The following is a 115343-nucleotide window of genomic DNA, read 5'->3' as shown; positions in this document are numbered from 1 at the left end:
GCAGGATCCGGGGCAGGCCGATCCGGTGCGCACCGTGACCGCCACCGGCGACGTGCACTACAGCGACAATCAGATCAAACTGAAGGGCCCGAAAGCCTGGTCGAACCTGAACACCAAAGATACCGATGTCTATGAGGGCGACTACCAGATGGTCGGCCGTCAGGGGCGCGGCGACGCCGATAAAATGAAAATGCGCGGCGCCAATCGTTACACCATTCTGGAAAACGGCACCTTTACCTCCTGCCTGCCGGGTGACGACAGCTGGAGCGTGGTCGGGTCCGAAGTGATCCACGACCGCGAAGAACAGGTGGCGGAAGTGTGGAACGCCCGCTTCCGCATCGGCGGCGTGCCGGTATTCTACAGCCCGTATCTGCAGCTGCCGGTCGGCGACAAGCGTCGCTCCGGCTTCCTGATCCCGAACGCCAAATACGGCAGCAACAATGGCTTTGAGTTCATGTTGCCGTACTACTGGAACATCGCGCCGAACTTCGACGCCACCATCACGCCGCACTATATGTCGAAGCGCGGGCTGCAGTGGCAGAACGAGTTCCGCTACCTGGTGCAGCCGGGCCTTGGCCTGATGGAGTTCGACTGGCTGCCGGACGATAAGGAATACAGCAAGGACAACCCCGACGACAGCACCCGCTGGCTGTTCTACTGGAACCACAACGGGGTGATGGATCAGGTGTGGCGCTTCAACGTCGACTACACCAAGGTCAGCGATTCCAAATACTTTACCGATCTGGATTCCAAATACGGCTCCACCACCGACGGCTACTCGACGCAGAAGTTCAGCCTCGGCTACGCCAACGAAAACTGGGACGCCACCCTCAGTTCCAAGCAGTTCCAGATCTACGACGATACCGACCGCACCCAGTCGGATTCTTACAAGGTACAGCCGCAGCTGGACCTGAACTATTATAAAAACGACCTGGGCCCGTTCGATTTCCGCATTTACGGTCAGGCGGCCAAGTTCACCAGCGTCAACCCATACAGCCCGGACGCCACCCGTCTGCATATGGAGCCGACGCTCAGCCTGCCGCTGACCAACGGCTGGGCCAGCCTGAACACCGAAGCCAAGCTGCTGGCGACCCATTATCAGCAGGATATTCCCGACGGTTTCGCCGCCAACTACCAGAGCCGCAAAGGCAGCGCCGCGCCGGATCTCGATGATTCGGTCAACCGCGTGCTGCCGCAGTTCAAGGTCGACGGCAAGCTGGTGTTCGAACGGCCGATGATCTGGGCCGAAGGCGCCACGCAAACGCTGGAACCGCGCGTGCAGTACCTGTACGTGCCGTACCGCGACCAGAGCAACATCTATACCTACGACACCACGCTGCTGCAGACCGACTACTCCGGCCTGTTCCGCGACCGCACCTACAGCGGCCTGGATCGCATCGCTTCGCAGAACCGCGTGTCCACCGGTTTGACCACCCGAATTTATGATGACGCCCTGGTTGAACGTTTTAACGCTTCCGTGGGTCAAATCTACTACTTCAGCCGTTCACGCACCGGCGACCAGACGACGGGGTACGACAACAACGATGATACCGGCAGCCTGGCCTGGGCTGGCGATACCTATTGGAAGCTCGACGATCGTTGGGGCCTGCGCGGCGGTCTGCAGTATGATACGCGCCTGAACAGCGTTTCATTGGGCAACGGCGTGCTGGAGTACCGTCAGGATTCGGAACGCGTGGTGCAGTTGAACTACCGCTACGCCACGCCGGAATATATCGAGACGGCGCTGAACACCAAGTCGGTGCCGGCCTATCAGGACGGTATTTCTCAGGTGGGCATCACCGGCAGTTGGCCAATCGCCGATCGCTGGGCGGTGGTGGGCGCGTATTACTACGACACCCGCGCCAAGCAGTCCGCCGATCAGCTGCTGGGAGTGAAGTACAACACCTGCTGCTGGGCGGTGACCCTGGGCTATGAGCGCAAGATCACCGACTGGAACGACAGCAACAATAGCAGCGTTTACGACAACAAAGTTTCATTCAACATCGAACTGCGCGGCCTGAGCAGCAACCAGAGCCTCGGCTCTGAGGAAATGCTGCGCTCCGGCATTCTGCCGTACCAGCGTGGGTTCTGATACTTTGTAACACTTTGAAAACGAGAACTTTCACCCGCATTTGCGGATTACATAATGGGAAATGTATGAAAAACTGGAGAACGCTTATTCTCGGATTGGTGGTTTGCGCCAATGCCGCGTTCGCAGCACCCCAAGAAGTGGATAAAGTCGCCGCCGTCGTGGATAACGGCGTGGTACTCGAGAGCGACGTCAACAGTCTGTTGCAGTCGGTGAAACTCAACGCGCAACAGGCCGGCCAGCAACTGCCGGACGACAATACGCTGCGTCACCAGATCCTTGAGCGTCTGATCATGGATAACATCCAGCTGCAGATGGCCAAGAAAATGGGCATCAACGTTTCCGATGCCGATCTGGACAAAGCGATCGGTAACATCGCCGCGCAAAACAAAATGAGCGTCGATCAGCTGCGCAGCCGCCTGTCTTACGACGGCCTGAACTACAACACCTATCGCGCGCAGATCCGCAAAGAAATGCTGATCACCGAAGTGCGCAACAACGAAGTGCGCCGCCGCGTGACCATCCTGCCGCAGGAAGTGGACGCGCTGGCGAAGCAGGTTGGCGCCCAGAACGGCAGCGATACCGAAATGAACATCAGCCACATCCTGATCCCGCTGCCGGAGAACCCGTCGCAGCAGCAGGTTGACGAAGCCGAAACGCTGGCGAAGCGCCTGATGGGCGAGATCAACAGCGGCGCCGACTTCGGCAAGCTGGCGATCACCTATTCGGCCGACTCGCAGGCGCTGAAAGGCGGCAACATGGGCTGGGGCAAGCTGCAGGAGATCCCTACCCTGTTCGCCGAACGCCTGGTCAGCGCCAAAAAAGGCGACGTCGTCGGCCCTATCCGTTCCGGCGTCGGCTTCCACATTCTGAAGGTGAACGACATCCGCGGCGCCAGCCAGTCGGTTTCCGTCACCGAAGTGCACGCCCGCCACATCCTGCTGAAACCTTCGGTGGTGATGACCGACGATCAGGCGCGCGCCAAGCTGGAAAGCGTGGCGCAGGAGATCAAGAGCGGCCGCGCCAAGTTTGCCGATGAAGCCAAACAGCTGTCTCAGGATCCGGGCTCTGCCCTGCAGGGCGGCGATCTGGGCTGGGCTTCGCCAGACATCTATGATCCGGCGTTCCGCGACGCGCTGCTGAAGCTGAGCAAGGGCGAAATCAGCGCACCGGTTCACTCTTCCTTCGGCTGGCATCTGATCCAACTGGTCGATACCCGCCAGGTGGACAAAACCGACGCCGCGCAGAAAGATCGCGCGTACCGCATGCTGTTCAACCGCAAGTTTGCCGAAGAAGCGCAGACCTGGATGCAGGAACAACGCGCCCAGTCCTACGTGAAGATCCTCGATGGCAGCAATGCACAGCAATAAACGCATCGTCATTACCCCCGGCGAACCCGCCGGGGTGGGGCCGGATTTGGTGGCGGCGCTGGCGCAACAGGATTGGCCTGTTGAACTGGTGGTGTGCGCGGATCCGGCCTTGTTGCTTGCCAGGGCCCGCCAACTGGGCCTGCCGCTGACGCTGCGCGACTACCAGCCGCAGCAGCCGGCTCAGCCGCAGCGCGCCGGCACGCTGACGGTGCTGCCGGTGGCCACCGCGCAACCGGTGGTCGCGGGCGAGCTGAACGTCGGCAACAGCGCCTACGTGGTGGAAACCCTGGCGCGCGCCTGCGACGGCTGCCTGAACGGCGAATTCGCCGCGCTGATCACCGGCCCGGTGAACAAGGGCGTGATCAACGACGCCGGCGTGCCTTTTATCGGCCATACCGAATTCTTTGCCGATCGCAGCCATTGCGATCGGGTGGTGATGATGCTGGCGACCGAAGAGCTGCGCGTGGCGCTGGCGACCACCCACCTGCCGCTGCTGGCGGTGCCGGGCGCCATTACCCGCCAAAGCCTGTTCGAAGTCATCCGCATTCTCGATAACGATCTGAAAACCAAATTTGGCATCCCCCAGCCGCAGATTTACGTTTGCGGGCTGAACCCGCATGCCGGGGAAGGCGGCCACATGGGGCGCGAAGAGATAGACACCATCACGCCGGCGCTCGAGGCGCTGCGCACCGAAGGCATCCATCTGATCGGCCCGCTGCCGGCGGACACCCTGTTCCAGCCCAAGTATCTGCAACATGCCGATGCGGTGCTGGCGATGTATCACGATCAGGGTCTGCCGGTGCTAAAATACCAAGGGTTCGGCCGTGCGGTGAATATCACCCTCGGTTTACCTTTTATTCGCACCTCGGTCGACCACGGCACCGCTCTGGAACTGGCCGGCACCGGCACCGCCGATGCCGGCAGTTTCAAAACGGCCTTGAATCTCGCCATTAAAATGATAATTAATTGTAATGAATAACAGAGTCCACCAAGGGCACTTTGCCCGCAAACGCTTTGGACAAAACTTTTTAACCGATCAGTTTGTCATCGATAGCATTGTCTCCGCCATTCACCCGCAGCCGGGCGAAGCGGTCGTGGAGATCGGCCCCGGCCTGGGCGCATTGACCGAGCCGGTCGGCGCGCGCATGGACCGCATGACGGTGATTGAGCTGGACCGCGATCTGGCGGCCCGCCTGGCCAACCACCCGCAGCTGAAGGACAAGCTGACCATTCACCAGCAGGACGCCATGACGGTGAATTTCGCCGAAATGGCCGAGCAGGCTGGCCAACCGCTGCGCGTATTTGGTAACCTGCCGTACAATATTTCGACGCCGCTGATGTTCCACCTTTTCAGCTATACTCAGGCAATCCGCGACATGCACTTCATGTTGCAGAAAGAGGTGGTCAACCGTCTGGTTGCCGGCCCGAACAGCAAGGCCTACGGGCGTTTGACCGTGATGGCGCAGTACTACTGCAACGTCATCCCGGTGCTGGAAGTGCCGCCAACCTCATTCACCCCGGCGCCGAAAGTCGATTCCGCCGTGGTGCGTCTGGTGCCGCACAGCGTGATGCCGAACCCGGTGGGCGACGTGCGCATGCTGAGCCGCATTACGACTCAGGCATTCAACCAGCGTCGGAAAACCATCCGCAACAGCCTGGGCGATCTGTTTACTCCGGAACAGCTGACGGAGTTGGGCATTGATCCTTCGCTCAGAGCAGAGAATATTTCTGTGGCGCAGTACTGCAAGCTGGCGAACTGGCTGTCAGCCAATCCCGCGCCGCAGCAATAAGGAGTTGTTGTCATGATTGATTCGCCCCGTGTATGTATCCAGGTTCAGAGCGTCTATGTGGAATCACAGTCGATACCTGAAGAAGAACGCTATGTCTTCGCCTATACCATCACCATCCGCAACCTGGGGCGTTTCAACGTGCAGCTGCTGGGCCGTTACTGGCTGATCACCAACAGCAACGGTCGCCAGACCGAAGTTCAGGGTGAAGGCGTGGTCGGCGAGCAGCCGCTCATTCCGCCCGGCGGCGAATTCCAATACACCAGCGGCGCCATTCTCGAAACGCCGCTGGGCACCATGGAAGGCCATTACGAAATGGTTGACCACCAGGGTCAGCCGTTCCGCACCGCTATTCCCGTGTTCCGCTTAGCTATTCCAACGCTGATCCATTAATTATGTCGACATACCTTATCGGCGACGTTCACGGCTGTTTCGATGAACTGCAGTCGCTGTTGGCCCAGGTTTCTTTCGATCCCGAGCGCGATCGGCTGTGGCTGACCGGCGATCTGGTGGCCCGCGGCCCCGGTTCGCTGGACGTGCTGCGCTACGTGCGTTCGCTCGGCCCGGCGGTGCGCATGGTGCTGGGCAATCACGATCTGCATCTGCTGGCGGTCTACGCCGGCATCAGCCGCAACAAACCCAAAGATCGCATCACGCCGCTGCTGGAAGCGCCGGACGCCGATGAGCTGATCAACTGGCTGCGCCGCCAACCGGTGCTGCAGGTGGATGATGAGCTGAAGCTGGTGATGGCGCACGCAGGCATTACGCCGCAGTGGGATATCGAGACCGCCAGGATCTGCGCGCGCGAAGTGGAAGCGGTGCTGAGCAGCGACAGCTACCCGCTGTTCCTCGACGCCATGTACGGCGATATGCCGAACAACTGGTCGCCGGAACTGAGCGGCCTGGCCCGCCTGCGCTTCAGCACCAACGCCCTGACCCGCATGCGCTACTGCTTCCCCAACGGCCAGCTGGACATGATCTGCAAAGATGCGCCGGGCACTGCGCCCGCGCCGCTGAAGCCGTGGTTCGAATTGCCGCGCCGGGTGGATGCCGAGTACAGCATCATCTTCGGCCACTGGGCGTCGCTGGAGGGCAAAGGCACGCCTGAAGGCATCATCGGCCTGGATACCGGCTGCTGCTGGGGCGGGGATCTGACCATGCTGCGCTGGGAAGACCGCCGTTACTTTACCCAGCCCGCCAACCGCGGCGAAATGCCCGACAGCACCGCCCGCCTGGTCGCATCCTGACGATTGAGGCGGCCGCCCGGCCGCCTCAATCACGCATTACGCCCCAATCACCCCGCCGTCTTCACGCGTGATCATCAGTACCGATGAACGCGGGCGCGGGCTGTTGTGCGGAAAATGGGAATCCCCCTCCTCGCCCGGATGCTGCACGTTGACGAACATCGTTTTATAGTCCGGCGCAAAGGTGATGCCGGTCAGCTCGCAGGATTTCGGGCCGACCATAAAGCGGCGAATCTCCCCGCTCTGCGGGTCGCCCACCAGCATCTGGTTGTTGCCCTGGCCGGCGTAATCGCCCTGGTTGCTGTACTTGCCGTCGGTCAGGATCCACAGGCGGCCGGCCTGATCGAAGCCCAGCCCGTCCGGGCTGTTGAAGGTGTTTTCCGCGGTGATGTTCGGCGTGCCGCGGTTGACCCCTTCCGGGTGGGCGATCGGGTTGCCGCACAGCGCGTAGATATCCCAGGCGAAGCTCTCCGCCGTGGCGTCGCCGCCTTCGTCCCAGCGGATGATCTGGCCATAAACGTTGTTCGGCCGCGGGTTGGCGGCGTTGAGCGGCATCCCTGCCTCGCCGCGCTTGCTGTTGTTGGTCAGGGTGCAATAGGCGCGCCCGTCATACGGGTTCACCGCGATCCATTCCGGGCGATCCATCTTGGTGGCGCCCACCTGCGCCGCCGCCTTGCGGGCGAAGATCAGCACCTCCGCCGCATCGCGAAAGCCGTTCTCCGGCGTCAGGCCGTTCTTGCCGAACTCCAGCGCAATCCAGCGCCCGGTGCCCTTCAGCGGCGTGCCGCCGGCGTCGCCGTCGAATTGCGCCACGTACAGGGTGCCTTCGTCCAGCAGGCTGCGGTTGTTAGCCGGGTTGGCGGCGTCCACCACGCCTTTGGAAACGTATTTATAGATATGTTCGCCGCGCTCGTCATCGCCCATGTACACCACCAGGCGGCCGTCTTTGGCCAGGGTAACCGCGGCGTTCTCATGCTTGAAACGGCCCAGCGCGGTGTGTTTGATCGGTGTCGACGTCGGGTTCAACGGATCGATTTCCACGATCCAGCCGTGGCGGTTGAATTCGTTCGGGTTCTTCGCCACGTCGAAACGCTCGTCGTAATCCGGCCAGTTGCGCTCCGGCTCGCTGACCTTCAGCGTATAACGCTGCTGCTCCGGCGTGGTCTGGTAATCGGCCTGATGCGTGCCGAAATAGGTGTCGAAGTTCTCTTCGCAGGTCAGATAGGTGCCCCACGGCGTTTTGCCGTTGGCGCAGTTACCGAAGGTGCCCAGTACCTTGCGCCCGCTCGGATCGGCGGCGGTCTGCAGCAGCGGATGGCCGGCGGCCGGGCCGCTGAAGCGCATTTCGCTGTTGGCGGTAATGCGGCGGTTATAGCGTGAAGGGCGCTCCACCTCCCAACGCTGGCCGTCGCCGATGCGCTTCACCGCCACGATGGAAACGCCGTGCGCCGCCTGTGACTTGCGCACGTCCTCCAGGCTGGTGGCCTTGGCGCCGCCGTGGGCGAACAGGTATTGTTCGTTGACGTATTCGTTGTTGATGGCCATCACGCCGTGGTGGTCATCGATCGGGAAGAAGCTCATGCCGTCGTTGTTGTCGCCAAACTGTTTTTCCTGATCGGCGGCGCTGTTGTTGCCCTGCGGATCGAAGGCGGGAGCGCCATCCACCAGCGGCTCTCCCCAGGAGATCAGCACCTCGGCGCGGTAGCCCGGCGCAATCGCCACCTCGTCGGCGGTGGAGGCGGCGATGCCCTTGAAACCGAGCAGCCTGTTGGGCGGCAGATCTTCGGCCAACGCCTCGGCGGATACCGTCCAGATGCCGCCGCCGAGAAAACCGGCCAGGCCAACCGCCCCGGCGCTGCCGAGCAGCAGCTTACGGCGGGCGGGATCCTTCAGGCGGTCGGCGTCTAATTGCTCAATGTGGGTCGTCATGGCTTTGCTTCCTTTTATGAATGGCGCCGCGATCGAAATTCACCAGAGTTGCCGGGGCGCTCAGAGTTGGGCTTCATACTAATCAGGAAGTGTGACGAAAATGTTACGGCAGGCGGGAACGGCAACGACAAAGGGCGCAATCTCTTGCGCCCTCAGGAAGATCAGCTTAACGCCCGAACGTCAGCGGCGTTCCAGGATCTCGAAACAATAGCTGTGAGAATTCAGCTCGTCCGCGTCGTGGAACTCACTGAATGAGGTTTCCCATTCATCCGGCTCATAATCCGGGAAATGCGTGTCGCCGCCGACTTCGGCGTCGATATGCGTCAGGTACATGCGGTTGGCGCGCGCCAGGAACTGGGTGTAAATGCGCCCGCCGCCCATCACCATCACTTCTTCCACCTCGCCGGCCGCGGCCAGCGCTTCGTCCAGCGAAGTGGCCCAGGTCACCCCGGTCCCGCTGCCCGCACGGCTGCTCAGGACGATGTTATGGCGGCCCGGCAGCGGGCGGCCAATAGATTCGAAGGTCTTGCGGCCCATAATGACCGGCTTATTCAACGTGTTACGTTTAAACCACGCCAGGTCCGCCGGCAGGTGCCAGGGCATGGCGTTTTCCATGCCAATAACGCGATCCGCCGCCAAGGCAGCGATCAGGCTGATAATCATTGTTTAACCCTGTGTAGGCAGCAAAATTGCTCACACTATACGTAAAGGCCTATCTGCCGTCGATAGGCTAATCAAGCAAGATGAATATATAAGATAGCTCTTATCAGTATATCTAATAACCAGCAATCGATTGCCGTTGCCGTTACACGCCGGGGCGTTTTCGGTACAGCCACAGCCCCGGCAACGACAGGCCAATCGACAGTGCGCCGACGATAAAACTGGCCTTCAGAAAGTGGGTGATCATGGTCTCCATCAGGGCTTCGCTGTAGCCCAGATGCGAGATTTCCACCACCGTGATCATCGCGGTATAGGCGGAAATGCCGGGGAACATCGGGATCACCGCCGCCACGGTAAACACCTTCGGGTGCGCCAGCAGCCAGCGCGACCAGTAGATGCCGATGATGCCGATCAACATCGCCGCCAGCAGCGACGCCCACTCGATGTTCATGCCGGCGTGCATCATCAGCATGCGCGAACCGCGGCCCACCGCGCCGAGCAGCGCGCAGTAGCGCAGCGCGCGCACCGGCACGTTGAACACCATGGCGAAACCCAGCGCCGGCACCGCCGCCAGCAGCATCTCCTGCAGCAGGGCCCACGGCAGGTTCATGACCACCCCCGCAAGTTCCACAGCGACATCGCCATCACCACGCCGATGCAGGTGGCCAGCGTCAGCAGGCTGGCCATCGCCCAACGGGCCAGCCCGGTATTCACATGGCCTTTGAACATGTCCGCCACCGCGTTGATCAACGGGAAGCCCGGCACCAGCAACAATATGCTGGCGGCCATCGCCACGCTGGAGGTTGCGCCGAAAGCCGGCAGGCGCAGCAGCAATCCCGACAGCGAGGTGGCGACAAACGCCGTCAGGCAAAAGTTGATCAGCGGATTCATATGGCGCGCGGTGAGCATTTGGCGCACCAGCATCGCCGCGCCGCTGGCGATGAAGGTCACCAGAAAGGCGTCGCCGCCGCCGCCGTTGAGCATGCTGAAGCAGCCGCAGGACAAGCCCACCATCAGCACCACCAGCCAGCGCGGGTAGCGCAGCGGGCGGAGCCTATCAAAGCGCCGGGCTACGTCATGCGCATCGGCCAGGCGGTGTTCGGCCAAGATCACGATGTGCTGCACCTCGGTCACCATTTGCATATTGATGCCGCGGTCGACGTTCTTGCGGGTGGTGGTCAGGCAGGCGCCGTGGCTGAGAGTGGTCAGCACCACCGCGTTGGCCGAGATGGAGCTTTCCACGCTGTCCATCCCCAGCGCCAACCCCAGCCGGGTCGACAGTTGCTCCACCACCGTGCTTTCAGCGCCGTGCTGCAGCAACAGCAACGCGCACTGGATGCACAGCCGGGTGATTTCTCTCTGTTGCCGGTGCGGCTCCGGCAGATCTGTCGCCTGAATTTGCTGCATAATGCCCCGTGGTTAGCCCTGAGTGAAGATTCATCATAGTGCCAAAGATTACCTCATTGGGTTGATGCGCATCAGGGGAAGCGGCGTTATTATCACCTCCATCACGCCTTTTTCGCAGAGACGCCAACCATGCTTGAAACTTCGCTGTTCGTCGCCGGCATCGCCACCTTGGGCATGCTGTCACCCGGCCCGGATTTTTTCCTGGTGATCAAGAACGCCGCCCGCTATCCGCGCCTGGCGGCGATGATGACCGCTTTCGGCGTGATCTGCGGCGTCGCCACCCATATGTCCTACTGCGTCGCCGGTCTGGCGGTGGTGATCACCACCACGCCGTGGTTGTTCAACCTGCTGAAATACGCCGGGGCGGTCTACCTGATTTGGGTCGGCATTCAGGCGCTGCTGTCGCGTGGCGGCAGCAAGATGAACGTCGGCAATCTGCCGCGCCAACAGGTCAGCCTGAAGAGCGCCTTTGTGCAGGGTTACCTGTGCAATCTGCTGAACCCGAAGGCCACGCTGTTCTTCCTGGCGGTATTTACCCAGGTGCTGCAGATCGATTCCGGTTTGGGGGAGAAGCTGTGGTACGCGGGGATTATTCTCGGCCTGTCCGCCGTTTGGTGGCCGGTGCTGGTGTTCCTGATCCAGAGCGGGCCGGTGCGCCGCGGGTTGGAGAAGACGCAGAAGATAGTCGACAAGCTGCTGGGCGGCATGTTGATCGCGCTGGGCATCAAGGTCGCGCTAAGTTAAGCAAAAAAATGGGGCGCCATCTCGGCGCCCCTTCCCTTATCCCTTCGCTTCCACCACCTCGTCTTCCGGCGCTTTGCCGTCGATGCTGCCGCGCCAGCCGGTTTGCTGCACCCGCGCCAGCCGATTCTGATCCTGCTCGATGGCCGCGCTGAGCATTTCCTTGGCGCGCTGCAGGCTGGCGATGCGGAACTCGGTATCCTGGTAGTTCTCCAGCGTATCTTCCAGCATCTTCAGGTTGTAGCGGCGGAAGGTGTCCGCCTTTTCCCGCGCCTCGTAGGCATCCAGCCCCAGCAGCTCCAGCGTTTCGCGCCCGATGCGCAGCGAGCTTTCGAAGGTCTCGCGCTCCGGGTTTTCCACTCCCAGCTGACGCAGCTGATACCAGTGATCGACGTCGCGCGCGCGCGCCACCACCTTCAGGTGCGGGAAGTGGCGCTTGGCCAGCTCGGTCAGCTGCAGGTTGGCCTCCACGTCGTCGATGGCGTTGATCAGCACCTTGGCGTGCGCGGCGCCGGCGGCCTCCAGCAGATCGGCGCGGGTGGCGTCGCCATAGAACACCTTGGTGTCGAACTTGCGCAGCGTTTCGATATGGTCCGGATCGTGGTCCAACACCACGGTATGCACGCCGTTGGCCAACAGCAAGCGGCCGGCGATTTGGCCGAAGCGGCCGAAACCGGCGATGATCACGCTGGCGTTCTCGTCGTCGATCACGTCCGCCGGGCGCTCTTCCTTCGGCGCGTTTTTCTCCAGCCGCGCGGCGATCACCAACAGCAGCGGCGTGGCGGCCATCGACAGCGCCACCGCCAGCGTCAGCGACTTGGCCCAGTCCGGCGGCAGCACGCCCGCCAGCTGCGCCGCGCCGAAGATCACGAAGGCGAACTCACTGCCCTGGCCCAGCAAAATGGCGAACATGCCGCGCTGGCGTTTCGGCACCCCGAGCAACGGACCGATCAGCCACAGCAGCGCCGCCTTGATCAGCATAAAGCCCAGCAGCAGCGAGGCGATCAGCAACGGATGGTGGAACAGCGTGCCGAAGTCGATCGACATGCCGACGCCGATAAAAAACAGCCCCAGCAGCAGGCCCTTGAACGGCTGAATATCGCTTTCCAGCGCGTGGCGATACTCCGAGCTGGCCAGCAGCACCCCGGCGAGGAAGGCGCCCATCGCCATCGACAGCCCGGCCATCTCCAGCAGGATGCCGAAACCGAACACCAAAAACAGCGCCACGGCGCTGAACACCTCGCGCATGCCCGAACGGGCCACGAAGTGCAGCAGCGGGCGGGTGACATAGCGGCCGAGCAGCACCACCATCGCCAGCGCGCCCACCACCTTGGCCGCCGACATGCCGAAGGCGCCCAGCGTGGTGGCGGCGCCGCTGCTGGCCAGCAGCGGGATCATCGCCACCAGCGGGATCGCCGCGATATCCTGGAACAGCAGCACGGCAAACGCGCTGCGGCCGATCGGCGACGGCGTCAGGTTGCGCTCGCTCATCGCCTGCATGGCGATGGCGGTGGAAGACAGCGCCAGCGTCAGGCCGATCAGCAGCGCCACCTTCCAGTCGAGCCCGAGGAAGTAGCAGAAGGCGCTCAGCGCCAGCCCGCAGCCGGCCATCTGAATGCTGCCGCCGCCGAATACCGAGGCGCGCAGCGTCCACAGCCGCTTGGGATCCAGCTCCAGACCGATGATAAACAGCATCAGCACCACGCCGATTTCGGCGAAGGTGAGGATAGACTCGGCGTCCGACACCAGCTTCAGCCCCCAGGGGCCGATAATGCAGCCGGCGATCAGGTAGCCCAGCACCGAGCCCAGCCCGAGACGCACCGCGATCGGCACGAACAGCGCGGCGGAGCCGAGATAAATCAGCCCCTCGATCATCAGGTTGTGATTATCCATGGCTGGCTCCCCGTTCCGCCGCTTCGCTGTTTTCCATCAGGTATTCGACCAGCCGCTGGCGGTAGGCCTCGCCGGCGGCAATCAGCGCCGGCTCGTTGCAGGTAAAGGTATTATGCACCGCGAAATAGGGCTGCCAGTTCATGCCGCAATAGAGCGCCGTCGCCTGCAGCGGCTGCGCCAGTGCGGCGAAGTTCGGGAAATCCCCCAGTGCGAAATGGTGTTCGTCACCGCCGCTGGTCACCGCCCACAGGCAGTCCTTGCCCACCAGCGCGTCGCCTTCGTGGCCGTAGGCCCAGCCGTGCTCCAGCACCTTGTCGATCCACAGCTTCAGCAACGGCGGAAAGCTGTACCACTGCATCGGATGTTGCAGCACCAGCATGTCGGCGCGCTCCAGCGCTCGCTGCTCGGCGTTGATATCGATATTGAAGTCGGGATACAGCTCATACAGCGAGCGCACCTCTACCTCGGGAAGATCCCTGACCGCCTGCAGCAGGCGATGATTGGCATGGGAATGCCGGGGGTAAGGATGGGCGTAAATAATCAGAATCATGGGGGTCGTCGTTCCTTCGTTCCTTGCCAATAGATCAAGCATATACCAATCACACAGGGTGACAGTTCGCTGATTGATTGATAGCGGAAATTTTTAATGCGTGGCAACAAATTAGCTGAATAAGATAAAAAAAGGGCGCTGCATTGCAGCGCCCTCTGGCGTCACGGCATGGCGATGTTACTTGCCGATGCGCGCGTGCATTTCCTGCACCGACGTCACCTGCTCGGTCGGGTCGGCCTTCAACGCCATCGCGGTGGCGAAGCCGCCGTTCAGCGTGGTGTCGTAGTGCACCTTGTACTGCAACGCGCTGCGGCGAATCAGCTTGGAGTCTTCAATCGCCTGCCGACCGGCCGTGGTGTTGACGATGTAGGTGTACTCGCCGTTTTTGATGCGGTCCTGAATGTGCGGACGACCTTCATGCACCTTGTTGACCAGGCGCGGGTTGATGCCCGCCTCGCCCAGCACCACCGCGGTGCCGTGGGTCGCATCCAGCTCGAAGCCCTGCTTCAACAGGCTGGCGGCCAGATCCACCACCCGCGCCTTGTCGCCTTCGCGTACCGACAGCAGCGCGCGGCCCTGTTTCTTCATGCCGGACTGGCTGCCGAGCATCGCTTTGGAGAAGGCTTCGGCGAAGGTGCGGCCCACGCCCATCACTTCCCCGGTGGAGCGCATTTCCGGCCCCAGGATCGGGTCGACGCCCGGGAACTTGTTGAACGGCAGCACCACTTCCTTCACCGAGTAGTACGGCGGGATAACCTCTTCTGTCACGCCCTGCTCGGCCAGCGTTTTGCCCGCCATCACCCGGGCGGCGACCTTGGCCAGCGGCACGCCGGTGGCTTTGGAGACGAACGGCACGGTGCGCGCGGCGCGCGGGTTGACTTCAATCAGGTAAACTTCGTTGTTCTTCACCGCGAACTGCACGTTCATCAGACCGCGCACCTGCAGCTCGAACGCCAGTTTCTCAACCTGCTGACGCATCACGTCCTGAATTTCTTTGCTCAGGGTGTAAGCCGGCAGCGAACAGGCGGAGTCGCCGGAGTGCACGCCCGCCTGCTCGATGTGTTCCATGATGCCGCCAATCAGCACGCGCTCGCCGTCGCAGATGGCGTCGACGTCCACTTCCACCGCGTCATCCAGGAAGCGGTCCAGCAACACCGGCGCGTCGTTGGATACGCTGACCGCATTCTGGAAGTAACGGCGCAGGTCGACTTCGTCGTAGACGATTTCCATCGCCCGGCCGCCCAGCACGTAGGAAGGGCGCACCACCAGCGGATAACCGATGCCGGCCGCTTTCTCTACCGCCTGCTCGATGGCGGTGACGGTGGCGTTGGCCGGCTGCTTCAGGCCCAGGCGGTTGACCGCCTGCTGGAAGCGCTCGCGGTCTTCGGCGCGGTCGATGGCGTCCGGGCTGGTGCCGATGATCGGCACGCCTGCGGCTTCCAGCTCGCGCGCCAGCTTCAGCGGGGTCTGGCCGCCGTACTGCACGATCACGCCCTTCGGCTTCTCGATGCGCACGATTTCCAGCACGTCTTCCAGCGTCACCGGCTCGAAGTACAGACGGTCCGAGGTGTCGTAGTCGGTAGAGACGGTTTCCGGGTTGCAGTTGACCATAATGGTCTCGTAACCGTCTTCGCGCAGCGCCAGCGAGGCGTGCACGCAGCAATAGTCGAATTCGATGCCCTGGCCGATGCGGTTCGGACCGCCGCCCAGCACCATCACTTTCGGGCGGTCGTTGGTCGGGTTGGATTCGCACTCTTCTTCATAGGTGGAATACATGTAGGCGGTGTCGGTGGCGAATTCCGCCGCGCAGGTGTCCACGCGCTTGTAAACCGGGTGCAGACCGTAACCGTGGCGCAGCTTGCGGATTTCGCTTTCGGCGACGCCGGCCAGCTTGGCCAGGCGCGCATCGGCGAAGCCCTTGCGCTTCAGGGTGCGCAGGAATTCCGGCGTCAGGCCGTTGATGCCGGCCTCGGCCACCTGCTCTTCCAGGCGCACCAGCTCTTCAATCTGCACCAGGAACCAGCGGTCGACGTTGGTCAGGTTGAACACGCCGTCGACCGACAGGCCGGCGCGGAAGGCGTCGGCGATGTACCAGATGCGGTCGGAGCCGGCGTCTTTCAGTTCGCGGCGAATTTTGGTCAGCGCTTCCGGGTCGTCCAGACTCACTTTCGGGTCGAAGCCGGTGGCGCCCACTTCCAGGCCGCGCAGCGCTTTCTGCAGCGACTCCTGCTGGGTGCGGCCGATGGCCATCACTTCGCCGACCGATTTCATCTGGGTGGTCAGGCGGTCGTTGGCGCCGGCGAATTTCTCGAAGTTGAAGCGAGGGATTTTCGTTACCACGTAGTCGATGGACGGTTCGAACGACGCCGGGGTGCGGCCGCCGGTGATGTCGTTCATCAGTTCGTCGAGGGTGTAGCCCACCGCCAGCTTGGCGGCGATCTTGGCGATCGGGAAGCCGGTGGCTTTCGACGCCAGCGCCGAAGAACGCGACACCCGCGGGTTCATTTCGATGACGATCAGGCGGCCGGTTTTCGGGTTGACCGAGAACTGCACGTTGGAGCCGCCGGTTTCCACGCCGATTTCACGCAGCACCGCCATCGAGGCGTTACGCATGATTTGATATTCTTTGTCGGTCAGGGTCTGAGCCGGCGCCACGGTGATCGAGTCGCCGGTGTGGATGCCCATGGCGTCGAAGTTTTCGATCGAGCAGACGATGATGCAGTTGTCGTTTTTATCGCGCACCACTTCCATCTCGTACTCTTTCCAGCCGATCAGCGATTCGTCGATCAGCAGCTCTTTGGTCGGCGACAGGTCGAGGCCGCGCTCGCAGATTTCTTCGAACTCTTCGCGGTTGTAGGCGATGCCGCCGCCGGTGCCGCCCATGGTAAAGGAAGGGCGGATGATGCACGGGAAGCCGACGTCGGCGGCCACCGCCAGCGCTTCTTCCATGGTATGGGCGATGCCGGAACGCGCGGTATCCAGGCCGATCTTCTTCATCGCCACGTCGAAACGGCGGCGGTCTTCGGCTTTATCGATCGCATCGGCGGTGGCGCCGATCATGGTCACGCCGAACTCGGCCAGCACGCCCTGGCGCTCCAGCTCCAGCGCGCAGTTCAGCGCCGTCTGGCCGCCCATGGTCGGCAGCACCGCGTCCGGGCGCTCTTTCTCGATGATCTTGCGCACCACTTCCCAGTGGATAGGTTCGATGTAGGTGGCATCGGCCATTTCCGGGTCGGTCATGATGGTGGCCGGGTTGGAGTTGACCAGAATGACGCGGTAACCCTCTTCGCGCAGCGCTTTACAGGCCTGGGCACCCGAGTAGTCGAACTCACACGCCTGGCCGATGACGATCGGGCCAGCGCCGAGGATCAGGATGCTTTTTATATCGGTACGTTTTGGCATTTTTTTTGCTCCTGATTATTTGGCGTTAGAACGGTAAGTCTCAATCAGTTCGATAAAGTGATCGAACAACGGCGCGGCGTCGTGCGGGCCGGGGCTGGCTTCCGGGTGGCCCTGGAAGCTGAACGCCGCCTTGTCGGTGCGGTGGATGCCCTGCACCGTATGGTCGAACAGCGATTTGTGCGTCACCCGCAGGTTGGCCGGCAGGTTGTTCTCGTCTACCGCGAAGCCGTGGTTCTGCGCGGTGATCATCACGGTGCTGTTGTCCAGATCTTTGACCGGGTGGTTGCCGCCGTGGTGGCCGAGCTTCATCTTCACGGTTTTCGCCCCGCTGGCCAACGCCAGCAGCTGGTGGCCCAGGCAGATGCCGAACACCGGAATGTCGGTCTCCAGGAACTGCTTGATGGCGGCGATGGCGTAGTCGCACGGCTCCGGGTCGCCCGGGCCGTTGGACAGGAAGATGCCGTCCGGCGCCATCTTCAAGACGTCGTCAGCCGGGGTCTGCGCCGGCACTACCGTCAGGCGGCAGCCGCGATCCACCAGCATGCGCAGGATGTTGCGCTTGGCGCCGTAATCGTAGGCCACCACGTGGAACGGCAGTTCCTCGGCGGTTTTGGCTTCCGGCAGCTCGCCTTCAAGCGTCCAGCTGCCCTGCTGCCAGCTGTAAGACTCCTGGGTGGTCACTTCCTTCGCCAAATCCATGCCTTTCAGGCCAGGGAAGCCCTGCGCCTTGGCCAGCGCCAGCGCGGCGTCCGGCGAGTCGGCGGCGATGATGCAGCCGTTCTGGGCGCCCTTCTCGCGCAGCAGACGGGTCAGCTTGCGGGTATCGATATCGGCGATCGCCACGATGTTATGGCGCTTGAGGTATTCGGACAGGCCTTCTTCGTTGCGGTAGTTGCTGGCAATCAGTGGGAGGTCGCGAATGACAAGGCCTTGGGCGTGAACGGCGGAGGATTCTTCGTCGGAAGCATTGGTGCCGACATTGCCGATATGAGGATAAGTAAGAGTAACGATCTGGCGGGAGTAGGAAGGATCAGTGAGGATTTCTTGATAGCCGGTCATCGACGTATTGAAGACCACTTCCCCCACTGCCGTACCCTCTGCCCCGATGGCCCGACCGTGGAATTGGGTTCCGTCTTCCAGAACCAATAGCGCTGACTTAATCAAAACACCCTCCAAGGAATAATCAATCACAATATTTGCATATTAATTCAGATATCGCGATCTAAATCAATGCAAAAACCGTCCGCGAGGCCAATTTTTGGCAAATTGGGCGCATTTTAATGATGAGTGCCTGCCTTGTCTACCCAAAGCGCCATTTTTTCTCTTATTTTTGCAGTTTTCGCGGTTTAATGGGCTCAGCAGCCATAAAAATACAGCTAAACTTGGGTTGGTAAACGGTTGCGAGACACAATGACAGAAATTTGCGGCCTGACGGGCTAAAACAAGGTTAAAAAATAACTCTCGCGCGAAAAAAGGCGTGCAAAGCCAACTGAAACGCACGAAAACAAGACTTATACTGCGAAAGTAAAATAAGATGGGTGTTTTTGATGTTAAAAAAAAGGACAATAAAATTATTGTCCTATTATCATAGCATTATGATTAATATAACCACATCACGATGGTATTCAGATTAATTATAACCGGTCAAGATTGAGCACGTCTCGCATATCAAACAGACCTTTATCATGGCCATGCAGCCAAGAGGCCGCCTTGACCGCGCCGCTGGCAAAAGTCATGCGGCTGGAGGCTTTATGCGTGATTTCCACCCGCTCGCCGATATCGGCGAACATCGCGGTATGCTCGCCGACGATATCCCCGGCGCGAATGGTGGCGAAGCCGATGCTCTTCGGATCGCGTTCGCCGGTGTGGCCTTCACGCGCATAAACCGCGCAGTCTTTCAGGTTGCGCCCCAGCGCGCCGGCGATCGCTTCGCCCATCGCCAACGCCGTGCCTGACGGGGCATCCACCTTGTGGCGGTGGTGCGCTTCAACAATTTCGATATCGGTGTAGTCGCCCATCACCTGTGCGGCCTTCTCCAGCAGCTTCAACACCAGGTTGACGCCCACGCTGAAGTTGGCGGCGAACACGATACCGATATGCTGCGCCGCATCGCGGATCGCCTGTTTGCCGGCGTCGTCGAAGCCGGTGGTGCCGATCACCATCGCCTTGCGATGCGCCACGCAGAAATCCAGATAGCCCAGGGTGCTTTCCGGCCGGGTGAAGTCGATCAGGATATCGAAGTCATTCGCCACCTGGTCCAGGCCGTCGCTGACGGTAACGCCCACCGCGCCGATGCCCGCCAGTTCACCGGCGTCGACGCCGATCAGGCTGGACCCCGGGCGCGACAGCGCCGCGCCCAGCACTACGCCTTCCGCCTGCTGCACCGCCTGGATCAATTGGCGCCCCATGCGGCCGCCGGCGCCCGCAATCGCAATGCGGATATGTGAATCAGTCATGCTTGCTCTCTTGTTGATTTAACGCCTATCCCTGCAGGCTTATTCCTCAGGGTAACTGCCCCACCTGACCATCGCCAGAGGATTCATTTCATAATTAGAAAATTATGATATTCCCCGATTTTCATCAGCAACGCTGTCAATGGGTTAACATTCAGCCAGCCGAGCTGCCTGAGACGATTGTACATAATCATGCAGTTTCCATGCAGAAAAAAAGCATAAAAAAGGCGCCGCGAACGGCGCCTGGGGCTGCGGCTAACAGCGGTTACGCCGTGATGGCGGCCACTTCGGTGGCGATAGCCGCCAGCGCGTCGTGGCGGGCAAAGTCGTCACGCACCAGCGCCGCACGCTGCCGATAGGCCGGCTGCCGCAAAATGCGGCTTGCCGCCGCCTGCAGCTGGGCGCGGTCCGGGTGGCTGGTGTGCAGGTTGATGCCGCAACCGGCCGCCACCACCCGCATCGCCGCCTCCGGCTTATCCTCGCCGGTGCCGGCGACAATCAGCGGCACGCCGTGGTCCAGCGCGTAGTTGATCGAGCCGTAGCCGCCGTTGGTGATCAACAGCGCCGCCTCCGGCAGCCAGCGTTCGAAAGAGATAAACTCCCGCACTCTGGCGTTGTCGGGCAGCGAGTCCATCAAGCCCTCGGTCGCCCGGCCGCCGGTGGTGGCCAACACCCTCACCGGCAACTGCGCCAGCGCGTTCAGCGCGGGAACGATCAGCTGATGCAGATCCACGTTGGCCAGGGTGCCCTGCGTGACGATCACCAGCGGCCGATCGTCGGCCGGCTCCCAGTCGATATCCTCAACCGCCGGCTGGCCACCGCCGCGCAGCGGACCGACCAGGCGCACCCCGGGCGGCAGATCGTCACGCGGGTACTCCAGCGCGCCGGTCGACAGCTGCAGGAAACGCTCGCAGCCGCCGATCAGCTCATCGGTGAACTGGCGGTGCAACGGTCGCCCCCCCGCCTGCGCCAGCGCGGCATTGAAGCCGTGCTGCACCTGGTCAATCAGCCGCTGGGTCGCTTCGTCCACCAGCTGCTCGCGGCGCAGGTCCTGCGGCAGCAGCGCCGGCGGAATACGCGGCCCGTAGAAGACAGAATCGCGCGATGAATACGACAGCGGCGTGACGCCGATGCCGAACACCGGCGGCCGCTCGCTCGACTGCAGCAGCGGCAGCACGCCGTAGAAGCAGTTCTCCACCATCAGCAGATCGGTCGCCTCGGCGGCGATCGCCGCGCGCAGCTGGCGGTCCAGCAGCGGGATCGGCGCGGCGAAGAAGTCTTTCAACGCCAGCGCCATTTGCGCATTGCCCGGCGGCAGCGCGGCGCGCTCGGGGAAGTGCCGCTCCAGGTGGCGGTAATCGAAATCCACCAGCGCGTCGAAGGGCACAAACTGCGCGCCCGCCGCCTCGGCGCGTTCGCGGAACAGCGCGCCGGTCATGACCCGCACCCGATGCCCTTGCGCAATCAGGTAGCGGGCGATGCTCAGCATCGGGTAAACGTGCCCGGGGGTGGCGACCGCCGCCATCAGTATCCTTGCCATAAGCGTCCTTTAAGCCTCTGCGTTGGCCGGCTTCAGCGCCGGATTGGCGCACACCGGGTTGCTCTGAATATGCACGCGCTGCAGGTGGCGGGCGGAGCGGGCGGTGAAGCCCTCGCGGCCGTGCAGCAGCGAGAAGTTGTCCGCCACCACCACGTCGCCCTGCCGCCATTGATGGGCGTAGTAATGACGCGGATCGTACAGATGTTGCTGCAGGGTATGATGGAACTCCTCCTGCTGCTCCGCCGGCACGCCGTGGTATTCCAGCGCATGCTGATTGAGGAACTTTTTGCCCTCCGTCGGCGGTTCATTGTAGCGCATGATCCGCCCCCTGCCGTTCGGGTGCTCCACCACCAGCGGTGAATGCACCTCGCCGCCGTAGTGCACCACCTGCTTGATGCGGTAGGTGATCGACACCGCCCGCCACAGGGCCAGCAGCGCCTCGTCCGCATTGGCCAGCAGCCGGGTGGTGTCGACGAAGGTGGTGCGCCCGCCTTCGTCCTGCGACGGCGCCGCCACGCAGTGGAACAGCTGAAATTCCGGAACGGTCGGCTTGTACATGCCGTCCCAGTGCAGCGGCACGTAGCTGCTGTCGAAGATATGGTCTTTGGCGTCCGGATGCTCCTTCACGTCCAGCACCGCGCCGAACGGCCACATCATGATTTCGCCCCACAGATCGGCGTAGCGGGTCAATACCTGCGGATCGTCAAACCCCGAACTGAAGCCGCGCAGCACCAGCAGATGGTGCTGTTGCGCCAGCGCGCGCAGCGCCGCCACCGGCAGGGAGGCTATCTGCTGCCCGGGGTGTTGCGGGGTCAGTATGGCGCCAAACGGGGCGTTCAGCTGGATATGGCAATTGAGCGGTGGGTGGTTCATGGTGGTTCTCCTTGCATCGAATGGGCTGCTCACAGGGCAACGGTGCCGTTAAAAACGCGCCCGCCAGGGTTGCGGGAGCAAATCAGGCCGTTTACGGCTGTTCGATCCGGTAATGGCTGGGTTCGCCGCGAATTTCCACCAGTTCGCCGGCCAGCTGCTGCGCGTCTTTGCGCTTCATCAGCACAAACTGGCCGTTGACATTGGCCGCCACGCCGTGCCACGGCGTCAGCCAGTCGTCTTTGGTCGGCATCATGTGGATGCCCATTTTCAGGCTATCGGCGGGCTGCGGGTGGATCGACAGCCGGATCGCCGCCGGGAAATGCTGCGCCAGCAGATTGCCCCAGGCCCAGCTGCGCTGGATCACGCCGCAGGCTCGCCGCTTGGCGTCTTTCTGCAGAGCGGCGTTGGAGCCGCTGTAGCCCGGCAGTTGGCTGTCTTCGTACAGGAAGCGGGTGATGGCGCGGTACAGCATCAGTCCCTGCTCATCCTGCATCAGCCGCTGTTTGATCGTCTCCTCCGGCTCGGCATAGCCGCTCACCAGCAGCTGGCGCAACAGATCGCAGTCATCGGTATGCTCCGCCAGCCCTTCGACGTCCCCCAGGTTGAACAGGCTCAGATGCGTGGCCCCCACCTCGTGCAGCAGGTTTTCTATCGCGCGTTGATAACGGTTGATGGCGTCGTCGCCGACGCGGATCAGATCGCCGAACACATGGCCGTCGGAACAGATCACAATGTGCGCGCCCGGCGGGTAATAAAGCTGAATGCGCTGGCAGAGAGAGTTGAGGAAGATCAACGACAGCCGCTCCGCCATGTCCGGCATCGCGCCGATCACTTTATGGGTGTTGGGCGATTTGGTTGGAAACGCCGGCAGCACAAATTCAATGCGCCGGTCATTCTCAATAAATGCCCGAATACGCGGTAATTGCACCTGGGTGACCTGCCGTTCCTGTTCGGCAATCGGCGTTTCATCGCCGGGAAAACGCCGACGGTATTGCAATAACTCATGCAGGATTTTTGACGCTATTTTATCTATAGGGGTGCTGTCCACAATTAGCTCCTGTTGCGATGCGGCGCGGCTGCATTATGAATAAACGCAATGAGACTTTTCAAAAAGAAGAAATCCGGCGAATAAAAATAATGGCTAACCCGCGGTTTATATGCTTCAGGCAATATAGAAGAGATGGTGCTATATTATTAGCCCATATAATTTACAATCTTGGTTAAGTTGTGCTTAACAAACTATGAGTAATATTCTAAAACGCATGGCCATTTTCTCAAAAGTTGTCGATTGCGGCGCGTTCAGCATGGCGGCAAAAGAATTGGGCATTACCACTTCCGCCGTCAGCCAGCATATCCGCCAGCTGGAGAATCACCTGGGCATTCAATTGTTGTTGCGCTCCACGCGCTCGCTGAGCCTGACCGAGGCCGGACTGTGCTTTTATGAAGACTGTCTGCTGATGATCCACGCCGCCGAACGCGGCCAGCAGCGCATTGCCGCACTGCGCGGTGAACTGGTGGGCGAGCTGCGCGTAGCGACCTCTACCGAGTTCGCCACCCATTACCTGGTGCCGGCGCTGCAAAGCTTCCTCGATGAACACCCGCGCCTCACGCTGCGGCTGGAGATCCACGATGAAAAGATCGACCTGATTGGCCAACGCATCGATCTGGCGATCCGCGGCGGGGTGCTGGCCGATTCCAGCTACGTCTCCACCCGCCTGGCGCGCTTTCGCGAAGTGCTGTGCGCCTCGCCGGCCTATCTGAACAGCCATGGCGTGCCGGATCAGCCGCAGGCGTTGCTGCGCCATCAGTGGGTCACCTTCACCCCGTTGGGCAATCCGCAGTTTGTGCGCCTGCTCCATCAGGACGGCGGTGAACACCGGCTGCGCCTGACCGGCCGCCTGTTTACCAATAACGGCATGGCGATGAAAGAATTGGCCCTGGCCGGCAAAGGCATCATTCGTAATTTCTTCGCCAACGTCGAGCGTGAATTGCGCAATGGCGAGTTGATCGAGGTGTTGCCCGACTGGCGATTGCCGGAAATTAATTGCTACGCGATTATGCCGCGTCGTGAGATCCAGCCATTAAAGGTTCGGCGCCTGTTGGAACACATGAAGGTTTATTTACAAGAAAAAGGATTGAGCGCTTTAGACCATCCCTACGCCAAATAAAATAAGAAACATCTGCAACATCAGGTTTTTGTAATTATTGTTTTTAACGTGCCAACGCCAGCATTTATTTAGATCGCAGACTAATGATATTTATATTAATGACTTTATCTTCGCTCATATAATTAATTTTCCGATTTTAATTCAAATACTCAGAATAAATTTAACTTAAATTAGCAGAAAATTTGAATATCATAATGAATAGGGTTTTTCTCCCGCCTGCCTGCCGCCAAACGTAAAACGGGGAGCCAAGGCTCCCCGTTGCAACAGCGGGTTGATCCGCTCACTCGACCTGCCTGATATCCACACGCAGCTCTTTCGGCACTTCAAACACGATGTTCTCTTCACGGCCGCTGATTTCATGCACGTCTACGCCGCCCAGCGCCTTCAGGCGGCTGATGACGTCCTGCACCAGCACGTCGGGCGCCGACGCCCCGGCGGTAACGCCGATGTTGCGCGCGTTGCTCAGCCAGGCTTCCTGAATGTCCGCCGCGGAGTCGATCAGATAAGCCGGCTTGCCGACACGCTGGGCCAGTTCCGCCAGGCGATTGGAATTCGACGAGTTCTTCGAACCGACCACCAGCACCACATCCGCATCGCCGGCCAGGTTGCGCACCGCTTCCTGACGGTTGGTGGTGGCGTAACAGATGTCGTCCTTGCGCGGCCCGATAATGCTCGGGAAACGCTGACGCAGGGCGTCGATCACGTCGGAAGTGTCATCCACCGACAGCGTGGTTTGGGTCATAAAGCACAGGTTGCTTTCGTCCTTCACCTGCAGCTGCCAGACGTCTTCCGGCGACTCAACCAGGTACATGCCGCCCTTCGGGTTGCTGTACTGGCCCATGGTGCCTTCCACTTCCGGATGGCCGGCATGGCCGATCAGGATGGCTTCTGTGCCGCGCCGGCTGGCGCGCGCCACTTCCATATGCACCTTGGTCACCAGCGGACAGGTGGCGTCGAACAGCATGGTCAGATCGCGCGCCTTGGCTTCGGCGCGCACCGCCTGCGACACCCCGTGCGCCGAGAAGATCAGAATCGACCCGTCCGGCACTTCGGCGATCTCTTCGATAAATACCGCGCCGCGCTCGCGCAGGCTGTCGACCACGTAGCGGTTGTGCACCACCTCATGCCGCACGTAGATAGGCGCGCCGTAAATCTCCAGCGCGCGCTCGACGATACTGATCGCACGATCAACCCCGGCGCAGAAGCCGCGCGGGTTAGCCAGCAATATTTGCATGCGTCTCCTCCTGCTGCGGATCGATCTCCAGCACTTCGATATCGAAGGTGACCGGATGGCCCGCCAGCGGATGGTTGAAATCAACGGTAATCGACTCTTCCGCCACTTCACGCACCACGCCCGGCATTTCGCTGCCGTCGATGGCGGTAAACAGCATGATGGTGCCGACGTCCGGCACGCCGGTTTCGGCGAAGTCGCGGCGCGAAAAGAACTGGATCAGATCCGGGTTCTCCGCGCCGAACGCCGCTTCCGGCTGCAGCGTAAAGGCGCATTTGTCGCCGGCGCGCAGGCCGAGCAGCTGCGCTTCCAGCGGCGCCGACAGGCTGCCGTCGCCCAGCCGGAACAGCGCCGGCTTGCCGCTGCTGCGGGTGGATTCGGCGGTCGAACCGTCTTCCAGTTTCAGCGTAAAGTGAACCAGCACTGCGCTGTCACCGATAACCTGAGCCGTCATATTACTCACCTTTACTCTTTGCGCCTTTGTTCGCCGGCGACAGGAAACCTTCCAACACGATCATCGCCGCCCCGACGCAGATAAAGCTGTCCGCCAGGTTGAAGGTCGGGTAATGCCAGTTGCCGACGTAGAAGTCGATAAAGTCGACCACGAAGCCATGCCACAGACGATCGAACAGATTGCCGAGCGCGCCGCCGATGATGAAAGCATAGGCGATGTTGTTCAGCTTCTGTTGCGCGCTGCTGCGGTACATCATCACCAGCAGCACCGCCACGATGGCGACGGCGATGCCGGCGAAGAACCAGCGCTGCCAGCCGCCGTGATCGGCCAGGAAGCTGAACGCCGCGCCGTAGTTGCGCGCATAAAACAGGTTGAACGACGGGATCAATGGCTGGGACTGGCCCAGCACAAAGTTACCGAGGATCCACTGCTTGCTGGCGAAATCCAGCACCAGCACCACCAGCACCAGCCACAGCCAGCGCAGGCCGGTCGAACAGATTGGTTTACTCATCAGGCAAACTTACGCTTTTCGCCGTCGCCGGCTACGTTGGTCACACAGCGGCCGCAGAGGTCTGCGTGTTCCGCCACCAGGCCGATATCGGTGGTGTAATGCCAGCAGCGCGGGCACTTCTCACCTTCAGCGGTGCCGAAGGCGATTTTCAGGCCTTTCAGCGATTCCGCGGTCTGTGCGTCCGCCGGCGCTTCGGCCAAAGGCGCGACGCGCGCCGCGGAAGTCAGCAGCACGAAGCGCAGCTCGTCCTGCAGGCTGTTCAGACGCGCAGCCAGCTCGCCGTCGGCGTACAGCGTTACCGCCGCTTCCAGCGAACCGCCGAGGCGTTTGTCGGCGCGCGCCTGCTCCAGCACCTTGTTCACTTCGCCGCGCACTTTCAGCAGCTCGGCCCAGTAGGCGTCGTTCATGCTTTCGCCTTCCGCCAGCCCGAACAGGCCGTCGTACCACTCTTCGGTGAACACGTACTGCGCGCGTTTGCCCGGCAGGAAGCCCCAGATTTCATCGGCGGTGAACGACATGATCGGCGCCATCCAGCGCACCAGCGCTTCCGCGATGTGGTACAGCGCGGTCTGGCAGCTGCGGCGCGCGACGCTGTCGCTCTTCGCGGTGTACTGGCGATCCTTGATGATATCCAGGTAGAAGGAACCCATCTCGACCGAGCAGAACTGCATCAGGCGCTGCACCACTTCGTGGAAGTCGTAGCTGGCGTAAGCCTGCTCGATATCCCGCTGCGCCGCCAGCGCGCGGCCGACCGCCCAGCGATCCAACACCACCATGTCTTCCGGCGCCACGCAGTCGGTGCCTGGCTCAAACCCGTTCAGGTTGGCCAGCAGGAAACGCGCGGTGTTGCGGATACGGCGGTAAGAATCTGCGGAGCGCTTGAGGATCTCGTCGGACACCGCGATTTCGCCGGTGTAATCGGTCGACGCCACCCACAGGCGCAGAATGTCGCCGCCCAGCTTGTTCATCACGTCCTGCGGACTGATGGTGTTGCCGATCGACTTCGACATCTTGCGGCCCTGGCCGTCGACGGTGAAGCCGTGGGTCAGCACTTCCTTGTAAGGCGCCTTGCCCTTCATGGCAGTGGAGATCATCAGCGATGACATGAACCAGCCGCGGTGTTGGTCGGAGCCTTCCAGATACATGTCGGCGCCATGACCGTTGAACTCGGGGCGCACGTCGACCACCGAGGCGTGGGTCGAACCGGAGTCGAACCACACGTCGAGGGTGTCGGGCACTTTCACGTAGTCGGCGGCGTCCGCGCCGAGGATATCGGCGGCGTCCAGATCCCACCAGGCCTGAATGCCTTCCTGCTCAACGCGCTTGGCCACTTCTTCCATCAGCTCGACGCTGCGCGGGTGCAGCTGCTCGGTGTCTTTGTGCACGAACAGCGACATCGGCACGCCCCAGGTGCGCTGACGCGAGATGCACCAGTCCGGGCGGTTGGCCACCATCATTTCGATGCGCGCCTGGCCCCAGTCCGGGATCCACTGCACGCCCTTGATCTCTTCCAGCGACTGTTGACGCAGGCCCTTTTGGTCCATGCTGATGAACCATTGCGGCGTGGCGCGGAAGATGATCGGCGTCTTGTGGCGCCAGCAGCATGGGTAGCTGTGCACCATTTTTTCCACGTGCAGCAGCGCGCCTTGCTCGCGCAGCAGCTCCACGATCGAGTCATTGGCCTTGAACACGAACTTGCCGTCCAGCAGCGGATGCGTGCCGGTCAGGTAGCAGCCGTTCGGCCCCACCGGATTGGCGATCTCCAGACCGTATTTCTGGCTGATCACGAAGTCGTCCGGGCCGTGGCCGCCGGCGGTATGCACCGCACCGGTGCCGGCATCCAGCGTCACGTGCTCGCCCATGATGGCCGGCACGTCGAAATCCATGAACGGGTGCCGGAAGCGCAGCAGCTCCAGATCCGCGCCCTTGCAGCTGCCCAGCACCGTCCATTCGGTGATGCCGGCGCGTTTCATCACGCTCTCCACCAGCTCGGCCGCCAGGATCAGGCATTGGCCGTCCACCTGCACCAGCTGATAGCTGAATTCCGGATGCAGCGAGATGGCGCGGTTGGCCGGCAGGGTCCACGGGGTGGTGGTCCAGATCACCAGCGAGATGGCGCCGCTGAAGTGGCTCACGCCAAACTTGGCCGCCACCGCGGCCGCGTCGGCCGCATGGAAGGTGACGTCGATCGACGGCGACGTTTTGTCGTAGTACTCGACTTCCGCTTCGGCCAGCGAAGAGCCGCAGTCGGTACACCAGTGCACCGGCTTGGCGCCTTTCAGCAGGTGGCCGTTGCTGATGATCTTGCCCAGCGCGCGGATGATGTTGGCTTCGGTTTTGAAGTCCATGGTCAGGTACGGGCGATCCCAGTCGCCCAGCACGCCCAGGCGGATGAAGTCTTTCTTCTGGCCTTCAACCTGCTCGGCGGCGTATTCGCGGCATTTCTGGCGGAATTCGGCCGCGCTCAGCTTCTCGCCCGGCTTGCCGTACAGCTGCTCAACCTTCAGTTCGATCGGCAGACCGTGGCAGTCCCAGCCCGGAACGTAAGGCGAGTCGAAGCCGGCCATCCCTTTCGACTTGATGATAACGTCTTTGAGAATCTTGTTAACCGAGTGACCGATGTGGATGCTGCCGTTCGCATACGGAGGGCCGTCATGCAGAATGAAGGATTTTTTGCCCTTTTTGGCAGTACGAATCATCCCGTACAGATCCTGTTCATACCAACGTTGCAGCATGCCAGGTTCGCGCTTGGCCAGATCGCCGCGCATCGGGAACCCTGTTTCCGGCAAGTTCAGGGTATTCTTGTAGTCACTCATGAGATTCTCGTTTCCGTTTTCGGCTATTTACCCGTCGCACGGCTCAGCGTGCTCGGGGTAAACGATTAAACCAGTGTTTTTAACCCGAAGAACTTCCGGGCCGTCACCACATCATTGGCGATTTGCTGCTTCAGGGCATCGAGCGAAGCAAAACGCTGTTCATTGCGCAATTTCGCGCGGAGCACCACGTCAATATGGCGCCCGTAAAGATCCATCGTGACATCCAGCAGATGCACTTCCAGCTGCTGGCGCACGCCGGCAACGGTCGGGCGCGTGCCGATATTGGCCACGCCCGGGAGCGGATCGGCCCCCAGGCCGTACACCTCCACCGCATACACCCCCTTCACCGGCGCAACCAGGCGCTTCAGCGGCAGGTTGGCGGTAGGAAAGCCGATGGTGCGGCCCAGTTCGTCGCCGTGCACGACCCGGCCAGAGATGCTGTACGGATGGCCCAGCAGATTTTCCGCCAGCGGCAGATCGTCGTCGCGCAGCGCATTGCGGATCGCGGTGCTGCTGATGCGCCGATCGCCTTCGCGGAAGGTCGGCGTGCTGACCACCTCGAAGCCGTACTCTTTTCCGGCCTGCTGCAATAGCGGAAAATCGCCCTGGCGGCCTGCGCCAAAGCGAAAATCATCCCCGACCATCAGGAATTTCACGCCGAGTTTTTCCACCAGCAGCTCGGCGACGAACGCCTGTGCGGTGTTGGCGGCGAAACGCGGATCAAACTTGACGCACAGCAGGTAGTCTACCCCCGCCTGCGCCAGGTATTTGGCCTTGTCACGCAAGCGCGTGAGACGGGCCGGCGCCTTGTCCGCTGCGAACATTTCCAGCGGTTGCGGCTCAAAGATCATGACCATCACCGGCAGCCCGAGGCGTTGCCCCTCTTGCTTCAGCTGCTCCAGCAACGCCTGATGACCGCGGTGTACGCCGTCAAAGTTGCCGATGGTGAGCACGCAACCATGGTGGCGCGCCCGGATATTATGGATGCCGCGAATTAGCTGCATAGCTGGCTCAAAACAGTGGAAATCGGCGGATTATACCTTGTACAGCCGGTAAGGTTAACCCGCGATTGGTGCCTTTATGTAATAGACATACCATACCGGAGATAATCTGCGGGTGAAACGGCTTCGCCGCAGTTTATCCCGCGTCCCGCCGCCGATAATCGACCGCCGCCAACGGCTTGCGCTCATCGCGGCAAATCATTGGTGAATTTTCTCGCGAAACACTGTATTCCCATGACCGAAGCTGGTAAAATCCTGCGCCATCACAACGTAGCAAGTGCCGCCCGTACAAACGGCGCTTATTTGCACAAATCCATTGACAAACGAAGGCTAAAAGGGCATATTCCTCGGCCTTTGAATTGTCCTCAATAGAATATATTTGGGAGTTGGACCTTGGCTAATATCAAATCAGCTAAGAAACGCGCCGTACAGTCTGAGAAACGCCGCAAGCATAACGCTAGCCGTCGCTCAATGGTGCGTACCTTCATCAAGAAGGTAGACACAGCTATCGCAGCTGGCGACAAAGAAGCAGCACAAACCGCATTCCTGGTAATGCAACCACTTGTGGACCGTCAGGCAGCTAAAGGTCTGATCCACAAAAACAAAGCAGCGCGTCATAAGTCAAACCTGACTGCACGCATCAACGCAATGCAATAAGCATTTCGTTATCTGCTTGGTAAAAAAACCGGCCTAGGCCGGTTTTTTTATATCCTGCGTTTGCCGCCAGGCTAGCAGGAAAACAGCGCCGAAAAGTCCTTGTTGCACACCCGCTGCACCGCCGGATGCTGGATCATGCGCTCGGCAAAGATGATGTAGTACTCTTCCTGCACGCTATCAATCCGCCCGATCTCCACCACGTTGTCATCGTTATAGGTATCCTGCGCATACAGCGTCGGCGCCACGAAGATCGCATTGTGGTACATGCCGAAGGCCTTCATCAGCGCCGCATCGTCGAACTCGCCCAGGATCTCCACCTGGATGCCCTGGGTGTTGAACCAGTTGAGCAGCTTGCGCCCCAGCATCGAGCGGCGGCCGGGGATCAGCAGCTTGCGCTGCTCTAGGCAGGCGGGGAACGGCAAATCCGGCGCCGGCTGGCGACAGAAGAAGCTGATGCCGCACTCCCCCAGCTTCAACGAGAACAGCCCCTCTTGCTGGCTGGAATCCACCGGGCAATCCGACAGGATCATATCCAGCTTATGCTGGCTGAGCTGCTCCAGCAGCATCTCGTGGGTCGATTCGAAGCAGCGCAGGTGAATTTGCTCGTTGTCCACCACCACCGCGGTTTCCAGCACCTGGCTGACCAGCCGTTTGGACAACGCATCCGCCACCCCGACGTCGAACAGCAGGTTGGACTCCTTGCGATAATTGACGATATCCAACATTTCCTGGCTGAGCATGAACATTTTATCGGCGTAACGGAAAACCAGCTGCCCCAGCTCTGACGGCACCAGCCCGCGCCCCTGCCGTTTGAACAGCTTGCCGTCCAAACGCTCCTCCAGCGCCTTGATCTGGCCGGTGATGGTCTGCGGCGTCAGGAACAGCGCTTCGGCGGCGCCCACCACCGAGCCTTCCTTGCAAACCTGCCAGAAGTAGTAAAGGTGATTAAAGTTGATATGCGACATCCTCACGAGCGGCTCTCCTTAACGTTTCGCATCGACAGACGTTCTGCCGTGACGAGCGACAAACTTCCTTTCCCTGTTTCAGACAACGTGCAGCCCCATTAGTCCCCACACGGAACGGCCGGCGCTGCACATATTTTACACTGCACAGCTCCGACCAGCCATTGTATTGTTTTTTCCTTCGTCGGGGATAGCCCGAAAAGCGTTATCTGACCCGCGGCAACGACATGCGCAGCAAGCCATAGCCGACCACCGCCGCCGCGGTGGAGCCCAGCAGGATCCCCAGACGGGAATAGGTGCCGAGCGCGGCATCCGCATCGCCGAACGCCAGCGAAGCGATGAAAATCGACATGGTGAAACCAATACCACAGAGCACGGAAACGGCAAACACCTGTTTGAAGCCGATGCCTTCCGGCAGCCGGGCAATGCCTATCTTCACCGCCAGCAGGCTGAAGATGAAGATGCCCAGCGGCTTGCCGATAAACAAACCGGCCGCGATGCCCATCGGCAACAGCGAGGTCAGCCCGTCCAGCGACACGCCCTGCAGGGAAACGCCGGCGTTGGCGAAGGCGAACAGCGGCAGGATCATGAACGCCACCCAGGGGTGCAGCTCATGCTCCAGCGTCTCGGACGGCGAAGGGCCTTTCTTCACCTTCAGCGGGATCATAAAGCCGACGATCACCCCGGCCAGCGTCGCGTGCACCCCGGATTTGAGGATCGCCACCCACAGCACCAGCCCGACCATCATATACAGCGAGGTTTTGCCCACCCCGCGCCAGTTCATCAGCCCCAGCAGCGCAATGGCCGCCGCCGCCACGCCCAGCGCCGCCAGCGACACCTCATGGGTATAGAACAGCGCGATAATCACAATCACGCCCAGGTCGTCGATAATCGCCAGCGCCAGCAGAAACACTTTCAGGCTGGTCGGCACCCGGTTGCCCAGCAGCGCCATCACGCCCAGCGCAAAGGCGATGTCGGTTGCGGCCGGGATCGCCCAGCCCTGGCGGGTAACCTCGTCCGCGCCGTTGAACAGCAGGTAGATCAACGCCGGCGCCAGCATGCCGCCCAGCGCGGCGATCGCCGGGAATACCGCCTTGTCGCGCCCGGCCAGCGAGCCCTGCATCAGCTCACGCTTGACCTCCAGCCCCACCACCAGGAAGAAGACTGCCATCAGGCCATCGTTGATCCACAGCAGCATCGGCTTGGCGATTTCCAGCGAGGAGATTTTCACCATCACCGGCAGGTTCAGGAAGGCGTGGTAAATTCCCTGCACCGGCGTATTGGCCATGATCAGGGCGACGATCGCCGCCAGGATCAGAATGACGCCGCCGGCGGCTTCCTGACGTAAAAATTGACGAATAATGTTGGTCACAATACGTCTCTCCAGATTTGAACGGGGGTTTCTCGGCCCCCGCATGCAAAACAATGGATTGAGTATAGACGGCGTTTCACTTCGATAAAATACGTTTATAAATGCTAAATTACTCGTCAAAACCGATCTGTTTGCTGTATAAGTCACATTATCGCCTTGGCGAAAATCCTGACCGCAACCCAATAAAAACCCCGGGTCAAAAGCCCGGGGTTGCCAGAGTGCGCCAACAGAAACAGCAGCTTAGCGCGTCAGGTCGTCAAAGAATTTTTTCACCCCGTCGAAGAAGCTCTTCGAGCGCGGGCTGTTCTTGTCACCGGACGGGCCGCCGAGGCTTTCTTCCAGCTCTTTCAACAACTGCTTCTGCTTGTCGTTCAGATTAACCGGGGTTTCCACCACCACGCGGCACAGCAAGTCGCCCTGGCTGCCGCCGCGCACCGATTTAACGCCCTTGCCGCGCATGCGGAACAGCTTGCCGGTCTGGGTTTCCGCAGGCACTTTCAGCTTCACCCGGCCGTCCAGCGTCGGCACTTCAATCTCGCCGCCCAACGCCGCCATGGCGAAGTTGATCGGCACTTCGCAGTACAGGTTGTTGCCTTCACGCTCGAAGATCGGGTGAGCCTTCACCTGGACCTGTACGTACAGATCGCCAGCCGGCGCGCCGTGCTCGCCCGCTTCGCCCTCACCCGCCAGGCGGATGCGGTCGCCGGTATCCACGCCGGCCGGGATTTTCACCGACAGCGTTTTGGCTTTTTCTACCCGGCCGTGGCCGTGGCATTTGTTGCACGGGTCTTTGATTATCTGGCCGCGACCGTGACAGTGCGGACAAGCCTGCTGTACGGTAAAGAAGCCCTGGCGCATCTGCACCTGGCCCTGACCGTGGCAGGTCGGACAGGTCACCGGCGAACTGCCGGGCTTGGCGCCGCTGCCGTGGCAGACGTCGCACTCTTCCAGCGTCGGGATGCGGATCTCTTTGGTGACGCCACGCACCGCTTCCTCGAGGGACAGCTCCATGTTATAGCGCAGATCGGAACCGCGGCTGGCGCGCTGACGGCGACCCCCGCCGAAGATGTCGCCAAACACGTCGCCAAAGATATCGCTGAAGTCAGCGCCGCCGCCGCCGAAGCCGCCGCCGCCCATGCCGCCTTGCTCAAAGGCCGCGTGCCCGTATTGATCGTAGGCCGCGCGCTTCTGATCGTCGGTCAGGACTTCATACGCTTCCTTGATCTCTTTAAATTGACTCTCGGCGTCTTTTTCCTGGTTACGGTCAGGATGGTATTTCATCGCCAGGCGTTTATACGCCTTTTTTATCTCGCGTTCATCCGCCGTTTTGCTGACGCCGAGAATCTCGTAATAGTCTTTCTTGGCCATTCTTTTGCTTACCCTTAACATGCGTGCACGGGCGTAGAGTTGCCTCGACGCCCGTGCTGGTTTCCGGTGGCGGCCTCGCGGCCGCCCCGTGCCCGCTTAAGGGCGATTATTTTTTGTCTTTAACTTCTTCGAACTCGGCGTCAACCACGTCGTCGTCTTTCTGCGCCGCGTTGTCGGCACCGGCGTCAGCGCCTTGCTGAGCCTGCTGCGCCTGAGCCATTTCCAGCAGCTTGCCGGACACCTGCACCAGCGCCTGGGTCTTCGCTTCGATCTCGGCTTTATCTTCGCCTTTCACCGCGGTTTCCAGATCTTTCAGCGCCGCTTCGATAGCCGTTTTGTCTTCCGCCGGCAGTTTGTCGCCTGCTTCTTCCAGCTGCTTACGAGTGCCGTGGATCAGGTGATCCGCCTGGTTGCGGGTCTGCACCAGCTCTTCGAACTTGCGGTCAGACTCGGCGTTCAGCTCGGCGTCGCGCACCATTTTCTGGATTTCTTCTTCATTCAGGCCGGAAGACGCCTTGATGGTGATCTTCTGCTCGCGGCCGGTGTTCTTGTCTTTGGCGGACACGTGCAGGATGCCGTCGGCATCGATATCGAAGGTCACTTCGATCTGCGCCATGCCGCGCGGTGCAGCCTGGATGCCGTCCAGGTTGAACTGGCCCAGAGACTTGTTGTCGTTGGCGCGCTTGCGCTCACCCTGCAGCACGTGGATGGTTACCGCAGACTGGTTGTCTTCAGCGGTAGAGAACACCTGGCTGTGCTTGGTCGGGATGGTGGTGTTTTTGGTGATCAGCGGCGTCATCACGCTGCCCATGGTTTCGATACCCAGCGACAGCGGGGTAACGTCCAGCAGCAGAACGTCCTTCACATCACCGGCCAACACGCCGCCCTGCACCGCAGCGCCTACGGCAACCGCTTCGTCCGGGTTAACGTCTTTACGCGGTTCTTTGCCGAAGAAGTCAGCGACTTTCTTCTGTACCATTGGCATACGGGTCTGGCCGCCGACCAGGATCACGTCCTGAATGTCGGAAACCGACAGGCCTGCGTCTTTCAGCGCCACTTTCAGCGGCTCGATGGAGCGCGCAACCAGATCTTCAACCAGCGACTCGAGTTTCGCACGGGTCACTTTGATGTTCATGTGTTTTGGACCGGTCGCGTCTGCAGTGATGTACGGCAGGTTAACGTCGGTCTGCTGAGCGGAAGACAGTTCGATCTTCGCTTTCTCGGCGGCTTCTTTCAGACGCTGCATCGCCAGCGGATCGTTGCGCAGATCGATGCCTTGCTCTTTCTTGAACTCTTCCACCAGATAGTTGATCAGGCGGCTGTCGAAGTCTTCGCCACCCAGGTGGGTATCACCGTTGGTCGCCAGCACTTCGAAGGTTTTTTCGCCGTCAACGTCGTCGATTTCGATGATGGAGATATCGAAAGTACCGCCGCCCAGGTCATAAACCGCGATGGTGCGGTTGCCGACTTCTTTGTCCAGGCCGTAAGCCAGGGCCGCAGCGGTCGGTTCGTTGATGATGCGTTTTACTTCCAGACCTGCGATACGGCCGGCGTCTTTGGTCGCCTGACGCTGTGCGTCGTTGAAGTAAGCAGGTACGGTGATAACCGCTTCGGTTACCGGTTCGCCCAGGTAATCTTCAGCCGTTTTCTTCATTTTCTTCAGCACTTCGGCAGAGATCTGCGGCGGTGCCATTTTCTGGCCTTTCACTTCCAGCCAGGCGTCGCCGTTGTCGGCTTCGATAATTTTGTACGGCATGATGCCTTTATCGCGCTGCGCTTCTTCATCCTGGAAGCGACGGCCAATCAGGCGTTTGATCGCGAACAGCGTGTTCTGCGGGTTAGTCACAGCCTGACGCTTAGCCGGCTGGCCAACCAGAATCTCACCGTCTTGGGTATAGGCGATAATAGAAGGAGTGGTGCGGTCGCCCTCGGCGTTTTCCAGCACGCGTGCCTTGGCACCATCCATAATTGCTACGCAAGAGTTGGTAGTACCCAGGTCGATACCAATAATTTTGCCCATCTAAACGTCTCCACTAATAAATTCATAATCGGTCAGGTTGCTAACCTATATGCGGGCGATTTTTTGCTTTTCAACTGCCCGATATTTCAGTCTTACCCGCGGTTAGCAACTGCGGTTGCAAATAAGATGGGGCCATCCGACTCAGCATCAAGGGGCAAGGCGAAAAAAATTTCTTTTTTATCGTCATCCAGATCATTGTTTCCTGTTCCGGGGATCATTATGATGCCGCGCGCTCTGATGGAAATCCTGGACTTTTCGGCCATTCAGACCATTTATGATTTTAATTAGCTGTTTCCGTTAATTTTCTGTTATCGCAGAGGACTTATGCACACCAACAAGTTGGCGAATCCCGGCCCTCTCGGCCTGATGGGCTTCGGGATGACCACCGTCTTGCTGAACCTGCACAACGCGGGCTTTTTCCCACTGAACTCCGCCATCATCAGCATGGGGATCTTCTTCGGCGGGCTGGCCCAGATCATGGCCGGCCTGCTGGAATACCGGAAGGGCAACACCTTCGGCATGACCGCCTTCATCTCTTACGGCAGCTTCTGGCTGAGCCTGGTGGGCCTGCTGCTGCTGCCGCGCCTGGGGCTGGCCGACGCCACCGAAGCCCGCGTGCTGGGCATCTATCTGGCGCTGTGGGGCGTCTTCACCCTGTTCATGTTCTTCGGCACCCTGCGCGCCAATCGCGTGCTGCAGTTCGTGTTCGCCAGCCTGACGCTGCTGTTCGCCCTGTTGGCCGTCGGCAACATCACCGGCAATCACGCGCTGCTGAACTTCGCCGGCTATGAAGGCATTGTCTGCGGCGCCAGCGCCATTTATCTGGCGATGGCCGAGGTGCTCAACGAACAGCTGGGCCGCAAGGTGCTGCCGATCGGCGAAGTGAATGCCCCACCGAGCGTCGCCGTGCCGGCCATGGCGTAATCGCCTGTCGCCCAACATAAAACAGCCCTGCGTCGCAGGGCTTTTTTTTAGCCGCAGGAGCCGGCTGGCCGCTCCCTCGCCTCGCTGTTCAAATCGCGGTGCAGGTAGATGCCCAGCAGCAGCCCGATGACCGACAACGCCAGCACGTAGTAAGCGGGCGCTAACGGGGTTAATTTCATGATCAAGGTCACAAATATCGGGGTTAAACCGCCAAAAATAGCGTACGAAACGTTATATGAGAACGAAATGCCGGTAAATCGCACTTCCGCCGGAAACGCCCGCACCATCACGTACGGTACCGCCCCCACCACGCCCACGCTGAAGCCCACCAGCGCATAGCAGGCGAACAGCATTTCCGGGTGAACGCCCACCGTCCGATAGAACAGCCAGCTGCAGCCGGCCAACAGCAGGCTGCCGACCACCAGCGTTTTGCTGGCGCCGAAGCGATCGGCCGCCAGCCCGGCGGCGATGCAGCCGGCGATCAGCATGACGGTGGCGATGCTGTTGGCCTGCAGCGTCAGCGCCGGCGCTATGCCGAACTGTTTCTGCAGGTAGGTCGGGGTCATCAGGATCACCACCACGATGCCGGCGGACAGCAGCCAGGTCAGCAGCATCGACACCGCCACCTCTTTCTTGTGGTTGAGCACCACCGACTTCAGCGGCAGCTCTTCCGCCAAGGCTTTGCGCGCCTGCATTTCGATGAAGATCGGCGTCTCCTGCAGCCAACGGCGCAGGTACATCGCCACCAGCCCGAACATGCCGCCCAGCAGGAAAGGAATGCGCCAGCCGCCGTCGATGATGGTCTGCTGGCTGAGCGTGGTGTTGATCACCGTCGCCACCACCGAGCCGAGCAGGATGCCGACGGTCAGGCCGGCGGTCAGCGTGCCGCAGGCAAAGCCGATGCGGCGGCGCGGCACGTGCTCGGCGACGAACACCCAGGCGCCCGGCACCTCGCCGCCGATCGCCGCCCCCTGCAATACGCGCATCAGCAGCAGCAACAGCGGCGCGGCGATGCCGATGCTGGCGTAGGTCGGCAGCAGGCCCATCGCCAGCGTCGGCAACGCCATCAGCAGAATGCTCAGGGTAAACATCTTTTTGCGGCCGACCAGATCGCCGAAGTGCGCCATCACGATGCCGCCCAGCGGGCGGGCCAGATAGCCGGCGGCGAAGATGCCGAAGGTTTGCACCAGCCGCAGCCATTCCGGCATGTCCGCCGGGAAGAACAGCTCGCCGACCACGGCGGCGAAGAAGACGAAAATGATGAAGTCGTAGAACTCCAGCGCGCCGCCCAGCGCGGCCAGCGTCAACGTTTTATAGTCTTGCCGGTTTAACCGGCGATTATTGTCGTGAGGCATAGGGTACCGTCGGAGAAGGCTGTAAAAATAAAAGCCGCAGGCTTTCTGTAAAAGAATCCTTACTATAGCGGCAAATTATTTTCACACCAGACGGCCTGAAGCTAATCGCTCAGATCGCTGAAATTTAGAGGTTTATCTCGCGGCGCGCGTTCTTCGGACGAAATGCTGCTACCACCGCGCTCTGCGTTTCCACATAAGGCCCTTCCAGCAGTTGAATGCAATAAGGCACGCTGGCGAAAATGCCGTGCACCCGCGTATTGCCCTGCTCGTCCTTCACCCCTTCCAGCGTTTCCTTGATCGACTTCGGCTGCCCGGGCAGGTTGATGATCAGCGCCTGCTTGCGGATCGCCCCCACCTGGCGTGAAAGAATCGCCGTTGGCACATAGTGTAGGCTGATTTGGCGCATTTGCTCGCCGAAGCCGGGCATCACGCGATCGGCTACCGCCAGGGTCGCGTCGGGGGTCACGTCGCGGCGCGCCGGGCCGGTGCCGCCGGTGGTCAGCACCAGATGGCAGCCCATTTCGTCCACCAGCTCGCAGAGCGTCTGCTCGATCAGCGTTTGCTCATCGGGGATCAGCCGGGTTTCGAGCTTGAACGGCGTCGCCAACGCGCCGGTCAGCCACTCCTCCAGCGCCGGAATGCCCTTGTCCTGGTAAACGCCGCCGGAAGCGCGGTCAGAAACGGAAACCAAACCAATACGTAATATGTCCATGCGTAACCTCTACAGCCTGATGGGTCCGGGCGGGTTCGCTCCCGCCCTGTCATTGATCCTGAGAGTATAAGGCGTCAACCGGCCGCAGGGATCTGCAGGCATAAAAAAAGGCGGCCTGAGCCACCTTTTTATTGCGCTGTCTGCCGGAATTACAGCAGATCGGCGATCATTTTTTCCAGCTTGCCCTGGTCTACGGCGAACTTGCGGATGCCGTCGGTCAGTTTCTCGACCGCCATCGGATCCTGGTTGTGCTGCCAGTAGAACTCAGGCTCGGTCAGCGCAGCGGGGCGCGCCTTCACTTCGCCGGTGTAAGACAGTTTGCGTTCCAGCGCGCCTTCGCTTTCCGCCAGCTCTTTGAGCAGCGCCGGGGCGATGGTCAGACGGTCGCAGCCGGCCAGCTCGATGATCTCGCCGACGTTACGGAAGCTGGCGCCCATCACCACGGTGTTGTAACCGTGTTCTTTGTAGTACTGATAGATCTCGGTAACTGAAACCACGCCCGGATCTTCGTGCGGAGCGAACTCTTTCTTGTCGCCGTTGGCTTTGTACCAGTCGAGGATACGGCCAACGAACGGGGAGATCAGGTAAACGCCGGCTTCGGCGCAGGCGCGCGCCTGGGCGAAGGAGAACAGCAGCGTCAGGTTACAGTTGATGCCTTCTTTCTCCAGCTGCTCCGCCGCGCGGATGCCCTGCCAGGTAGAGGCCAGTTTGATCAGGATGCGCTCGTTGCTGATGCCGGCTTCGTTGTACAGCTTGATCAGGCGCTTGGCCTTGGCCACGCTGGCGACGGTGTCGTAAGACAGGCGAGCGTCCACTTCGGTGGAGATGCGGCCCGGAACCAGTTTGAGGATCTCCAGACCGATATTTACCGCCAGCTTGTCGGCGGCGTCGGCGATCTGCTGCTCGCGATCGCCGCTCTGCTCACGCGCCCAGGCGATGGCTTCGTCAATCAGTTTGCGGTATTCAGGAATTTGGGCTGCATTGAGGATCAGCGAAGGGTTGGTGGTGGCGTCTTGCGGTTGATACAGCTTCATTGCCGCGATATCGCCGGTGTCCGCAACCACCGTGGTGAGCTGGCGCAGGGAAGTTAATTTGTCGGTCATGTTGGCATTATCTCATCGTTTGTGCATGAACTTTTGGCATTGTTCAACCATGCCCTTCCCTGATAATAACATGCGCAAGGCCCGGCGCAAGGCTGGAAAATCCCGCCCCGGCGGCGCCTGTTTTATCCTTGGGCGAGCAACCGTTTACGCCGATATCTTTCGTCATTCCCGAGGCGATGAAAAGGCAATAACGTGCTATCGGTAGAAGAAATTATGTTAAATTCGCAAAAAATGATGCAATTCGTTTGGCGATCTGCGAAAAATCTCAATTCTCTGGCGCCGATCTGATTTCGGCTAAGCTCTTGTAAAAACTGGCCCAATGCTTTTCACCCGCGGTGGATGTTGCCGGGTGTGCGTGACATGTCGACGAAGGAGGGATCCCGTGACGGACCTGATGAATTTTATAAACAATATTTTGTGGGGTTCGGTACTGATCTATCTGCTGCTCGGCACCGGCATTTATTTCACCCTGCGCACCCGCTTTATCCAGCTTCGCCACTTCAGCCATATGTTCTCGGTGCTGAAACACAGCAACAAAAGCGACAGCGCCGGCATCTCCTCTTTTCAGGCATTGTGCACCACCCTGGCGGCGCGCGTCGGCACCGGCAACCTGACCGGCGTGGCCATCGCCCTCACCGCCGGCGGCCCCGGCGCCATCTTCTGGATGTGGGTAGTGGCCTTTATCGGCATGGCCACCTCCTTTATCGAAAGCACCTTGGCGCAGCTGTACAAAACCAAAGACGACAACGGCAACTATCGCGGCGGCCCGGCCTACTATATGGAAAGGGGGCTGGGGATGCGCTGGATGGGGGTGATGTTTTCCGTCTTCCTGATCCTCGCCTTCGGCCTGGTGTTCAATGCGGTGCAGGCCAACTCCATCGCGCAGGCTTCCGCCGTCGCGTTCAATTTGCAACCGCTGCACGTCGGCATCGGGCTGGTCTTGCTCAGCGGCGTGGTGATCTTCGGCGGCATTCGCTCCATCGCCCGGGTGGCCGAGCTGGTGGTGCCGCTGATGGCCGGCGCCTATCTGCTGCTGGCGCTTTGGGTGATTGGCCACAACATTGAGCATATGCCGGCGATCCTGGCGCTGGTGTTCAAAAGCGCCTTCGGCCTGCAGGAAGCGGCGGCCGGCGCGGTCGGCTACGGCATTTCTCAGGCGATGACCCAGGGGGTGCAGCGCGGGCTGTTCTCCAACGAGGCCGGCATGGGCTCGGCGCCCAATGCGGCGGCCTCCGCTTCCCCTTATCCGCCGCATCCCGCCTCGCAGGGCTACGTGCAAATGCTCGGGGTGTTTATCGACACCATCGTCATCTGCAGCGCCACGGCGGCGATCATTCTGTCCTCCGGCATTCTGGACCAGCCGAGCGCCACCGTCAGCGGCATCGATCTGACCCAGCGAGCGCTGTCCGCCGCCGTCGGCAGCTGGGGCACGCCGTTTGTCGCCATCGCCATTTTCTTCTTCGCCTTTACCTCGATCATCGCCAACTACGCCTATGCGGAGAACAACCTGGTATTCCTCGAACATAACCACCCTGGCGGGCTGCTGCTTTTCCGCTGCGTAGCGCTGGGCATGGTGATGTTCGGCGCGCTGGCCGAGCTGCCTGTGGTGTGGAAAATGGCGGATACCTCGATGGCGCTGATGGCGATCACCAACCTGACGGCGATCCTGCTGCTGTCGCGGGTGGCGCTGAAGCTGGCCGATGACTATCACCGCCAGCGCCGGCTGGGCAAGCTGCCGACCTTTGACGTCAACCGCTATCCGGAGCTGAAGCCGCAGCTGGAGCCGGGCGTTTGGGACACCCCCAAGCCGCCGCGCTGATGCGGCAGGGGCGTCAACCGCACGCCCCGCCTATCAGACCTATTGCCCCTTTTTGCCGCGCTTTTTGTTACAGTATCAGCACTTGGAAAAACAGGATCTGGCCATGCTCGTTATTATTTCACCTGCTAAAACTCTTGATTATGAAAGCCCGCTGGCGACAGAACGCTTCACCCAGCCTGAGCTGCTGGACAAGTCTCAGCGGCTTATCAAAATTTGCCGCGAGCTGACGCCGGCGCAAATCTCCAGCCTGATGGGCATCAGCGACAAGCTGGCCGGGCTGAACGCCGCGCGCTTCAGCGACTGGCGGCCAAAATTCACCCCGGACAACGCGCGCCAGGCGCTGCTGGCGTTTAAGGGCGACGTCTATACCGGCCTGCAGGCGCAGGACTTCAGCGAAGCGGATTTCGATTTCGCCCAGCAGCATCTGCGCATGCTTTCCGGCCTGTACGGCGTGCTGCGCCCGCTCGATCTGATGATGCCTTACCGCCTGGAGATGGGTATCCGGCTGGAAAACCCCAAGGGCAAAGACCTGTACAGCTTCTGGGGCGACCAAATCACCCAAAAGCTGAACGAAGCGCTGGCGCAACAGGGTGATGACGTGGTGGTGAATCTGGCTTCCGACGAGTATTTCAAATCGGTGAAGCCGGCCAAGCTGCACGGCACGCTGCTCAAGCCGGTGTTCCTCGACGAGAAGAACGGCAAGTACAAGGTGATCAGCTTCTACGCCAAGAAGGCGCGCGGATTGATGAGCCGCTTCATCATCAAGAACCGCCTGACCCGCAGCGATCAGCTGGCGGACTTCAATCTGGAAGGTTACGCCTTCGACGAAGCCGGCTCGCAGGGCAACGAACTGGTGTTCAAACGCCCCGAGCAATCATAAAAAAAGCCGTCGCAAGACGGCTTTTTCATTATGGGCGGGGAGACTCAGGCCGGCAGCGCCATCAGGAACTTGCGCAACTCGCCGAAGCCGGCCGGCAGGCTGTGGGACAGCAGCGGCAAATCGGCCCGCAGCGCCAGCGCCTTGGGCAGCGGCAGCTCCTGGCCGAGGATCGCTTCCACGCTCTCTTTGAATTTGGCCGGATGCGCGGTGCCGAGGAACAGGCCGAACTCCCCTTCCTGCAGCCGATCGCGCAGCGCGCGGTAGGCGATAGCCGCATGCGGTTCTGAGACATAGCCCAACTCGGCCAGCTCGCGCATCGTATCTTTGGTGGTTTCGTCGCTCACCGCCGCGTGGCCCAGCTCTTTCAACTGCCAGATCTTGCGGCGGAACAGCTCTTCCACCCGCGGCCAGTTGTTCGGCTGGCTGACGTCCATGGCGTTGGACAGCGTCGCCACGGTGGCATGCGGCTGCCATTGGCCGTTGGTCAGGAAGCGCGGCACGGTGTCGTTGGCGTTGGTGGCGGCGATGAAACGCTTCACCGGCAGGCCCAGCGACTTCGCCAGCAGGCCGGCGGTCAGGTCGCCGAAGTTGCCGCTCGGCACCGAGATCACCAGCTGATTGCGCGCTTCCTGCGGCAGCTGCGCCACCGCTTCGAAGTAGTAGCAAATCTGCGCCAGCAGGCGGCTGATGTTGATCGAGTTGGCCGAGTTCAGGTGCAGCGCCTCTTTCAGCTCCGCATCGTCAAACGCCTGCTTCACCAGCGCCTGGCAGGCGTCGAAGTCGCCGTCGATCGCCACGGTGTGGATGTTGCCGCCCAGGGTGCAGAACAGCTTTTCCTGCAGCGGGCTGATCTTGCCCTGCGGATAGAGGATCACCACCCGCACGTTCTTCAGGCCGTAGAACGCGTGCGCCACGGCGGCGCCGGTGTCGCCCGAAGTGGCGGTCAGAATGGTCACCGGCTGATCGCCGGCCACTTCCGCCAGCATCTGCGCCATGAAACGGCCGCCGAAGTCCTTGAACGCCAGCGTCGGGCCGTGGAACAGCTCCAGGCAGGCCACGTCATCCTCCACCTGCGCCACCGGCGCCGGGAATTCAAACGCCGCCGCCACGCGTTTGTGCAGCGCCGCTTCCGACACTTCGTCGCCGATAAACGCCGACAGAATGCGGCTGCTGCGGGTGACAAAGTCCTGCTCCAGCAACTGGTCGATTTCGGTCAGTTCGAACTCCGGCAGATCCAGCGGGAAAAACAGCCCCTGCTGTTTGCCCAGGCCCTGTTTGATCGCCTGTGCGAAGCTGACCTGCTCGTTGTGATCCTTAAGGTTGTACAGTTTCATGCGTTATCCCAGTAGTCGAGCGCCTGCGGTATCCAGACGGCAAATATGAACAAAACCTTCGTCGTTTTGCAGATAGTGATTTTTCAGCCAGTCGGCCATGCGTTGCGCGGTGGCGCCGTCGTTGCACACGGCGAACAGCGTCGGGCCGGAGCCGGAGATGCCGCAGGCCAGCGCGCCGATGTCCTGCGCGGCCTTGCGCGCTTCGGCAAAGCCCGGCAGCAGGCGGGTGCGATACGGCTCGGCGATCACATCCTGCATCAGCTTGGCGGCCAGCTGCGGTTGCTGGGTGTGGCAGGCATGGATAAAGCCCGCCAGATAGCGGCCATGGCTGATGCAGTCCTGACGACGGTACTGCGCGGGTAAAATCGCGCGCGCCTCGGCGGTGGAGACCTTGATGCCCGGATAGGCCATCACCCACAGCCAGTCGTTAAAGCATGGCACTTCCTGGCTGATGAAGCCTTCTTCTTCCAGCATCAGCTGCAGCCCGCCGAGATAGCAGGGGGCGACGTTGTCGTAATGCACGCTGCCGGAAATGCGCCCTTCCAGCTCGCCCATCAGGCCGAGCAGCGTCATCTTGTCCAGCGGGCGGTCGCAGAATTCGTTCATCGCCATCAGGCCGGCGACCACCGAACAGGCGCTGGAGCCCAGGCCGGAACCGATAGGCATGTTTTTCTCCAGCCGCATCGCCACCGGAATTTCGCGGCCAATCTCCTGGCAGAAACGCTCCCAGCACTGATACACGATATTTTCTTTCGGATCGTCCGGCAGCTTGCTGACGAAGCGGCCGGCGTTCTGCAGGCTGAACGCGTCGGCGGCTTCGACGCTGACGCAGTCGCCCAGCAGAGTGCCGTCGATCGGCGATACCGCCGCGCCCAGCACGTCGAAACCGACGCTGACGTTGCCAATCGAGGCCGGTGCATACACCTTAACCATATTAAACTCCCAACTTCCATGACAGTGTGCGCAGCAGGTCGGCGAAGACCCCCGCCGCAGTCACATCGTTACCCGCGCCGTAGCCGCGCAACACCAGCGGCAGCGGCTGATAATAGCGGCTGTAGAAGGCCAGCGCGTTCTCGCCGTTCTTCACTTTATACAACGGATCGTTGCCGTCTACCGCATCAATGCGTACCTGGCAGCGCCCCTCTTCAATCACCCCGACGTAGCGCAGCACCTTGCCCTGTTCGGCGGCGTCGGCCACGTTGCGCGCAAACGCCTTGTCCAGCTCGGGCAGCCGCGCCATAAATGATTCCACGTCGCCGGACGCGTCGAAGGACGGCGGCAGCACCGATTCGACCTCGATGTCATCCAGCTCCAGCTTGTAACCGGCTTCGCGCGCCAGGATCAACAGCTTGCGGGCCACGTCCATGCCGGACAGGTCGTCGCGCGGGTCCGGCTCGGTGTAGCCGTTGGCCTTGGCCTGCCGGGTGGCCGCCGACAGCGACATGCCCTCGTCCAGCTTGCCGAAGATGAAAGACAGCGAACCGGACAGGATGCCGGAGAAACGCGTCAGCTCGTCGCCGGCGTTCAGCAGGTTTTGCAGGTTTTCGATCACCGGCAGGCCGGCGCCAACGTTGGTGTCATACAAAAACTTGCGGCGTGAACCGGCGGCCGCGGTGCGCAGTTGCTGATAATAGTTCATCGACGAGGTGTTGGCCTTCTTGTTCGGCGTCACCACGTGGAAGCCGTCGCTCAGGAAGTCCGCGTACTGATCCGCCACCGCCTGGCTGGAGGTGCAGTCGACGATCACCGGGTTCAGCAGGTGGTACTCCTTCACCAGGCGGATCAGGCGGCCCAGGTTGAACGGCTCCTGCGCGCCGGCCAGCTCATCGCGCCAGCTGTCCAGCGCGATGCCGTGCACGTTGGTCAGCATGGCGCGCGAGTTGGCGATGCCGCACACCCGCAGGTCGATATGCTTTTGCTTCAGCCACGGCTGCTGGCGGTAGATCTGCTCGATCAGCGCGCCGCCGACGCCGCCGACGCCAATGACGAACACTTCGATCACCTGGTCGGTGTTGAACAGCATCTGATGGCAAACGCGCACGCCGGTGGTGGCGGAATCATTGCTGACCACCACCGAGATGGAACGCTCGGAAGACCCCTGGGCGATGGCGACGATATTGATGTTGGCGCGCGCCAGCGCGGAGAAGAAGCGGGCGGAGATGCCGCGCAGGGTGCGCATGCCGTCGCCGACCACCGAAATGACCGCCAGCTGCTCCATGACGTCCAGCGGCTCCAGCACCCCGTCTTTCAGCTCCAGATAGAACTCGTCTTCCAGCGCGCGACGCGCCCGCTGCAGCTCGCCCTGCGGCACGCAGAAGCTGATGCTGTATTCGGAAGAGGACTGGGTGATCAGCACCACCGAGATGCCGGCGCGCGACATCACGGCGAACACTCGGGCGGCCATGCCGATCATGCCCTTCATGCCCGGGCCGGAGACGTTGATCATCGCCATGTTGTTCAGGTTGGTGATGCCCTTCACCGGCATCTCGTCGTCCGAGCTATCTCGGCCAATCAGCGTGCCCGGGGCCTGCGGGTTGGCGGTGTTTTTGATCAGGCAAGGGATTTGGAACTGGGCGATGGGGGCGATGGTGCGGGGGTGAAGAACTTTGGCGCCGAAGTAGGAAAGCTCCATCGCCTCCCGGTACGACATCGATTTCAACAGCCTGGCGTCCGGCACGGTGCGCGGATCGCAGGTATAAACGCCGTCGACGTCGGTCCAGATCTCGCAGCAGTCGGCGCGCAGGCAGGCGGCCAGCACCGCGGCGGAATAGTCGGAGCCGTTGCGGCCCAGCACCACCAGCTCGCCCTTATCGTTGCCGGCGGTGAAACCGGCCATCAGCACGACGTGATCGGCCGGGATCGCCGCAGCGGCGATGCGCAGCGTGGATTCGGCGATGTCCACCGTGGACTCCAGGTAGTGGCCCTGCGCCAGCAGTTTCTCCACCGGATTGATCACCGTCACCGGGAAACCCTTGGCCAGGAACACGCCTTCCATGATGGCGATGGAGAGCTTCTCGCCGCGGCAGATGATCGCGGCGTTGACGCTGTCCGGGCACTGCCCCAGCAGCGCCACGCCGTGCAGCACCTGCTTGAGCTGGGCGAATTCCTGCTCGACGGCGGCCTTCAGGCGATCGTATTCAAAGCCGGGCAGCGCCTGGGCCAGGCCGCTCAGCAGATCGGCGAAGATGCGTTCGGCGTCGCTCATATTCGGCAGAATGTCTTGTCCAGCCACCGTTTTTTCAATCATCGCCACCAGGTGGTTGGTGATCTTGGCGGGCGCGGACAATACCGTGGCCACCTGTCCCTGACGCGCATTACTTTCCATGATGTCGGCGACGCGCAGAAAACGTTCCGCATTCGCTACCGAGGTTCCGCCAAATTTCAGCACTCGCATTTCTGATCTCTCCCGAATTTAAGCCGAAAAAAAAGCCCGCACTGGTTAGGTGCGGGCTTTTTTCTGTGTTTCCTGTACGCGTCAGCCCGCCCCGTTACCTGTGGTATCGGTGGTGGTAATAATTGTGGTGTTCAGGCTGATGTTTCGCATGTTTTCTGTCTGTCTCATTAAATACTCTGTCCCCTCTATTGGTTAAAGCAATCGCGATCCCAAGTCAAATTATTTCTTATTTTCGCTTATTTCCTGTTCAGCCGCCCGATTGAGCGAAGCGACAGTGGAAAAGCGAAATGACAGAACAAAAAAACAACCTGACGGCGATTTTGCAGTGGATCACACTGGATATCCGCCAGAGAGTGTGGGTATCACTTGGTGAGTTTTTTTTCGATGTCATGCAGCAAAGTGTGCAGCATGGCCGTATCCCGCTGTTGCAACGCGCCAAGCCGCTGGTGCAGCCAATCGCGCAATTTTTGATCGTCGCTCACCCCCAGCGCGCTCAACAGCCCCTCGGCGCGCTGACGCAGCGCGTTGAGCTGCCCGGCGTTGGCCGACGGCTCCTGCGGCGCGCCGATCTGCATCAGCTCGGCCAGCTGATAGCAGTACACCATCACCGCCTGGCCGAGGTTCAGCGAGGGATAGTCCGCCTGCATCGGCACGCCGGTCAGCAAATCCGCCAGCGCCAGCTCTTCGTTGGTCAGCCCGGAATCTTCACGGCCGAACACCAGCGCGGCCTGATTCACCCACTCCCGGCGTTCGGTCAGCTGTTCCAGCAGCTGCGGCGGCGTGCAGTAGTAGTGAAAGCGCGCACGGCTGCGGGCGGTGGTGGCGACGGTAAAATCCACGTCCGCCAGCGCCTGTTCCAGGGTGGCGAAGGTTTGCACGCCGTCGAGGATCTCACCGGCGCCGTGCGCCACCCAGCGCGCCGCCGGCTGCAGGTGCGCTTCGCTGTCGACGATGCGCAGCGAAGTGAAGCCCATGGTTTTCATCGCCCGCGCTGCGGCGCCGACGTTTTCCGGCCGGGCCGGAGCCACCAAAACAATATGAAGCTGCATCAATACTCCACCGAAAATAGGAGGCGCGGTTTTGACTGTTCAACCTGGCCCGCTTATATTTACAATTGCGCAACAAAGAAAGCCTTAATTGCTACAAACGAGAGTAAACAGGTTATTGGCCGAATAAACCGTGCGTAATAGACATTATTATCGCTTATGTTTTACTGTACTTATTAATCAATGCGTTAAAACAACACGCCGATCAATAAGCGGCTAATTGTACCCTATTGGGCCCGAGGATGCTGAATCGTTCACAGAATTTGAGCTTCTGTGACTTAAGCTGGCATTCCTGTAAGTGTTTTTCACAAATCTGTTAACGTGCTACAATTGAATTTGATATATGTCAACAAACCGTAGTTTTGTTGGGTGATGAATTCGGCACGCGCTGTTATATTGCTGTTAATAGGGTTAGGATATGCGCCGTTTCGGCACCTTTGGGGTTGTAGGGAATAGCATCCCCACCAAGCTAGCGATCTTGTTGACATGAGATGGAAAGTGCATCAAGAACGAGTTTACGTACTTTAGTCATTTGCTGAGAGGGAACGTGGCGCTATCTCTGCCCTCCTCTGAGAAAACAAAGACTTCTGTACTTCCTATTTTCTATTTTGTTGGCAATTTTAGGTAGCAAATATGCAGACCCCGCACATTCTGATTGTCGAAGACGAGTTAGTCACTCGTAACACCCTGAAGAGCATTTTCGAGGCGGAAGGCTACATTGTTCATGAAGCCAATGATGGTGCAGAGATGCACAATATCCTGTCTGAAAATGATATCAATCTGGTCATCATGGACATCAATCTGCCAGGCAAAAACGGCCTGCTGCTGGCGCGCGAACTGCGTGAACAGGCCAGCGTGGCGCTGATGTTCCTGACCGGCCGCGATAACGAGGTCGATAAAATTCTCGGCCTGGAAATCGGCGCCGACGATTACATCACCAAGCCGTTCAACCCGCGTGAATTGACCATTCGCGCGCGCAACCTGCTGTCGCGCACCATGAACCTCGGCAGCGTCGGCGAAGAACGCCGCCTGGTTGAAAGCTACAAATTCAACGGTTGGGAGCTGGACATCAACAGCCGCTCGCTGATCAGCCCGGCGGGCGAACAGTACAAGCTGCCGCGCAGCGAATTCCGCGCGATGCTGCACTTCTGCGAAAACCCGGGCAAGATCCAGTCCCGCGGCGAACTGCTGAAGAAAATGACCGGCCGTGAGCTGAAGCCGCACGACCGCACCGTTGACGTGACCATCCGTCGCATTCGCAAACATTTCGAATCGACCCCGGACACGCCGGAAATCATCGCCACCATTCACGGCGAAGGCTACCGTTTCTGCGGCGAACTGGAAGAGTAATTCCCGCGGCGAAACGAAACGGGGTTCAGCATGCTGAACCCCGTTTTTTTATTTGGCCTCACCCCAGGGGATGATCGGCACCGCGCTCAACGCATTCTTCGGCGAGCCGTCGACCACCCGGTCAGAGTAGCTCAGGTAGATCAGCGCGTTGCGCTTGGCGTCATAAAAGCGCACCACCTGCAGCTTCTTGAACACCAACGACGTGCGCTTCTGGAACACCACCGTGCCTTCCGCCTTGCCGTTCTTGATCTTGTCGCTCAGCGCGATCGGCCCTACCTGCTGGCAGGAAATCGCCGCATCGGCGGTATCTTCCGCCAACCCCAGCCCGCCTTTGATGCCGCCGGTTTTGGCGCGGCTGATATAACAAGTTACATTTTTAACATCCGGATCGTCGAACGCTTCCACCACAATTTTGTGGTCTGGACCAAACAGTTTGAATACCGTATCCACCGACCCTACCTGTTCCGCCTGCGCGCTGTTTACCGTGGCGCAAACTAAACCAAACAAAAATATCCATCCTTTTTTCATTCACTTAACTCCAACAAAAACTGGCCTATGAAAACAGGCCCAGTAATCAAAATTATTTATGTTTCAGCTCACAGAATCAGGCTTTTACTGGTCCGCACCGTCCCTTTTAGCACAGAGCGTGAAAAAAATCTTTGGGAGTCTCGGAGGAAAAAAATTGCTATTATGCGGCGTCGTTATTTCTTTGCGCCCACCCAGGTGTGCCCCAATCCAACTCTTGCGCAGTGCGCGTAGTAAGAGGCAAAGAGTGCAACGCAAAATGGCTCATGGATCGGTCTGATAGCGCAAGCACCAGCGTGATGAATCAACAGTTCGGGTTCCTACCCTAAAGCTCTACGAGGAAGATCTATGGATCAAGCCGGTATCATTCGTGATCTGCTTAGCTGGCTGGAAAGCCATTTGGACCAACCCTTGTCGCTGGACAACGTCGCGGCGAAAGCGGGCTACTCCAAATGGCATCTGCAAAGGATGTTCAAAGATATTACCGGTAACGCCATCGGTGCTTACATCCGGGCCAGAAGGCTGTCCAAAGCCGCCGTGGCGCTGCGTTTAACCAGCCGGCCCATTCTGGACATCGCCCTGCAGTATCGCTTCGACTCGCAACAGACCTTCACTCGCGCATTCAAGAAACAGTTTGCGCAAACGCCGGCGCTCTATCGCCGCGCCGAGGACTGGAATTCATTCGGCATCTGCCCGCCCATCCGCCTGGGGGCCTTTACCCTGCCGCAGCCGGAGTTCGTCACCTTGCCGGAGCAGCACCTGATTGGCCTGACCCAGAGCTACTCCTGTACGCTGGAGCAAATTTCCACGTTCCGCACCGAGCTGCGCTCGCAGTTCTGGCGCCAGTATCTGGGCGACGTCGACACGCTGCCGCCGGTGCTGTACGGGTTGCACCATTCGCACCCGAGCCAGGAAAAGGACGACGAACAGGAAGTGTTGTACACCACGGCGCTGGAGCCGCATCACGTGCCGGAAAAGGTGCAGGAGGGCCAACCGCTGGTGCTGCAGGGCGGCGAGTACGCCATGTTCAGCTACGAGGGGCCCACTTCAGGCCTGCAGGACTTTATCCTGATGGTCTACGGCACCTGCCTGCCGGCGCTCAAGCTGACGCGCCGCAAAGGGCACGATATCGAGCGCTTCTATCCGAAGGGTGACCGGCGGCCACCCCAGCCGCCCACCGAGATCAGCTGCGACTACCTGATCCCGATCCGGCGTTAACGCTGCAGTTCGTCCAGCGCGGGCATGTCCAGATGCGTGACATCGCCCGCGGTTTCGACGATCCAGCCGGAAGCCAGCCACGGGCTTTGCTGGTGATCGACGCGCGACAGCGAACAGTTGCGCAAACGCAGGCGGCGTTCCGCATAGGCCGGCAGCCCCAACACCGTACTGATCAAGCACCCCAGCGCAATGCCATGGCTGACGATCAGCGGTTTGCTGCCTTCCGGCAGCATCAGGCAGCTTTCCAGCGCGGCGCGCATCCGCTCGCCCAGCTCTTCCATGGATTCACCTTGAGGGATACGGCCGTCAGGAGTACCATCGACCATCTGTTTGCGCCACTGTTCTTCCTGCGGCGTCAGGCTGTCGATCAGGCGTTCCTCCAGAACCCCCATATGCAACTCACGCAAACGTGAATCGTCAATCACCTCGCAGCCGCAGGCGTCTGCGATGATTTGCGCGGTGCGGCGGGTACGCCCCAGATCGCTGGTGATAACGTGCGTGATGCCCTCTTTGCTGACGCGCCCGGCCACCAGATGGGCCTGGTGTTCACCCTTGGCGGTTAACGGGCTGTCAGACTGGCCCTGGATGCGGCGAGCCGCATTCCATTCCGTTTCGCCATGGCGAACGAGGTATACCTGTAACATTTTTGTTTTCCGTTATACTGCGTGAAACTTGAGTTTGTCTCCGCCCGGCGGTCGCTTGCGCACTCGCCCGGCGTATCGGATAGAAGGATATCAAACCCGTTATGTACCATGTTGTCGCTGCAACTACCAACCCGGCAAAGATCAAGGCTATTCAATTGGCTTTTGACGACGCCTTTGGCGCGAACCAATGCCGCATTGAATCCGTCGACGTCGCCAGCGGCGTTTCGCTGCAGCCGATAGGCAACCACGAAACCCGCACCGGCGCGCGCCAGCGGGTGATGGAAGCGCGTCAGGTGCGGCCGGAAGCCGATTTCTGGGTCGGCGTAGAGGCCGGAATTGAAGAGAACATGACCTTTGCCTGGATGACGATAGAAAACCCGCTTACCCGCGGTGAATCGCGTTCAGCCAGCCTGATGCTGCCCGAGGCCATTTTACAGGGTATCCGCGCCGGCCGCGAGCTGGGCAGCGAAATGGCGAACATCACCGGCAACGCCGAAGTGAAACGCCAGGGCGGCGCGATTGGCGTCTTTACCGACGGGCGGCTGAGCCGCACCAGCGTCTACCACCAGGCCCTGCTGCTGGCGCTGGTGCCGTTCCACAACGCCATCTACCAGCAGCACCAGCAGTAACGCGCGTTACTGCGCATCGCCCAGCAGCTGTTGCTCCAGCCACTGTTTCAACGCCGGCGAGGCCGCCTTCAGGCTGTTCGAACCGCGGGTGATGGTGGCTATTCCCGCCCCCAGTTCGTTCTTCAGCTCGCGCTGGCTCATTTCGCCGCGCATCAACTCCTGAATAATCCGCACCCGGGTGCCGAGCGCAGTGCGCTCGTCCGGCGTCAGCAGCAGCTGCATCAGCGGCTGGTGCAGCTCCTGCGCGAACGAATTCTGCAGCAGCGCGACGAAGCGCAGCCAATCCTCATTGCCTTGTTCTGAAAGAGCGGGGTCGTTTAGCGATAATTGCGTCATGGCAGCCACCATACTATTTAACTAGTACAGCAGCATACCATAGGGCGACAAAAATCAATAACGCCGCTGCCACTCGGCGTCGGTCAGCACCTTGGCCGGCCGGTGCGTCAGGTAGCGGTAAAATGCGTCGTAAGCCAGCACGTTCTTGACGTAGCCGCGGGTTTCCGAGAACGGAATGCTCTCGACGAACGCCACCGGGTCGATGCGCCCCGCACTGTTGCCCAGCCAGGTATTCACCCGCGACGGGCCGGCGTTATAGGCCGCCGTCGACAAAATGCGGTTGCGGCCGAACTGCTGATAGACGTATTCCAGGTAGCGGGTGCCGATGGTGATGTTGGTCTGCGGATCGAACAGCTGGCTCGGGCCGCTGTACCCCGGAATATTGAACATCTGCACCGTATGCTGCGCAGTGCGCGGCATCACCTGCATCAGGCCGGTGGCGCCCACCGGCGACTGCGCCTTCGGGTTCCAGGCGCTCTCCTGACGGGCGATCGCCATCGCATAGCTCGGGGTGATCCCCTTGTCGTCGGTCGCGCGCCGGAACTCCTGCGGCCAGGCGACCGGGAAGCGTTCTTCGAGATGGTCCCACAGCTTGCCGACGATGGTGGCCTGCACGCTGAGATCGGCCCATTTCTGCTCGAAGGCGTAGCGGGCCAGCGCTTCTTGTTCAGGGCGGCTGCGGCTGACGACGAACGAACTCCACTCGCTGCGCGCCAGATTATCCATATTCCAGTACATCAGCTCGCGCACCCGGGCGATTTCCGGCCCGTCCACCAGCGAGGCGCGCGGCTTGGCCGCTACCGCCACCATCACCGGATAAGTGGCGTTCAGCCTTTGCGCCGCCACCATCGGGTAGAAGCCGCGTTCGGTCATCAGGTTGCGCAGGATCTCTTCACCCTCGCTGCGCTTGCCGTCGTCCAGCAGCATGCTGGCGCGCCAGTAGCGCCATTCATCCTTATTGCGCGACTCCGTCGGCAGGCGCGCCAGCCAGGTGGCCACGCCCTGACGATCGCCGTTGCCCAGGGCCATGCGCACCCGCCGCTCCAGCAACGCCGGCGACTGGCTGCGCAAAATAACCCGATCGCGCCACTGGGTCTGTTCATAGGTAGCGTCGTTGCCCATCAGGCGCCAGGCCACCGCTTCTTCCAGCCCCAGACGTTCGCTGTCGCTCATCTTCTGCAGGCGGGCGATGGTCGGGATCATCGCCCGGGCATTCTCGGCGTCCTGCCGCGCCAGGCGCTCGAACGCAATGCCGGTAGCGGCGCGGGTAAAGTCGGTCGGCCCCACGCTGCGGGCGAAGGCTTCCACCGTGGTCGGATCGTTCTGCAGGCGCACCAGCGCATCGCCCATGGTTTGGTACTCGGACGGCAGCTGGCGGTACAGGCTGTTGACCAACGCGCTGTTGCCCTCTTTCAGCGCCAGCTTCATGCGCTCCAGCGTGCTCAGCGGCGTTTGCTTGCCCGCGCCGCGCCACACGTTAAACAGTTTGTCGCAGGCGCCCGGCAGCGTTTTGCCGCTCATCCACAGGTCGTCGGCACCGTTCCAGGCCGCCTGCCGATCGCCGGTGGCCCACTTGGCGTAGTAATAATTGCAGCGGGCCGCCACCGGTTTCGGGGCCTGCGGGCTGAACGCCAGCAGGGTACGCCAGTCTTCACGGCGCGCCAGCTCATTGACGAAGCGCGGCGTCAGCGACCTGGCCGGCGGCAGCGTCGGATTTTTCTTGATGAAGTCGTTCACTTCGGAGAACCCGGCCTGACTGAGATCCTGCGTCAGTTCACGGTATTGCAAATAGGGGTAAAGCGGGTAATCGCGCAGCGTCGGCATCAGCTGCGCCACCACGTCCATCCGATTGCTGTCCCACGCCTGTTTGATTTGCTGGTAACGCTGGCGTTGGGCGTCCAGAGAGTCCGCCAGCGCCGCGCCGGAAAACGCCGTCAGGCACAGCCCTACCGCCAACAGCCGCCGCTTGTCTACCTTGACCATACTCGCTCTTTCCTCGCTGGTTATGCTGTCGAGAGCCGGTTCACCCCGTCGCCGCGCGCGTCAGCGGCCAACGGCGGATGAGGCAGGCTCCCCAACGTTGCCTGCCCGGCCGCGCTTGGACGCCACCAGGCAAAAAAGGCCGGGCCGCTAGCCCGGACGCTGGTATCTACCATAGACAGCGCAATCGCTTATCCATTCAATACTGTAGAAGAAGAAGTGTATCGTCACGACGGGCGCCAGGTAAAAAACGTTTACCTTGGCTGACAAATCAGCGCGCCGTTCGCCGCCGATATCCTCGTTGAGGTTAATGACGGCCCGCCCGGTAATTTCCGTGAAATAACCTCAAATCATTCGCCACCAAATTAGCTAAAAACGCACCTCATCGCCTGCCGGCCAGCCAAACGCGGCAACTTTTCGGAAAAGCGGTGGCAAACCCCGCAAGGCATTTTTATACTGTTAAAAAGAAGTAAGATAAATCCGAGAAAACGGCACATAAAGCGCGCAACCGAGGCATCTTATAATACAATCCGCGCCAATTACGGGTGAGACAGCGTTCATTAGACAGTGCGGATCACAGCTTTCAGCAAGACGATTATCCCTTCGGCCGGGCCAGATTTCTCATTGTCAGGTTTCCGCCCGCGGGCGACGAACCCAGGCGGGAATGGCAGATGAAGATGGCGAAAAATGCCGCGATATTGGCGAGTTGCGCAAAAGGCCCATGGCGGGCTTTCCTTGGCGCACGTCTGAATTCCGGCCGTCTGCTGTTCGTTCTGCTGGCGCTGTTGGCTTTTCCCGGCCTGGCGCGCCCCGGCACCGCCGATCCTTATCAAAAACGCACCCATGCGGTAACCACCGTGGTGGTGGGCATTATCAGCTACGCGCGTTGGACCAGCAATCCTGACCCCATCCGGCTGTGCGTCACCGCATCGACCCACTACGCCGAAGGCCTGTTCGATCCGATTCTGCTGAGCGCCCCCCGTCCGATCAAGGTCGACCGCGTTCCCTTTGACAGCCCGCTGCTGAGCGCCGGTTGCGACGTGATTTATCTGGGAGAGATCACTTCCGCACAGAGACAGAATTTTATGCAGCGCATTTCCGGCCACTCTATTCTCAGCATCAGCGAGAACGATATCGAATGCTCCGCCGGCAGCGCGTTTTGCTTGCAGATTGACGGTGACCAGGCCAGCTTCAAGGTCAACCTGGACGCCCTGGCGCGCAGCGGGGTGCGCGTTCACCCTAACGTGCTGCAGCTGGCGCGCAAGCAGGCGCCGCCGCTATGAGGCTGTTGCGCAAAAACCGCACCGGCCATTCGCGCCCGACGCTCGGCCGGGTGCTGCAGCGGGTGCATCTTGGCCTGGCGCTGATCGCCGTGGGCACCGCGGGCATTTTCCTGACGCTGGTGGCGCTGTTTGCGCTGCGCGCCTACGCCAACCATAACCTGCACCTGATCGCCCGCTCCATCAGCTACACCGTCGAAGCCGCGGTGGTGTTCGAAGACCGCACCGCCGCCCGCGAGGCGCTGATGCTGATCGCCTCCAACGAAGAGGTGTCGGAAGCGCGGATCCTGGACAACAGCGGCAAGGTGCTGGCCAGCTGGCGCCACCCCAAAGACGGCCCGCTGCACGGCCTGGAACAGGTCGTCGCCCACTGGGCGCTGCCGGAGCCGGTGATCTTGCCGATCGCCCACGAAGGCAAACAGGTCGGCAAGGTGTGGCTGAGCGGCCACGGCGGCAGCCTGCTGCGTTTCCTGCTGCGCGGCATGGTGGGCATGATAGCCTGCCTGGTGCTCAGTACCCTGTGCGCCTTGGTGCTGTCCCGCCGGATGCTGGTCGGCATCGTCCGCTCGCTGGACGATATCGCCAAGGTGGCGCACGCGGTGCGCCGCGATCGCACCTTCGGGCTGCGGGTGCCGTCGGCGCCGATCGCCGAACTGCACGAACTGAGCGGCGACTTCAACGGCCTGCTCGACGAGCTGGAAGCCTGGCAGGCCCATCTGAAACAGGAAAATGATTCGCTGACCCACCGGGCGACGCACGACAGCCTGACCGGGCTGCCGAACCGCGCCTTCTTCGAGGGGCGGCTGAGCCGCGCGCTGGGGGATATCGAACCGCCCGAGAAACTGGCGGTGCTGTTTATCGACGGCGATCGCTTCAAGGAGGTGAATGACAGCTATGGCCACGCCGCCGGCGACGCGGTGCTGACCACCATCGCCGGCCGTATTCGCGCACAGCTGCGCGATAGCGATCTGGTCGCGCGTTTGGGCGGCGACGAGTTCGCCGTACTGCTGGCGCCGGTCCACAGTACGGAAGATGTGTTGCAGATCGCTGACAACATCATCGACTGCATGACCCAACCGGTAATTTTGCCGAACGACGAGGCGGTGATCACCTCTCTGAGCATCGGCATTGCACTTTACCCTGAGCACGCGGTAACGCCTCAGGGACTTTTGCACGAAGCCGACGATGCGATGTACCAAGCCAAGCATCGTTATAATGGAGGCTGGCGGCTGGCAATACATAAATAAGAGCCCCAGCCATAAAATTTAAACTAGGGATTTGATTATGATACAGCAAACACTAAAACGCCGTTTTTCACTGTTGACGATGATGTTCATCGCCCTGCTGGCGCTGGCCGGCTGCCAGGGAAAACCGCAGGGCCTGACGGCCGAGCAGATTGCGCTGCTGCAGTCTCAAGGCTTCAAGCTGACGGATAACGGCTGGGAATTCGGCATGTCGGACAAGGTGCTGTTCGGCAACAATATCGGCAAGCTGAACCCGGAGAGCACCGAGGCGGTGCAAAAGATGGGCCGCGCGCTGCTGAGCGTCGGCATCACCCAGTTCCGCCTGGACGGCCATACCGACAATTACGGTGAAGACAGCTATAACGACCAGCTTTCCCTGCGCCGCGCCGATGCGGTGGCCGATCTGCTGGCCAGCGTCGGCATCCCGCGCTCCAACATTGAAACCCGCGGCATGGGCAAACGCGATCCGGTCGCCGACAACCGCACCTCCAGCGGCCGCGCGGAAAACCGCCGCGTCGCGATCGTCGTCACGCCATAACGCCTCGCCTTTATGCGTCTGGATAGGCGCATAAAGGGTTATACTGAGCTATCGGCTGGGATCCTCGTTTGAAACGGGCTACACTCCGCAGCCAGACATCCTATAAAAACTGATATAGAGAGGCTAAGAGCAACGTGGCTCAATACGTCTATACCATGCATCGCGTCGGCAAAGTGGTTCCGCCGAAGCGTCACATTCTGAAAAACATCTCCCTGAGCTTCTTCCCCGGCGCCAAAATCGGCGTGCTGGGCCTGAACGGCGCCGGTAAATCCACCCTGCTGCGCATCATGGCCGGCATCGATACCGATATCGAAGGGGAAGCGCGCCCGCAGCCCGGACTTAAAATCGGTTATCTGCCGCAGGAGCCGCAGCTCAACCTGGAACATACCGTGCGCGAGTCGGTAGAAGAAGCGCTGGCGGAAGTGGTCGGCGCGCTGAAACGCCTGGATGAAGTGTACGCGCTGTACGCGGAAGAAGGCGCCGACTTCGACAAGCTGGCCGCCGAGCAGGGCCGCCTGGAAGAGATCATCCAGGCCCACGACGGCCACAACCTGAACGCCCAGTTGGAGCGCGCCGCCGATGCGCTGCGCCTGCCGGAGTGGGACGCCAGGATAGCCAACCTGTCCGGCGGTGAGCGCCGCCGCGTGGCGCTGTGCCGCCTGCTGCTGGAAAAACCGGACATGCTGCTGCTGGACGAACCGACCAACCACCTGGACGCCGAGTCCGTGGCCTGGCTGGAACGCTTCCTGCACGACTTCGAAGGCACCGTGGTGGCGATCACCCACGACCGTTACTTCCTCGACAACGTCGCCGGCTGGATCCTCGAGCTGGACCGCGGCGAAGGCATCCCGTGGGAAGGCAACTACTCTTCCTGGCTGGAGCAGAAAGACGCGCGTCTGGCGCAGGAAGCCTCCGCCGAAGCCGCTCGCCGCAAGTCGATCGAGAAAGAGCTGGAGTGGGTGCGTCAGGGCGCCAAAGGCCGTCAGTCCAAGGGCAAGGCCCGTCTGGCGCGCTTTGAAGAGCTCAACAGCACCGAATACCAGAAGCGTAACGAGACCAACGAACTCTTTATTCCGCCTGGCGCGCGCCTGGGCGATAAAGTGGTCGAAGTCAGCAACCTGCGCAAGTCTTACGGCGACCGCGTGCTGATTGACGACCTCTCCTTCTCGGTGCCGAAAGGCGCCATCGTCGGCATCATCGGCCCGAACGGCGCGGGTAAATCCACGCTGTTCCGCATGATGTCCGGTCAGGAACAGCCTGATTCCGGCAGCATCGTGCTGGGCGACACCGTCAAGCTGGCCTCGGTCGATCAGTTCCGCGACAGCATGGATAATTCGAAAACCGTGTGGGAAGAAGTGTCCGGCGGTCAGGACATCATGCGCATCGGCAACACCGAAATGCCAAGCCGCGCCTACGTCGGCCGCTTCAACTTCAAGGGCGTCGATCAGGGCAAACGCGTGGGCGAGCTGTCCGGCGGTGAACGTGGCCGTCTGCACCTGGCCAAGCTGCTGCAGGTTGGCGGCAACGTGCTGCTGCTCGACGAACCGACCAACGACCTGGATATCGAAACCCTGCGCGCGCTGGAAAACGCCCTGCTGGAATTCCCCGGCTGCGCCATGGTGATCTCGCACGACCGTTGGTTCCTCGACCGCATCGCCACCCACATTCTGGATTACCAGGATGAAGGCAACGTAGAGTTCTTCGAAGGCAACTTCACCGAATACGAAGAGTACAAGAAGCGCACTCTGGGCGCGGAGGCGCTCGAACCGCACCGCATCAAGTACAAGAAGATCGCCAAGTAAGCCGGAAGGCGCCGCATGCGGCGCCTTTTTTTATTCCCGCGCCAGCTCCCGGGCATAGTCGTCGAACACCGGATGCTGCAGCACCACGTCGATAAAACAGGCCAGCGCCGGCGAGTTCAGCTTGCGGCTCGGGTACACCAGGTACAGCTCATTGCCCTCCGCCCGCCACTCCGGCAACACCTCCGCCAGCTGCTTTTGCGCCACCACCTCGCGGCTGAGAAACGCCGGCAGCAGCGTAATGCCGGCGCCGGAAATGGCGCACTCGCGCGCATACAGCAGGTTGTCGGTGGTATGCCCCATCGGCAGCTGCCAGCGGTAGAATTCATCACCGCGGCGCAGGCTCCAGGCCGTCCAGGCGCGGTGGGCGATGCAGCGATGCTGTTGCAGCTGCTGCGGATGCAGGATCGGCGGGTGCTGCGCCAGGTAGGCCGGCGCCGCCAGCAGGTAGCGCGGCGCATGGCCCAACCGACGGCCGATCAACGAAGAATCCTGCGGCTTGCCGGTGCGCAACGCGGCGTCGAACCCCTCCTGCACCAGATCCACCATGGCGTCGGACACCGACACCTCCAGCGAGACGTCCGGATACTGGCGCTGAAAATCCGCCGCCAGCCGCGCCAGCAGCGTTGCCCCCAGCCCGGCGGGGGTCGAAATGCGCAGCCGGCCGCTCGGGTTGTCGCGCAGCCGCTGCAGGGCCAGATCGGCCCGCTCGGCGGCGGACATCATCTCCTGACAGTGCTCCAGATAGCGCTCGCCGGCGAAGGTCAGATTCAGCTGGCGGGTGGTGCGGTTGAGCAATCTCAGGCCCAGCGCCTGCTCCAGCTGGCTGACGCGCTGGCTGACGCTGGACTTCGGCAACCCGGCGCGCCGGGCGGCGGCGGTGAAGCTGCCGCACTCGGCCACCAGCGCGAACAGCGCCATATCCTGCAGCTGCTTAAACCTCATTGTTCACCTCAAACGAACGCTTCGTTAGTTATTGTCCATCTTATCACCCTACTCCCGAGGGGCTACACTGAGTTATACATTCGAAAGGAGCATAGTCATGTCGATTAAAGCCATAGCCGTAGACCCGAAAAACCCCGCCGGATTCATTGAAATCACGCCGGAGCGCCCGGTTCCCGGCCAGTTCGATCTGCTGGTGGAGGTGAAAGCGGTATCGGTCAACCCGGTGGATACCAAGGTGCACGCCGGCCTGCAAAAGAGCGGCCTGCAGCAGCCGCGCATCCTCGGTTGGGACGCCAGCGGCGTGGTGGTCGAGGTGGGCAGCAGCGTCAGCGGCTTCGAACCGGGCGATGAGGTCTGGTACGCCGGCGACATCACCCGCCCGGGCAGCAACAGCAGCCACCAGCTGATCGACTCGCGCATCGCCGCACTCAAGCCGCGCAGCCTGAACTGGGCCGAGGCCGCCGCGATGCCGCTGACCGCCCTCACCGCCTGGGAAGCGCTGTTCGAGCACCTGCATATCCAGGATGCGACGGAAGATCAGACCCTGTTGATCATCGGCGGCGCCGGCGGCGTCGGTTCGCTGGCCATCCCGTTCGCCGCGCTGCGCAGCAAGGTGAACGTGATCGCCACCGCCTCACGTCCGGGATCCGCCGCCTGGTGCCGCGAACGCGGCGCCGATCGGGTGGTGGACTATCGCGATCTGAAAGGCAATCTGGCGCAGCAGGGCATTGAGCAGGTGGATTACATTCTGTGCCTGAACGACACCGACGGCCACTGGAAAGCCATTTCCGAGCTGATCGCCCCTCTGGGCCACATCTGCACCATCGTCGAAAACGCGCAGCCGCTGGATCAAAGCGCGCTGAAGCTGAAAAGCGCCGCGCTGCACTGGGAATTGATGTTTACCCGCAGCATGTTCACCACGCCGGACATCGCGCAGCAGGGCAAGATCCTGCAGCAGGTGGCAGCGTTGCTGGACGAAGGGAAGCTGAGCACCACGCTGAGCGAAACCCTGCACGGGCTGACGGTCGATACGCTGACCGCCGCGCACCAGAAGCTGCTCGACGGGCATATGCAGGGCAAACTGGTGATTGCTTACTGACGGGATGAAGCCCCGGCGGCTCAGAGCGGCAGCGCGCCGACCAGCCGGCTGGCGTCCGCCGCCAGCAGCTGCTTCACCAGCTCAACGCAGCGCAGGAAACGCTCTTCGTAATCGCTGGACTCGACGTGCGCATACTCGATGTTGTTGGCGCGCAGCATCTCTTCCAGCAGGTGCTGGAACGCCTTGCGATCGGTCGGCGCGCCGAGGCTGCGCAGGCCGTCCGCCACCCAGGGGGTGTTGTTTTCCAGCAGGATCACCAGATCGAAACGGTATTCGTCGATCAGCGCCTGCACGAACGGATGCTCACGCCCCTCATACTTTTTACAGAACGCCTGGGTGGTGACGAAATCGGTATCGATAAACGCCACCTTGTTGGCGTACTTCACCGCAAAGTCGACGTACTGCGCCTGACCGAGCGCTATCTTGTCGTAGTCGGAATACTGCAACGCCATCTCATCGCCGCCAAGGTGCGAAAACACATAGTCGCGGCCGTATTCCCAGGCGCTGGTGGTGTTGAATATGTTCGCCAGCTTGTTGACCAGGGTCGATTTGCCGCTCGATTCACCGCCGAGGATCGCTACGGTGCGCACAAAGAACGGCTTGACCTCGGTGGGGATGTAATCCCAGTAGCGGAACGGATCCTGGCGGATCTGGCCGCCGCTGATGTTCATGAACGAGCGCTCGGGATCGATGAGTATGGTTTCGATACCCAGATGTTCGCGATAACGCGGGGCGTCCTGCGCTTCGCTGGAGTAGATAAAGCTCGGCACTATGCCCTTCTGCTCCATAAAGGCCTTCATGCCGTCGCTCCATACGTTCCAACCGTGCGGATAGGGTTCGATCCCCTGTTCGTCGAACGAATGGATATGGATGTTTTTCTGGTACTTGAAGGTTTGCAGCAGCCAGCGCAGACGATCGCTGACCGTCGGCTGCTGCGACATGGAGCTGTTTTCAAACAGCGCGCGATCGCGCGGCTCGTCGTGGCACAGCATCACGTGCAGTTCGTCCACCTGGCTGCAGGCGCGCTGGATCAGGTAAATGTGGCCGGTGTGCAGCGGGTAAAATTTACCAAACACTACCCCGACTTTTTTCTCGCGACGCGGGAATTCCAGCCCGAGAAAACGGTGCAGCGCTTCCAGCTTCTGGGCGCTCGGGCTTTTGATTTTGTCGTTCAACAGCTGGCTGAGATAGCCCTTGGTCATGCCGCTGGCATCCGCCACCTGCTGCAGAGTACAGCCCTTCTGCTTAATCGACGCCTTCAGGTAATCAAATTGCCGCATTGCCACCTCCGTTTAATATGCTAAACACAATAGCATATTCCGCGCATCAAATGGCGGTTAATAGAACTCTTCCAGTACGTCCAGCGCATCCGCCAGCTTCTTCACCCCGAACACCTGCATATTGGCCGGCGGCTTCTTCGGCATATTGCCGTGCGGCACGATGGCGCGCTTGAAGCCGTGCTTGGCCGCTTCGGAAATGCGCTCCTGGCCGCTCGGCACCGGGCGGATTTCCCCCGCCAGGCCCACTTCGCCGAACACCACCAGATCGTTCGGCAACGGCCGATCGCGCAGGCTGGACACCAGCGACATCAGCAGCGCCAGATCGGCGCTGGTCTCGCTGACCTTCACCCCGCCGACCACGTTGACGAACACGTCCTGATCGGACATCTGCAGGCCGCCGTGGCGATGCAGCACCGCCAGCAGGATCGCCAGTCGGTTCTGCTCCAGACCGACCGCCACCCGGCGCGGGTTGGACATCATCGAGTGATCCACCAACGCCTGGATCTCCACCAGCAGCGGCCGGGTGCCTTCCCACACCACCATCACCGAACTGCCGGAGGTCACCTCGTCGCCGCGGCTGAGGAAAATCGCCGAGGGGTTGCTGACCTCGCGCAGGCCCTGTTCGGTCATGGCGAATACCCCCAGCTCATTGACCGCGCCAAAGCGGTTCTTGTGGCTGCGCAGGGTGCGGAAACGGGAGTCGGCGTCGCCGTCCAGCAGCACCGAACAGTCGATGCAGTGCTCCAGCACCTTCGGCCCGGCCAGCGAGCCGTCTTTGGTGACGTGGCCGACCATCACGATCGCCACGCCGCGCGTTTTGGCGAAGCGCGTCAGGTAGGCGGCGGTTTCGCGCACCTGCGCCACGCTGCCCGGCGAAGACTGGATATCGGCCATGTGCATCACCTGGATCGAGTCGATCACCATCAGCTTCGGCTGCTCCTGCTCGGCGATCAGGCAGATCTGCTCGATGCTGGTTTCCGACAGCATGTTCAGGCCGCCGGTCGGCAGCCCCAGGCGGTGGGCGCGCATCGCCACCTGCTGCAGCGACTCCTCGCCGGTGACGTACAGGGTTTTCATCTGTTCCGAGAGCTTGCACAGCACCTGCAGCAGCAGGGTACTTTTACCGGCGCCGGGGTTGCCGCCGATCAGAATGGCGCTGCCGGGCACCACGCCGCCGCCCAGCACCCGGTCGAACTCGAGAAAGCCGGTGGTGAAGCGCGGCAGCGCTTCCAGGCTGATATCCGACAGTTTCTGCACCTTGCTGATGCCGGCGTCGCCGGCATAGCCGCTGAGGCGCTCGTTGCGCGCGGCGGCGGGGGAAGCGGCCAGGCGCACTTCCGTAATGCTGTTCCAGGCGTGGCAAGCGCTGCACTGGCCCTGCCAGCGCGGATAGTCTGCGCCGCACTCATTACATACAAACGCCCGTTTTGCCGCTTTTGCCACGTGTTACCTCAATCTTTGGTTTATACCCTAACTAATGACGGGGTTATCGCACTTCGTGTTTCAGGCTGCCGGTCAATACGCACAGCACGCCCATCAGGTCGGCGTGACGAATCGACACCTGCGCCTTTTCATACACTTTCGGCTTGGCGTGGTAGGCGATGCCCAGCCCCGCCACCTGCATCATTTTCAAATCGTTGGCGCCGTCGCCGATGGCCACGGTCTGCTGCGGCGCAATGCCCAGCTTTTCCGCCAGCCGCACCAGCGTATCGGCCTTGAACTGCGCATCCACCACCGGGCCCAGCACTTCGCCGGTCAGCTTGCCGTCGCGGATCTCCAGCTCGTTGGCCGCCACCGCCACCAGCTTCAGCCGGTCGCGCAGGTATTCGGCGTAGTAGGTGAAGCCGCCGGAGGCGATCGCCACATGCCAGCCCATCGCCTGCAGCTTGCTCACCAGGCTGGTCAGCCCGGGCATCAGCGGCAGCGCGTCGCGCACCTGCCTGAGGATATTGGCGTCGGCGCCTTTCAGCGTGCCCACGCGCTGGCGCAGGCTGGCGGTAAAGTCCAGCTCGCCGCGCATCGCGCGCTCGGTGACTTCCGCCACCTGTTCGCCGACGCCCGCCAGCTTGGCTATCTCATCGATGCATTCGATCTCGATGGCGGTCGAGTCCATGTCCATCACCAGCAGGCCCGGCGTGCGCAGGTGCGGGATCTTGCCCAGCGGCGCCACGTCCAGCCCATTTTCCGCCGCCAGCTGCTTGGCGCGCGGCGTCAGCGTGCCCGCCAAACGCACCACCTGATAATCCTCCACGGCCCAGGCGGTGACGATCACCATCGCCGCGCCCAGCTTGCGCTGGAACTGAGTGATGCGCGTCTTGTCCAGTACCTTGCCATACAATAGCCACCCGGTATGGCCCGCCCGGTAGTCCAGCGGCATCACTTCATCGCCGCTCAACGAAAGGGGAAGACCCGGCCATTGAGAGATCTCCGCCGGGAGATCGCAATAGGTCAGACTGTTCGACATCATTAACTCCTGAATAATGGGGCGCACCCTGCTGCTGCACGATAAAACGACGCATCAAGCTATCCTATCGCCATTGGTTCTGGCAACATAAAGTGTCCAAGATGCCCAAGGAACCTGCATGGCTCGCGCTAAACTGAAATTTCGCCTGCACCGCACCGCTATTATCCTGATTTGCCTGGCTTTGCTGGTGCTGCTGATGCAGGGCGCCTCCTATTTTAGCCTGAGTCATCAAATGGCGCGATCCGAGCAGGTGGAGGAGCTGGCGCAAACGCTGACCCAACAGGTCGCCTACAGCCTGGCGCCGCTGCTGGACGACGACAGCGACGTCGACAACCAGCGCGTCGACGCCATCCTGAAACGGCTCACCGATCACAGCCGCATTTTGGACGCCAGCGTCTATCAGCTGGACGGCACCCTGGTTTCCCACGCCGGTGAACAGATAAGTATACGCGATCGCCTGTCGCTCGACGGCAAACGCGCCGGCAGCTATTTCAATCATCAGCTGGTTGAGTCGATCCAGGGCAAAGACGGCCCGATCGGCTTTATCCGCATCACCCTGGACACCCACGTGCTGGCGACCGAGTCCAAGCAGGTGGACAACACCACCAACCTGCTGCGCCTGATGATCCTGCTGGCGCTGGCGATCGGCATTATTCTGGCGCGCACCCTGCTGCAGCATCGCCGCAGCCGCTGGCAGCAGTCGCCCTACCTGCTGACCGCCAATACGCCGCTGGAAGAAGGCAACACGGTGGAAGACGACGATGATGAACCGCCGAAGGAAGAGGTGAAAAAAACCTGAGGATGGGGAGCGTTCCAAACGCGGGCGCAGCGAGCTGCGCCCGTTTGATTATCAGGCTTTGTCGCCCAGCAGTACCGACTCCAGCGCGATAACGATCATCTCGTTGAAGGTGGTCTGGCGCTCCGCGGCGGTGGTCGCTTCGTGGCGCAGAATGTGGTCGGAGACGGTGCAGATGGTCAGCGCCTTACAGCCGAACTCTTCGTACAGCTCAGCCGCCACGCCGTAGATACCGGCCGCTTCCATTTCCACCCCCAGGATGCCGTACTTCTTCATCACCTGGAACATGTCCGGATCCGGCGTGTAGAACAGATCGGCGGAGAAGATGTTGCCCACGCGCGCCGGGATGCCCTGCGCCGCCGCGGCGTCCACCGCATTGCGCACCATATCGAAGTCGGCGATCGCCGCATAGTCGTGGTCTTTGAAACGCAGGCGGTTCACCTTGGAATCGGTGCAGGCGCCCATGCCGATCACCACGTCGCGCAGTTTGATATCGTCGCGCACCGCGCCGCAGGACCCCACGCGGATGATCTTCTTCACGCCGAACTCGGCGATCAGCTCACGCGCATAGATGGAGCAGGACGGGATGCCCATGCCGTGGCCCATTACCGAGATGCGGCGGCCCTTGTAGGTGCCGGTGAAACCCAGCATGCCGCGCACGCTGTTCACTTCCACCGCGCCTTCCAGGAAGGTTTCGGCGATGTATTTTGCGCGCAGCGGATCGCCCGGCATCAGTACTACGTCAGCGAAATCACCCATTTCAGCATTAATGTGCGGCGTAGCCATAATTCTCTTCCTTCAAATCGTCGTCATGAATAAAAAAATGCGCCGGGCAACCGCCCGGCGCCAGCAAAGTGTTACAGCATTGACTTGCCGTAGTCCATCGGCGACACGCCGAAATAGCCGGCCACGGTCTGGCCGATGTCGGCGAAGGTGTCACGGTGGCCCAGCGAGCCCGGTTTCACTTTCGGGCCGTAGACCAGCACCGGGATGTGTTCGCGGGTGTGATCGGTGCCAGGCCAGGTCGGGTCGCAGCCGTGGTCGGCGGTGAAGATGATGATGTCTTCGTCTTTCACCAGCTTCAGCAGCTCCGGCAGGCGGCGGTCGAACAGCTCCAGCGCGGCGGCATAGCCCGCCACGTCGCGGCGGTGGCCGTAGGAGGAGTCGAAGTCGACGAAGTTGGTGAACACGATGGTGTTGTCGCCGGCCTGCGCCATTTCAGTCAGGGTGGCGTCGAACAGCGCGTCGATGCCGGTGGCCTTCACTTTCTTGGTGATGCCGACGTTGGCGTAGATGTCGGCGATTTTACCGATCGACACCACTTCGCCGCCCTTCTCGTCCACCAGCTTTTTCAGCACGGTTGGCGCCGGCGGCTCTACCGCCAGATCGTGGCGGTTGCCGGTGCGCTGGAAGTTGCCCGGCTTGTCGCCGACGAACGGACGCGCGATGACGCGGCCGATGTTGTAGCCGCCTTCGGTCAGCTCTTCACGGGCGATTTCGCAGAGTTCGTACAGACGCTCCAGGCCAAAGGTGTCTTCATGGCAGGCGATCTGGAATACCGAGTCGGCGGAGGTGTAGAAAATCGGCTTGCCGGTTTTCATGTGCTCTTCGCCCAGTTGATCGAGGATCACCGTGCCGGAAGAGTGGCAGTTGCCCAGGTAGCCCGGCAGCTTGGCGCGCTCGACCAGCTTGTCCAGCAGCGCCTGCGGGAAGCTGTTGTGCTCGTCCTTGAAGTAGCCCCAGTCGAACAGCACCGGCACGCCGGCGATTTCCCAGTGGCCCGACGGGGTGTCCTTGCCGGAAGAGAGCTCGCTGGCGTAGGCGTAAGCGCCGATAATATCCGCGTCGCGGTCCAGCCCCTGCGGGAATTTGCCGGTAGACTCCTCCGCCGCCTTGCCCAGGCCCAGGCGGCTCAGGTTAGGCAGCGTCAACGGGCCCTGACGGCCAACGTTGGCTTCGCCGCGCGCGCAAACCTCGGCAATGTGGCCCAGGGTGTCGGAACCCCGATCGCCAAAACGCTCGGCGTCTTCGCTGGCGCCGATGCCGAATGAGTCCAAGACCATAATAAATGTACGTTTCATCTGTGCTCTCCTGTATACCCGTCGTCTTTCAAGCCGCAGGGGTGTTGGTTGCCTTCACTCACCCCAGTCACTTGGTTCACCAAGTGACTGGGGATTCCTTCAGTTACCGCCTACCTGCATCTTGAAATCCATTGGGTATAGTGGCAGCGAGTTTTGCTGCCGCTATAAATGTGGTAAAGGTAATACTTATTCCGACACTCGTTTGTAAACTACCGGCGTCGCTTCGGGCGCGTTGTCGCTCAGCGTCATGGCGCCGCGCACCGCTTCGGCCGCCTGCTGCCAGCTCTCTTCGTCGTTGGCGTGGATCACCGCCAACGGCTGCCGGGTATCCAGGTTGTCGCCCAGGCGCGCCATCTCGGTCAGGCCGACGCTGTAATCGATATTGTCGGTCGCGCGGCGGCGCCCGCCCCCCAGCGACACCACCGCCATGCCCAGCGCCCGGGTATCCATCGCGCTGATGATGCCCGGCTTCTCGGCGTAAACCGGCTTGCTGAGGGTCGCCGCCGGCAGGTAGCTGTCGTAACGCTCGACGAAATCCGCCGGGCCCTGCTGCGCCGCCACCATGCGGCCAAACACCTCCGCCGCCTTGCCGTTGTCCAGCACCGTCTGCAGCTTGGCGCGCGCATCGGCGTCGTCTTTCGCCAGCCCGCCGGACAGCAGCATCTCCACACACAGCGCCAGGGTCACTTCCAGCAGGCGCGGGTTGCGGTATTCGCCGGTCAGGAAACGCACCGCTTCGCGCACCTCCACCGCGTTGCCGGCGCTGGACGCCAGCACCTGGTTCATGTCGGTCAGCAGCGCGGTGGTTTTGCAGCCTGCGCCGTTGGCCACGCCAACGATCGCCTGCGCCAGATCCTGCGAAGCCGCATAGGTTGGCATAAAGGCGCCGGAGCCGACCTTCACGTCCATCACCAACGCATCCAGGCCTTCCGCCAGCTTCTTCGCCAGAATAGAGGCGGTGATCAGCGGAATGGAATCCACGGTGGCGGTAATGTCGCGGGTGGCGTAGAAGCGCTTGTCCGCCGGCGCCAGCGAGCTGGTCTGGCCGATGATCGCCACGCCCACGTCCTGAATGATTTTGCGGAAGGCGTTGTCGTCCGGGAAGATGTTGAAGCCCGGGATCGCCTCCAGCTTGTCCAGCGTGCCGCCGGTATGGCCCAGGCCGCGGCCGGAGATCATCGGCACATAACCGCCGCAGGCCGCCACCATCGGGCCGAGCATCAGCGAAGTGACGTCGCCCACGCCGCCGGTCGAGTGTTTATCGACGATCGGGCCGTTCAGCGACAGGCTCTTCCAGTCCAGCACGGTGCCGGAGTCGCGCATCGCCATGGTGAGCGCCACGCGCTCCGGCATGGTCATGTCGTGGAAATAAATGGTCATCGCCAGCGCGGCGATCTGCCCTTCGGACACCGCGTTATCGCGGATGCCGTTGATGAAAAAACGGATCTCGGCTTCGCTCAACGGCTGGCCGTCGCGTTTTTTACGAATTATTTCTTGTGCCAGGAACAAGGCATCCCCCTGTGTAACCTAGAGTCGGATGAAGGCAGGCGCCACGCGGCGCCCGGCCATCGGAATCGATCAGTAGCCGCCGCCGCCGGCCTGAGCGCGGTGGCCCAGGGTGGTCAGCAGGCTGGCCAACAGGCTGGACGCGCCGAAGCGGAAATGCCGCGCATCGGCCCAGCCTTCACCCAGAATACGATCGGCAAGTTGCAGATAGTGCAGCGCGTCCTCCGCGCTGCGCACGCCGCCGGCCGGCTTGAAGCCGACCGTTTCCGCCACGCCCAGATCGCGGATCGCCGACATCATCAGCTCGGCGCTTTCCAGCGTGGCGTTGACCGGCACCTTGCCGGTGGAGGTCTTGATAAAATCGGCGCCGGCGTTGATGGCGATTTCGGACGCTTTGCGGATCAAATCGGCCCGCTTCAGCTCGCCGGTCTCGATGATCACTTTCAGCAGCACGTTGGCCGCCTGGCAGGCTTGCTTGCACTGCTTGACCAGCTCGAAGCCCACCTGCTCGTTGCCGGCGATCAGCGCGCGGTAGGGGAACACCACGTCCACTTCATCCGCGCCGTAGGCGATCGCCGCGCGGGTTTCGGCCAGCGCGATGTCGATATCGTCGTTGCCATGCGGGAAGTTGGTCACGGTCGCAATGCGGATGTCCGGCGTGCCCTGCTCGCGCAGCGCCTTGCGCGCCACCGGGATAAAACGCGGGTAAATGCAGATGGCCGCGGTGTGGCCGGCCGGGCTGTTGGCCTGACGACAGAGCGCGATCACTTTCTCATCGGTGTCGTCGTCATTCAGCGTGGTTAAATCCATTAAATTCAGCGCACGTTGCGCTGCTGCGGTTAGTTCGGTCATAAAACTCTCCAACTGAGAACCTGGATGTTGGCGAGCGGACTTGGTTCCATGAAGATAGCGCTGGGGAACGGATTCCCGCGGCGGCAACTGAGATCCTTCTCACCGCACAGAGCCACCCGCGATGCGGCTGGCCAGTAATAGCTATTTTAACCGGATCGCCCGGGGCAATTCGCGTTAGGCGTCACACCATATGAAATAGCACTGTAACAGGATGGAATTATATGTGAAGAGCATCACAAAATAACGCGATATCGTTCACAAATTCGCTAAAGAAACCGCTGAAGATCACGGGCGCGCAGCGCACGCCCGCGTTTTTGAGAGTTTAGCTTACAGCGCCAAAAAGAACCCGGCGATAGTGGCGCTCATCAGGTTGGAGAGCGTGCCGGCCACCACCGCTTTCAGGCCGAAGCGCGCGATGTCGTGGCGACGGCTGGGCGCCATGCTGCCCAGGCCGCCCAGCAAAATGGCCACCGACGACAGGTTGGCGAAGCCGCACAGCGCGAAGGAGATGATCGCCTTGGTATGGGCAGACAGCACCTGCAGCCCCTCGGCCGCCACCACCTCGTCAGGGCGCAGATAGGCGCCGAAGTTCATGTAGGCGACGAATTCGTTGACGATAATTTTCTGGCCGATAAACGAGCCGGCGGTCATCGCTTCGCTCCAGGGCACGCCGATCAGGAAAGCGATCGGTGAGAACAGCCAGCCGAGCAACAGCTCAAGCGACAGCTGCGGGTAGTCGAACCAGCCGCCGATGCCGCCGAGAATGCCGTTCAGCAGGGCGATCAGGGCGATGAACGCCAGCAGCATCGCGCCGACGTTCAGCGCCAGCTGCATGCCGGAAGCCGCGCCGGAAGCCGCCGCGTCGATCACGTTGGCCGGGCGGTCCTCTTCGGCGATCAGCTTCATCGCATCGTCTTTGTCATGGGTCTTTTCGGTTTCCGGCACCATCAGCTTGGCGAACAGCAGCCCGCCCGGCGCGGCCATGAACGAAGCGGCGATCAGGTACTCCAGCGGCACCCCCATCTGGGCATAGCCCGCCAGCACCGAACCGGCCACCGAAGCCAGGCCGCCGCACATGACGGCAAACAGCTCGGACTGGGTCATGGTGGCGATATACGGGCGAACCACCAGCGGCGCTTCGGTTTGACCGACGAAGATATTGGCGGTCGCCGACAGCGACTCGGTGCGCGACGTGCCCAGCAGCTTCTGCAGGCCGCCGCCCAGGACGCGGATCACCAGCTGCATGATGCCCAGGTAGTAAAGCACCGCGATCAGCGAGGAGAAGAACACGATCACCGGCAGAACGCGCAGCGCGAAGACGAAGCCGCCGCCGCCGAACACCTCGAACATTTTGTCGGAGACCAGCCCGCCGAAGATGAACGAAATGCCCTGATTGCCGTAGGCGATCACGTTGGCCACCCCGGCCGACATGCCGCCGAGCATGCTGCGGCCGACCGGCACATACAGCACCAGCGCGCCGATGGCGATCTGAATGACGAACGCCCAGACCACGGTGCGCATGTTGATGGCGCGCCGGTTGCTGGATAACAGCACCGCGATGGCAATAAGCACCGCCATGCCGACCAGGCTCATGATGAGTTGCATGAAAAGTATCCCTGTTGCGAAAAATGAAATGCATCCCTGCTCATTGCGAGAGGTCTGCTGAAAGGCGTTATACGGGCGCGATTATACTGAGCGAGCGCTCACCCGCCCCGATTTATGTCACAAATGCATACAACAGGAAGCAAATGAAAATCTTATAACGTGACCTGCATCACATTATGAGGGGGTTTAGACGGGGAAATCGAACAACGCCTGGGCATTGCGTTGCAAAGCGTCGGCTATCTCGTCGGCCGGTTCGGGCCGCAGGCCGCACAATACCTGAAACACTTCCGCCGCGCGTTCGGGGCGGTTCGGCTGCCCCTGATAGCCGGCCAACGGCATGTCCGGCGCGTCGGTTTCCAGCAGCAGCGCGCTCAACGGCAGCTGCGCCATCACCCCGCGGGTTTTCTGCGCCCGCGGGTAGCTGATGGTGCCGCCCACGCCGATGCGATAGCCCAAACGAACGAACGCCTGCGCCTGCGACAGGCTGCCGGCGAAGCCGTGCACCACGCCGCGGCGCGGCAGCTGCGCCTGGCGCAACAACGCCGCCAGCCGATCGTGCGTGCGGCGGGAATGCAGGATCACCGGCAGGTCATGCTGCTTCGCCAGCTTCAGCTGGGCCTGCAACAGCCCCCACTGGCGCTCGAACTGCGGGTTTTCCATATACAGGTCGAGGCCTATCTCCCCCACCGCCACCAGCTTGGGCGGTCGGCTGGCCAGCAGCGCCGCCAGCTGTTCCAGCTGCGGTTCACCATGCTGGGCGATATACAGCGGGTGCAGGCCCAGCGCGGCGAACAGCGGCGGATGATCCTGCGCCAGCGTCAGCACCCGCGCAAACCGCTCGGCGGTGACCGTCGGCACGATAATTTTCCGCACCCCGGCCTGCGCGGCCAACGCCAGGCTTTCGGCCTCCCGCCCGCTAAACGGCGGGAAGTCGAAATGGCAATGGGTGTCGGTAAACTCGCGGTTCACAGGGCGCCCCCTTCCCCCGGCGGCAGATCGCCCGGCAGGATGATTTTCGGCGCCGCCAGATTGGCTTCCGGCTGCGCGGCAAGATCGTGCGGCAGGTTGATATCGGTGACGATCGGCGAAGGCATCCTGACATTTTCCGGTTGGATCAGCCGACGCGACAGCGCCTTTTTCACCTTCATGCCGTCCAGTTTTTCCTGCTCCAGCAGCCAGTGGCCGACGGTCGCCAGGAAGTAGCGGCCGCAGCGGCGCCCCAGGTGGTAATCCTGGTTGAGCGAGGTCAGCCGGCTGCCCAACGCGTTGCTGGCCAGCGGCTTCGGCGGGAATATTTCGAAGATGCGCAGCTTGCCCGGCGGCTTCTCGATAAACTGCTGGATGCGGTGGTAGCTTTGCTCGTGATGCTGCAGGATGCGCACCATCTGCTGCAGGCTGCTCTCGCTCAGCCAGTGCTCCATGCGCTTCATCCACTGCGGCGTATAGTACATCTGCGAGGGCACGGTGCGGATCACCACGATGGTGTCGGCGCCGCGGCGATAGGCCTCTTCGACCGGGATCGCATCGCTGATGCCGCCGTCCTGATAGCTGACGCCGTCCAGCTCCACCCCGAGGCGGTAAAAGCCGGGAATGGCGCTGGAAGCCTTGATGGCCGGCAGCCAGCTGTCGCGCTGCGCCGGCAGGTAGGTCGGTGCGAAGTCGTCGCTGCGGCAGGCGCACATCAAGAATTCACGCCCGTCGATCAGCTGCTTTTCCGCCACGTCCATCGCCAGCGGCAGCTGCTGCGAGGTAATGTCGACCAGCCAGTCGAGATCGATCAGGTGCCCGCCGCGCACGAAGCGCAGCGGGTTAAAGAATTGGGCCGAGGTGGTGTAGCGGGTGATCACCCGCCGCGCATAGCCCATCTGCCCGCAGACGTAAGCCGACAGATTTTGCGCGCCGGCGGAGGTGCCGATCATCAGATCGAAGGGGTTAAAGCGGGCTCGCTGGAACTCGTCCAGCACGCCGGCGGTAAATATCCCGCGCTGCCCGCCCCCTTCACATACCAGCGCCATCTTGCCGGGCCGGTAAGGTTTATACGCCAGCGGTTCTATATTGCCGAGCGTGATGGGTATTCTGTATCCCAACGCTGCTTCCTCAGTGAGACGTTTTCTCCGAGGATACCGCGTCTTGCTCTCTTCCGTAATCCTCTTGCAGTACGCCAGAGAGGAAGTCATTGCTGCCGGTCAGCCAGGCGCAATCACTGCCGGACCACTCCGCCCATGCCTGCCATACCTGGCCTTTCAGCTGTTTCCAGCGTCCGAGAATGATGTCGCTGTTCATGACTTGCCTCCCTACTGCGGGAAAAGGAATTAAGCTTTGTTACACTTTGAAGGAAAGCTAAGGACGTCGGCGGCCGGTAAACAGGCTGACCAGGAACAGGATGATACCCACGACGAACACGATTTTCGCGGCCCAGGCGGCGGTCCCCGCCAGCGTACCGAACCCCAATGCCGCCGCGATCAGTGCGATAACTAAAAAGATAATGCCCCAACGAAACATAAGCCTCTCCTTACCATAGTGAAAAAACACATCGCAACCTGCGCCCTTCACAGGGCGGCAACGGGCTGCGGGTCAGTTCTTTTTTTGGTGGTGCATTCCGGGCCGGCGCAGGGCCGACCCGGAATTTAGTGCTTGTCGTTGCGCATACCGGCCAATATTAAGGCTTCACCGCCAGATCGTTCTTCACGCTTTTCACGCCGTCGATCGCTTTGGCGATGCTTTCCGCACGCTCGGACTGCGCCTGAGTTTTCACTTCGCCGGAAAGCTGCACCACGCCGTCGGTGGTTTCCACTTTCACGTTGCGTGAAGGCACGATGTCATCGGCCAGCAGTTTGGCTTTCAGTTCGCTGGTGGTCGCGGTATCGCCCGCATACGCCTTCACGGACTGCTTGGCTTCGTCTTTCACGTGCAGCTTGTCGCTGACGGACTTGACGCCTTCCACTTTGCCGGCCACTTCAACCGCGTGCTCGGCCTGCGCCTGGCTGCCGACGAAACCGCTCAGGGTAACCACGCCTTGTTCGGTTTTCACCGAAATGTCGGTGCTTTTGATGGTGTTATCATCGACCAGGGCACTTTTAACTTTAGCCGTTGTTGCGCTGTCATCCATGTAGCCGTCGACTTTTTTCATGGAGCTATCGATTTTGGCACCCGCACTATCAGCGGCGCTTGATGCTTTGTTGAGCAAGCCGTCTTCAGCCAGCGCGCTGCCGCTCACCAGAACGGAACCCAAAACGACAGCCATCAGCGATTGTGCAAATTTAGTATTTTTCATCGATCTCTTCCTTTTGTTGTGAAGCCCAAACAGGCTGGGCTCCTGCAGCCGCCATAACGCGGCCCATTCGGTAAACACTTCACGATTTCTATACAATAAAACGTTCACGCCAAGACTATTGCAATGCCTGTGCCAATCTAAAAAAAACTTTAAAAATCAATACAAAAATAAAATTCGCACATTATTCAGGCTAAAAACCGTCGCCGATTGACGACAGTCATTTCCCCTCTGCGCAGTGATTTTGTTATCTCTTTGATTTTAAAGGAAACAATCTGTCGCCGATTGACAACACGACCGAATAACTTGCTGAGTAATTAAAAAATAGCAGTGATTTAATCTTAGTCTGCGCGACGTACCCTGTTAAATATAGACCATAGGGCGAAAATTGCAGCCGATGCCGGGCGCCGCCAGGCGACGGCAAGACAGGGGAAGACAGGTGAGAGGGGTTAATTAATTAGCGGGATGAAAACAGGGCGCCCTGAGGCGCCCCGCGCTAGCCTTAGTGTTCGCGCGTTTTGCGGAACACCACTTCCGGATAACGATCCTGCGTCAGGTTGAGGTTAACCATGGTCGGCGCGATGTAGGACAGATTGTCCCCGCCGTCCAACGCCAGGTTCAGCTCGTTTTTGCGCTTGAACTCTTCGAATTTTTTCACGTCGCTGCACTCGACCCAGCGCGCGGTCGACACGTTGACCGACTCATACAGCGCTTCCACGTTGTATTCGCTCTTCAGTCGCGCCACCACCACGTCGAACTGCAGCACGCCGACCGCGCCAACGATCAGATCGTTGTTGGCGATCGGGCGGAACACCTGCACCGCGCCCTCTTCAGACAGCTGCACCAGGCCTTTCAGCAGCTGTTTTTGCTTCAGCGGATCGCGCAGGCGAATGCGGCGGAACAGCTCAGGGGCAAAGTTCGGAATGCCGGTGAACTTCATGTCTTCGCCCTGGGTGAAGGTGTCGCCGATCTGAATGGTGCCGTGGTTGTGCAGACCGATGATGTCGCCCGGGTAAGCTTCTTCCACGTGCGAACGGTCGCCGGCCATAAAGGTCAGCGCGTCGGAAATCACCACGTCTTTGCCGGTGCGCACCTGGCGCAGCTTCATGCCTTTTTCGTAACGGCCGGACACCACGCGCATAAAGGCCACGCGGTCACGGTGCTTGGGATCCATATTGGCCTGGATCTTGAACACGAAGCCGGTGAATTTCTCTTCAGAGGCGGTCACTTCACGGGTGTCGGTTTTACGCGGCATCGGCGCAGGCGCCCAGGCCACCAGGCCGTCCAGCATGTGATCCACGCCGAAGTTGCCCAGCGCGGTGCCGAAGAACACCGGCGTCAGATCGCCGCTCAGGAAGGCTTCCCGATCGAATTCGTGCGACGCGCCCTGCACCAGCTCCAGCTCTTCGCGCAGCTGCGCCGCCAGATCTTCGCCCACGGCGGCATCCAGCTCCGGGTTGTCCAGGCCTTTGACGATGCGCACTTCCTGGATGGTGTGGCCTTTACCGGTCTGATACAGGTAGGTTTCATCCTTGTACAGATGATAAACCCCTTTAAACAGCTTGCCGCAGCCGATTGGCCAGGTGATCGGCGAGCAGGCGATCTTCAGCTCGCGCTCGACTTCGTCCATCACTTCCATCGGATCGCGGATATCGCGGTCCAGCTTGTTCATGAAGGTCAGGATCGGCGTGTCGCGCAGACGGGTCACTTCCATCAGCTTGCGGGTACGATCCTCAACGCCCTTGGCGGCGTCGATCACCATCAGACAGCAGTCGACGGCGGTCAGGGTGCGGTAGGTATCCTCGGAGAAGTCTTCGTGCCCCGGGGTATCCAGCAGGTTGACCAGGCTGTCGCGGTACGGGAACTGCATCACCGAGGTGGTGATCGAGATCCCGCGCTGCTTCTCCATTTCCATCCAGTCGGATTTGGCGTGCTGGCTTGAGCCACGGCCTTTTACCGTACCGGCGGTCTGGATCGCCTGTCCGAACAGCAACACTTTTTCGGTAATGGTGGTTTTACCGGCATCGGGGTGCGAGATGATGGCGAAGGTTCTTCTTTTCGAGACCTCGCGGGCAAATTCACTAGGAGACATGTTTTCAGGTTCTACGGTTAGTCCGCCCTGCGACATCATCAGAACGCGCCGTAGCGGCGCCAGGCAAAGCGGTAAATAAAAGATAATAGCCGGGCATTTTCGCTGATTTGCCAACCGGTGACAATCAATGGTTTTCCCGGCGAGGAAGATAAAGGCAGCGCGGCGGCTACGCCAGCGGCAGCGCCATCACGATCGCGTCTTCGCGGCCGTTGGCGCTCGGGTAGTAATTGCGGCGCAGGGTCACTTCGTTGAAGCCGAGATCTTCGTACAGCGCGATCGCCGCGCCGTTGGAAGCGCGCACTTCCAGCCACAGCGTCACCACGCCGCGGCTCTCCAGCTGCGCGATCAGCGCGTTCAGCAAGGTGCGGCCAAAGCCCCGGCGCTGCCAGTCCGGATGAATGGCGATGTTGAACAGCGTGGCTTCATCCAGCACGATCTGCGTGATGGCGAAGCCCGCCATCTGCCCGTCGGCGTTCAGTTTCAGGTTGAGGTAGCGATCGCCCTGGTTGCTGGCGAAGGTGGCCTCCGTCCAGGGAAAGGCATGGCTGGCCCGTTCAATCTTGAAGGCCGTGGCCAGGTCGGCCGCTGTCAGGGTAGAAATACTGTTCATGATGACAAATCTGCTGCCAGAGGGCGCGTTTGGCCCCCGCATCTTGAGAAAGCTCGGCCAGCGCCGGGCTGTGTAGCTGCGCGCCGGCCACCGCAAGCGGCTCCGCGACGCCCAGCCGCCAACTGTTGCATTCGGTTTCTTCAGGCAGCATCGCCACCTGCTCCGGCGTCAGGCCGTAGGTTTGCGCCGGCGTCAGCCCCAGGCTGCGCAGCACGTCGCAAAACAGCGGGTCGTTGGGCTCGGGCAGCGCCTGCGCCACCACCAGCAACCGCACCTCGGGCGGCAGGCTGACCGCCACTTCGCCCTGCAACACGCCCGGGCGGCGCAATGTCCACTGCGTGATACCCAGTTGTTGTAACAGCCAGTCGCGTTTTGATGCCATGCCGATCCCTACCCGTTGTGGTGCGCCATGCCTGCCATGCGCCGCGCTATGCTAACAAACCCGCGCAGCCCGCGCCAACATCCCCTGCATCTTTCCGGCGACGGCGGGATCGGCAAAGCCATTGGATATAAACCCGTCGAACATATCGCCGCAAAGCTCTATAATCCCCGGTCTAATTTCTAGGAGCCAAAACCTGATGTCTGCATTAACCCCCGCCAGTGAAGTCATGCTGCGCCACAGTGATGAGTTTATCGAACGCCGCGTTCTGTTCGCCGGCGACCTGCAGGATGCCCTGCCGGCCCAATTCGAGGCCGCGGATGTGCGTGTCCATACCCAGCAATACCATCACTGGCAGTTACTGAACCGGGCGATGGGCGACAATGTGCAGTTCGGCCTGACGGTAGACGCCGCCTTCGTTGCCGAGTGCGATACGCTGATCTACTACTGGCCGAAGAGCAAACAGGAAGCGCAGTTCCAGCTGTGCAACATTCTGGCGCTGCTGCCGGTGGGCGCGGAGGTGTTCGTGGTCGGTGAAAACCGCAGCGGCGTGCGCAGCGCCGAACCCACCCTGGAAGGGCACGTCCAGTTGGTCAAAATCGACAGCGCGCGCCGCTGCGGCCTGTACCACGGCCGCGTGGATGCGCAGACCGAATTCAGCCTGGACGACTGGTGGGAAAGTTATCAGCTGCACGATCTGACGGTGAAAACCCTGCCGGGCGTGTTCAGCCGCGACGGGTTGGACGTCGGCAGCTCGCTGCTGCTGTCGACCCTGGAAAAACACATGAAGGGCAAAGTGCTGGATATCGGCTGCGGCGCCGGCGTGATGGCTTCGGTGCTGTCCAGGCTGTCGCCGAAGGTGAAGCTGACCCTGAGCGACGTCAACGCCGCCGCGGTGGAGTCCAGCCGCGCCACCCTGGCCGCCAACGGCATTGAAGGCGAAGTGATCGTCAGCAACGTCTACTCCGACATTACCGGCCGTTTCGACATGATCATCTCCAACCCGCCGTTCCATGACGGTCTGCAGACCAGCCTGACCGCGGCGGAGACCCTGATCCGCGGGGCGCTGAAACACCTGCCGATCGGCGGCAGCCTGCGCATCGTGGCCAACGCCTTCCTGCCGTACCCGGACATTCTGGACGCCACCTTCGGCAGCCACGAAGTGCTGGCGCAAAACGGCCGCTTCAAGGTGTATCAGGCGACCGTCGGCCGCCCGCCGCGCGATCCGAAAAAGAAAAAGAAATAACCCCGTCCGCGGGTGAAAACAGGGCGCGGCCACAGGCTGCGCCTTTTTTTCAACCGTTGATATAGGTCATCGATTCCGCGCCGTAACGTTCGCCGGCCGCCGCCTGCAGCGGGAATACCGCTTCAATCGCCGCCAGTTCGGCGTCGTTCAGCGTCAGCGCCGCCGCGGCGACGTTCTCCTCCAGATAGCGGCGGCGCTTGGTGCCCGGTATCGGCACGATGTGTTCGCCCTGCGCCAGCACCCAGGCCAGCGCCAGCTGCGAAGGCTTGACGCCCTTCTGCGCCGCCAGCTCCGCCACCTTTTCCACCAGCGCCAGGTTGCGGGCGAAGTTTTCGCCCTGGAAACGCGGGTTGCCGCGGCGGAAATCGTCGGCGGCCAGATCCTCCGGCCGTTGGATGGCGCCGGTCAGGAAGCCGCGCCCCAGCGGGCTGTAGGGCACGAAGCCGATCCCCAGCCGTTCGCAGGCCGCCAAAACGCCCTGTTCGGCGTCACGGGTCCACAGCGAATATTCGGTCTGCAGCGCGGTGATCGGATGCACCTTGTGCGCCCGTTCCAGCGTGGCGACCGAGGCTTCGCTCAGCCCGATATGGCGGATCTTCCCTTCGCGGATCAGATCCGCCATGGTGCCCACCACGTCTTCAATCGGCACCTGCGGGTCGACCCGGTGCTGATAATAGAGGTCGATTTCATCCACCCCCAGCCGCTGCAGGCTGCCCTCCACCGAACGGCGGATATATTCCGGCCGACTGCTGACGCCGCGGGCGGAAGGATCGGCGGGATCGCGCAGGATGCCGAACTTGGTCGCCAGAAACACCTGCCGCCGTTTGCCCTTGATCGCCTTGCCCACCAGCCGTTCGTTGGTGTGCGGGCCGTACATGTCGGCGGTATCCAGCAGGGTGACGCCCAGCTCCAGCGCCCGATGCAGGGTGGCGATGGCTTCCTGTTCGTCGGCGCCGGTGGAATAGAAGTCGCTCATGCCCATGCAGCCTAATCCCAGAGCGGAGACGACCGGCCCGTTGGAGCCTAATTGACGCTGTTGCATTGTGTTGCCCTCATGCCGTGAATGGATAACGCAACAAAGTCTGGTTGTTTACCCTGCAAAGATAAATAATGCGAATTACTCATCACTGTTCAAAAATCGCTAACAATACGGAGGGGAGAATGGATCAGGTTCAGGCCATGCGCATTTTCACCCGCATCGTGGAGCTGGGCAGCTTCAGCCGGGCGGCCGAGCGCCTGCAGCTGCCGCGCGCCACCGTCAGCAATACCCTGAAGCGGCTGGAGCAGCGCCTCGGCGTGCGGCTGCTGATCCGCACCACCCGTCAGGTGCAGGTCACCCACGAAGGCACGCTGTATTACCAGCGCTGCGTGCAGCTGCTGGGGGCGCTCGAAGAAGCGGATACGCTGTTCAGCCACCAGAAACTGCAGCCCTCCGGCAAGGTGCGCATCGATATGCCGCACTCGCTGGCGCGCGAAATAGTCATTCCGGCGCTGGATGATTTTTACCGGCGTTATCCGGACATCACCCTGGCCCTGGGCGCCAACGACACCCACGTCGACCTGCTGCGCGAAGGCGTGGACTGCGTGCTGCGCGCCTGGGAAACCGAAGACGACAGCCTGGTGGCCCGGCGCATCGCCCAACTGCCGCAGCTGACCTGCGCCTCCCCGGCCTACCTGCGGGAACGCGGCGTGCCGCAGTCGATCGATCATCTGCAGCGCCACCGGGCGGTGGGCTATTTCTCGCTCGCCAACAACCGCGATTATCCGCTGGAGTTTTGCCGCGACGGCAAGCTGGAGCTGCGCGAGCTGCCCGCCCGGCTGAGCGTCAGCGGCGCAGACGCCTATACCAGCGGCGCCCGCGCCGGCATGGGGCTGATCCAGGCGGCGCGCTATTCGCTGGCGCCCTGGCTGGAAAAGGGGGATTTGGTCGAGGTGCTGGCGGCAACGCCGCCTCCGCCGATGCCGATTTACATCATGTATCCGCCCGGCCGCTTCCTTGCGCCGCGGGTCAGAGTGTTGATTGACTGGCTGATTTGGCTGTTTGAGCCTCACAAAAGCAGCGATATGGCTGTTTTTCCAGCAAACGCCCGCAAACAGGGGAAATAACTATTGACGTGTCCGCCAAAATCTCTAGAATTCGCCTCCGTGGTAACGTTACTCCGGTAATGTTTCTGGTATGCGAAGGTGGCGGAATTGGTAGACGCGCTAGCTTCAGGTGTTAGTGTCCTTACGGACGTGAGGGTTCAAGTCCCTCTCTTCGCACCAAATAACCACATGATTTATATTGCACGCAGCATCGATGCGAAGGTGGCGGAATTGGTAGACGCGCTAGCTTCAGGTGTTAGTGTTCTTACGGACGTGAGGGTTCAAGTCCCTCTCTTCGCACCACGCTGGCGACGTAATATAAATCAGGATACAAGCAACAACATCGACTGTGCGAAGGTGGCGGAATTGGTAGACGCGCTAGCTTCAGGTGTTAGTGTCCTTACGGACGTGAGGGTTCAAGTCCCTCTCTTCGCACCAATTGATGACCTCTCCGGCAAGCCCCCCCCGAAGCAACTCCCCAACGATACGATGACCAACACGCCGAAGCGTGGTTTTTGCGTTTTCAGCCGAGGTTGAAATTCAGGCTGATGGCCGCCAAACCGCCCGCTAACGCCATGCAGGAAGGCAGCAGCAGGTAGTGGCGCAGGCGGCTGTTGAACAGCATCACCAGCGTCGCCAGCATGGCGATCACGATCAGCGTGCGCAACTGCATCATGTCCAGGTCGATCAACGCCAGCAATGGCATCAGGGCGCAAGGCAACAGCACGCCCCAGGCGCTGGCCAGGCGATCGCCCAGGCACCAGCTGACGCCCCACAGGCCACACGCGGTAATCATGGCTGCAATCATGATAACCCTACCCTTCAAGTGATAATGAGAACCAATATCATATACCACTTTTTTTCGACGTGCATCATTTTCGCCGCCGCGGCCAAACCGCAGATGACACCAAGGCTAAAAAATGCTAGTTTGATATAAGAAAATTCCTAGTCTCATTCGCAGGTTAATAATCACAATCAACAACCATGCAATTCGGGTGTCTATTTCACGCCGAGGGAATACTTCTCAACCTTAATTATCCGACAGATCGATTTGGTAAAGAGTGAACTCCGTATGAACGCCCGTTCTTATCAGGAATTGCTGAACAGCAAACAGCGTCTATCAGTATTTCTTTTCTTATTGATGAATGCCGCCTCTTCCGTATTTACGCTATTGGTCCCGTTCAACAACAAACCGTCGCTTACCCTGCCTTTATTAAGCATACCGATATTTTGTTTGGCCGCATTGCTATTTACCCTGCAATCTCCCCGGCAGTACATTAAAAAGCTCAACCAGTTCGCCATCGTGGTCGGCCTGCTGTGGGCGGCGCATATTTATGTCAAGAGCCAATACTGTGCGCCGAACAACCAAAGTTTTTTATTAATTAGCCTGTTCAGCATATTTTTTATCAGCGCCATCGCTTTGACGGATAATTTCATCGCCTTCTGTTTGCATGCGGTGCCATCCGCCATGGTGATCTTATTACTGGACGGCATGCATAACACCATGCGGATATTATTCACCATCGTCTTGCCGATTATCGCTTTTTCAATCCATCATTTGATGTTGAAACGCAGCGAGATTTTTACCCGAACGCTGGTCGCCAACCTGTACCATGAAAGAGACAGATTCAATAATTTAAGCATGCTGGATCCGTTAACCGGCCTGTATAACCGCCGCGGGCTGGAGAACAAGATCACCATGCTGCCGGAACCCCAGACCGGCCGGCATTTCGTGCTGTTGCTCGATATCGATCGCTTCAAGGCCTACAACGACAACTACGGCCATGCGATGGGCGATCGGGCGCTGGTGCAGGTGGCGGTCGCCATTCGCGACGCGGTGCGCTCGCGGGATATCGTGGCGCGCTACGGCGGGGAAGAGTTTCTGGTGCTGCTGACCAACGTCGACGAAGAGTACGCCGCCCGGTTAGCCGAGCGGGTGCGGCAACGGGTGCTGGCGCTGGAGATCCCCCATCAGTTCAACCAGCTGGAAACCACCACCGTCACGCTCAGCGCCGGCATCTCGGCGCTGGAGAAGCTGGACGTCGAATCGGCGATCGGCGCGGCCGACGCCGCGCTGTATCTGGCTAAAAACAGCGGCCGCAACAACATTCAGCTGGCGCAGAACGCGCCGCCCGCCGCCGGCTGAAGCGGCGGGCCGGCCGCTCAGCTGCGGCGCTGCCGCAGGCCGTAGACGAACACCACCGCGAAGCACAGCAGCGGCAGCAGATAAGACAGCGCGGTGCTGTAACGATCGGCCAGCGCCCCCATAAAGTACGGCATGATGGCGCCGCCGACGATCGCCATAATCATGAACGAGCTGGCGCGTTTGGTGTGCTTGCCCATGTTTTTCACCCCCAGGGCGAAAATGGTCGGGAACATGATCGACATAAAGAAGAACACCGCGATCAGCGCCACCACCGATACCCCGTCGAGGCTCAGCATCACCACGCCGCACAGCGCAATGTTGACCAGCGAATAAACCATCAGCAGGGTGGCGGGCTTAACGCGCCCCATCAGCCAGGTGCTGAAGAAGCGCCCGACCATAAAGCAGATCATGGCGATCGACAGCAGGTAAGATGCGCTCTGGTTGGAAACGTCGCGCCAGTGCTCGGTGGCGTAATTGATAAAGAACGCCCCCACCCCGACCTGCGCGGCCACGTAGAAGAACTGGGTGATCACCCCGCCGACGAAATGCGGGTGCTGCCACAGCCCCCGCGCGATAACGCCGTGCACCGGCTTTTCCTCCTCGCGGATGTCCGGCAGCCGGGTGCGGCTGAACAGAAAGGCGATCAGTAACACCAGCACGGCGATCGCCACGTAGGTCATCTTCACCATGCCCTGATCGCCGCCGGCCGGCTGGCTGGCGGAGAAGAACAGGGTGCCGCCGATCATCGGGCCGATAAACTGCCCGAGGCCGTTGAACGACTGGGAAAGATTGAGCCGGCGCTCGGCGCCCCGCGCGTCCCCCAGCACCGTGGCGTAGGGGTTGGCCGCCGTTTCCAGGCAGCCCAAACCGCAGGCGATGACAAACAGCGCGAACAGAAACGCGCCGAAGCTGTTGGCCGACGCCGCCGGCACAAACAGCAGCGCGCCCAGCGCATACAGGCACAGCCCCACCAGAATGCCCGCCTTGTACCCCTTCTTGTCCATAAAATACCCGGCGGGCAGCGCGACCAGGAAATAAGCGCCGAAATAGGCCGCCTGCAGCAGCCCCGACTGCGCCTTGGTGACGTGCAGCGTTTCCTGAAAGTGTTTGTTTAATACGTCCAGCAGGCCGTAAGACAGCCCCCACATGAAGAACAGACTGGTGACCAGGATAAATGCCCAGCGCAGGTTGGCGGTCGCACTGACGCCCGGCTGCACTGCGGCCGCACTTTTTTCAGCAAGCATTGATGTATCCTCAGATTATTGTTGTTGCAACGAGAATATCCGCTCCATCGCCACCCATTTTTCGCCCTGCGGCGTCCAGGGGGTGGCGGCCTGGTATTGCCACATCAGCGCTTCCCAACGCTGTACCTCGGGATGGTTCAGGCTGGCGGCGTCAAAACGCGCGGCGTCAAAGTCGGCGCCGACCTCCACAATCATGAACAGCCGGGTGCCCAGCCGGTAAATTTCCATCTCCAGGATGCCGTGCCGGCGCAAATGATCGGCGATGGCCGGCCAAATGCGCCGGTGATGGCGCTGGTATTCCTCGATCAGCGCCGGTGAATCGATCAGATCCAGCGCCTGACAGAAGCGCCGCCGCCCCGCCGCCGGGCCGTTCACGTGATGGCCCGATCGAGGTGCAGATAACCGCCGTCCACCGACAGCCATTGCCCGGTGGTGTGCGACGAGCGCGCGGAGAGCAGGAAGGCCACGGTATTGGCGATCTCCTGCGGCGTGGTCATGCGCCGGCCGAGCGGAATGCGCGCGGTGATCGCCTCCAGCTGCCGCTGCGGCTGTTCGAAGCTGTTGATCCAGCGCTGGTACTGCGGGGTGATCACCTCGGCGGGCACCACCGCGTTCACCCGCACGCCATCGTGGCGCAGCGCTACCGCCCACTCGCGCGTCAGCGCCAGCACCGCGCCCTTGGCGGCGGTATAGCCGCTGGTACCGCCCTGGCCGCTGAGCGCCGTTTTGGAGGCGATGTTGACGATGGCGCCGCGGCTGCTTTGCAAGGCCTGCTGGCACAGATGCGCCATCAGGTAGTAGTGCACCAGGTTTTTCTCCAGCGAGCCGACAAACGCCTCGCGGCCGGCCTCCAGCCCGACGCCGTCATTGACCCCGGCGTTGTTCACCAGCCCGTCGACGCGGCCGAAGCTCGCCAACGTGCGGCTCACCGCCTGGCGGCAGCTGGCCTCTTCGCACAGCTCGGTGAGGATCACTTCGCTCTTGGGCTGCAGCCGCTGCAGCTCGGCGAGAAACGCCGCGTCCGGCTCGGCGTTGGTGACCAGCACCGGGATCGCCCCCTCTTCCGCCAGCAGGTGAGAAATCGCCGCGCCGATGCCGGAGCCGCCGCCGGTGACAATCACCACTTTATTTTTCAGATACAGATCCATAACCAGACTCCGTTAAACCATAAACCCGACAGGCGGTGCCGCCCCAAATCGCCGCCTGCTGCGCAGGCCCCAGCGCCGCAATCGCCTGCTCGCACAGCTGATAAACCTGGCGGTAATCCCCCGCCAGCAGGCACACCGGCCAGTCGGAACCGAACATCAGCCGCTGCGGGCCGAACGCCTCGAGCGCCGCCTCGAAAAACGGCAGCAGCTGCCGGGGCCGCCACTGCCCGCCCGGCGCCTCGGTGATCAGCCCGGACAGCTTGCAGGCCACGTGCGGCAACGCCGCCAGCGGCCGGATCTGCTGCGCCCAGTGCTGTGCGCCGCGGGCGATATCCGGCTTGCCGAGATGATCCAGCACCAGCCAATAATCGTCGTGGCGGGCGGCGAACTGCGCCGCGGCCGCCAGATCCCGGTGCGTCACCAGCATCTCGTACACGTAACCCCGGCGCTGCAGCTCTCGCATGCCGCGCTGCACCGCCGGCCGCGCCAGCCACTCCGCCGGCTGCGCCTCATCCTGCACCTGGTGCCGCAGCCCGCGCAGCGCGGAGCGCTGCCCGATGTCCTCCAGCCGCTGCGTCAGCTGCGGCGCGGCGATGTCCAGCCAACCCACCACGCCGCTCGGGCCGCCGATCGCCTCCGCCTGCGCCAGCAATTCCAGCGTTTCCCGCTCGCTGTGGCGCGCCTGCACCGCCAGCGCGCCGTCGAAGCCATGGCGCTGCAGCAGCGGCTGCAGCTGCGCCGGGCCAAAATCCTGCCGCAGCGCGGTCATCTGCTCGCCGATCCACCCATAGTCCTGCGGACGGTAGCGCCAATAGTGCTGATGAGCGTCGATGCGCAACATGGCCGCCCCCCGCTTCAACCGCGGAACCGGTACTGTTCGATCGAAGACGGATGCATCTCGATCGAATAGCCGGGCCGGCTCGGCGGCATATAGGCCGCCCCGCGGATCACGCAGGGATCGACAAAGTGCTCGTGCAGATGATCGACGTACTCGATCACCCGGCCGTCGTGAGTGCCGGCGATGCACAGGAAATCGATCATCGACAGGTGCTGCACGTACTCGCACAGCCCGACGCCGCCGGCGTGCGGGCACACCGGCAGGTGATGCTTGGCCGCCATCAGCATCACCGCCAGCACCTCATTAACCCCGCCCAGGCGGCAGGCGTCGATCTGCACCACGTCGATCGCCCCGCGCATGATGAACTGCTTGAACATGATGCGGTTCTGGCACATCTCGCCGGTGGCCACCTTGACCGGGCGCACCCCTTCGCGGATGCGGCGGTGCCCTTCGATATCGTCCGGGCTGGTCGGCTCTTCGATAAACCAGGGTTCGGCGAACGCCAGGTGGTTGACCCAGGGGATGGCGTCGTTGACTTCCCACACCTGATTGGCGTCGATCATCAGCCGGCGATCCGGGCCAATCACCTCGCGGGCGATGCGCACCCGGCGAATGTCATCCTCCAGATCGCGCCCGACCTTCAGCTTCAGGTAGGAAAAACCGGCGTCCACCGCCTGCTGGCACAGCCGGCGCAGCTTGTCGTCCGGGTAGCCCAGCCAGCCGGCCGAGGTGGTGTAACAGGGGTAGCCTTCTTCCAGCAGGCGTTCCAGACGCTGCGGCTTGCCTTCGGCCCGTTGTTGCAACAGGCTGAGCGCCTCCTGCGGCGTGATGCAGTCGGTGATGTAGCGGAAATCGATGCAGCGCACCAGCTCTTCCGGCGTCATGTCCGCCACCAGCCGCCACACCGGCTTGCCGAGCGATTTGGCCCACAGATCCCAGACCGCGTTGATCACCGCGCCGGTGGCCAGGTGGATAGCCCCCTTGTCCGGCCCGATCCAGCGCAGCTGGCTGTCGCTGGTGAAGCGCCGCCAGAAGGCGCCCATATCGGCGGCGATCTCTTCCAGCCGCACGCCGACGATCTGCTGCTCCAGCGCGCGGATCGCCGCGCAGCAGATCTCGTTGCCGCGGCCGATGGTGAACGTCAGCCCATGGCCGCTGAGATCGCCGCGATCGGTTTCGAGGATCACGTAGGCGGCGGAATAGTCGGGATCCGGATTCATGGCGTCGGATCCGTCCAGCCCCAGCGAGGTGGGGAAACGAATGTCTTCAACCCGCAGTGCGGTAATGGTGGTCATCAAGCTGCTCCCGGTTAAGCCTGTACGGTCTGCTGGCGCTGCTCGCCCAGCCCTTCGATGCCCAGCCGCATCGTCTGGCCCGCCCGCAGGTAAACGGGCTGCGGCTTCTGCCCCATGCCGACGCCCGGCGGCGTGCCGGTGGAGATCACATCCCCCGGCTGCAGGCTCATAAAGCGGCTCAGGTAGCTGACGATCTGCGGAATGCGGAAAATCATGGTGCTGGTATTGCCGTCCTGATAGCGCTTGCCGTCCACCTCCAGCCACAGGTTCAGGCGGTGCGGATCGGCGATTTCGTCGGCGGTCACCAGCCAGGGGCCGGTCGGCCCGAAGGTATCGCAGCCCTTGCCCTTGTCCCAGGTGCCGCCGCGTTCGATCTGGAACTCACGCTCGGAGACGTCGTTGATCACGCAGTAACCGGCGACGTGGCGCATGGCGTCCCGTTCGCTGATGTAGCGCCCGCCCTGGCCGATGATCACCCCCAGTTCCACTTCCCAGTCGGTTTTGAGCGAATCGCGCGGGATTTCCACCGCATCGTTCGGCCCGACCACCGCGCTGGTCCATTTGCTGAACACCACCGGCTCGCTGGGGATCGCCGCGCCGGTTTCCGCCGCGTGATCGGCGTAGTTCAGGCCGATGCAGATGAACTTGCCGATGTTGCCGACGCAGGCCCCCAGCCGCGGCTGGCCAGGCACCAGCGGCAGGCTGGCGAGATCCAGCGCGCGCAGCGTGTCGAGCGCGGCAGGCAGCAGCGCTTCGCCGCCGATGTCGGCGACATGCTGCGAAAGATCGCGAATCTGGCCGTTATTATCGAGAATGCCGGGGCGTTCTTGCCCGGGTTGGCCATAGCGTAAAAGTTTCATGCGTTCCTCTCTAAAAAATGACGGGATGGTTCAGTTGCTCCAGCCGCCGTCGATAATCTGCACCGTGCCGGTGGTGTAGGAGCTGGCGTCGGAAGCCAGGTACAGCGCCAGCTGGGCAATCTCTTCGGTGGTGCCGATACGGCCGATCGGCTGGCGGGCGACGAATGCCTGGTACACCTCCTGCTCGCTGCGGCCCTGCTCGCGCGCCTGCTCAGCGATGCGCTGGCGCAGCGACGGCGATTCCACCGTACCCGGGCAGATGGCGTTGCAGCGGATGCCCTCAGTGACGTAATCCGCCGCCACCGAGCGCGTCAGGCCGATCACCGCCGCCTTGCTGGCGCCGTAGGCGAAGCGGTTAGGCACGCCCTTGATGCTGGAGGCCACCGAAGACATGTTGATAATCGAGCCCTTGCCGCGCGCCAGCATGCCGGGCAGGAAGGCGCGGATGGTGCGGTACATCGCGGTGACGTTGAGATCGAGGGCAAACGCCCACTGTTCCTCGCTGCACTCGAGGATCGAGCCGCTGTGCACCACCCCAGCGCAGTTGAACAGCACGTCGATCGGGCCGATGCTTTCCGCCGCCGCGGCGATGGCCGCCGGATCGGTGACGTTCAGCTGCAGTGCGCGAATGCCGGCGCTGCCCTGCAGCTGCGCGGTGTCGATATCGCTGGCGATCACCTCGGCGCCGGCGGCGGCGAACAGCCTGGCGGTGGTGAAGCCGATCCCCTGCCCGGCGGCGGTGATCAGCACGCGTTTCCCGGTTAAATCCATCTTGGCTCCTTGGCGTTAAAGGTCTAATGGTCAGGCCACTAAAGGCGGTTAAAGGTCAGGCCTTTAACATGACAAAAGACGCTTTACGCGTTATCGTTTGGATGAGAAGTTAATGAAACACATTTGAAACAGCATTTCGATTAACCAATTTTTTACACTTGAATAACCATTACTCAAGCGGCTTGAGCAATATTTGTGCGCAACATCACTTAACATCGACCAGCCTAAGGTAAAAAATGCCGATCACTCGACTGGAAAACCCGCGTATTTACAGACAGATAGCCGACCAGCTAAAACGACTGATCGAGAATAACGAATTTCCGCCCGGCAGCCGGCTGCCGTCGGAGCGCGACCTCGCCCAGCAATTGCAGGTCAGCCGCGCTTCGGTGCGCGAGGCGCTGATCGCCCTGGAAGTGATCGGCCTGGTGGACGTCAAGGTCGGCAACGGCGTGATCGTGCGGGCGCAAACGGCGGCGTCGCAGGAGCCGGTCATGGCCCAGGCCGGCCGCGATCAGTGGGCGGAGATCGACGATGAGCTGAATATCGAACTGGATTTCAACGCCGAGCTGCCGCCGTTCTCGCTGCTGCAAACCCGATTGTTGATCGAGCCGGAAACCGCCGCGCTGGCGGCCCGCCACGCCACCGACGAAGAGCTGGCGGGCATCCGCGCCGCCTACGAGCAGAACTGCCGCGATAACCGCGCGGGCTCCGCCACCCACCCCGGCGATCGCCTGTTCCACATCCGCATCGCCCAGGCCAGCGGCAATCCGGCCTACGCGTTCATCATCGGCCACCTGCTCGGCCACCGCTACGGCAGCATGTTCCGCGTGCTGCAGCGCCACTACACGCCGGACGATATGCCGCACCGATCCGAACTGGAACACCGGGCGATCCTGGCGGCGATCGAAGCGCGCGACGTGCGCGGCGCGCGCAAGGCGATGAAGGCGCACCTGGATGAAGTGATCGCCATCTTCACCCGCGCGCCCTAGGCCGGAAAGCGCCAAAAAAATTTCGCCGAATGGCTCTTTTTTCCACATGCAGGCACCGCCCTGGCGCATTACACTGAGGGGAGCATTTCGCCCTTTCGCTGCTGCATTTTTAAATGGATAACGACCGTTGAAGAACTCTGTCCCCGCTTTATTGCTGGCGCTGGGCCTGTGCGCCGCGCCGCTGGCCGTGATGGCCGCGCCCCCGCAGCTGGCTTCGCAAATCGTCGACCAGTATGCCGAACACATTTTTTATAACAGCGGCGCCACCGGCATGGCGCTGGTGGTGATCGACGGCAATCAGGTGGTGAACCGCAGCTTTGGCGACACCCGCCCGGGCAACAACCTGCGCCCGCGCCCGGATTCGCTGATCCGCATCGCCTCGATCACCAAGCTGATGACCAGCGAAGTGATGGTCAAAATGGCGGCGGATGGCCAGGTCAAACTGACCGATCCGCTGCGCAAGTACGCCCCCAGGGGCGCCTACGTGCCGGCCTATAATTCGCGCCAGCCGATCACCCTGCTGAACCTGGCCACCCATACCAGCGCGCTGCCGCGCGAACAGCCGGGCAAAAAGCCGCCGAAGACGCCGGTGTTTACCTGGCCGACCAAGGCGCAGCGCTGGCAGTGGCTGGAACACGCCAACGTCACGGTGCCGCCGGGCGTGCGGGCCTCTTATTCCAACCTGGCCTATGACCTGCTGGCCGATGCGCTGTCGCGCGCGGCGGGCAAACCCTACAGCCTGCTGCTGAAGGAAAAAATCACCGCGCCGCTCGGCATGGTCGATACCACCCTGACGCCCAGCGCCGAACAGTGCTCGCGCCTGATGGTCGCCTCGGCCGGGCCAAGCGCCTGCCGCGACACCACCGCGGCGGCCGGCAGCGGCGGCATTTACTCCACCCCGCGCGACATGCAGCGCTGGATGCAGCAGTTCCTCTCCTCCAATGTCGGCGGCCCGCGCAAATCCACCGCCGCCAGCGAGCAGACCATGTATTTCCAGCGTAACGATCTGGTGTCGCTGAAGGGCATGGACGTGCCGGGACAGGCGGATGCGCTGGGGCTGGGCTGGGTGTATATGGCGCCGAAGGAGGGCCTGCCGGGCATTATTCAGAAGACCGGCGGCGGCGGCGGCTTCATCACCTATATGGCGATGATCCCGCAGAAAAACGTAGGGGTGTTCGTGGTGGTTACGCGTTCGGAACTGAGCAGGTTCACCAACATGAGCGATCCGGTCAACCGGTTGGTGGGCGATCTGGCGGCCAACAAGAGTTGAGCCAAAGGGGCGCGGCGCCGCGCCCCCGATCGTTTACGCCAGCGCCGCCATCTGATGGATCACCGGATGGAAGTTGCGCTTGAAGTAGATCAGCCCGTTGCCGGCTTCGCCCAGCGCGATCTGTTTGATCTGCACCAGATACACCTGGTGGGTGCCGATGATCTGGATCTGTTCGATCTCGCCCTCCAGGCTGGCCAGGGTATTGCGCAGCACCGGCTGGCCCAGCGCGCCGCGCTGCCACTCTTCCAGCCGGAAACGCTCCTCCATGCTGACCCCGGTCATGCCGGCGAAGTGACGCGCCATCAGTTCCTGCTCATGGTTCAGCACGTTGACGCACAGCCGCCGGTTGCCTTCAAACACCGGATTCATCGCGCTGTTGCGGTTGATGCACACCAGCAGCGTGGGCGGCGTATCGGTCACCGAGCACACCGCGGTGGCGGTGATGCCGCAGCGCCCCGCCGGGCCGTCGGTGGTGACGATATTCACCGCCGCCGACAGGCTGGCCATGGCGTCGCGAAAGCGTAAGCGCTGTTCATTTTCCTGAGACATACCATCCTCCTCCTGAATTACTTCAGCAGATTATCCAGCTGATTAATATCGCCATTGTTATGCAGGTGCGGCACCTTCCAGCCGTGCTGATCGTAGTCCGCCAGGCACTTGTCGACCATCTGCATCATCCGATCCATGGTGCCGGATCCCTGAGCGTGACGCAGGCACTGCAGGCGGATCTCATCCTGGCTGCCGGCGTAGTTGATCTCGTACAGCTCATGGCGGCCGCCGAATTCGCTGCCGATCGCATCCCACATCAGCTTGAGGATCTTGATGCGTTCGACGTGATCCATGCCGTCCGATCCGCGCACGTAGCGGGACAGGTACTTGTCGATCTGCGGGTTGTTCATGTCGCGCACGCTGGACGGCAGGTAGATCAGGCCGCTGGTGACGTTCTTCTCGATGATGTGCTTCACCTTGGTGTAGGCCATCGGCGCCATTACCCGATAGGTCTGCAACGCGGCGGCATCCGGCAGGTAGGCGCCGTTTTCCCATTGGGTGGCTTCGGCGCACATCGCGTCGCTCAGCGACCAGAACAGGTTGCGCCAGGCCACCACTTCGCCCAGATCGGCCTGCACGCCGCGGAACTCCAGCACCCCGGTGCAAGACAGGCTCTTTTGCAGCAGCGCGGTGATGAAGTCCATCTTCACCGCCAGGCGCACGCAGGCCTGCAGCGGGAACAGCCGGGCGAAGCCGCCCTGGGTGCTCCAGCGGCGGCAACGGTCGAAATCGCGGTAGATCAGTACGTTTTCCCAGGGGATCAGTACATGATCCATGATCAGGATCGCGTCGTTCTCGTCGAAGCGGCTGGAAAGCGGGTAGTCGAACGGCGATCCGGTGGCGCCGGCCACCAGTTCATAGGAGGCGCGCGAGATCAGCTTCACCCCTTCGGCGTCCATCGGCGCCACGAACATCAACGCGAAGTCCGGGTTATCGCCCATCACCTGCGCCGAGCCGAAGCCGATAAAGTTGTAGTGGGTCAGCGCCGAGTTGGTGGCCACCACCTTGGCGCCGCTGACGACGATGCCGGCGTCGGTCTCTTTCTCCACCTGGATGTAGACGTCCTTCACTTCGTTGACCGGCTTGTGGCGATCGATCGGCGGGTTGACGATGGCGTGGTTGAAGTACAGCCCGGTTTCCTGAATGCGTTTGTACCAGTGGCGGGCGTTGTCGGCGAACTGGCCGTAGAATTCCGGATAGGCGCCCAGCGCGCAGCCGAACGCCGCCTTGTAGTCCGGGGTGCGTCCCATCCAGCCGTAGCTCTGGCGCGACCAGTCGGCGATGGCGTCGCGCTGCTGGCGCATCTCTTCCGGGCTGCGGGCGTAGCGGAAGAATTTGTGGGTGTAGCCGCCGTTGCCGGTGTCGGTATTCCAGCACAGGCGATCCTGGCTGGCCGGATCGTGCAGCGCGTCGTACAGCTGGCCCACCGAAGCCGCCGCGTTGCGGAACGCCGGGTGGGTGGTGACGTCTTTCACGCGTTCGCCGTAAATGTAGATTTCGCGGCTGTCCTGCAAACTTTTCAGGTACTCGGCGCCGGTGAACGGGCGTTTGCTGTCGGCACGAAAGTCTTCTGGTTTCATCGGGTCTTCCTCGTAATCGGCATTTTACCGGCCGTGAATGCGGCCTTTTGTTAACAAAATGTTTTCTTTTGGTTGCTTAATTGAAGCCCCCAATGCCGGTTTCGAGAAGAGACTTTTGCGGCAATCGCCGGTACTTTTCAGGCCAGCCTGCCGCAATCGCTGCGAATTGTGATCCCGGTTACGAAAGGGCGTGCTGCGCCGCGCGGTAGGTCGAGGGGGAACAGCCTTCCAGCCGATTGAAAAAGCGGGCGAAATAGGCCGGATCCTTGAAGCCGAGGCTATAGGCGGTTTCATGCACCGTGCAGGCGCTGAACAGCAGCATGCGCTTGGCCTCGCGCAGCAGCCGGTCGAAGATCAGCCGCTTCGGCGGCCGGTTGGCGAAGCGCCGGCACAGGTCGTTGAGGCGCGATTCGGTCACCCCCAGCGCCTGCGCGTACTCCGGCACCGGCAGATGTTCGCGAAAGCGTTCGTCCACCATCTTGTTGAAGCGCTGGAACAGCTTCAGCTCGCCGCGCACCCCGCTGTTGGCGCTGTCCTCCAGCGCGGTGTTGCGCAGCAGCAGGGTAAACACCGCCTGCGCCAGCAGCGCCAGCGTCTGCCCGCGCCCGGCCAACCCCTGGCTGAACTCGCGGCGGATCAGCGCCCAGTAATGGCTGAGCGCCGTCAGCTCCTGCGGCGCGTCGGCCAGCGACAGGCAGATGCCCGGCATGTCCAGCGCCAGGTTGCTGCCGGGGTACAGCCGCTCCAGCAGCGGCCAGATCAGCTCCTGGCGCACCGTCAGCACGTGGCCGTCGCTGTCCGGCTCGGTGAAGAACGCATGCGGCACCGACGGCGGCGTGAGGATAAACAGCGGCGCCTGCACCGAATAGTGCTGATCGTCGAGCTGCAGCTCTATCTTGCCGGTCTCCAGAAAGTGCACCTGAAAAAAGCGATCGTGCCAGTGCACCTGCATGTCGCGGCCGAAGAACGCCGCCAGCCCGGCGAAGGTTTCGTAATGCACCTCATCAGCGGCGTAACGCGCGTCGTACTCTTTGCAAATATCGATATTGGCGATAAAGCCGGTACTTTTCTGCACGCAGTCCTCCTCAAAATTCAGTCGACTAAGGCGTCGCCCTTGGGCGGGATCCCGCCATCGGAATGCGCCACACCAGCACGGCGCCGACGATCAACAGCGCCGAAACGAAATACAGCCCGGAATTGAAGCTGCCGGTCAGATCCTTGAACCAGCCGATCAACAGCGGGCTGACCGCCGATCCGATGTTGCCGGTGGCGTTGATCACCGCGATCCCCACCGCTCGCGCTTCCAGGCTGATCGACCGATCCGGCGTAGTCCAGAAGATAGCCATGGCGGTAAAGGAGCCGACCGAGGCCATCACGATCCCCAGCAGTTGGATCAGGCTGTGATCGGTGGCCGAAGCCAGCAGCCAGCCGGCGGCGGCGAACAGATACGGCAGCGCGGTATGGTGCTTGCGCTCCTGCAGGCGATCGGATCTTTTGCTCCACCACACCATGCCGGCGATGGTACAGATCTGCGGGATCGCCGCCAGAATGCCGATCACGATGTTGCTGCTGCCCTGGTTAAAGCTCTGCAGGATCTGCGGCGTCCAGATATTGATGGCGCTCAGGGTGTTGGTCAGGCAGAAGTAGGCCAGCGTGTACATCAGCACCACCGGCGTCAGCACTTCGCGCCACAGGCCGCGCTGCCGCAGCGCGCGCTGGCTGCTCGGGCCGCCGGGCTGCACCAGCTGCAGCTTGTCGGCGTCCATCATCGCCTGCAGGCTGGCTTTTTCTTCGTCGGTCAGCCACCTGGCCTTGGCCGGCGTATCGTCGAGATAGAACCACACCGCCACGCCCAGCAGCACCGACGGAATGCCCTCCAGCAGGAACAGCCACTGCCAGCCCTTCAGGTTCATCACCCCGTCCAGCGCCAGAATGTAGCCCGAGACCAGCGAGCCGATCGCCATGGTCACCGGCATGGCGATCATAAACAGCGCGTTGGCGCGGGCGCGGTAAAACGCCGGGAACCAATAGGTGAGATACACCAGAATGCCCGGCAGGAAGCCGGCCTCGGTAATGCCGACGATCATGCGCAGCAGGTACAGGCTGGTCGGCCCGGTGGCGAACAGGGTGCAGGTGGAGGCGATGCCCCACAGCACCATGATGGTGGCGATCCAGCGCCGCGCGCCGACGATCCCCAGCATGATGTTGCTCGGAATGCCGAAGATCACGTAGGTGGCGTAGAACAGCGTCGCCGCCAGGCCGAACATGGTCGAACTGAGGCCGAGATCCTTGCCCATCGTCAGCCCGGCGAAGCCGATATTGATGCGGTCGAGAAAAGAGAAAACAAACAGCACAAACAGGAAAATAATCAGGCGCCGAAATAACTTTTTAATCACCGATTGCTCGGCGGCGGTTAACGCTTTATGTTGCTGCGCCGGGTTGGCCGGCGGCAGCGAATCGACGTGGTTCATGGCTTAATAGACTCCCGATGATGGCGTTTCCGCCCCGCCCTGTTTGAACTCGCTCGCCAGGGATCCCGCCGCGCGCGCCAGCAGGGTGGTGTCCACCCCGACGGCGACGAACAGCGCGCCGGACGCCAGATAGCGCTGCGCCAGCGCCCGGTCGGCCATCAGGATGCCCGGCGCCTTGCCGGCGGCGCTGATGCGCGCGATGGCGTCGTCGATGGTGCGCTGCACCTCGGGGTGCTGCGGATTGCCGGCGAAGCCCATGTCGGCGCTCAGATCCGCCGGGCCGATAAACACCCCGTCCACCCCCTCCACCTGCAGAATCGCGTCGAGGTTTTTCACCGCTTCGCGGGTCTCGATCTGCACCAGCACGCACATTTCTTCGTCGGCCAGCTGCAGGTAATTCGGCACCCGGTTCCAGCGGGAAGCGCGCGCCAGCGCGCTGCCGACGCCGCGGATGCCATGCGGCGGATAGCGGGTGGCGCGCACCGCATCGCGCGCCTGCCCGGCGTTTTGGATCATCGGGATCAGCAGGGTTTGCGCGCCCACGTCCAGCAGCTGTTTGATCATCACCGCATCGTTCCACGGCGGGCGCACCACCGGGTGGCTCGGATAAGGCGCGATAGCCTGCAGCTGGCCCAGCACCGTCTGCACGTTGTTGGGCGCATGCTCGCCGTCGATCAGCAGCCAGTCGAAACCGGCGCCGGCCAGCAGTTCGGCGCTGTAGCTGCTGCATAGCCCGAGCCACAGGCCGATCTGCGGGCGTTTTTCCTGCAGCGCCCGTTTGAAGTGGTTGGTTAACATCGGTTTTCTCCTAAACGAAGCGGCAACTGATGCAGCCCATCGGGCCGTAGTCGACGTGGAAGGTGTCGCCGCGCCTGGCCGGCACCGGCCGGGTAAAGGAGCCGCCGAGGATCACCTGCCCCGCCTCCAGCGCCACCTCATAAGGCGCCAGCTTGTTGGCCAGCCAGGCCACGCCGTTGGCCGGATGATTGAGCACCGCCGCCGCCACGCCGGACTCTTCGATCACCCCGTTGCGGTACAGCAAGGCGGAAATCCAGCGCAGATCCAGCGCGTCCGGCCTGATGGGCCGGCCGCCCATCACCACGCCGGCGTTGGCGGCGTTGTCGGAAATGGTGTCGAACACCTTGCGCGGCCGCTGGGTCTGCGGATCGACGTTGTGGCTGCGCGCGTCGATGATTTCCAGCGCCGGGATGACGTAGTCGGTGGCGTTATACACGTCGAACAGCGTGCAGTTCGGCCCGCGCAGCGGCTTGGCCAGCACGAAGGCCAGCTCCACCTCCACCCGCGGCACGATAAAGCGATCGAAAGGAATATCGCCGCCGTCGTTGAAGAACATGTCGTCCAGCAGCGCGCCGTAGTCCGGCTCGGAGATCTGCGAGCTGACCTGCATGGCGCGCGAGGTCAGGCCAATCTTGTGGCCTTTCAGCGTGCGCCCCTCGGCTATCTTCAACGCCACCCACTGGCGCTGAATGGCGTAGGCGTCTTCGATGGTGATCTCGGGATGATCGAGCGACAGCGCACGGATCTGTTCACGGTTTTGCTCCGCCTGATGCAGGCGCTGCACCGCACGGTTAATCAGCTGTTTATCCAGCATTTACGACCCCTTCTCACTCTTTGCGAAATAGCGCGTGAACGTTGTTCTGCTTGTAGTTCAGCAGCGGATCCAGCTCTTCCATGGTGAAAGAGAGCGCCAGATAACGCTGCGCCATCAGCGCGGCGAAGTGTTCCTTTATCAGCGCGAACAGCATCTCGCCGACCTGCTCGCGGCTTTCCGGGCTGCGGCCGTGACCGATCTTCAGCGTCATATGCACGAAGGCGTAATCCTGCTTGCCGTCGGCCATCTGCCAGGTGTCCAGCCAGATGGCGCGGCTGCGCACCCCGGCCAGCGGGAAGATGCCGGTGTCCGCCAGCGCCTGATTGACCCTGGCGAACAGGGCGGGAAGATCGGCCTCTTCGCGGATGTTGTTGGTGCATTCAGCATAAAAATGCGGCATAGCAATCTCCGAACGGCGAATTCGCGCGGGCAAGCCGCCCGCGCGGCGATGGTTACAGGGTGTTGCCGAGCTTGAAGCCCTTTTCCGTATCGCCCTCGCGGGTGTAGGAAAAACCGTCTGCGCCGATGGTGACGGCCATTTCGCTTGGCGCGCTGCGTTCGATAACCGGCTGCGGCCGGCCGTCGAGATCCAACACTTGCGATCCCTCGGTGTACCAGCTCGGCACCACCGGGTTGCCCCACCAGTCGCGGCGCTGGTTGTCGTGCACGTCCCAGCTCACGGTCGGGTTATCCGGATCGCCGGTGTAGTAATCCTGGGTGTAGATTTCCACCCGGTGGCCATCGGGATCGCGCAGGTAGAGATAGAAGGCGTTGGAGACGCCGTGGCGGCCGGGGCCGCGTTCGATCAAATCGGATTTACGCAGCGCGCCGAGCTTGTCGCAGATGGCCAGAATGTTGTGCTTTTCATGGGTGGCAAAGGCGATATGGTGCATGCGCGGCCCGGCGCCGCCGGTCATCGCGGTATCGTGCACCGTGGCTTTGCGGCGCATCCAGGCGGCGTAAACCACGCCGTTTTCATCGCGGATATCTTCCGTCACGCGGAAACCCAGCCCCTGGATGTATTCCACGGCCTTCGGGACGTCGGGCGTAATTTGGTTAAAGTGATCGAGGCGCACCAGCGCGCCCGGCGTGTAGAGATCGTAACGCCAGGCCAGGCGTTCGACGTGCTGCACGTCGTAGAAAAACTCGTACGGAAAGCCGAGCGGATCTTCAACCCGCACCGCATCGCCGATGCCTTTGACGAAGCCGTTCACCCGGCGCTCGGTGCGGCAGCCCAGCGCATTGAAATAGGCTTCGGCGCGGTCGACGTCTTCCGGCGTGCGCACGCGGAAGGCAAAGGCCGCAACGGCGGCCACCGGGCCTTCGCGCAGCACCAGGTTGTGGTGGATAAACTCTTCCATCGAACGCAGGTACAGGGTGTTCTCGTCCTCGGCGGTGACCACCAGGCCAAGGATGTCGACGTAGAATTCGCGCGCCGCTTTGAGGTCCGTTACCTGAATTTCCATGTAGGCGCAGCGCACGACGTCGGGAGCAGGGGCAGCATGGGTGGTAAGTTTTGTCGTCATCGTTCTCATCTCTTTCGTTTTTGTTGTGGCCAGAGGCTTAGACGCCCCATTTCGGGATTGGGTGGTCACCCATGGAAATGCACACGTTCTTCATCTCGGCGAACACCTCGAAACTGTATTCGCCGCCCTCGCGGCCGGTGCCGGAGGCTTTGACGCCGCCGAACGGCTGGCGCAGATCGCGCACGTTTTGGGTGTTGACGAACACCATGCCCGCTTCAATGCCGCGCGCCAGACGCAGAACCTTGCTCACGTCCTGCGTCCAGATGTACGACGCCAGGCCGTATTCCACGTCGTTGGCCATGCGCAGGCCGTCTTCTTCGGATTTGAACGGCAGCAGGCAGGCCACCGGCCCGAAGATTTCCTCCTGCGCGATGCGCATCCGGTTGTCGACGTCCGCCAGCACCGTCGGGCGCAGGAAGTTGCCGTGGCTCAGGCCGGCCGGTTTTTCCGGGCCGCCGGCCAGCAGGGTCGCCCCTTCCTCCACCCCCAGGCGGATATAGCCGGAGACCTTTTCCCAGTGCTGCCGGCTGATCAACGCCCCCACCTGGGTGTTGGGATCCTGCGGATCGCCCACCCGCAGGCGGTTGGCGCGCTCGGCGAAACGCTTGACGAATTCCGGGTAGATGCTTTCCTGAATGAAGATGCGCGAACCGGCGGTGCAGCGTTCGCCGTTGATCGAGAAGATGGTGAACAGCGCGGCGTCCAGCGCGCGTTCGATATCGGCATCCTCGAAGATCAGCACCGGCGATTTGCCGCCCAGCTCCATGGAGAATTTCTTCAGCCCGGCGCTCTCGATGATGCGGCGGCCGGTGGCGGTGCCGCCGGTGAAGGACACCGCCCGCACGTCTTTATGGCGCACCAGCGCGTCGCCGGCGGTGGCGCCGTAGCCCTGCACCACGTTCAGCACCCCGGCCGGGATGCCGGCTTCCAGCGCCAACTCGCCCAGGCGATCGGCGGTCAGCGGCGACAGTTCGGACATCTTCAGCACCGCGGTATTGCCCAGCGCCAGACAGGGCGCGGTTTTCCAGGTGGCGGTCATGAAAGGCACGTTCCACGGCGACACCAGCGCACACACCCCGACCGGCTGGATCAGCGTGTAGTTGAGCATCTTGTCGTCCACCGGGTAGGTTTTGCCGTTCATCTGCTGGCAAATTTCGGCGAAGAACTCGAAGTTGTGCGACGCGCGCGGGATCAGCACGTTTTTGGTCTGGTGGATCGGCAGGCCGGTGTCGGCGGTTTCCAGCTCGGCGATTTGCGGCACGTTTTCATCGATCAGCTCGCCCAGGCGGCGCATCAGGCGCGCGCGCTCTTTCATCGGCGTGTTGGCCCACTTGGGGAACGCCGCTTTGGCGGCGGCCACCGCCCGATCGATCTCCAGCTGGCCGCCGGACGCCACCTCCGCCAGCACCTCGCCGTTGGCCGGGTTGCTGGTGGTGAAATAGTCTTTGCTGGCGACGCTCTTGCCGTCGATCCAGTGGTTGATGGTTTTCATCGCAGGCTCTCCTCGTAATCTTTTTCACTGATGATGTGGTTAACCAGACGGCCGATGCCTTCGATCTCCACCACCACTTCGTCGCCCGGCAGCACGTCGGCCAGCCCTTTCGGCGTGCCGGTGGCGATCATGTCGCCCGGCTGCAGCGTCATGAATTCGCTCAGGTAGGCGATCAGGAACGGGATATCGAAAATCATGTCGGCGGTGCTGCCGCGCTGGCGCAGCTCGCCGTTGACATAGGTGCTGAGCGCCAGCCGATGCGGATCGGCGACGTCGTCGCGGTCGACGATGTACGGACCGATCGGCGTCAGGGTGTCGCGGCTCTTCACCCGCAGGTTCGGGCGGTAGTAGTTTTCCAGGTAGTCGCGGATGGCGTAGTCGTTGCACAGGGTGTAGCCGGCCACATGGTCCATGGCGTCTTCGCGGCTGACGTTGCGCGCGGTCTTGCCGATCACCGCCACCAGTTCGGCCTCGTAGTGCATATATTCCACGCCGGCCGGCCGTACCGACACCTGGCGGTGGCCGGTCAGGGTGTTAGGCGCCTTGAGGAACACCAGCGGCTCCTCCGGCGCCTTGAATTCCAGCTCGCTGGCGTGGTCGGCATAGTTCAGCCCCAGGGCGAATACCGTGCCCTGCGCCGGCGGCAGCCACTCGACGTCTTGCTCATCCAGGATGTTGCCGTCCGGCAGGGTAACGTGCAGCTGCTCATCCACGCTGACGTTAACAATCTGGCCATGATGGCGAATACGGGCGTGTCTCATGATTATTCTCCTGCCTGGCTCACGCGGTTGGTCAAAGTGGGCAGGCCGGCGGCGCGCACCCTCACCTCATCCCCCGGTTTGATCTCCACCCGCCGGTGCGGGGTGCCGATCAGCACCGCATCGCCCGGTTGCAGGGTAATGAAATCGCTGATGGCGGCGATCAGTTCCGGCACCGAACGCAGCAGATCGGCGGTCGACCAGCGATCCTGCTCCACGCCGTTGATCTCGGTGACGATCTCCAGCCGGTCGGTCGCCGCCAGCTGGCCGATATCCCCCAGCGGGCAGAAGCCGTCGCGGCATTTCGCCTTGATCGCCGGGCGATAGAAGCTGGTTTCCGGCAGGCTGACGTCGTTGGCCAGCGCATAGCCGGCCAGATACTCGCTCACCTTGTCGGCCGGTACCTTGCGCGCGGTATCGCCGACGATCACCGCCAGCGTGCCGCCGCTCTGCACCGTTTCACCGGCCGGGAACGGGATCGCCCCGCCGTTGGCGAGGTGGGTATTGCGCGGTTTGATAAACCACACCGGGGTTTTGGGCGGGGTTTTATAGGGTGGCTGGTGAAACGCCTGATCCCAGGCGTCCAGCTGGCTGCGATGGTTCAGCGCAACGGAAAATACGGTGCCTTTCATGCGAACTCCTTCAGTGACAGAACATGACAACCGGTATTCATTAATATATTAACGATTACTTTTATACGCTGTGCAGCTTTTACGCAACGTGCGTGGGGCGATTTGTGATCGCGATAACAAAATATTCACAAATCGCCAACATAAGCGTTGTTATTCAACACATTAAGCGTTTTTAGCCGTCTTTTTAGCCGCCGAGCGCATTTTCGCTTTATCCCGCGGGTGAAATTTGGCTACTATTAAGTTATTAACGATACCCGGGCGCCCGCGCCCCCCTGCGGCACTGAAGCAGGCCGGCGGCGCGGACCGAACACCTTGATAGCTAAGGCCAAACCTATGCATGAATCTTTAACCATCGCCCTGCTGCAGGCGCGTGAAACCGCCATGGGGTTCTTCCGCCCGATCCTGAAAAGCCATAATCTGACCGAACAGCAGTGGCGCATCATTCGCGTGCTGGCCAACAGCCGCTCGATCGAATTCCACGAGCTGGCGGCGGAAACCTGCATCCTGCGCCCCAGCCTGACCGGCATCCTGTCGCGCATGGAGCGCGACAGGCTGATCTTCCGCCTGAAGCCGGTCAACGATCAGCGCAAGCTGTACGTCTCGCTGACCCAGCAGGGCCAGGAGCTGTACGAGGTGGCGCGCCATCAGGTGGAACAGGGATATGCCGAGATTGAAGCCGCGTTCTCGCAGCAGAAGATGGAACAGCTGATGACGCTGCTGGACGAGCTGATCACCCTGGGCGACCGGCTGCCCGCCAACGTGACCGCCCATCCCGCCAAGAAATGATTCAATGAATCGGCATCCTCAAATGAACGGGCGTTGCAGCTAGGCGGCCAAGGCGCAAATCCCCAGGAGCTTACTCAAGTAAGCGACTGGGGTGCGCGCCTGCAGCCAACAACGCTGCAGCGTCAAGTAAGCAGAGAATTCGCTTCCGGCAGCAAGGCGCCGCCGTCCACCACCAGCGTCTGGCCGGTGATATAGGCCGCCGCCGGCGAAGCGAGAAACACCATCGCCGCGGCGATGTCTTCCGGCTCCCCCAACCGCCCGAGCGGCACCGCGGCGGCGATCGCCCGGTTGACCTCGGCGCCGCCCAGATTGGCCATCGCCGGGGTGCGGATCATCCCCGGCTCCACCCCGTTGACCCGAATGCCCGCCGCCGCCAGCTCCAGCGCCGCCGCGCGGATAAAGCCGTTCACCCCGGCTTTGGACGCCGCATAGTGCGCCAGCCCCGGATAGGCCACCCGCGGCCCGGTCACCGACGAGGTCACCAGAATGCTGCCGCCGCCCTGCCGGCGCATCCACGGCAGCGCCGCCTGCGCCAGGAAGAACGGCGCCATCAGGTTGACGCTCAGCGTGCGTTGCAGCAGCGCGGCGTCGATGTCGCTGAAGGGCGTCAGCGGGAAATAGGCGGCGTTGTGGATAACCACGTCCAGCCGCTGGTGCAGCGCACCCGCCGCCGCCACCAGCTCGGCGATCTGCCCGGGGTCGGCCAGATCGCAGGCCAGCGCCTGCACGCGCCGGCCCTCGCGCCGCAGGCTTTCCGCCGCCGCCTGCGCCTTCGGCAGCTGCAGGTCCGCCATCACCACATCGGCGCCCAGCCGGGCGAAGGCGCCGACGATCGCCAGCCCGATGCCCTGGGCGCCGCCGGTCACCAGCACCGTCTGCCCCTCGAACGCATCGGCCGCATAGGTTGCGTTCATCGGCTTATCCCCGTGGATGACGAGTGGTGTTCAGCACCTGCGCGTGGGCGCCGACGGCGAAATTGCTCAGCGCGCTGAAGTCGCTGCCCTGGTAGCCGAGGATCTTGCCGTCGGTGCGCATGGCCTGCAGATCGATCGCCACCACCCCCAGCGTCGGGATAATCTTCTCGCGCCAGACGAACAGGTAGAGTTGCTCGGCCACCTTCACGTAGTGGCAGCGGTCGACGTCCGCCAACCCTTTTTCCACCCCGTCCAGACACTGCCAGGCGTAGAAGTCGTCGTTCAGGTAAATGTGTTCGTAACGTTCGGTCGGGCTGTAGGTGTACATGTTGCGCATGCCGATCAGCTCGTCGGTAAAGCCCGGCGGCGTGGCCTGCGCGTCGTCCAGCGTGCCGAAACGGAACTCGGCTTCTACCGCCGTCAGCGGCAGCCCCTGCTCTACCCGGCTGAAGGCGTCCAGCCGCGCCTGGCTCTCGTTCGGCAACTGGCCGTACACTGCGGTAAAGTTGCCCTGATGGCGGTCGCACACCAGCGTAATGCTGGCGTTAGCGCGCTGAGGATCGAGGAAATCGATAAACAGCACGCCGGGGCGAATGCTGGTGGCGCGGTAGGCGACGCCGCGCTGTTCGCCCCATTCCAGCGTGCTTGCGTCGTTGAACCGGCAGCGCAGCGATTCGCCGTCGCTAAAGCGCAGCGTCAGCTGGGTTCCCGCCAGCCCGTGCTGCTGTTCCAGCGTGTTGCCGCGCGGCGCAAAGCCTTCGGCCAGCGCACCGACCTGAATAAATACCGCTTCTGAACTCATTTGCTGCTCCTTACGGGGAAGTGAAAGCCAGGGTTGGCACGTCGACGATGGTGGAGCCGCCGTCGGCCACCAGCGCCGCGCCGGTAATGATCGAGGCGTCCGGCGAACAGAGAAAACGGCAGGCGCGGGCGATCTCCTCGGCGCTGGCCGGGCGGCGCAGCGGTACGTCGCGGCACACCATCCGGTAGGCCTGCGCCAATGAAATGTGATGGGCGTCCATCAGCAGCTGCATCTCCTCATCCGCCATCGGCGTGGTCACCCAGCCGGGGCATATTGCGTTGGCGCGCACCCCCTGCGGGCCGTAATCGCGGGCGATGGAGCGCATCAGGCCGATCAGCGCGTGCTTGGCGGTGACGTAACCGCACACCTCCGGGCCGGCGGCCAACGAAGCGATAGACGCCACCAACAGCAGGTTGCCGCCGCTTTTCACCAGCGCCGGCAGGCAGGCGCGCGCGCTGGCGAAGGCGCTGTTGAGGTTGCTGTCCATCGCCTGCTGCCACTGTTGGTCGGTCATCTCGGTAATGCGCTTGAACCCCATGCCGCCGGCGCTGCCGATCAGGCAGTCGATGCGCCCGGCCTGCCGCAAAATGGCCGGCAATAGCTGCGTGTTCCAGCTTTCACCGCTCGAGGCGTCGCCCACCAGCGCCTGCGCGCCGATCTCGGGCGCCAGCGCCGCCAAGGGTTCAGGCCGGCGGCCGATGATAAACACCCGATCGCCGTCCGCCGCCAGCAGGCGGGCGCAGGCGGCGCCCACCCCGGTGCCGCCGCCGGTAATCACTACGACTCTACTCATTGAGCTTCTCCATCAGTTGGCCGATCATCAGCAGGCTGCTCAGCAACAGCCGCCGCTGTTCGGCGTCCAGCCGCAGATAACGGCGGCCGGCCGGCAAACGGCTGACCACCTCCGACGCGGCGAAAGGTTCGATGTCCAGCGTCCAGCGCCCGGCGTCTACCGCCAACCGAACGCGGCGAAAATCCAGCTGCGCCAGGGTTTCGCCGATCTGCGGATAGCGCCGCAGCGCGTCATTCAGCCGCTGCGCTTCAGGGTGCTGTTGGCGGCTGCGGTAAATAACCCCGCGCCGCCGCAGCCAGCCGCCGGCCACCACGTTCAGCACCAGCGGCGTCTGCAAAGCGCAGTTCCCCTGCAGCCGAAAGCGGTGGCTGACGATGTGCGCCATAAACAGCGCCTGAACCCGCTCGCTGACCTCGATCAGCGGCCCCTGCGGCAATTGCAGCCGCAGCAGGGACGGCGCCAAACGTTCGCAGGCATAGGGCGGCAGGCTCTGCGCCAGCCGGTCGAGGGTGGCGCCCGGCCGATAGCCCGCCGGCGCCCGCCGCCAGGCGCGATTAAGTGAGGGAAGTAAGCCGGTCAAACTGCGCCTCCCCGTTTTCCGCTTTGGCGAAGGCGTTTTCCAGCACCTGCTCCACCGGCACCGGTTTGAACGGATTGACCTTCTGTACGCACAGCGTCCAGAACAGCGCGTAGGCGGCGGTCAGGCCAAGCATCCAGCCGAAGGGAATGTAGACGTCGCGCGGGTTCATGCCCGGCGGGGTGATATAAAGGATCGCCAGCACGATGCCGACGCTGGAGACTATCTGCGGCAGCGGGAACCACGGCGATTTGTATGCGCGCGGCAGGTCCGGCCGACGCATGCGCAGGATCACCACCGAGCAGGTCACCAGCAGATAGGCCACGCCCCAGGCGCACACCGCCGCCAGCACCAGCGGAATGATGCGGTCGAGGTTGCCCTGAATGGCGAAGGCGTGCACGCAGGGGATCAGCACCGCCGCCAGAATGCCGACCACCGGCGTTTTGAAGCGCGGATGCAGATAGGCGAACATGCGCGGCAACGCGCCGTCCAGCGCCATGCCGTACAAAATGCGCGGCACCGCCGCCATCAGCGTGTTGATGGTCGCCGCGCCGGCCAGCAGCAGGCCGATGCCCAACCAATATTTGCCGAACTGGCCCATCACCTGACCGGCAAAGGCCGGAATGGCCATCGGCGTATCCAGCAGGCGCACGCCGGCGGCGGCGTCCACCACCGCGTTTTCCACCTGATGGCTGAGCGCCGCGCCGTACAGCGCCATGCACACCGCCACGCCGCACAGCCCCAGCGCCATGGCGCGCGGGATCACCCGCGCCGAGCGCTTGATCTCCGGCGCCATCGGCGTCACCAGCTCGCAGCCGACGAACATGAACATCGCCATGCCGATCAGGCTGAACACCGCAAAGGGATCGTCCAGGCTCAGCGTGCTGCCGAACCAGCCCTCCAGCGGCACCGCATGCGGCGACAGCAGCCCGACGACGCCGAAAACGACCAGCGTGCTCCACATGGCGAAGGTCAGCACGATCTCCGCCTTGCCGAAGGCCTCGATGCCGAATGCGTTGAGCTGGCCGAATATGATCACCAGCCCGACGCCGACCATCCATGAGCTGTTGTGGGTTTCCATCAAGGTGTTGAGGTGTTCGAAGTTCACCAGCGCCATGATGCCCGAGAGGATGGTTTCGGCGGTGCCGGCGAAGATGTGCACGATCAGGTAGGCGGAAAGCGCCCCGGTGATGGCGAAGAAGCGCCCCATGCCGCAGGCGATATAGTCGTACACCGAACCTGAGGTCGGCAGCATCGCCGCCGCTTCGGAGAAGGTGGTGAGCTGGGCCTGCATCATGACGAAGGCGATCAGCATCGCCAGCGCGAAGGTATCGCCGCCGATGCCGAAGCCGCTGGTGACCGTCAGGATCACCGGACTGGCCATAATCACGCCGACCGAACTGGCCAGCGTGGTGGGGAATCCGACCTTGCCCCGCTCAAGATGGGCGTGCAGCCGCGACGACAGGTTCATGGTTATTTCCTCTTATGGTTTTCGCCCTGGTGTTTGCAGGTTTTTTCACCGCCAGCGGCGGCAATCTCACTATAGAGAGGAAAGGAAAATACTGACTATCGTCCTTAAGGACGAGGGGGCGCACCGGCAAGCGCGCGTTGTAGCACGCCGAACGGTCGGTTGGCGTCGGTGGATTAATGATAGGAAACCGCTGTAAATTCAGCGGGAAAACGTCACAAAAATTTCATTAACCTATTAACGAAGCAAGGATGAAACGCCGCCAAACAAGCTCACCATCAGGGGTTGGCGGCTTGTTATTTATGTATTTTATTGCAATCGGGCTCACGTTGTTAATATGTTTTTATTGTGTTGCCAAATTGCTACAACTATGCTTGCATCGTTCATATATTGACCACTGCAACCCGGCTTCAGGGGGCGAGAAGACGGCGAGAAAACGCCGCCGACACCTCTGCACCTTGAAAGATGAAGAGGATAAAGGGAGGGACATGAATCATGCATACCGCAGCATCTGATGCCTTTATCAACAGCTGTCTGCATACCATCGCGCATCTGATCCCGGTGTCCGCCGGGGTGTTTTATTTGGTCAATCCGGACCTGCGCCCCGACCACTATATTTTGCACGGCATCTCCGATAAAACCCACCAGCAGTATCTGAACCATTTCCAGCATATCGACCCGCTGAAGCCGGCCAATTTTCATCGGCAGGACATTACCATGGTCGGCATGAGCCCGGCGGCGATCGCCGATAACCGCCATTATTACCACGACTTTATGCTGCCGAATGACATGCGCGATATGACGGAAATCTTCATCCGCCAGCGCAAACGCATCATTGCCGGGGTATCGCTGATCCGCGATACCCCGTTTACCGAGCTGGAACGCGGCCGCCTGCGGGCGGTGCTGCCGCTGATCGAACTGGCTACGCGCGACCTGCTGCCCGGCGGCGAGGCGCAGCTGCTGACCGCCAAGGAGCAGGAAATCGTCAATATGGTGCGCGAAGGCGCCAGCAATAAACGCATCGCCCTGAAGCTGGGTATTTCCCTTTCCACGGTGAAAACCCACATGCGCAATATCTTCGCCAAGACCGACGTGGTGAACCGCACCGAATTGGTGTCCAGCGGCTTTATCGCCCACGGCTGAAGCAGAACTTAACGACCCCATAAGCGGGTTTACACCCAGCGCCATTAATTGGCGCGGCTTCCGCCTGCCCGCAATCAGGCAGCGCGGCCCCTACTCATTAAAGCCTAACATTCGGGGATAGTGATTATGTCCAGTGATTCGGTTGCTGCACCCACCGTCGAATCGGCGCTGCCCTGCCCGCCGCGGCTGCTGACCGCCATTATCATCTTCGCCGCCATCGCGCCCGGCATCCTGATGACCGCGCCGGCGGTGGCGGCTCAGTTGGCCAGCCAGTGGCAGCTTGGCCCGGCGCAGATAGGCCGCCTGTTTTCCACCGAACTCGGCGCCATGAGCCTGGCCACCCTGCCGGCCTGGTGGTGGATTGGCCGCATCAACTGGCGCCGGGTCGCCACGCTGTCAGCGCTGGCGTTTATCGCCGGCAACCTGGCCTCGGCGCTGGTCGGTGACTTCGGTTTGCTGCTGGGCCTGCGCTTTATCGCCTCGCTGGCGGGCGGCACTCTGATGATCCTGTGCATCACCTGCGCCGCCGGCACCTCCAACCCCAGCCGGGTCTATGCCTTCTGGGTACTCGGCCAGCTGGTGCTGGGGGCGGTCGGGCTGCTGGCGCTGCCGCCGCTGTTCGCCCATTTCGGCCTGATGGCGGTTTACCTGATCCTGGCGGCCATCATGCTGTGCTGCCTGCCGCTGATCCCGGCGTTCCCCCGCGGTTTCACCGCCTCGCGCGCCGCCGCCCGGCAGGCCGCCGCCTCACTGCCGCGCAAGCTGTGCGCGGTGCTGGCGGTGCTGACTTTCTATATCGGCCTGAGCGCGGTCTGGACCTTTATCGGTGGCATCGCCGCCGGCGCGGGACTGTCGCCGGGCCACAGCGGCCAGGTGTTGGCCGCCGCCACCCTGTTCGGCATCATCGGCGCCGGCGCTGCGGCGCTGCTCGGCGCGCGCTTTAACGGCGGCGCGCCGATCTGGCTGGGCTACGCCCTGCTGTTGGCCAGCGTGGCGCTGTTGCTCGGCCAGCCGCTGCTGCTGCTGCGCTTTGCGCTGGCGGCGCTGCTGTTCAAATTCACCTGGACCTTCGTGCTGCCGTTCATTCTGGCGCGCGTCGCCGGGCTGGATAACGACGGCAAACTGATGAACAGCATCAACCTGGTGATCGGCGGCGGCATGGCGATTGGCCCCACGTTGGCCGGCTACCTGATCGAATCTTCCGGCGGTTTCGACGCATTGCTGACCGGCGCGCTGGCTTGCGCGCTGCTGTCGCTGTCGCTGATATCGCTGGCCTCAACACGCCGTTTAACAGGAGTAACAAGGTGAAAAGAAAAACCGGTTTCTTGTTTGATGAACGCTGTTTCTGGCACAGCACCGGCCTGCACGCCACCACTCTGCCGGTCGGCGGCTGGGTGCAGCCGCCCTCGGGCGCCGGCCACGCCGAATCGCCGGAAACCAAGCGGCGGATGAAAAATCTGATGGACGTCGCCGGGCTGTCGCGCCAACTGAGCCTGCTGAGCGCCGAACCGGCGGAGGAGGAAGACCTGCTGCGCATCCACCCCGCCCACTATCTGCAGCGCTTCAAGCAGCTCAGCGACAACGGCGGCGGCATGCTGGGGGACGAAGCGCCGCTGGGGCCGGGCAGCTACGAGATAGCCAGGCTGTCCGCCGGCCTGGCCTGCGCGGCGGTAGAGGCGGTGCTGCGGGGCGAGCTGGACAACGCCTACTCGCTGTCGCGGCCGCCGGGCCACCACTGCCTGCCGGACCGGTCGATGGGCTTCTGCTTCCTGGCCAATATCCCGATCGCCATCGAGCGCGCCAGGGCCAAATACGGCCTGGGCAAAGTGGCGGTGCTCGACTGGGACGTGCACCACGGCAACGGCACCCAGCATATCTACTGGCGGCGCGACGACGTGCTGACGCTGTCGCTGCACCAAGACGGCTGCTTCCCGGCGGGCTACTCCGGCGAGCAGGACCGCGGCGCGGAGAGCGGCCTCGGTTATAACCTCAATATTCCGCTGCTGGCCGGCGCCGGCGACGACGGCTATCTGCACGCCATGCGGCGCATCGTCATCCCGGCGCTGGAAAGATTCGAGCCGGAGCTGATCATCGTCGCCTGCGGCTACGACGCCAACGCCCTCGATCCGCTGGCGCGCATGCAGCTGCACAGCGACAGCTACCGCGCCATGACCGCGCTGGTGCAGGACGCCGCCGATCGGTTATGCGGCGGCAAGCTGGTGATGGTGCACGAAGGCGGCTATGCCGAATCCTACGTGCCGTTCTGCGGCCTGGCGGTGATGGAACAGCTGAGCGGCATCCGCACCGAGGTGCAGGATCCGCTGCTGGCGTTTATCCGCCAGCAGCAGCCGCGCGACGGCTTCAATCAATTCCAGCGCGACGCCATCGATCGGCTGGCCCGCCAGTTCGACCTGTAATACCCCGGGGCAGCATCTGCCGCCCCTGACAACTCCCCGCGGTGCCACTACGCTGAATAGGACTTCCGATGCACCTACCCTGAGAAAAATACTATGTCTGAACAAAAAGTCAGCTTTATCAAAGGCGGTCATGGCGATATTGCGGTACATGACTGGGGAAACGATCGGCCGCGCTATCTGGCGCTGCTGGTGCACGGCTACGGCGAGCACCTCGGCCGTTATCAGTACGTGGCGCGCACGCTGCAGGCGCAGGGCGCGCGGGTGTTCGGCCCCGACCATCTCGGCCACGGGCTGTCGCAGGGGGAGCGCGTGCTGATCGAAGATTATGACCAGGTGGTCGACGACGTTCAGCGCGTGGTGAGCCATTTTCAGCGATTGCATCCCGGCGTGCCGCTGGTGGTGATTGGCCACTCGATGGGCGGCATGATCGCCACCCGCTACGTGCAGCGCCATGGCGACGGCGTGCGCGCGCTGGTGCTGTCCGGCCCGCTGATCGGCGAGAGAACGCTGATCTCGGACCTGCTCAACCTGCCGGAAATTCCCGACCAGCCGCTGGACATCGCCACCCTGTCGCGCGATCCGGCGGTCGGCGCCGCCTACCAGGCCGATCCGCTGGTGTGGCACGGGCCGTTCAAGCGCCCGACGCTGCGCGCCATGCAGCAGATACTGGCCAAAATCAACGCCGGGCCGGGGTTCGGCGCTCTGCCTACCCTGTGGATCCACGGCGATGACGATCGGCTGGTGCTGATGGCGGAGTCGCGGACCGCCATCGATCTTCTGCAGGGCAGCGATTTCGACAGCATGATCAACCCGGGCGGACGCCACGAGAGCTTTAACGAGACCAACAAGGATCAGATCCTGCAGCGGGTGACCGATTTTATCGCTCGGGCGCTGGGATAACGGGGGTATTCCCCGCGCCGGCCAGCGCGGGGAAGCGGCGGGATCAGCCCTCGACGATGGCCAGGTAATGTTTAACAAAACGGTCTGAGGTGATTTCCCAGCGCACCGGCGTGCCCTTCTCGACAAACCAGGCGTCGCCGGCCCGGTACTCCACCGACTCGCCGGTGCGTTCGTCGGTCAGGACGGCGCTGCCTTCCCATACCGTGGCGTGTTCGGCGAACGGGTAGACCATCACGAAGGTGCCGCGGGTGCAGCTGAAAACGCCGCAGTTCAGGTTATCGGTCGGTTCGCCGAAGATGCTCGCCACGCCGACGCTGGGCGTACCGGCGATCACCGTGGCGCCCAGGTTGCTGACGCTGCCGATGTCCTGCAGCGCCGGCAGCGGTTGCTTGAGCAGTAAGGGTTTCATGTTTTTCTCCTCTGAGGGTTAACGGCGGCCTTTCCAGTAGCCGGATGTCTGGTGCCAAACCTTGCCGGCGGTGGTCATCACCCGCCGCAGCTTGTCCTTGCCGAAGATATTGACGTGCGGGATCGCGCTCATCAGATCGTAACGATCGGATCCTTCGCCCATGCCCTCCGCCAATACCTTGCAAACGATGTGGCTCGGCGTGACGCCGAAGCCGGAATAGCCCTGCACATAGAACACGTTGTCGTGATCCGGCAGGGTGCCAATCTGCGGAAACAGGTTGGCGCTGCAGCACAGCGGGCCGCCCCAGGCCAGATCGATCTTCACGTCTTTCAGGTACGGGAACACCTTCAGCATCAAGTTGCGGTTCCAGGCCTTGAGATCTGACGGGAAATACTCGATCAAACGGGTGGCGCTGCCGAACAGCAGCCGGTTTTCGTTGGTGACCCGGTAGTAGTCGATCACCGGGCGGATGTCGCTGTAGGCGCCGCGGATCGGGCTGATCCGGCGGATCAGCTCGTCGGACAGCGGTTCGGTGGCCAGCTGGAAAGCGTAGGTATTGATGGTTTTGCCGTAAATGAACGGATCCATGCCGTTGAGGAAGCCGTTGCACGCCCACAGCATCTTGTTGGCGCGCACCGATCCCATGGCGGTGCGTACGGTGACGCGCGATCCGTATTCCACGTTCAGCACGCGGCTGTTTTCGAAGATCTTCACGCCATAGTCGCTCAACGCCCTGGCCTCGCCCAGCAGCAGATTGAGCGAATGCACGTGGCCGCCGCCCATGTGTTTCAGCGCGCAGCTGTAGGCCTCGGAGCCCACCACCTGCTGCACCTCCGCGCCGGTGTAAAGCTCGATCTCTTCGTCGGGCGAGACCGCCCGGAACTCCTTCAGCCAGCCGCGCAGGGTTTTCTCCTGGCGCGCATTGCTGCCGAGGTAGCCGTAGCCAAAGCAGAAGTCGGCGTCGATGGCGTATTTCTTGATGCGCTCGCGAATAATGCCCGCGCCGAGATTACTGATTTTAAAGATGGTTTCCA

At 61.7% G+C, this 115343-nt stretch carries 108 protein-coding genes, 3 tRNA genes and 1 other annotated feature (2 of these 112 only partly in view); of the genes, 34 read left to right on the top strand and 77 right to left on the bottom strand.

Translation table 11 applies throughout. The features are described 5' to 3' along the window. From lptD to apaH, 6 genes are all read left to right on the top strand, one after another. A protein-coding gene (lptD, locus tag D7I37_RS10555) for an LPS assembly protein LptD (RefSeq protein WP_129543655.1) crosses the window boundary here: on the top strand, positions 1-2092 show its 3' portion. It extends 272 nt beyond the left edge of the window; 2092 of the gene's 2364 nt are visible here — the last part of the coding sequence; its start codon lies beyond the left edge, outside the window; it ends in the stop codon at positions 2090-2092. A gap of 65 nt (positions 2093-2157) precedes the next feature. Continuing rightward, a complete protein-coding gene (gene surA, locus D7I37_RS10550; protein ID WP_061794933.1) occupies positions 2158-3459 on the top strand; it encodes a peptidylprolyl isomerase SurA in 1302 nt (433 codons plus the stop codon). Further along, complete coding sequence (gene pdxA / locus D7I37_RS10545) at positions 3446-4438, top strand: 4-hydroxythreonine-4-phosphate dehydrogenase PdxA (protein ID WP_061794932.1); 993 nt, start codon at positions 3446-3448, stop codon at positions 4436-4438. The genes surA and pdxA overlap by 14 nt, the downstream gene beginning before the upstream one ends. Then, entirely contained in the window at positions 4431-5249 is an 819-nt protein-coding gene (rsmA, locus tag D7I37_RS10540) for a 16S rRNA (adenine(1518)-N(6)/adenine(1519)-N(6))-dimethyltransferase RsmA (RefSeq protein ID WP_061794931.1), read from the top strand. The genes pdxA and rsmA overlap by 8 nt, the downstream gene beginning before the upstream one ends. A gap of 12 nt (positions 5250-5261) precedes the next feature. Next, on the top strand, positions 5262-5639 hold the full coding sequence (gene apaG / locus D7I37_RS10535) for a Co2+/Mg2+ efflux protein ApaG (RefSeq protein WP_061794930.1): 378 nt from the start codon (positions 5262-5264) through the stop codon (positions 5637-5639). A gap of 2 nt (positions 5640-5641) precedes the next feature. Continuing rightward, positions 5642-6493 (top strand): bis(5'-nucleosyl)-tetraphosphatase (symmetrical) ApaH, encoded by an 852-nt coding sequence (gene apaH, locus D7I37_RS10530; RefSeq protein WP_061794929.1) that lies wholly within the window; start codon positions 5642-5644, stop codon positions 6491-6493. A gap of 36 nt (positions 6494-6529) precedes the next feature. On the opposite strand, the gene D7I37_RS10525 is transcribed toward apaH, so the two are convergent. From D7I37_RS10525 to D7I37_RS10510, 4 genes are all read right to left on the bottom strand, one after another. Next, complete coding sequence (locus tag D7I37_RS10525; RefSeq protein ID WP_129543654.1) at positions 6530-8419, bottom strand: PhoX family phosphatase; 1890 nt, start codon at positions 8417-8419, stop codon at positions 6530-6532. A gap of 180 nt (positions 8420-8599) precedes the next feature. Further along, the gene (gene folA / locus D7I37_RS10520) at positions 8600-9082 is read right to left on the bottom strand and encodes a type 3 dihydrofolate reductase (RefSeq protein WP_129543653.1); all 483 of its coding nucleotides are present in this window, start codon (positions 9080-9082) and stop codon (positions 8600-8602) included. 142 nt (positions 9083-9224) lie between these two features. Further along, positions 9225-9689 carry a threonine/serine exporter gene (locus tag D7I37_RS10515; RefSeq protein WP_061794926.1) on the bottom strand — a complete coding sequence of 155 codons (465 nt, stop codon included), beginning with the start codon at positions 9687-9689 and terminating at the stop codon, positions 9225-9227. Next, entirely contained in the window at positions 9686-10486 is an 801-nt protein-coding gene (locus tag D7I37_RS10510) for a threonine/serine exporter ThrE family protein (RefSeq protein WP_061794925.1), read from the bottom strand. The genes D7I37_RS10515 and D7I37_RS10510 overlap by 4 nt, the downstream gene beginning before the upstream one ends. 129 nt (positions 10487-10615) lie before the next feature. Here D7I37_RS10510 and D7I37_RS10505 point away from each other — a divergent pair, with 129 nt between their 5' ends. Then, positions 10616-11230 (top strand): LysE family translocator, encoded by a 615-nt coding sequence (locus D7I37_RS10505; protein ID WP_061794924.1) that lies wholly within the window; start codon positions 10616-10618, stop codon positions 11228-11230. Between the two features lie 36 nt (positions 11231-11266). On the opposite strand, the gene kefC is transcribed toward D7I37_RS10505, so the two are convergent. The 8 genes from kefC to pvcA form a co-directional block, all read right to left on the bottom strand. Further along, on the bottom strand, positions 11267-13120 hold the full coding sequence (gene kefC, locus D7I37_RS10500; protein WP_061794923.1) for a glutathione-regulated potassium-efflux system protein KefC: 1854 nt from the start codon (positions 13118-13120) through the stop codon (positions 11267-11269). Next, on the bottom strand, positions 13113-13670 hold the full coding sequence (gene kefF, locus D7I37_RS10495) for a glutathione-regulated potassium-efflux system oxidoreductase KefF (protein ID WP_061794922.1): 558 nt from the start codon (positions 13668-13670) through the stop codon (positions 13113-13115). The genes kefC and kefF overlap by 8 nt, the downstream gene beginning before the upstream one ends. A gap of 177 nt (positions 13671-13847) precedes the next feature. Further along, complete coding sequence (gene carB, locus D7I37_RS10490) at positions 13848-17072, bottom strand: carbamoyl-phosphate synthase large subunit (RefSeq protein ID WP_061794921.1); 3225 nt, start codon at positions 17070-17072, stop codon at positions 13848-13850. A gap of 15 nt (positions 17073-17087) precedes the next feature. Further along, entirely contained in the window at positions 17088-18236 is a 1149-nt protein-coding gene (gene carA / locus D7I37_RS10485; RefSeq protein WP_073970226.1) for a glutamine-hydrolyzing carbamoyl-phosphate synthase small subunit, read from the bottom strand. 470 nt (positions 18237-18706) lie between these two features. Then, on the bottom strand, positions 18707-19528 hold the full coding sequence (gene dapB, locus D7I37_RS10480; protein ID WP_061794919.1) for a 4-hydroxy-tetrahydrodipicolinate reductase: 822 nt from the start codon (positions 19526-19528) through the stop codon (positions 18707-18709). 262 nt (positions 19529-19790) lie between these two features. Continuing rightward, a complete protein-coding gene (locus tag D7I37_RS10475) occupies positions 19791-21050 on the bottom strand; it encodes a glycosyltransferase (protein ID WP_061794918.1) in 1260 nt (419 codons plus the stop codon). A 24-nt stretch (positions 21051-21074) separates the two neighbouring features. Next, complete coding sequence (locus D7I37_RS10470; protein ID WP_061794917.1) at positions 21075-21938, bottom strand: TauD/TfdA family dioxygenase; 864 nt, start codon at positions 21936-21938, stop codon at positions 21075-21077. 91 nt (positions 21939-22029) lie between these two features. Beyond that, the gene (pvcA, locus tag D7I37_RS10465; RefSeq protein WP_061794916.1) at positions 22030-22986 is read right to left on the bottom strand and encodes an L-tyrosine isonitrile synthase; all 957 of its coding nucleotides are present in this window, start codon (positions 22984-22986) and stop codon (positions 22030-22032) included. Positions 22987-23179: 193 nt separating this feature from the next. Here pvcA and D7I37_RS10460 point away from each other — a divergent pair, with 193 nt between their 5' ends. Beyond that, positions 23180-24106: a LysR family transcriptional regulator gene (locus D7I37_RS10460; protein WP_061794915.1), complete on the top strand. Its 927-nt coding sequence runs from the start codon at positions 23180-23182 to the stop codon at positions 24104-24106. Between the two features lie 280 nt (positions 24107-24386). On the opposite strand, the gene ispH is transcribed toward D7I37_RS10460, so the two are convergent. The 5 genes from ispH to ribF form a co-directional block, all read right to left on the bottom strand. Continuing rightward, complete coding sequence (gene ispH / locus D7I37_RS10455; protein WP_061794914.1) at positions 24387-25340, bottom strand: 4-hydroxy-3-methylbut-2-enyl diphosphate reductase; 954 nt, start codon at positions 25338-25340, stop codon at positions 24387-24389. After that, complete coding sequence (fkpB, locus tag D7I37_RS10450) at positions 25321-25791, bottom strand: FKBP-type peptidyl-prolyl cis-trans isomerase (RefSeq protein ID WP_061794913.1); 471 nt, start codon at positions 25789-25791, stop codon at positions 25321-25323. Before fkpB ends, ispH begins: the two co-directional genes overlap by 20 nt. 1 nt (position 25792) lies before the next feature. Next, positions 25793-26302 carry a signal peptidase II gene (gene lspA, locus D7I37_RS10445; RefSeq protein WP_061794912.1) on the bottom strand — a complete coding sequence of 170 codons (510 nt, stop codon included), beginning with the start codon at positions 26300-26302 and terminating at the stop codon, positions 25793-25795. Further along, positions 26302-29118, bottom strand: coding sequence for an isoleucine--tRNA ligase (gene ileS, locus D7I37_RS10440; protein ID WP_129543652.1), 2817 nt, complete (start codon positions 29116-29118; stop codon positions 26302-26304). The genes lspA and ileS overlap by 1 nt, the downstream gene beginning before the upstream one ends. Before the next feature lie 65 nt (positions 29119-29183). Further along, positions 29184-30122 (bottom strand): bifunctional riboflavin kinase/FAD synthetase, encoded by a 939-nt coding sequence (gene ribF, locus D7I37_RS10435; protein WP_061794910.1) that lies wholly within the window; start codon positions 30120-30122, stop codon positions 29184-29186. 390 nt (positions 30123-30512) lie between these two features. Here ribF and rpsT point away from each other — a divergent pair, with 390 nt between their 5' ends. Then, complete coding sequence (rpsT, locus tag D7I37_RS10420; RefSeq protein ID WP_061794909.1) at positions 30513-30776, top strand: 30S ribosomal protein S20; 264 nt, start codon at positions 30513-30515, stop codon at positions 30774-30776. 71 nt (positions 30777-30847) lie between these two features. On the opposite strand, the gene nhaR is transcribed toward rpsT, so the two are convergent. From nhaR to dnaK, 4 genes are all read right to left on the bottom strand, one after another. Continuing rightward, positions 30848-31747: a transcriptional activator NhaR gene (gene nhaR, locus D7I37_RS10415; protein ID WP_061794908.1), complete on the bottom strand. Its 900-nt coding sequence runs from the start codon at positions 31745-31747 to the stop codon at positions 30848-30850. 196 nt (positions 31748-31943) lie between these two features. Further along, positions 31944-33110 carry a Na+/H+ antiporter NhaA gene (gene nhaA / locus D7I37_RS10410; protein WP_129543651.1) on the bottom strand — a complete coding sequence of 389 codons (1167 nt, stop codon included), beginning with the start codon at positions 33108-33110 and terminating at the stop codon, positions 31944-31946. Positions 33111-33350: 240 nt separating this feature from the next. Further along, on the bottom strand, positions 33351-34478 hold the full coding sequence (gene dnaJ, locus D7I37_RS10405; RefSeq protein ID WP_095095700.1) for a molecular chaperone DnaJ: 1128 nt from the start codon (positions 34476-34478) through the stop codon (positions 33351-33353). Between the two features lie 106 nt (positions 34479-34584). Then, a complete protein-coding gene (gene dnaK / locus D7I37_RS10400) occupies positions 34585-36498 on the bottom strand; it encodes a molecular chaperone DnaK (protein WP_061794905.1) in 1914 nt (637 codons plus the stop codon). A gap of 324 nt (positions 36499-36822) precedes the next feature. Here dnaK and satP point away from each other — a divergent pair, with 324 nt between their 5' ends. Next, positions 36823-37422, top strand: a complete 600-nt coding sequence (satP, locus tag D7I37_RS10395) for an acetate uptake transporter (protein WP_061794904.1) — start codon at positions 36823-36825, stop codon at positions 37420-37422. Positions 37423-37469: 47 nt separating this feature from the next. On the opposite strand, the gene D7I37_RS10390 is transcribed toward satP, so the two are convergent. The 3 genes from D7I37_RS10390 to tal all read right to left on the bottom strand — a co-directional run bounded on the left by D7I37_RS10390 (position 37470) and on the right by tal (position 40592). Then, the gene (locus D7I37_RS10390; RefSeq protein ID WP_061794903.1) at positions 37470-38777 is read right to left on the bottom strand and encodes an MFS transporter; all 1308 of its coding nucleotides are present in this window, start codon (positions 38775-38777) and stop codon (positions 37470-37472) included. Positions 38778-38901: 124 nt separating this feature from the next. After that, positions 38902-39489, bottom strand: a complete 588-nt coding sequence (gene mog / locus D7I37_RS10385; RefSeq protein ID WP_061794902.1) for a molybdopterin adenylyltransferase — start codon at positions 39487-39489, stop codon at positions 38902-38904. Positions 39490-39638: 149 nt separating this feature from the next. Further along, positions 39639-40592: a transaldolase gene (gene tal / locus D7I37_RS10380; RefSeq protein ID WP_061794901.1), complete on the bottom strand. Its 954-nt coding sequence runs from the start codon at positions 40590-40592 to the stop codon at positions 39639-39641. Between the two features lie 382 nt (positions 40593-40974). Between tal and D7I37_RS10375 the strand changes: the two genes are divergently transcribed. After that, positions 40975-42411 (top strand): sodium:alanine symporter family protein, encoded by a 1437-nt coding sequence (locus tag D7I37_RS10375; RefSeq protein WP_061794900.1) that lies wholly within the window; start codon positions 40975-40977, stop codon positions 42409-42411. Positions 42412-42514: 103 nt separating this feature from the next. Continuing rightward, positions 42515-43291, top strand: a complete 777-nt coding sequence (gene yaaA / locus D7I37_RS10370) for a peroxide stress protein YaaA (protein WP_129543650.1) — start codon at positions 42515-42517, stop codon at positions 43289-43291. 44 nt (positions 43292-43335) lie between these two features. Here the strand turns inward: yaaA and thrC are convergent, their stop codons facing one another. The 5 genes from thrC to D7I37_RS10345 all read right to left on the bottom strand — a co-directional run bounded on the left by thrC (position 43336) and on the right by D7I37_RS10345 (position 49068). Continuing rightward, the gene (thrC, locus tag D7I37_RS10365) at positions 43336-44625 is read right to left on the bottom strand and encodes a threonine synthase (protein ID WP_061794899.1); all 1290 of its coding nucleotides are present in this window, start codon (positions 44623-44625) and stop codon (positions 43336-43338) included. A 3-nt stretch (positions 44626-44628) separates the two neighbouring features. Continuing rightward, entirely contained in the window at positions 44629-45558 is a 930-nt protein-coding gene (gene thrB, locus D7I37_RS10360) for a homoserine kinase (protein WP_061794898.1), read from the bottom strand. A 1-nt stretch (position 45559) separates the two neighbouring features. Beyond that, the gene (thrA, locus tag D7I37_RS10355; protein WP_129543649.1) at positions 45560-48019 is read right to left on the bottom strand and encodes a bifunctional aspartate kinase/homoserine dehydrogenase I; all 2460 of its coding nucleotides are present in this window, start codon (positions 48017-48019) and stop codon (positions 45560-45562) included. Between the two features lie 25 nt (positions 48020-48044). Then, positions 48045-48162: a sequence feature (Thr leader region), on the bottom strand. Next, positions 48101-48169, bottom strand: a complete 69-nt coding sequence (thrL, locus tag D7I37_RS10350; RefSeq protein WP_071998276.1) for a thr operon leader peptide — start codon at positions 48167-48169, stop codon at positions 48101-48103. (Overlaps the previous feature by 62 nt.) Positions 48170-48381: 212 nt before the next feature. Continuing rightward, positions 48382-49068: a tRNA/rRNA methyltransferase gene (locus tag D7I37_RS10345; RefSeq protein WP_061794896.1), complete on the bottom strand. Its 687-nt coding sequence runs from the start codon at positions 49066-49068 to the stop codon at positions 48382-48384. Positions 49069-49698: 630 nt separating this feature from the next. Here D7I37_RS10345 and arcA point away from each other — a divergent pair. Then, positions 49699-50415: a two-component system response regulator ArcA gene (gene arcA, locus D7I37_RS10340; protein WP_061794895.1), complete on the top strand. Its 717-nt coding sequence runs from the start codon at positions 49699-49701 to the stop codon at positions 50413-50415. Between the two features lie 48 nt (positions 50416-50463). On the opposite strand, the gene creA is transcribed toward arcA, so the two are convergent. Continuing rightward, the gene (gene creA, locus D7I37_RS10335; protein ID WP_061794894.1) at positions 50464-50943 is read right to left on the bottom strand and encodes a protein CreA; all 480 of its coding nucleotides are present in this window, start codon (positions 50941-50943) and stop codon (positions 50464-50466) included. A gap of 345 nt (positions 50944-51288) precedes the next feature. Between creA and robA the strand changes: the two genes are divergently transcribed. After that, complete coding sequence (gene robA, locus D7I37_RS10330) at positions 51289-52158, top strand: MDR efflux pump AcrAB transcriptional activator RobA (RefSeq protein WP_061794893.1); 870 nt, start codon at positions 51289-51291, stop codon at positions 52156-52158. Here robA and gpmB read toward each other — a convergent pair. Next, positions 52155-52802 (bottom strand): 2,3-diphosphoglycerate-dependent phosphoglycerate mutase GpmB, encoded by a 648-nt coding sequence (gene gpmB, locus D7I37_RS10325; protein ID WP_061794892.1) that lies wholly within the window; start codon positions 52800-52802, stop codon positions 52155-52157. The two genes, robA and gpmB, sit on opposite strands and share 4 nt — an antisense overlap. A gap of 101 nt (positions 52803-52903) precedes the next feature. On the opposite strand from gpmB, the gene yjjX reads away from it, so the two are divergent. Further along, a complete protein-coding gene (gene yjjX / locus D7I37_RS10320) occupies positions 52904-53431 on the top strand; it encodes an inosine/xanthosine triphosphatase (protein WP_061794891.1) in 528 nt (175 codons plus the stop codon). A gap of 6 nt (positions 53432-53437) precedes the next feature. On the opposite strand, the gene trpR is transcribed toward yjjX, so the two are convergent. Continuing rightward, complete coding sequence (gene trpR / locus D7I37_RS10315; RefSeq protein WP_061794890.1) at positions 53438-53767, bottom strand: trp operon repressor; 330 nt, start codon at positions 53765-53767, stop codon at positions 53438-53440. 54 nt (positions 53768-53821) lie between these two features. Then, positions 53822-55750: a murein transglycosylase gene (gene sltY, locus D7I37_RS10310; protein WP_061794889.1), complete on the bottom strand. Its 1929-nt coding sequence runs from the start codon at positions 55748-55750 to the stop codon at positions 53822-53824. A gap of 668 nt (positions 55751-56418) precedes the next feature. Here sltY and D7I37_RS10305 point away from each other — a divergent pair. The 4 genes from D7I37_RS10305 to ettA all read left to right on the top strand — a co-directional run bounded on the left by D7I37_RS10305 (position 56419) and on the right by ettA (position 60611). Next, the gene (locus D7I37_RS10305; RefSeq protein WP_061794888.1) at positions 56419-57030 is read left to right on the top strand and encodes a YfiR family protein; all 612 of its coding nucleotides are present in this window, start codon (positions 56419-56421) and stop codon (positions 57028-57030) included. Next, a complete protein-coding gene (locus D7I37_RS10300) occupies positions 57027-58274 on the top strand; it encodes a diguanylate cyclase domain-containing protein (protein WP_061794887.1) in 1248 nt (415 codons plus the stop codon). The genes D7I37_RS10305 and D7I37_RS10300 overlap by 4 nt, the downstream gene beginning before the upstream one ends. Positions 58275-58311: 37 nt before the next feature. Further along, positions 58312-58809 carry an OmpA family protein gene (locus tag D7I37_RS10295; protein WP_061794886.1) on the top strand — a complete coding sequence of 166 codons (498 nt, stop codon included), beginning with the start codon at positions 58312-58314 and terminating at the stop codon, positions 58807-58809. Positions 58810-58943: 134 nt separating this feature from the next. Continuing rightward, positions 58944-60611, top strand: a complete 1668-nt coding sequence (ettA, locus tag D7I37_RS10290) for an energy-dependent translational throttle protein EttA (RefSeq protein ID WP_061794885.1) — start codon at positions 58944-58946, stop codon at positions 60609-60611. Positions 60612-60641: 30 nt separating this feature from the next. Here the strand turns inward: ettA and D7I37_RS10285 are convergent, their stop codons facing one another. Beyond that, positions 60642-61553: a LysR family transcriptional regulator gene (locus D7I37_RS10285; protein ID WP_061794884.1), complete on the bottom strand. Its 912-nt coding sequence runs from the start codon at positions 61551-61553 to the stop codon at positions 60642-60644. A gap of 97 nt (positions 61554-61650) precedes the next feature. Between D7I37_RS10285 and D7I37_RS10280 the strand changes: the two genes are divergently transcribed. Further along, positions 61651-62652: a zinc-binding alcohol dehydrogenase family protein gene (locus D7I37_RS10280; protein ID WP_061794883.1), complete on the top strand. Its 1002-nt coding sequence runs from the start codon at positions 61651-61653 to the stop codon at positions 62650-62652. 20 nt (positions 62653-62672) lie between these two features. On the opposite strand, the gene nadR is transcribed toward D7I37_RS10280, so the two are convergent. The 3 genes from nadR to serB are packed head-to-tail and all read right to left on the bottom strand — an operon-like array spanning position 62673 to position 66396. After that, positions 62673-63932 carry a multifunctional transcriptional regulator/nicotinamide-nucleotide adenylyltransferase/ribosylnicotinamide kinase NadR gene (gene nadR / locus D7I37_RS10275; RefSeq protein WP_061794882.1) on the bottom strand — a complete coding sequence of 420 codons (1260 nt, stop codon included), beginning with the start codon at positions 63930-63932 and terminating at the stop codon, positions 62673-62675. Positions 63933-63989: 57 nt separating this feature from the next. Then, positions 63990-65375, bottom strand: coding sequence for a DNA repair protein RadA (gene radA / locus D7I37_RS10270; RefSeq protein ID WP_061794881.1), 1386 nt, complete (start codon positions 65373-65375; stop codon positions 63990-63992). A 43-nt stretch (positions 65376-65418) separates the two neighbouring features. Then, positions 65419-66396, bottom strand: coding sequence for a phosphoserine phosphatase (gene serB / locus D7I37_RS10265; RefSeq protein WP_061795072.1), 978 nt, complete (start codon positions 66394-66396; stop codon positions 65419-65421). 118 nt (positions 66397-66514) lie between these two features. Here serB and D7I37_RS10260 point away from each other — a divergent pair, with 118 nt between their 5' ends. Then, positions 66515-67195, top strand: coding sequence for a YtjB family periplasmic protein (locus tag D7I37_RS10260; RefSeq protein ID WP_061794880.1), 681 nt, complete (start codon positions 66515-66517; stop codon positions 67193-67195). Positions 67196-67246: 51 nt separating this feature from the next. Here D7I37_RS10260 and deoD read toward each other — a convergent pair whose 3' ends face one another. From deoD to D7I37_RS10195, 13 genes are all read right to left on the bottom strand, one after another. Beyond that, positions 67247-67978 (bottom strand): purine-nucleoside phosphorylase, encoded by a 732-nt coding sequence (gene deoD, locus D7I37_RS10255; protein WP_129543648.1) that lies wholly within the window; start codon positions 67976-67978, stop codon positions 67247-67249. Between the two features lie 71 nt (positions 67979-68049). After that, complete coding sequence (deoB, locus tag D7I37_RS10250) at positions 68050-69273, bottom strand: phosphopentomutase (protein ID WP_061794878.1); 1224 nt, start codon at positions 69271-69273, stop codon at positions 68050-68052. 186 nt (positions 69274-69459) lie between these two features. Continuing rightward, positions 69460-70782 carry a thymidine phosphorylase gene (gene deoA / locus D7I37_RS10245; RefSeq protein WP_129543647.1) on the bottom strand — a complete coding sequence of 441 codons (1323 nt, stop codon included), beginning with the start codon at positions 70780-70782 and terminating at the stop codon, positions 69460-69462. A gap of 69 nt (positions 70783-70851) precedes the next feature. Next, complete coding sequence (deoC, locus tag D7I37_RS10240; RefSeq protein WP_095095689.1) at positions 70852-71631, bottom strand: deoxyribose-phosphate aldolase; 780 nt, start codon at positions 71629-71631, stop codon at positions 70852-70854. Between the two features lie 327 nt (positions 71632-71958). Continuing rightward, positions 71959-73236 (bottom strand): NupC/NupG family nucleoside CNT transporter, encoded by a 1278-nt coding sequence (locus D7I37_RS10235; RefSeq protein WP_061794875.1) that lies wholly within the window; start codon positions 73234-73236, stop codon positions 71959-71961. Between the two features lie 186 nt (positions 73237-73422). Continuing rightward, positions 73423-74205: a TatD family hydrolase gene (locus D7I37_RS10230; protein ID WP_061794874.1), complete on the bottom strand. Its 783-nt coding sequence runs from the start codon at positions 74203-74205 to the stop codon at positions 73423-73425. After that, complete coding sequence (locus tag D7I37_RS10225; RefSeq protein WP_061794873.1) at positions 74202-75323, bottom strand: patatin family protein; 1122 nt, start codon at positions 75321-75323, stop codon at positions 74202-74204. Before D7I37_RS10225 ends, D7I37_RS10230 begins: the two co-directional genes overlap by 4 nt. A gap of 10 nt (positions 75324-75333) precedes the next feature. Continuing rightward, a complete protein-coding gene (locus tag D7I37_RS10220) occupies positions 75334-75519 on the bottom strand; it encodes a hypothetical protein (protein WP_061794872.1) in 186 nt (61 codons plus the stop codon). A gap of 57 nt (positions 75520-75576) precedes the next feature. After that, on the bottom strand, positions 75577-75738 hold the full coding sequence (locus D7I37_RS10215; RefSeq protein ID WP_004955572.1) for a DUF1328 domain-containing protein: 162 nt from the start codon (positions 75736-75738) through the stop codon (positions 75577-75579). 157 nt (positions 75739-75895) lie between these two features. After that, complete coding sequence (osmY, locus tag D7I37_RS10210) at positions 75896-76510, bottom strand: molecular chaperone OsmY (RefSeq protein WP_061794871.1); 615 nt, start codon at positions 76508-76510, stop codon at positions 75896-75898. A 499-nt stretch (positions 76511-77009) separates the two neighbouring features. Further along, positions 77010-78599: a peptide chain release factor 3 gene (prfC, locus tag D7I37_RS10205; RefSeq protein ID WP_061794870.1), complete on the bottom strand. Its 1590-nt coding sequence runs from the start codon at positions 78597-78599 to the stop codon at positions 77010-77012. 166 nt (positions 78600-78765) lie between these two features. Beyond that, a complete protein-coding gene (gene rimI, locus D7I37_RS10200) occupies positions 78766-79209 on the bottom strand; it encodes a ribosomal protein S18-alanine N-acetyltransferase (RefSeq protein WP_061794869.1) in 444 nt (147 codons plus the stop codon). Beyond that, the gene (locus D7I37_RS10195; protein ID WP_095095686.1) at positions 79154-79591 is read right to left on the bottom strand and encodes a DNA polymerase III subunit psi; all 438 of its coding nucleotides are present in this window, start codon (positions 79589-79591) and stop codon (positions 79154-79156) included. The genes rimI and D7I37_RS10195 overlap by 56 nt, the downstream gene beginning before the upstream one ends. A 196-nt stretch (positions 79592-79787) precedes the next feature. Between D7I37_RS10195 and rsmC the strand changes: the two genes are divergently transcribed. Next, complete coding sequence (gene rsmC / locus D7I37_RS10190; protein ID WP_061794867.1) at positions 79788-80834, top strand: 16S rRNA (guanine(1207)-N(2))-methyltransferase RsmC; 1047 nt, start codon at positions 79788-79790, stop codon at positions 80832-80834. Positions 80835-80883: 49 nt separating this feature from the next. Here rsmC and D7I37_RS10185 read toward each other — a convergent pair whose 3' ends face one another. Beyond that, complete coding sequence (locus D7I37_RS10185) at positions 80884-81876, bottom strand: aldo/keto reductase (RefSeq protein WP_061794866.1); 993 nt, start codon at positions 81874-81876, stop codon at positions 80884-80886. Between the two features lie 119 nt (positions 81877-81995). Between D7I37_RS10185 and D7I37_RS10180 the strand changes: the two genes are divergently transcribed. The 4 genes from D7I37_RS10180 (at position 81996) to D7I37_RS10165 (ending at position 83357) form a co-directional block, all read left to right on the top strand. After that, positions 81996-82940 carry a LysR family transcriptional regulator gene (locus tag D7I37_RS10180; RefSeq protein WP_061794865.1) on the top strand — a complete coding sequence of 315 codons (945 nt, stop codon included), beginning with the start codon at positions 81996-81998 and terminating at the stop codon, positions 82938-82940. Between the two features lie 72 nt (positions 82941-83012). After that, positions 83013-83099: transfer RNA gene (locus D7I37_RS10175), tRNA-Leu, on the top strand. Between the two features lie 36 nt (positions 83100-83135). Further along, positions 83136-83222, top strand: a tRNA-Leu gene (locus tag D7I37_RS10170). A gap of 48 nt (positions 83223-83270) precedes the next feature. Continuing rightward, positions 83271-83357 (top strand) — tRNA-Leu (locus D7I37_RS10165). Between the two features lie 85 nt (positions 83358-83442). Here the strand turns inward: D7I37_RS10165 and D7I37_RS10160 are convergent. Next, positions 83443-83727, bottom strand: coding sequence for a DUF1435 domain-containing protein (locus D7I37_RS10160; protein WP_061794860.1), 285 nt, complete (start codon positions 83725-83727; stop codon positions 83443-83445). A gap of 264 nt (positions 83728-83991) precedes the next feature. Between D7I37_RS10160 and D7I37_RS10155 the strand changes: the two genes are divergently transcribed. Continuing rightward, positions 83992-85065: a diguanylate cyclase gene (locus D7I37_RS10155; protein ID WP_061794859.1), complete on the top strand. Its 1074-nt coding sequence runs from the start codon at positions 83992-83994 to the stop codon at positions 85063-85065. A gap of 17 nt (positions 85066-85082) precedes the next feature. Here the strand turns inward: D7I37_RS10155 and fucP are convergent, their stop codons facing one another. The 7 genes from fucP to D7I37_RS10120 are packed head-to-tail and all read right to left on the bottom strand — an operon-like array spanning position 85083 to position 91221. Continuing rightward, positions 85083-86309 (bottom strand): L-fucose:H+ symporter permease, encoded by a 1227-nt coding sequence (gene fucP, locus D7I37_RS10150; RefSeq protein WP_061794858.1) that lies wholly within the window; start codon positions 86307-86309, stop codon positions 85083-85085. Between the two features lie 15 nt (positions 86310-86324). Further along, complete coding sequence (locus tag D7I37_RS10145; protein WP_370671104.1) at positions 86325-86732, bottom strand: L-rhamnose mutarotase; 408 nt, start codon at positions 86730-86732, stop codon at positions 86325-86327. Next, on the bottom strand, positions 86681-87457 hold the full coding sequence (locus tag D7I37_RS10140) for an SDR family oxidoreductase (RefSeq protein ID WP_061794856.1): 777 nt from the start codon (positions 87455-87457) through the stop codon (positions 86681-86683). The genes D7I37_RS10145 and D7I37_RS10140 overlap by 52 nt, the downstream gene beginning before the upstream one ends. After that, positions 87435-88298, bottom strand: a complete 864-nt coding sequence (locus D7I37_RS10135; protein ID WP_061794864.1) for an amidohydrolase — start codon at positions 88296-88298, stop codon at positions 87435-87437. The genes D7I37_RS10140 and D7I37_RS10135 overlap by 23 nt, the downstream gene beginning before the upstream one ends. A gap of 14 nt (positions 88299-88312) precedes the next feature. Next, positions 88313-89590 carry an L-fuconate dehydratase gene (locus D7I37_RS10130; RefSeq protein ID WP_061794855.1) on the bottom strand — a complete coding sequence of 426 codons (1278 nt, stop codon included), beginning with the start codon at positions 89588-89590 and terminating at the stop codon, positions 88313-88315. A gap of 14 nt (positions 89591-89604) precedes the next feature. Next, positions 89605-90450, bottom strand: a complete 846-nt coding sequence (locus tag D7I37_RS10125) for a fumarylacetoacetate hydrolase family protein (protein WP_061794854.1) — start codon at positions 90448-90450, stop codon at positions 89605-89607. Between the two features lie 30 nt (positions 90451-90480). Further along, a complete protein-coding gene (locus D7I37_RS10120) occupies positions 90481-91221 on the bottom strand; it encodes an SDR family oxidoreductase (protein ID WP_061794853.1) in 741 nt (246 codons plus the stop codon). Positions 91222-91457: 236 nt separating this feature from the next. Here D7I37_RS10120 and D7I37_RS10115 point away from each other — a divergent pair, with 236 nt between their 5' ends. Next, positions 91458-92210, top strand: coding sequence for a FadR/GntR family transcriptional regulator (locus D7I37_RS10115; protein ID WP_061794852.1), 753 nt, complete (start codon positions 91458-91460; stop codon positions 92208-92210). Positions 92211-92337: 127 nt separating this feature from the next. Beyond that, a complete protein-coding gene (gene ampH / locus D7I37_RS10110; protein ID WP_095095672.1) occupies positions 92338-93480 on the top strand; it encodes a D-alanyl-D-alanine-carboxypeptidase/endopeptidase AmpH in 1143 nt (380 codons plus the stop codon). A 33-nt stretch (positions 93481-93513) separates the two neighbouring features. On the opposite strand, the gene hpaC is transcribed toward ampH, so the two are convergent. From hpaC to D7I37_RS10055, 11 genes are all read right to left on the bottom strand, one after another. Continuing rightward, positions 93514-94029 (bottom strand): 4-hydroxyphenylacetate 3-monooxygenase, reductase component, encoded by a 516-nt coding sequence (gene hpaC, locus D7I37_RS10105; RefSeq protein ID WP_061794850.1) that lies wholly within the window; start codon positions 94027-94029, stop codon positions 93514-93516. A gap of 17 nt (positions 94030-94046) precedes the next feature. After that, positions 94047-95609 (bottom strand): 4-hydroxyphenylacetate 3-monooxygenase, oxygenase component, encoded by a 1563-nt coding sequence (gene hpaB, locus D7I37_RS10100; RefSeq protein ID WP_061794849.1) that lies wholly within the window; start codon positions 95607-95609, stop codon positions 94047-94049. Positions 95610-95787: 178 nt separating this feature from the next. Next, positions 95788-96684, bottom strand: a complete 897-nt coding sequence (gene hpaA, locus D7I37_RS10095; RefSeq protein ID WP_061794848.1) for a 4-hydroxyphenylacetate catabolism regulatory protein HpaA — start codon at positions 96682-96684, stop codon at positions 95788-95790. A 25-nt stretch (positions 96685-96709) separates the two neighbouring features. Further along, positions 96710-98080, bottom strand: a complete 1371-nt coding sequence (hpaX, locus tag D7I37_RS10090) for a 4-hydroxyphenylacetate permease (RefSeq protein WP_061794847.1) — start codon at positions 98078-98080, stop codon at positions 96710-96712. Between the two features lie 3 nt (positions 98081-98083). Continuing rightward, positions 98084-98878 carry a 4-hydroxy-2-oxoheptanedioate aldolase gene (hpaI, locus tag D7I37_RS10085; protein WP_095095669.1) on the bottom strand — a complete coding sequence of 265 codons (795 nt, stop codon included), beginning with the start codon at positions 98876-98878 and terminating at the stop codon, positions 98084-98086. Positions 98879-98888: 10 nt separating this feature from the next. After that, positions 98889-99692, bottom strand: a complete 804-nt coding sequence (gene hpaH, locus D7I37_RS10080; protein ID WP_061794845.1) for a 2-oxo-hept-4-ene-1,7-dioate hydratase — start codon at positions 99690-99692, stop codon at positions 98889-98891. A 13-nt stretch (positions 99693-99705) separates the two neighbouring features. Beyond that, a complete protein-coding gene (locus D7I37_RS10075; protein ID WP_061794844.1) occupies positions 99706-100092 on the bottom strand; it encodes a 5-carboxymethyl-2-hydroxymuconate Delta-isomerase in 387 nt (128 codons plus the stop codon). Between the two features lie 52 nt (positions 100093-100144). Beyond that, positions 100145-101218 (bottom strand): 3,4-dihydroxyphenylacetate 2,3-dioxygenase, encoded by a 1074-nt coding sequence (gene hpaD / locus D7I37_RS10070; RefSeq protein ID WP_095095666.1) that lies wholly within the window; start codon positions 101216-101218, stop codon positions 100145-100147. Between the two features lie 37 nt (positions 101219-101255). Then, positions 101256-102710 carry a 5-carboxymethyl-2-hydroxymuconate semialdehyde dehydrogenase gene (gene hpaE, locus D7I37_RS10065; RefSeq protein ID WP_061794842.1) on the bottom strand — a complete coding sequence of 485 codons (1455 nt, stop codon included), beginning with the start codon at positions 102708-102710 and terminating at the stop codon, positions 101256-101258. Further along, on the bottom strand, positions 102707-103471 hold the full coding sequence (locus tag D7I37_RS10060) for a fumarylacetoacetate hydrolase family protein (protein WP_061794841.1): 765 nt from the start codon (positions 103469-103471) through the stop codon (positions 102707-102709). The genes hpaE and D7I37_RS10060 overlap by 4 nt, the downstream gene beginning before the upstream one ends. A gap of 2 nt (positions 103472-103473) precedes the next feature. Beyond that, the gene (locus D7I37_RS10055) at positions 103474-104100 is read right to left on the bottom strand and encodes a fumarylacetoacetate hydrolase family protein (protein ID WP_095095662.1); all 627 of its coding nucleotides are present in this window, start codon (positions 104098-104100) and stop codon (positions 103474-103476) included. Positions 104101-104433: 333 nt separating this feature from the next. Here D7I37_RS10055 and hpaR point away from each other — a divergent pair, with 333 nt between their 5' ends. Next, positions 104434-104886, top strand: coding sequence for a homoprotocatechuate degradation operon regulator HpaR (hpaR, locus tag D7I37_RS10050; RefSeq protein WP_061794839.1), 453 nt, complete (start codon positions 104434-104436; stop codon positions 104884-104886). Between the two features lie 122 nt (positions 104887-105008). Here the strand turns inward: hpaR and D7I37_RS10045 are convergent, their stop codons facing one another. From D7I37_RS10045 to D7I37_RS10025, 5 genes are read right to left on the bottom strand one after another with little or no spacing between them, the layout of a single operon-like run. Beyond that, positions 105009-105800, bottom strand: a complete 792-nt coding sequence (locus D7I37_RS10045; protein ID WP_095095658.1) for an SDR family oxidoreductase — start codon at positions 105798-105800, stop codon at positions 105009-105011. 4 nt (positions 105801-105804) lie between these two features. Next, positions 105805-106602 (bottom strand): MoaF C-terminal domain-containing protein, encoded by a 798-nt coding sequence (locus D7I37_RS10040; protein WP_061794837.1) that lies wholly within the window; start codon positions 106600-106602, stop codon positions 105805-105807. Positions 106603-106612: 10 nt separating this feature from the next. Further along, positions 106613-107395, bottom strand: coding sequence for an SDR family NAD(P)-dependent oxidoreductase (locus tag D7I37_RS10035; RefSeq protein ID WP_129543646.1), 783 nt, complete (start codon positions 107393-107395; stop codon positions 106613-106615). Further along, positions 107388-107975: a DUF3156 family protein gene (locus tag D7I37_RS10030; protein ID WP_095095655.1), complete on the bottom strand. Its 588-nt coding sequence runs from the start codon at positions 107973-107975 to the stop codon at positions 107388-107390. Before D7I37_RS10030 ends, D7I37_RS10035 begins: the two co-directional genes overlap by 8 nt. Beyond that, positions 107950-109443 (bottom strand): APC family permease, encoded by a 1494-nt coding sequence (locus D7I37_RS10025; RefSeq protein ID WP_129543645.1) that lies wholly within the window; start codon positions 109441-109443, stop codon positions 107950-107952. The genes D7I37_RS10030 and D7I37_RS10025 overlap by 26 nt, the downstream gene beginning before the upstream one ends. Positions 109444-109935: 492 nt before the next feature. Here D7I37_RS10025 and D7I37_RS10020 point away from each other — a divergent pair, with 492 nt between their 5' ends. From D7I37_RS10020 to D7I37_RS10005, 4 genes are all read left to right on the top strand, one after another. Continuing rightward, complete coding sequence (locus tag D7I37_RS10020) at positions 109936-110583, top strand: LuxR family transcriptional regulator (RefSeq protein WP_061794833.1); 648 nt, start codon at positions 109936-109938, stop codon at positions 110581-110583. 126 nt (positions 110584-110709) lie between these two features. Beyond that, positions 110710-111891, top strand: coding sequence for an MFS transporter (locus D7I37_RS10015; protein ID WP_129543644.1), 1182 nt, complete (start codon positions 110710-110712; stop codon positions 111889-111891). After that, complete coding sequence (locus D7I37_RS10010; RefSeq protein ID WP_129543643.1) at positions 111888-113000, top strand: class II histone deacetylase; 1113 nt, start codon at positions 111888-111890, stop codon at positions 112998-113000. Before D7I37_RS10015 ends, D7I37_RS10010 begins: the two co-directional genes overlap by 4 nt. 93 nt (positions 113001-113093) lie before the next feature. Then, complete coding sequence (locus D7I37_RS10005) at positions 113094-113900, top strand: alpha/beta fold hydrolase (RefSeq protein ID WP_095095652.1); 807 nt, start codon at positions 113094-113096, stop codon at positions 113898-113900. 43 nt (positions 113901-113943) lie between these two features. Here D7I37_RS10005 and D7I37_RS10000 read toward each other — a convergent pair whose 3' ends face one another. Further along, on the bottom strand, positions 113944-114309 hold the full coding sequence (locus D7I37_RS10000) for a cupin domain-containing protein (RefSeq protein WP_095095649.1): 366 nt from the start codon (positions 114307-114309) through the stop codon (positions 113944-113946). A gap of 18 nt (positions 114310-114327) precedes the next feature. After that, positions 114328-115343, bottom strand: the 3' portion of a protein-coding gene (locus D7I37_RS09995; protein ID WP_129543642.1) for an FAD-binding oxidoreductase. 286 nt of this gene lie beyond the right edge of the window; the window shows 1016 of its 1302 coding nt (coding positions 287-1302); its start codon lies off the right edge, out of view; its stop codon occupies positions 114328-114330.

It is taken from the genome of Serratia sp. 1D1416, assembly GCF_003641105.1.
In the GTDB taxonomy this organism is placed as follows: Bacteria; Pseudomonadota; Gammaproteobacteria; order Enterobacterales; family Enterobacteriaceae; genus Serratia; species Serratia ficaria.
Note: the sequence above shows the minus strand (reverse complement) of the source record. Positions and strands in the feature narration are given on the sequence as shown.

Coding starts and splice junctions, on each gene's coding strand:
- surA (WP_061794933.1), top strand. CDS start 2,158: ATGAAAAACTGGAGAACGCTTATTCTCGGATTGGTGGTTTGCGCCAAT.
- pdxA (WP_061794932.1), top strand. CDS start 3,446: ATGCACAGCAATAAACGCATCGTCATTACCCCCGGCGAACCCGCCGGG.
- rsmA (WP_061794931.1), top strand. CDS start 4,431: ATGAATAACAGAGTCCACCAAGGGCACTTTGCCCGCAAACGCTTTGGA.
- apaG (WP_061794930.1), top strand. CDS start 5,262: ATGATTGATTCGCCCCGTGTATGTATCCAGGTTCAGAGCGTCTATGTG.
- apaH (WP_061794929.1), top strand. CDS start 5,642: ATGTCGACATACCTTATCGGCGACGTTCACGGCTGTTTCGATGAACTG.
- D7I37_RS10525 (WP_129543654.1), bottom strand. CDS start 8,419: ATGACGACCCACATTGAGCAATTAGACGCCGACCGCCTGAAGGATCCC.
- folA (WP_129543653.1), bottom strand. CDS start 9,082: ATGATTATCAGCCTGATCGCTGCCTTGGCGGCGGATCGCGTTATTGGC.
- D7I37_RS10515 (WP_061794926.1), bottom strand. CDS start 9,689: ATGAACCTGCCGTGGGCCCTGCTGCAGGAGATGCTGCTGGCGGCGGTG.
- D7I37_RS10510 (WP_061794925.1), bottom strand. CDS start 10,486: ATGCAGCAAATTCAGGCGACAGATCTGCCGGAGCCGCACCGGCAACAG.
- D7I37_RS10505 (WP_061794924.1), top strand. CDS start 10,616: ATGCTTGAAACTTCGCTGTTCGTCGCCGGCATCGCCACCTTGGGCATG.
- kefC (WP_061794923.1), bottom strand. CDS start 13,120: ATGGATAATCACAACCTGATGATCGAGGGGCTGATTTATCTCGGCTCC.
- kefF (WP_061794922.1), bottom strand. CDS start 13,670: ATGATTCTGATTATTTACGCCCATCCTTACCCCCGGCATTCCCATGCC.
- carB (WP_061794921.1), bottom strand. CDS start 17,072: ATGCCAAAACGTACCGATATAAAAAGCATCCTGATCCTCGGCGCTGGC.
- dapB (WP_061794919.1), bottom strand. CDS start 19,528: ATGACTGATTCACATATCCGCATTGCGATTGCGGGCGCCGGCGGCCGC.
- D7I37_RS10475 (WP_061794918.1), bottom strand. CDS start 21,050: ATGGCGGCGGTCGCCACCCCCGGGCACGTTTACCCGATGCTGAGCATC.
- D7I37_RS10470 (WP_061794917.1), bottom strand. CDS start 21,938: ATGAACCACCCACCGCTCAATTGCCATATCCAGCTGAACGCCCCGTTT.
- D7I37_RS10460 (WP_061794915.1), top strand. CDS start 23,180: ATGAGTAATATTCTAAAACGCATGGCCATTTTCTCAAAAGTTGTCGAT.
- ispH (WP_061794914.1), bottom strand. CDS start 25,340: ATGCAAATATTGCTGGCTAACCCGCGCGGCTTCTGCGCCGGGGTTGAT.
- fkpB (WP_061794913.1), bottom strand. CDS start 25,791: ATGACGGCTCAGGTTATCGGTGACAGCGCAGTGCTGGTTCACTTTACG.
- lspA (WP_061794912.1), bottom strand. CDS start 26,302: ATGAGTAAACCAATCTGTTCGACCGGCCTGCGCTGGCTGTGGCTGGTG.
- ileS (WP_129543652.1), bottom strand. CDS start 29,118: ATGAGTGACTACAAGAATACCCTGAACTTGCCGGAAACAGGGTTCCCG.
- ribF (WP_061794910.1), bottom strand. CDS start 30,122: ATGCAGCTAATTCGCGGCATCCATAATATCCGGGCGCGCCACCATGGT.
- dnaJ (WP_095095700.1), bottom strand. CDS start 34,478: ATGGCCAAGAAAGACTATTACGAGATTCTCGGCGTCAGCAAAACGGCG.
- dnaK (WP_061794905.1), bottom strand. CDS start 36,498: ATGGGCAAAATTATTGGTATCGACCTGGGTACTACCAACTCTTGCGTA.
- satP (WP_061794904.1), top strand. CDS start 36,823: ATGCACACCAACAAGTTGGCGAATCCCGGCCCTCTCGGCCTGATGGGC.
- D7I37_RS10390 (WP_061794903.1), bottom strand. CDS start 38,777: ATGCCTCACGACAATAATCGCCGGTTAAACCGGCAAGACTATAAAACG.
- mog (WP_061794902.1), bottom strand. CDS start 39,489: ATGGACATATTACGTATTGGTTTGGTTTCCGTTTCTGACCGCGCTTCC.
- tal (WP_061794901.1), bottom strand. CDS start 40,592: ATGACCGACAAATTAACTTCCCTGCGCCAGCTCACCACGGTGGTTGCG.
- yaaA (WP_129543650.1), top strand. CDS start 42,515: ATGCTCGTTATTATTTCACCTGCTAAAACTCTTGATTATGAAAGCCCG.
- thrC (WP_061794899.1), bottom strand. CDS start 44,625: ATGAAACTGTACAACCTTAAGGATCACAACGAGCAGGTCAGCTTCGCA.
- thrB (WP_061794898.1), bottom strand. CDS start 45,558: ATGGTTAAGGTGTATGCACCGGCCTCGATTGGCAACGTCAGCGTCGGT.
- thrA (WP_129543649.1), bottom strand. CDS start 48,019: ATGCGAGTGCTGAAATTTGGCGGAACCTCGGTAGCGAATGCGGAACGT.
- D7I37_RS10345 (WP_061794896.1), bottom strand. CDS start 49,068: ATGCAGCTTCATATTGTTTTGGTGGCTCCGGCCCGGCCGGAAAACGTC.
- arcA (WP_061794895.1), top strand. CDS start 49,699: ATGCAGACCCCGCACATTCTGATTGTCGAAGACGAGTTAGTCACTCGT.
- creA (WP_061794894.1), bottom strand. CDS start 50,943: ATGAAAAAAGGATGGATATTTTTGTTTGGTTTAGTTTGCGCCACGGTA.
- robA (WP_061794893.1), top strand. CDS start 51,289: ATGGATCAAGCCGGTATCATTCGTGATCTGCTTAGCTGGCTGGAAAGC.
- gpmB (WP_061794892.1), bottom strand. CDS start 52,802: ATGTTACAGGTATACCTCGTTCGCCATGGCGAAACGGAATGGAATGCG.
- yjjX (WP_061794891.1), top strand. CDS start 52,904: ATGTACCATGTTGTCGCTGCAACTACCAACCCGGCAAAGATCAAGGCT.
- trpR (WP_061794890.1), bottom strand. CDS start 53,767: ATGACGCAATTATCGCTAAACGACCCCGCTCTTTCAGAACAAGGCAAT.
- sltY (WP_061794889.1), bottom strand. CDS start 55,750: ATGGTCAAGGTAGACAAGCGGCGGCTGTTGGCGGTAGGGCTGTGCCTG.
- D7I37_RS10305 (WP_061794888.1), top strand. CDS start 56,419: ATGAAGATGGCGAAAAATGCCGCGATATTGGCGAGTTGCGCAAAAGGC.
- D7I37_RS10300 (WP_061794887.1), top strand. CDS start 57,027: ATGAGGCTGTTGCGCAAAAACCGCACCGGCCATTCGCGCCCGACGCTC.
- D7I37_RS10295 (WP_061794886.1), top strand. CDS start 58,312: ATGATACAGCAAACACTAAAACGCCGTTTTTCACTGTTGACGATGATG.
- D7I37_RS10285 (WP_061794884.1), bottom strand. CDS start 61,553: ATGAGGTTTAAGCAGCTGCAGGATATGGCGCTGTTCGCGCTGGTGGCC.
- D7I37_RS10280 (WP_061794883.1), top strand. CDS start 61,651: ATGTCGATTAAAGCCATAGCCGTAGACCCGAAAAACCCCGCCGGATTC.
- nadR (WP_061794882.1), bottom strand. CDS start 63,932: ATGCGGCAATTTGATTACCTGAAGGCGTCGATTAAGCAGAAGGGCTGT.
- serB (WP_061795072.1), bottom strand. CDS start 66,396: ATGTCGAACAGTCTGACCTATTGCGATCTCCCGGCGGAGATCTCTCAA.
- D7I37_RS10260 (WP_061794880.1), top strand. CDS start 66,515: ATGGCTCGCGCTAAACTGAAATTTCGCCTGCACCGCACCGCTATTATC.
- deoD (WP_129543648.1), bottom strand. CDS start 67,978: ATGGCTACGCCGCACATTAATGCTGAAATGGGTGATTTCGCTGACGTA.
- deoB (WP_061794878.1), bottom strand. CDS start 69,273: ATGAAACGTACATTTATTATGGTCTTGGACTCATTCGGCATCGGCGCC.
- deoC (WP_095095689.1), bottom strand. CDS start 71,631: ATGACCGAACTAACCGCAGCAGCGCAACGTGCGCTGAATTTAATGGAT.
- D7I37_RS10235 (WP_061794875.1), bottom strand. CDS start 73,236: ATGCAACTCATCATGAGCCTGGTCGGCATGGCGGTGCTTATTGCCATC.
- D7I37_RS10220 (WP_061794872.1), bottom strand. CDS start 75,519: ATGAACAGCGACATCATTCTCGGACGCTGGAAACAGCTGAAAGGCCAG.
- D7I37_RS10215 (WP_004955572.1), bottom strand. CDS start 75,738: ATGTTTCGTTGGGGCATTATCTTTTTAGTTATCGCACTGATCGCGGCG.
- osmY (WP_061794871.1), bottom strand. CDS start 76,510: ATGAAAAATACTAAATTTGCACAATCGCTGATGGCTGTCGTTTTGGGT.
- prfC (WP_061794870.1), bottom strand. CDS start 78,599: ATGTCTCCTAGTGAATTTGCCCGCGAGGTCTCGAAAAGAAGAACCTTC.
- rimI (WP_061794869.1), bottom strand. CDS start 79,209: ATGAACAGTATTTCTACCCTGACAGCGGCCGACCTGGCCACGGCCTTC.
- D7I37_RS10195 (WP_095095686.1), bottom strand. CDS start 79,591: ATGGCATCAAAACGCGACTGGCTGTTACAACAACTGGGTATCACGCAG.
- rsmC (WP_061794867.1), top strand. CDS start 79,788: ATGTCTGCATTAACCCCCGCCAGTGAAGTCATGCTGCGCCACAGTGAT.
- D7I37_RS10185 (WP_061794866.1), bottom strand. CDS start 81,876: ATGCAACAGCGTCAATTAGGCTCCAACGGGCCGGTCGTCTCCGCTCTG.
- D7I37_RS10180 (WP_061794865.1), top strand. CDS start 81,996: ATGGATCAGGTTCAGGCCATGCGCATTTTCACCCGCATCGTGGAGCTG.
- D7I37_RS10160 (WP_061794860.1), bottom strand. CDS start 83,727: ATGATTGCAGCCATGATTACCGCGTGTGGCCTGTGGGGCGTCAGCTGG.
- D7I37_RS10155 (WP_061794859.1), top strand. CDS start 83,992: ATGAACGCCCGTTCTTATCAGGAATTGCTGAACAGCAAACAGCGTCTA.
- fucP (WP_061794858.1), bottom strand. CDS start 86,309: ATGCTTGCTGAAAAAAGTGCGGCCGCAGTGCAGCCGGGCGTCAGTGCG.
- D7I37_RS10145 (WP_370671104.1), bottom strand. CDS start 86,732: ATGGCTGTCGGTGGACGGCGGTTATCTGCACCTCGATCGGGCCATCAC.
- D7I37_RS10140 (WP_061794856.1), bottom strand. CDS start 87,457: ATGGATCTGTATCTGAAAAATAAAGTGGTGATTGTCACCGGCGGCGGC.
- D7I37_RS10135 (WP_061794864.1), bottom strand. CDS start 88,298: ATGTTGCGCATCGACGCTCATCAGCACTATTGGCGCTACCGTCCGCAG.
- D7I37_RS10130 (WP_061794855.1), bottom strand. CDS start 89,590: ATGACCACCATTACCGCACTGCGGGTTGAAGACATTCGTTTCCCCACC.
- D7I37_RS10125 (WP_061794854.1), bottom strand. CDS start 90,450: ATGAAACTTTTACGCTATGGCCAACCCGGGCAAGAACGCCCCGGCATT.
- D7I37_RS10120 (WP_061794853.1), bottom strand. CDS start 91,221: ATGGATTTAACCGGGAAACGCGTGCTGATCACCGCCGCCGGGCAGGGG.
- D7I37_RS10115 (WP_061794852.1), top strand. CDS start 91,458: ATGCCGATCACTCGACTGGAAAACCCGCGTATTTACAGACAGATAGCC.
- hpaC (WP_061794850.1), bottom strand. CDS start 94,029: ATGTCTCAGGAAAATGAACAGCGCTTACGCTTTCGCGACGCCATGGCC.
- hpaB (WP_061794849.1), bottom strand. CDS start 95,609: ATGAAACCAGAAGACTTTCGTGCCGACAGCAAACGCCCGTTCACCGGC.
- hpaX (WP_061794847.1), bottom strand. CDS start 98,080: ATGAACCACGTCGATTCGCTGCCGCCGGCCAACCCGGCGCAGCAACAT.
- hpaI (WP_095095669.1), bottom strand. CDS start 98,878: ATGTTAACCAACCACTTCAAACGGGCGCTGCAGGAAAAACGCCCGCAG.
- hpaH (WP_061794845.1), bottom strand. CDS start 99,692: ATGCTGGATAAACAGCTGATTAACCGTGCGGTGCAGCGCCTGCATCAG.
- D7I37_RS10075 (WP_061794844.1), bottom strand. CDS start 100,092: ATGCCGCATTTTTATGCTGAATGCACCAACAACATCCGCGAAGAGGCC.
- hpaD (WP_095095666.1), bottom strand. CDS start 101,218: ATGACGACAAAACTTACCACCCATGCTGCCCCTGCTCCCGACGTCGTG.
- hpaE (WP_061794842.1), bottom strand. CDS start 102,710: ATGAAAACCATCAACCACTGGATCGACGGCAAGAGCGTCGCCAGCAAA.
- D7I37_RS10060 (WP_061794841.1), bottom strand. CDS start 103,471: ATGAGACACGCCCGTATTCGCCATCATGGCCAGATTGTTAACGTCAGC.
- D7I37_RS10055 (WP_095095662.1), bottom strand. CDS start 104,100: ATGAAAGGCACCGTATTTTCCGTTGCGCTGAACCATCGCAGCCAGCTG.
- hpaR (WP_061794839.1), top strand. CDS start 104,434: ATGCATGAATCTTTAACCATCGCCCTGCTGCAGGCGCGTGAAACCGCC.
- D7I37_RS10045 (WP_095095658.1), bottom strand. CDS start 105,800: ATGAACGCAACCTATGCGGCCGATGCGTTCGAGGGGCAGACGGTGCTG.
- D7I37_RS10040 (WP_061794837.1), bottom strand. CDS start 106,602: ATGAGTTCAGAAGCGGTATTTATTCAGGTCGGTGCGCTGGCCGAAGGC.
- D7I37_RS10035 (WP_129543646.1), bottom strand. CDS start 107,395: ATGAGTAGAGTCGTAGTGATTACCGGCGGCGGCACCGGGGTGGGCGCC.
- D7I37_RS10025 (WP_129543645.1), bottom strand. CDS start 109,443: ATGAACCTGTCGTCGCGGCTGCACGCCCATCTTGAGCGGGGCAAGGTC.
- D7I37_RS10020 (WP_061794833.1), top strand. CDS start 109,936: ATGCATACCGCAGCATCTGATGCCTTTATCAACAGCTGTCTGCATACC.
- D7I37_RS10015 (WP_129543644.1), top strand. CDS start 110,710: ATGTCCAGTGATTCGGTTGCTGCACCCACCGTCGAATCGGCGCTGCCC.
- D7I37_RS10005 (WP_095095652.1), top strand. CDS start 113,094: ATGTCTGAACAAAAAGTCAGCTTTATCAAAGGCGGTCATGGCGATATT.
- D7I37_RS10000 (WP_095095649.1), bottom strand. CDS start 114,309: ATGAAACCCTTACTGCTCAAGCAACCGCTGCCGGCGCTGCAGGACATC.